A 110162-nucleotide genomic window follows, 5' to 3' on the forward strand; every position below is an offset into this window, starting at 1 on the left:
ACGAATATCACCCCATGTAATAATTTACCGGTATTTACAGCAGATCCAATTCCGTATTATTGTGCAGGTTCACCGGTTAATTTTAACCCGGGAGTAGTTGAACCGGATGGTGATTCATTAGATTTCTATTTTGGAATGCCTTTAACAAATGCAAATCAACCTATTGTCTATACGGGTGGATATAGTAACACAAACCCATTCCCTGTTCCTGTGACTATAAATAATCAAACAGGGCAAATATCTTTCAATCCTACAGCAGCAATGACATCTTTTCCAAATCCTTTTTGGGTATTGAAGTTCTGTGTGGATGAATACCGCAATGGGGTGTTGATTGGGACTACTTGTAGGGATATTCAATTTAGTATTTTACCGGCAGCTAACTGTGGTAATACACCGCCTTATATGTTAGACCCGGGAATTCAAAACTTTAGTGGGTCAGGGACACAGGTTGATTCCAACTCGATTCAGGCGTGTTACGGTCAATCTTTCTCGTTTGATATCCAATTTGCTGATTCATTATTACCGACTCAGTTGTTTGGTGATTCAGTAGAATTAACGACAAATGCTTTATCCGTTTTTCCAAACCTAACTATTACCACAAGTACAAATGCACCCGTAGGTGATACTGCTACAATGCACTTTTCTGGAACAGTTCCTGTAGGAGCACCTCCTTTCAATGTATTTACAATATTTGCTTCAGATAATGCCTGTCCGTTATCGGGTATTGCGAGTGTGCAATTTGATATAACGGCTATACCATCAACGAATGTCGGGCCAGATGATACTTTATGTGGTTTCCTTGACACACTATTCCTCAATCCAATTGGAGGAGACACTTTCACGTGGGAGGTTTTATCAGGAGATTCTATGATCATGGGACAAAACTTTAGTGATACTACGGGTACTGATGGTAGTAACGTGTGGGTTAAGCCAACTAATCAAACAACCTATAAGGTTACTTCAAATTTGCCGGGCTCGTGTCAAAATATGGATACGATCACGGTAAGTGTTAGGCAAATTGATCTTGGTCCTGATACAATGTTGTGTCGCGGAGACACTCTAACACTTGGCGCAACAGGTACCGTTCCATGTGGTTCCGGAACACCCGTTTACAGTTGGTCTCCTACAACTGGGCTTGATAACCCGTCATCGCCCAATCCGGTTCTGACCGTGGGAAGTTCACAACAAACCACCACTTACCAGTTGGTTTACGATGATGGTTGTGGCTGTCAAACTGTCGATAGTATGACTGTTGAAGTAAGTGATGTTGAAGTGCAAAATTTATCGTGGAATAATCCTAACTGTGTTGATTCAACAGCCTCAATCACTTTAACAGAGCAAGGTGGCTTTCCACCCTATCAATATAGCCTTGACTCATTGACGGGTTACCAGGCAAGTAATCAATTTAATAATTTGCCTATCGGCTATTACGCGGGTTATGTCCAGGATTCACTCGGTTGTATTTCTCCCGCAGCTTACGATACAATTATTGATCCCGGAGTTGTATTAGACAGTGCCATTTTAAGTGATGTGACCTGTTTTGGTGCCCAAAATGGTGAAATAGATATTTATGCTTCTAATGGTGCTACTCCATATACTTACAGTATTGATAGTGGAATGACTTTTCAGGGGAGTCAATTATTCTCAGGTCTTGATCCTGATACTTTTGATATTGTGATTGAGGATGCAAATAGTTGTCGCACACTATCACAAGAAGCAATAATCGAGACAAACGGTGAATTATTTGTAGATTCTATTATTACCGAAAACTTAAATTGTTTTGAAGATTACACAGGCTCAATTGATGTGTATGCTCATGGAGGCACTCCTCCACTTGAGTACAGTATAGATAATGGAAATACCTGGGCTCCGTTTGGAACTTTTGATTCCTTGCTAGCAGATAATTATGTTGTAATTGTTCGTGATTCATTCCAGTGTGAAACGGCACCACAGGTTATCAACCTTACTCAACCGAGTAAAATTGATATCAACCTTACAGTTGAGAACGATACATGCTTTCAAGCTTGTGGCGGTCAGGCTTCAGCTACCGTAAGTGGTGGTGTTATGCCATATGCTTTTGATTGGAATGGCTATGGTTCTAATAGTTCTACTTCATGGAACTTGTGTTCTGGCCCGGCCTATGTACTTGAGGTAACTGATAACAATAATTGTGTTGCTGATACTACATTTACGATCTCTGAGCCTGATGAACTGGTTATCGATTCAATAGCCGAAAGAGATCTCGAATGTAATGGAAACAATAACGGTCAGATCCAAATCTACGCAAGAGGTGGGCGAGTGCCTTATTACTATAGCATTGACGGAGGACAAAGCTTCCAGTCGAGCAATAACTTTACAGGCTTAACAGCGGGAACCTATGATGTTGTGGTTCGAGACTCTGCTTACAGATGTCAGGTACTCGGTGAAGCGAGCCTGATAGAACCTTCTCCGGTTGAAGTAAGCGTTCCATTCAATGAAAAAACTATATGTGCCAGCAACTGTATCAATTTATCAGCATTTGCTAGTGGAGGTACAGGAAGTCAGTACAGCTACGTATGGACAGGAGCTAGCAGTAATGGTCAGGTAGTGACTGTTTGCCCCGGCCAGGATACAAGCTATGCTGTTTACGCTGAAGATGAAAACGGTTGCGCATCAAATGTTGAAGTCTTTGAAATTTCAATCAGGGATTCACTCGAAGTGGAACTTGAAGATGAAGTCAATATTTGCCCTGGTGAAGAAACCTTCATTAGCGCAATAGGGAGTGGCGGATCAGGTAGCGGATATCGTTACACATGGTCTCCGATAACTGGACTCAGTGGGGGTGTTGGACAAAGTGTTACCGCCTCACCACAAACTTCAACAACCTATACGGTTGAGCTCACTGATGATTGTGGCTCACCTTCAGTAACTGATACCATTAGGGTTAATGTTAATCCTCTTCCTCAAGTTGATTGGTCTGCTCGTGATACGCTAGAAGGTTGCGCACCCTATACCAACTTTTTGACAAATCAAACACAAAATGCACAGTCAATAAGCTGGGAAATAGGGGATGAAATTACAGCTTCTGGCTTTACAGCTGAGATCATTGACTTGCCAGCAGGTCAGTACGATGTAACGATGCAAGTAACAACAACCGATGGTTGTGTTGATTCTAAAACAATCAACAATTACTTCAATGTTATTCAGAACCCAATTGCCGAGTTTAGCATGACTCCAAACCCAACAACAATCTTTAATACGATGATCCAATTCCAGGATCAATCGACTGATGATGCTGTTGAATGGGACTGGGATTTTGCAAGCCTTGGTAGTTCACAGGAACAAAGCCCTGTATTCCAGATGCCGGTTGAAGGCGACTCTGGTACATACCCGATTACTTTAACAGTGATGAATGCTGAAGGATGTACTGATGAAGTTACTAATACCTTGAGAGTTGGTGCAGAGTTCAACCTCTACGTTCCCAACTCATTTACGCCAAATGGAGATGGTCTCAATGATATCTTCAAAGCCGAAGCCATAGGAGTAAATCCTGATCGCTTTAGCATGATCATCTTCAATCGTTGGGGAGAAGTAGTCTTCCAGAGCAATACGCTGGATATTGGCTGGAGAGGAACAGTGAATGGCGGAAATCCGGCACCAGCGGGAAGCTATGTTTGGAAAATAACAGCAAACGATGCTACCGATGAACGCGATTTCAAAGAACAAACAGGATATATTAACCTGATACGATAGATCGGCATAGATATTGATAATTGAAAACCCTCTTCTTAATTGGAGAGGGTTTTTTTAATGTACTAAAACAACAATTATGAAAAAGCTAAATTTACTTTTACTCGCAGGTGGTCTGTTATTCAGCAGCTTAAATTTTGGTCAGAACTCACTCAACATCAAAAAAACAGATTCAGACACAGCTGATGATGGAGTTGTAAGCTTCTTCTCAAAAGGGAGGAACAGAGTTTTTGAAGGAATTGAATTTGGTTTTACCTGGGCGAGTTACACTGAAAATGAACTCGACACTGATGTGCCAGATGCCATTAAAGGGTTTGAGATTGACCCTGCTTCTTCAATCAACTGGTCAATCAATCCATTTGAAATGGATGTTAGAATCTTTAAAGAGTATGTGAAATTTTCAACCGGACTGGGATACACTGTAAAGAACTTCACCCTCAAAAACAACTACTTTGTTACAAAGCAAAATGATTCGGTAATGGCTTTTGAACAACAGAGTCAGGATTACGCTAAAAACAGGTTCAGAACCGGTTATTTGACAGTTCCACTCATGCTGCATTTCAACACAAATGAAGACCCGGCAAAAGCCTTTAGATTAGGTGTTGGGGTGTTAGGCGGTATGCGTCTCTTCCAAACATATCGTGTCAAGTACTTTGATGATGGACAAAAAGTGAAGACTAATTACAACCGAAACTGGAATACAAATCAGTTCACTGCTGATTTGAGAGGGTTAATAGGGTATGGCCCAATTAATCTGTTTGCAACTTATTCAGCAGTTCCGCTTTTTGAAAGTGGTAAAGGACCTGAAATGTATCCTATAACCTTTGGAATTAGCTTCGTCAATTCTTTCAAAGATTAATGGTTGCCCCGTTTTTCCTTTAACTGACGGTTTTCTTATTTTTGACCTTCCAAAATTAAAATGGCATGGCAGGACACAGTAAGTGGGCAAACATAAAACACCGAAAAGGAGCACAGGATAAAAAACGCGCAAAAATCTTTACACGGCTTATCAAAGAGATTACGGTAGCGGTTAAAGAAAGCGGACCTGACGAAGAAAGCAACCCGCGTTTGAGATTGGCAGTTCAAAATGCCAAGGGCCAAAACATGCCCAAGGATACTATTGAGCGAGCTATCAAAAAAGCGAGTGGAGCTGATGGTGAAAATTACACTGAGGTTCACTTTGAAGGCTATGCTCCAAACGGCATTGCAGTTGTTGTAGAAACCACTACTGATAATAACAACAGGACCGTTTCTAATGTGCGATCTATCTTCAATAAGCATGGAGGTTCTCTGGGAACTAAAGGCTCCCTTGAGTTCATCTTTGACCGAAAAGGTGTGTTTGAAATCAAACGCGAAAAAATTGAAGGCAAAGACTTAGAAGAATTGGAAATGGAACTCATTGATGCCGGACTCGAGGAAATGGATAAATCTGATGATGAAATAATCACACTCTACACCTCTTTCGATGACTTCGGGAATATGAACAGTAAGCTGGAAGAGTTGAACATTGAAGTAAAGAGTGCTGAAGTTCAGCGTATACCTAACAATACTGAAACTCTGGATGTGGAGAAAGCCAAAAAGGTTCTGAACGTTATCGAGAAATTTGAAGATGATGATGATGTGAATACGGTGTATCACAACCTCGAATTAACTGATGAACTCCAGCAAGCTCTGGAAGAAGAGTAAGAGAAAAGTTATAAAATAACATGAAAGGAGAAGCTGCTCGGTTTCTCCTTTTTTAGTTTTTGACGTTACAAATCTGGATAAATCCAATTCTAATCGGGTTAACTGATCTTACTTTTCTATTTTTACACCGCATTATAGACTAGATGTATGGATAAAAAGATAGAGGAACTCAAGAATAAAATCGAAGAAGCCCAAAAAGGCGGAGGCGAAAAACGAATAGAAAAGCAACACGAAAAAGGTAAACTAACTGCCCGTGAAAGGATTCACTTCCTTTTGGATGAAGATTCTTTTGAAGAAATGGGCATGTTGGTGACTCACCGCTCAACTAACTTTGGTCTCGATAAACAAAAGTTTTTGGGTGATGGCGTTGTTACCGGTTACGGGACAATTAACGGTAGGCTCGTTTACGTCTTTTCACAGGATTTTACCGTTCTGGGAGGTTCACTTGCTGAAGCACATGCCGAAAAAATTGTGAAGATCATGGATCTCGCGATGAAAAACGGAGCACCGTTGATCGGGCTAAATGACTCAGGAGGCGCCAGAATCCAGGAAGGTGTAGTGTCGCTTGGTGGTTACGCTGATATCTTCTATCGCAATACAAGAGCATCTGGCGTTATTCCACAATTGTCAGCAATTATGGGGCCTTGTGCCGGTGGTGCCGTTTATTCTCCGGCTCTCACCGATTTCATCTTCATGGTGGAAAACACCTCTTACATGTTCGTAACCGGGCCAAATGTTGTAAAAACAGTTACGCACGAAGAAGTGACATCAGAAGAACTTGGTGGAGCCAGTGCACACGGAACCAAGAGTGGTGTAACACAATTCACGGCCGCTAATGAAATTGAATCGATCAATCAAATAAAGGAATTATTCTCATTTATCCCGCAAAACTGCGAGGAAGAGCCTCCATCATTACCTTATGAACCGGGCGATGAAGTTCGTAAAGAATTAAATGATATAGTTCCTGACAGTGCAAATCAGCCGTATGATATTCGCGAAGTGATCAATGGCACTGTTGACTCAGATTCATTCATGGAGGTTCATAAAGATTTCGCTGAAAACATTGTAGTTGGTTTTGCCCGTTTAGCAGGAAAAACGATCGGGATTGTAGCGAATCAGCCGGCTGTACTGGCAGGCGTGCTAGATATCAATTCATCACGTAAAGGAGCACGTTTTGTGCGTTTCTGTGACTCGTTTAACATTCCGCTTTTAACATTTGAAGATGTACCGGGCTTTCTTCCGGGAACTGACCAGGAATGGAATGCGATTATAACCAACGGAGCTAAACTGCTCTATGCGTTCAGTGAAGCAACTGTACCACGTGTGACAGTTATTACGCGTAAAGCCTACGGTGGAGCTTATGACGTGATGAACTCCAAGCATATTGGTGCTGATATGAACTACGCATGGCCATCGGCTGAAATTGCAGTGATGGGATCTAAAGGAGCAGCAGAAATCATTTTCAGGAATGAGATCAAAAATGCTGACGATCCTGAAGCAAAACTCAAAGAGAAAGATGAAGAATATGCTGAGATGTTCGCTAATCCATACAATGCAGCAGCTCGTGGTTATATTGATGAAGTGATCGTCCCTGAAAAAACACGTGAAAAACTCATCAAAGCATTTAAAATGTTGGAAAACAAGGTGGATAATCTACCAAAGAAAAAGCACGGAAACATTCCACTATAAAACAAGTGGTTCAATAACTCACACAAATGTTTATCTTTCGCCTGAACTATGCTGTTTAAGTATCAAAATATAGCAGTACTGTTTTGGGCGCTTGTGCCAGTTTTAATTTTCGGTCAGAACCGAAGCCAGCTTACGGAGCAACTCCGGCAGGCTAACTCCGGTTCTGACCGAATTGCTATTCTCACAAAAATTGGTCAACTCCATTACGAAAAGGGAAATACTGATAGCGTCTATCATTACGCTGAGTTGATCAGTAAAGCTGATCAGGGGCTTGAAGCTTTTGCCAATTCACAATACCTCAGGGCTTACGGCAAGGTTTTGGAAAATAAAAAGGAAGAGGCTTTCTTCCTATTGGATAAGGTGGAGAAGCGAACAAAGGGCCAAAACGACAGTCTCTGGGCCCAAACTTTTTACAAGAAAGCCTATTTCTACTACCATTTCAACGATTTTATTTCTGTCTCTAAACAATTGAGATTGAGCATGAGAATGGCCGATTCACTCGATCTCGTTGGCCAACAAATTGCTTCACAAATCCTAAAGTCAAATACTCAGTTGAAAGTTGGTGAACTCAAAGATGCACTTGAAACAGCTAAAGAAGCCAGGAAGCTCAACAGTATTACAAATGATAAATCTACAGAAGCAACAATTGATAAACTGCTGGGCAACTGCTTTTTTCATTTAGGTAAATATGAAGAGTCACTCCAGGCCTATTTTAGATCTGCACGGTATTACGAAAACCAAAACTACATGCTCCAAGCTGCTGATATTTACGGAAATATCGGCTCTATTTACCAGAGCTTGAAAAAACTCGATCAGGCAGAGTCCTACACGCTAAAAGCCAAAAAGATTTACGGTGAAAATGGATACAATACCAAAGTAGCCAATAGCTATGTCAACCTGGGTACCATGTTTACCAAAACGGAGCCGGAAAGAGCTTTGGATTATTTCGAAAATGCTAAAAAGGTATTTGAGAAAAACGCAGATTCAGCAGGGCTGGCAAAGGCACTTAACAATATAGCAAACGTTTATTATTACGAGACAAAGTACAAAAAAGCGCTCGAGTTTTTCAATAAGTCGCTCGCAATAAATAAGTCTCTCAACGATCAAAAAGAAGTATCCAGGTTACAAACAAATCTCGGTTATACTTACATGATGTTGAACAACAAAGCTCAGTCTAATGAGTACTTTGTAGCTGGTCTTTCAACAGCTCGTAAAATTGATGGGCTGGCCGAGATAACAGCATCTATGGAAGGCCTGTCAGACATGCATGCTCACTTCAATGAATTTGAGAAAGCACTTGAATACAAAGATCGTTATATCGCTTTCAAAGATTCAATGCTCAATGCGCGCATGACCGAGAAAATTGCCGAGTTGAGAACACGTTATGAAACGGAGCAAAAAGAGCGGGAAATCAAATCACTGAACAGGGAAAAAGAAATTGATCAACTCAAGTTGTCAAGACAGGAAATGGAACTCGAGCAAAGTAGAAATCAAATCATCTACCTGATCATTTTCATTTTGTTGAGCTTCTTTGTGTTGTACGGAGCCTACAAAAGGGTGTCAATGAAGCGTGAACGAGAGTTCCAAAAGGCAATCATCAGTGAACAGGAAGAAGGTCTTAAAGCTCTTATAAGTGCTCTCGAATCTGAGCGTAAACGTATTTCCCGAGACCTGCACGATGGAGTTGCCCAAACACTTACGGGGCTCAAAATGTCATTTGAGCGATTCTACGATTCACTCCACTTTCAAAATCAAACCCAGCGAAAGCGCTTCTTGCAATCCATTGAATACCTCAATGAAGCCTGTGATGAAGTGAGAACCATTTCGCATGAAATGATGCCCAAAGGACTTCAGCAATTCGGGTTGATATCAGGCTTACAGGATATCCTCAGCAACATGTTCAATAACTCAAACATGAGTTACACGTTTGACTTTTACGGCATGAAAAGCCAGGATAGACTCCCTGAAATGGTTGAACTAAGCGCTTATCGAATTGTTCAGGAATTGCTCAACAACATAGTAAAGCATTCGGGAGCCAATAAAATTGACATCAACCTTTACCGAAATGAAAAGGACCTGGTCATAACAATTGAAGATGATGGTAAAGGTTTCTTGCCCGATATCGAAAAAGATTCCCAAAAAGGCAAAGGATTGTTGAACATCCGTAGCAGGGCGAACACACTCAATGGAGACATCGGTTTTGAGCCGGGCGCAACTAAAGGAACAATTGCTACTTTAACATTACCTTTGAAAGGTGATGCAAACGATCAGAACCATACTGGCTGACGACCACGAACTCGTGGCTGAGGGAATTAAGAGTCTTCTCGATGGAGTTCCGCATATCGAAGTTCTCGCTGAAGCGAGAAATGGAAAAGAACTCCTCCGGTATGCTGATGTACTCTTGCCAGATGTAGCGCTGGTGGATCTGAACATGCCCGTAATGGACGGTTTTGAAACAATCAAAATTCTCAAAAAGGAATACCCCTCAATCAAAACAATAGCCATCACCATGTTTGCTGAAAAAGCAGTGTCAGAACGCGTTATGCAGTTGGGGGCAAGCGGTTATGTGCTCAAGAATAGCCCGGTTGAAGATTTAGTTGAGGCCATTGAAAAAGTGAATTGCGGAGGTACTTACTGTTCTGAAATTAAAACCGGTAAGCGGTCATCTTTGGTGAAAGAACAATTGACAAAAAGAGAAATCCAAATCATTGCCCTCATTGCGGAGGGAAATACGAATAGGGAAATTGCTGAAGCGCTCAATATCAGTCACCGGACTGTGGACACGCACAGAACGAATATTATGCGAAAACTCAACATTCACAATTCAGCGGCTTTGGTCAGAACCGCATTGAAAGAGGGCATTATAACACGCGATTAACATTTTTAAAGACTGAAAACGATCTAAATAACTTAAATTTGGATGAGTGATTAAGCATCTCCGAATAAACCAGTACGTTTATAAATCAAATTGATAAAGACACAAACAACATTATTATGAAAAAGAAACTATTCATATTTCCGCTTTTAATTGCTGCTTTCTTTGCCTTCGCCCCAAAAAAGGGAGTTGAAATAGGTGAAACAGCAGAAGGTCTCCATCATAAAGTAACAGAGCTCGATGGTGATGAAAAAATGCTTCGTGAATACTTAAAGCCACAGGGCTTACTCGTTGTTTTTTCGTGTAATACGTGTCCGTTTGTTGAAGCCTGGGAAGATCGTTACAACGAAATTCATGAAATGGCTAAAAACGAAGAAATAGGTATGGTACTCATTAATTCAAATGAAGCATTTAGAGGCGATGAAGATTCACCGGAGAACATGAAAGCTCACGCTCTGGAAGAAGGCTACACAATGCCTTACGTAATCGATAAAGATCACAAAATTGCCGATGCATTTGGAGCCAAAACAACTCCGCATGTATTCTTGCTTAACCGAAACCTCAAGCTCGTTTACAAAGGAGCGATTGATGATAATTATGAAAATAAAGATGAAGTGAAAAAGCAATACCTGAAAGATGCAATCACAGCGATGGCTTCAGGAAAAGAAATTTCACCTCAAACATCAAAAGCACTCGGTTGTAGCATTAAACGAGTGAAGAAATAGAAGGATTGAATTATTCAGGGGGTGTATCAATACCGAAAAATCTATCATTTTTCGGTATTAAAAGGCTATTCGTTAAAAGTTAAATAGCTGATTTAGGAAGTTATATTACAATAAACTGAATTTTGAATTTTAAAACGCCTTTTGATACACCCCCTTTTAATCCCAAAAACACCGTTTCTTTGCCCTCTCATCAATTTAGAATATGAACGTACTCGTAATAGGATCTGGCGGAAGAGAACACACGCTTGGCTGGGCAGTAAAGAAAAGCCCAAAAGTTGAAAACGTTTTTTTTGCACCCGGTAATGCCGGTACAATGGAAATCGGGAAAAACCTCGATGTTGCACCAACAGACTTTGAAGGTCTCAAAAAGGCTGTTTTAGATAACAATGTTGAAATGATTGTTGTAGGGCCTGAGGCGCCTCTTGTTGAAGGGGTTGTCGACTTTTTTAAGGCAGATGAAAAGCTGAAAGATGTCGCTATAATCGGACCTGGAAAAGAAGGAGCACAGCTCGAAGGATCAAAAGATTTTTCAAAGGAATTCATGCAGCGAAATCAAATTCCTACAGCTCGCTACAAAACGGTTACAAAGAACTCGATTGATGAAGGCAAAAACTTTTTGAGTTCGCTCAATCCTCCGTTCGTTTTGAAAGCTGACGGACTAGCAGCCGGCAAAGGGGTTCTGATCGTGAAAGAACTGGAAGAAGCGTGCGAGCAGTTAGAAAACATGCTCAACGGGAAATTTGGCGAAGCATCTGAAAAAGTCGTGATCGAAGAGTTTTTAGACGGAATTGAACTTTCGGTATTTGTCCTCAGCGATGGAAAAGACTTTGTCCTGTTACCTGAAGCAAAAGACTACAAACGAATAGGTGAGGGCGATACAGGCCTCAACACTGGCGGAATGGGAGCTGTTTCACCCGTTCCTTTTGCCGATGAGCAATTTCTCGAAAAAGTGAAAAACCGCATCATCATTCCAACTATTGATGGTTTGCGGATTGAAGGGATCGACTACAAAGGTTTTATCTTCATCGGGTTGATGAATGTTGGCGGAGATCCTTATGTCGTGGAGTACAATGCCAGGATGGGTGATCCTGAAACGGAAGTTGTGTTACCGCGAATAAAATCAGATATAGTTGAACTTTTTGAAGCAGTTAACGGTCAGAACCTACGTGAAATGACCTGCGAGATTGATGACAAAGCCGCAGTTTCTGTGGTGCTTGTTTCAGGTGGATATCCTGAGAAATACGAGAAGGGTAAAGTTATCAGTGGGTTAGATGAAAGTGGCGATGAGCTGATTTTCCATGCCGGAACAAAACGCGATGGCGAGAACGTTGTTACGGCCGGAGGTCGAGTACTCGCTGTTACAGCTCTTGAAAAAACAAGAGAAAAAGCCCTTGAAAAGGCAATGATGATAGCTGCTAAAATCAACTTCGATAAAAAGTACTACCGAACTGATATCGGAAAAGATATTCTCTAAAACAAAAAAGGCTGATTCACCGAATCAGCCTTTTAATATTATCTTGATGGAACGATTTTACATCAACGTTCCGTTTTCTTTAGCTTCTTTGTTGTACTTCTGTTGCATAACAACCCAGCCGGTAAGCACAATTGCGATTAATACAATGAAAAACCAGTTTACGTAGTTGTTCCCGGCTTTGAGGAGTTCAAAAGTAAGTGTTACAAAATCACCTATCGCATATATTAATTCGTTCCAGGTCATAGCTTAAAAATTTCGTCCTTTTGTGGCAAAAATAGCCAAAAAAATAGCAATTCCATTTTTGTGGTAAATGTTTTTTGCGGTTCTGACCAATGAACAGCGCTATTTCTAAAAGTCTGCTTTTCTTTGTAGTCATGACAGCCAATTTTTTCAAGACAAGTCAGCCCGCGACATTTTTTCTGGCGCCACTCATTGTAGTGATTACCAGGCTTGCCTTTTTTGGCGATGTTCATTTTGATCACAACCACTGGTATTCAACTCCGCTTTTTCAAAAGGTATTTACCTGGGTGTTATTTGCTCCATGGTTTGAGTGGTTGTTGGCTACTGTAATTGTGATTATTCAGGGGTTTTTATTCAATGCGATTATCAATTCTCGCGGATTACTAGAACGAGTGAGTAGTTCGCCTTTGATCGCTTACATGATCATGGCTTCGTTTTTTGCTGAGCAGTTATTTCTTTCTCCGGCTTTGATCGCTAACTTCTTTTTGCTTTTTGCTATGAAGAAAGTTTTGGAGATTCCTCAGCAAACAAATACCAGAGGCAAAGCCTTTGATGCGGCATTTTACGTGGGAATTGGCTCACTCTTTTATGCTCCTGCAGTTTGTGCCATTGTTATGGTGATTGCCGGACTCGCATATTTTAAATCGTTCGTTTGGCGTGATCATTTTGTGACATTGATAGGAGCCGCAACACCCTGGTTGTTTTATTATGCGATCATTTACATTACTGGTGCAGATTGGGAGTCACCTTTTAAAATAAGCGATTCAGTTATTCATGATATCAGCCTTTTTCAGGGGGCTACAGTTATTTTGGCTGTTGAGTTGTTTTTGGTTTTAATGATCGTTCTCCCTTCTTTTTTCAAAAGCATTCGATTGAATATTGTGAGAGTTCGTAAAAGTTACCTTTTATTGCTTTGGTGGATGATTCTTGTGTTGTTGAGCTGGTACATTTTTAATGTGCAAACGCACCAACAACTCCACTTAATGGTAGCGCCATTGGCTATTATGATTGCGAATTACTTTTATTACGCGAGGATAGCCTGGATGCGCGAATCGCTTTTCTATATACTCATAGCTCTTGCTTTATTCAATACCTGGTTTGTGAATTGATTTGATATATTTGAAAATTACCATTTCAAATATTCACCATGTACTTATTCAGATTAATTTCTTTCTTAGGCTTTTTGTCCGTTGTTAACTCATCTAATTCTCAGTCAATTCAACAAGCTCGAGACCTCACAGTGGGGTCAAAATCAATTGAATTTGATGTGCATTGTGTTGAGGCAAGTGACGGATCAATGTATTGTTTGACTACCTCCGGTACAAATACAGCACAGGATAATGGGCTAAAGACTGATACGGCTTATGGCGGATCAGATTATTGGCTCTACAAGTTAGATGAAAACGGTAGCTTTTTGTGGGATCGCACCTTTGGAGGTGATGAAATTGATCGAGCAAAAGATATTGTAATTCACGGCAATCATCTTTTCCTTTTAGGAGATAGCGAATCAAGCGTTTCAGGTAATAAAACATCAATAAATAAAGGCGATGATGATTATTGGGTAGTAAAAACTGACTTACAGGGAAACAAGTTATGGGACGTGTCTATTGGTGCTGATACTCTTGAGTATTTGTCTAAAGGATTAATAACAAATGATAACCAATTGCTACTTTGTGGGCACTCACTTTCTTCTATATCTGGTGATAAAACAGAGCCACTCAGAGGAGCTGTTGATGCTTGGCTGGTGAAATTGAATATTAATAATGGAACAATTCAATGGAATAAAACTTTAGGTGGAACGGGTTATGACCGGGCAAAATCTATATCCCAGGGTTCATCTGGGAATTATTATACAGCATGTATTTCCGATTCTCCACAAGGCTTAGGTAAAACAGCCCAAAGTTATGGGGCTTCAGACTTTTGGTTATTAAAACTCGATTCGAATGGAAATAGAATTGGGGATTACTCTTATGGGGGCAGTGATTTTGAGACAGAAATTAGAATGACTCGAAATGGAAAGAAAACTTACCTGGTTGGTTATTCAAGATCGACATTTTCAGGAAACAAAACTGTTTCAATAGTGGGTAGTGGCGATTACTGGCTGCTACAGTTAGATGAAGATTTTGAAATTGACTGGCAAATTTCTCTTGGCGGTGATCAAAATGGAGAAGACTTTAACAGCGAGATTATAGCTTCAGGAGATAATGATATTTATGTTGTTGGCTCTTCCAATGCTTTACCTGGTACAGGCAATATTGGTAGTAACCCGGAATACGGGGATATGGATTATGTAGTTTTCAACCTCGATACTCTTGGCAATATTGACTGGACCTTTAGGACAGGAGGAAGCGTGAATGATTTTGCTTCAGAGGCTGTACTACTGGATAACAATCAACTCTTTATTGCTGGTCGATCAACTTCAGGAGCTTCAGGTATGAAGTCTGAACCGGCCTATGGTCAATCAGTTGATAACTGGCTTGTTTGGCTTGATATTCCGTTGTTCATCAATGAAAGGGCTGGTTTATCTGAAAATAAAGTTTCTGTTTTTCCAAATCCTTCAAGTGATTTCGTGAAGTTTAAGTTGAATAATGAAACCAATTTTAGAAGTTGGGAAATTCTATCGCTATCTGGAAGAATCATCAAAACAGGAAAAGTCAAAAGCGGGTACAATTCAATTAACCTTACCAATATTTCGCGGGGAACATATTTTCTCAATCTAAAAACGGAAAATGGTGTTCTGACCAAAAAGCTTGTTAAACTTTAAGATAATTAATCATTGTTGTCCAATCAACTTAAGATTAGGAAAGGTTAGAATGAAGCAACATCAGTTTGTTTTAGTTGCCTTAATCATTGTGATTTAAAAAAACTTGACACGTAAAAATCACTTTGCTATATTGGCTCAAGAATAGGAACTTTCTCGGGTGAAGCAATATCAAACCAAAATGTTGAACAATAAAATGAATTAGTTATGAGATATATATTAGCAATAATAGCACTTCTCGCTTTTAGCATGAAGTCAAATGGACAGGCAAAACTATATGACAATATTAACTCCCAGGCAGATGTAGATAGTGTAGCAAATGGAATAGCATTAGATTATTATGATATTTACAGAATATATTTGGAAAATGACACAACCCTTCCATTAAACGAACAGATCCATGATATTTCTGCTTTAGGGCAAAATGGAGATACCTTGTACTTATATATGTTTGACACAAGGGTTAACAGTATTACAAGCGTTGCTCAATCATGTGAAATAAGAGGTTTTGCATCAGTTAATAACCCATTACTGACTGATGTTAGCCCAATTATTAATTCTTCTGTATATCGATTTATCCTCGAAAAAACACCTGTTTCTGGAGATCTTGTGTTTAATACTGATTATAAACACATTGACTTTGAAGTAACCAATTGTGATGAAATCAACTCCATTGAAGTGAATGCACCAAATCTTGTTGATCCTTCAAGTCCTGGCTTAAATAATCAAATTATTATTCAGGATAACGATAGCTTGAATAATATTAATCTTAGCTCAACTGATAATGAATGGATAGTGCTCTTAAACATTAAAAATAATAGAAAGTTAGACTCAGTTTATTTGGATTTAAACTTTGCTTTTGGTGGCATTGAAAATAATAATGAACTAGGAGGCTTTATTTTTAATGAGAACTTAAGTGTTATTAATATTGAATCGCCAGAAGATATTGGAGTTTCGGCTATTGCAATTAAATACAATTATGCTTTAGAAGACTTTTGTGATATCAAGCCTCCTATTATGAGAATGCTACAGTCTTTTTCAGGAACAACGACTGACTCTACAGAGTTCTATCAAATCACACAAAATGCACAAGGAATTAACACACTTGAAGAACTTATAAATTACGATTGTATTTCAACAGGCTTTGAAGAATTGAGAAAAAATGAGGTGGTTGTCTATCCAAACCCCGCAAATGATCGAGTGTTCATTAAAGGAATTAATAACGCAACTCCTTATGAGTTTTACTCGCTAACTGGAGAGGTTGTTAAAACAGGAACTCTTCAGGCAAATGGAGTAATTGATGTGAATCAATTTTCATCAGGCGTTTACTTGCTCAAAATAGGTGAACAAACTGAGAAAGTGATCGTGCAATAAACAGGTTCAATAATTGAATAAAGCCCTCGATAGCGTTTTGTTGTCGGGGGTTTTTTTAGTTTAAGACAGAAGCGCAAATATGACTGCAATCGTATTTTATGATATAACGAAGCAACCCTCTTCCTAACAATTTGTTAATCCATTAACCTGTAGTAATCGAGCACAGTTTTCTGTAGTTTTAAACAAAAATTAAGTTTATGCCCAGGAAAAAGAAACAGCGCAAGATTTACGTTTTTGACACTTCCGTAATTCTGTACGATCACAACGCCATTAAAAACTTTGAAGATAACGATGTAGCCCTTCCCATTACGGTTTTAGAGGAGCTCGACAACTTTAAAAAGGGAAGTGATACCCGTAATTATGAAGCTCGTGAGTTTATCAGGATTATCGATAAATTGTCTGAGAAGAACTCATTACAAAAGTGGAACCCGATCAACGGGAAGTCGAAAGGGAAATTTAAAGTTGTGATGAATGGGCAATCGCCAACGAACAAAACCGACTCGATTTTTGGCACGAACAAGAACGATCACAAGATCCTGAATGCGGCTCTGACCATGGCACAGGAAGAGCCTGACGCAAGGGTAACGCTCGTCACAAAAGACATCAACCTCAGGCTAAAAGCAAAGTCTCTCGACCTCAATGCTGAGGATTACGAAACGGGTAAGGTAAAGGATTTGCAAAATCTTTACACCGGAAAAACGCAGGTTGATGATGTTGAACAGGAATTGATTGATGCCCTGTTTCAGGAAGGAAAGGTGCCGGCTGAGGATTTTGAGAAAATCACTTTTCACCCCAATCACTACTACATTTTAAAAGGCAAAAGAAGTTCGGTTTTGGCTTATTACAATCCGGTTCTCAAGCAAATGGAGCGAGTTGAAAAACGCTCTTGCTATGGGGTGAGTCCGCGAAATGCTGAGCAAACCTTTTCTATTCACGCCATGCTGAATGAAAATGTGAAACTCGTTACGTTACAAGGTGTAGCCGGAACTGGAAAAACGTTGTTGTCGCTCGCTTCATCGATTGAGCAGCGAAAAGAATTCAAGCAAATTTACCTCGCCAGACCAATTGTACCGCTGAGCAATAAAGACATCGGTTATTTACCGGGCGATGTAAAATCGAAGATCAATCCCTACATGGAGCCGCTTTGGGACAACCTCAAGTTCATCAAAAACCAATGGCCTGAGACAGATCGTCATTACAAGCGTATTGAAGACATGGTCAACAAAGAAAAGATTTTGGTGACTCCGCTCGCTTACATCAGGGGACGTAGTTTGTCAAATGTGATTTTCATCGTTGATGAAGCTCAGAACCTCACTCCGCACGAGGTGAAATCGATTATCACACGAGCCGGAGAAAACACGAAAATGATTTTTTCGGGCGATATTTACCAGATCGATACGCCTTACCTGGATGAGCAATCAAATGGATTATCATACCTTATCGACAAGCTCAAAGGGCACGAGTTGTTTTCACACATTACACTGGAAAAAGGAGAACGGTCAGATCTCGCCAACCTGGCAAACGAGATGCTTTAATCTTTGTAGCCGAGAGTGGTTCTGACTAAACTCACGATTGGACTAAAAATGGCCCACGACAAAATGAATGTAGCGATGAGCTGAAAGGAGATTTGAACGATACTCCAGTAAGAGTTGTAAGCGAAATCCATGATTTGAATAGCGATGGGAATGAAAATAAATGTAATGACGCTCCCAGCATCGTCAAGTGCTTTTGGAAACATATCAAAGCGAACGATGATGCCCATCATTATTCCGAGTATATTGTAGGGAATAGCAACTCGCAAACCCCAATAAAAACCCGGAAATTTTTCGCGTTCTAACCAGGGCATTACTCTTCTTCTTTAGGTTGTTCGTTTCCAAATGCGTTCCAGCCTTGAGCAGTGAGTTCAACAACGGCATCACCTTTTGCAACCATACGGTAGCCGGCACCTTTATCAGCAATATGGCCGATTGGGTGCAACTCGACATGACCTTTGATTTTTTCGTAATCCTCAGGCTTTATTGTAAATAACAATTCGTAATCCTCGCCACCGTTTAGTGCGGCTGTTGTTGGGTTGAGGTTGAACTTTTCGGCTGCATCAATCGTGTTGTGATCGAGCGGAATACGTTCTTCATAGATCTGGCAGCCCACATCACTTTGCTTGCAAATATGAATCAGGTCAGATGCGAGTCCGTCACTCACATCGATCATTGCCGATGGCTTAATTTTTAGCTCAGCCAACATATCAATCACATCTTTTCGCGCTTCAGGCTTGAGTTGACGCTCGAGTATGTAATCGTTTCCTGATAAATCGGGCTGAGCCTGAGGGTTTTCCTTGAAAACAGCTTTTTCGCGCTCCAGAACCTGAAGCCCCATGTAAGCAGCCCCCAGATCTCCGCTCACGCAAACAATATCGTTTTCCTCAGCGCCATTTCGGTAAGCGATATCTTTTTCATTGGCAACCCCTATGGCTGTAACACTTATCATGAGTCCGGCCATTGAAGAAGTTGTATCGCCACCAACCAAATCAACATTGTATTGATCGCAAGCCAGCAACATACCCTGGTAAATTTCTTCCACGGCCTCAACGGTAAACCGGCTCGAAATAGCCATTGAAACCGTCACCTGAGAAGGTATAGCGTTCATCGCGTAAATATCTGAAAGGTTCACCACAATACTCTTGTAGCCGAGGTGCTTGAGCGGAGTAAAGGTCATGTCAAAATGCACGCCTTCACACAGCAAATCCGTTGACACAACTGTTTTTCCTTTGGTCAGATCCAGAACAGCCGCATCATCGCCAACACCTTTTAGCGTTGAAGACCTTCTGATTTTGATGTTTTTAGTCAAATGTTCGATGAGACCAAACTCACCAAAAGCACTCAAATTTGTGGTTTCCTTATTTTCAAACATGCAAGTGAAATTTGATACAAAATTAGCGGAATTTGATGAGGTAGGAAGAAAACGGAATATCGCTAATTTTGCAGGCCAATGAAACGAGTTGTCACGTTACTGTTAATCGGGTTTTTAAGTTTTTCGGTCAGAGCTCAAATTATCGAGTTTGATGCCCTTGCCATAGCCAGCGATTCTGTAATCGATACAGCACGACTATCGGGATCGGTTTCATTGAGCTTTGATGTCAATAAACAGGACGAGCTGGTTTATTATATCAAAACTGGCGGGAACCTGGCTTACGAAAAGAAGAAACACTTTTGGGTTCTGACCGCTAACAACCAGGCAACACTGGAAGGAGATGACCAGGTTCTGAATACGGGTTCTTCAAACTTTCGCTACCTGTGGAACTTTCGTTCAAAACTGTTCCCTGAAGCACTCGTCCAGTATCAATGGGATGTAACGCGTGGATTGAGAGAGCGCTACCTTGCGGGAGGTAATTTACAATCGACATTCATCAACAAAAAGAGCCATCAGTTTTCGGTTTCGCTGGGAGCTTTTTATGAAAACGAGTTTTGGGGTTGGACAGCCGTTCCTGATGATCGCAAACCAACAGAAAATCCGGCACCCGTAAGTGTGAATTTCGTCAAAGCTAACCTATTGGTAAAATACTCCTACATCTTAAAAAACAAGAGCACGTTCTCTCTTCGTTTGTTTGTTCAGGCGAGGCCAGATAGCTACATCAAATACCCCCGAATTGCGCCAAACGCCACAATCAACTTCAGACTTGTCAAAAATCTTTTTATCAGCACATCATTTAGCGGGATTTACGATTTCAGGCCAATTGTGCCCATCGACAAGTTTTACTACCAGTGGGAAAACGCGCTGATTTATTCTTTTTAGAGATTCGTTGTCACATTAGACAAAGGGAGGCTTTTTTCAGGAACACATTCTTAATAAGCTTGCAATACAATTCTTTTTTGGTTAACTCTGTATTATGAGTTTTTATTGGTTAATAACCTTAATCAAAAACTAATCGTCAAATAACACACTATGAAAAGCTATTTACTCACAATATTCTCTTTCATCATCACGGCAGGTCTGTTTTCACAACAAACTCACTTCCCGGACTCTAATGCTATTTGGAGTGTTTGGCAAACAAAATACAAAGTGGAGGGAGACTCAACCTACAATGGCAAAACGTATCAAAAATATTTCTCTGCCCAGGACAGCTCTATCGATGCCAACACTGAATGGAGTTATGTAGGCATGGTTCGAGAAGACACAAATGCTCAAAAAGTATATGCTATTCATCCTGATAGCACCCAGGAACACCTTCTTTACGATTTTGATGTAAGTGTGGGTGATACAGTAGCTGTTTATCAATTAATTTTTTTGACACAAAAGGTTGAAGTAGTTATTGAATCAGTTGATACCTTGATGATTAACAATATTGTTCATAAAAGAGTAAAAACTGAAAGTGACTTCCCTTATGATGAGTATTGGTTAGAAGGTATTGGCAGCACTTATGGAGTTTTGTCTCCGGGGTCATCAAACTTTCCGGTCTGGGACGTTTCATATCCACAGCTTTTGTGTTTTGAGAGAGAAGGAATAAGGTTATTTGAAAAGCAATCCTTTGAAAACTGCTATGCGAAAGATCCTAATGTAAGTGTTGATGAAATTCGGAATGATGTATCAGTAAAAGTCTTTCCAAACCCAACCTCAAATCAACTGAGAATTCAGAGCGACTTAAAAATATCATCTTTCAAAGTTCTAAGTGTTACAGGACAAGTGTTAAAAGCGGGAATGCTTTCTGACCAGGTAATTTCTGTAAATGCACTCAATGCAGGTGTTTATTTTTTAGAGATCACTACACAAGAAGGTGAAAAAGGTGTAGAGCGATTTGTTGTAGAATAAAAATAGCTAGTGATAAACTATGTTGTTTCAACAATCAAAATGATAATCGTTATCAGATTGATGAGTAGCGAATAAAAACTGATGCTTTTCAGGTTCATCTTTCTCCATATCCATAGAGTGGCGGACAAGACAGGAGCTAAGAAGATAAGTAGCATCATTACTACCCAAAGCATTTCAAAAATCACATCAGCAATTGTGAATTCAAATAGCGAGGGCCATAAAAAGGCAAGCCCCCAATAAATCAGCAACAAGACGCTCATAATAAGACCAAACGTCTCTACTTTCCTCATCATATTGTGGCTTGTGCTATCCATATTGCCAGAGATTTAAAGTGGAATAAAGGTATAAAAACACCCTGTGTTGTTATTCGAAGTCTGAACGTCACCAGCAGAGCGAGATTCAACAAAAAACCTCGAAATTCCACCAAGATTAATGACACCCCATTCCATTTAAAACATTTTCTTTTTGGTGCAATACCAATAATTAGGTAATTTTGCGATCAGAAACCTCTTAATTTAGAATTAATCTAAATTAAATTAAACAACAAGATTGATAAAACGTTAATTCGGAGCGATGATAAAAGTATCAAATACAGCAAAAGATGAAGTGCTCCGGCTAATGGATGCTCAGGAAGTTAAAGGTCAGGCATTTATTAGGGTTGGAGTTAAAGGTGGCGGCTGTTCAGGCCTCACCTATGTCATGGACTTTGACACTGAAATGAAAGACGGTGACAAAGTTTTTGAAGATCAGGGGATCAAGATAGTAGTTGACAAAAAAAGCTACCTCTACCTGATCGGAACCACTTTGGAATATTCAGGTGGCTTAAACGGACAGGGGTTCACATTTGTGAATCCGAACGCTAACAGAACATGTGGTTGTGGCGAGAGTTTTTCAATTTAAAAGAGAAGAGTGAATTATGGCGTATACAGAAACAGAATTAGCTGAAGAACTAGAGAATTCGAAATACAAATACGGGTTTACCTCCAAGTTCGACACAGATAGAGTTGAGAAAGGACTGAATGAAGATATCATTCGTCAAATTTCATTCAAAAAGAACGAACCGGAGTGGTTACTCGAGTTTCGTTTAGAAGCATACCGAAACTGGAAAAAAATGAAAGAGCCTAAATGGGCTCATGTGAAATACGAGAAGCCGAAGTTTGACGACATCACATACTTTGCAGCTCCACAGCCAAAGAAACAACTCGATAGTCTCGATGATGTTGATCCGGAGTTGAAAGAGATGTACGATAAACTGGGCATCTCAATCGAGGAGCAAAAGAAGTTAGCAGGTGTTGCGATGGATGTCGTTGTAGATTCGGTTTCAGTTCAAACAACATTCAAAGATAAGCTCGAAGAAAAAGGAATTATCTTCTGCTCATTTAGTGAGGCTGTTCAAAATTATCCTGACCTCGTGAAAAAGTACATGGGTAAGGTTGTTCCACCAAACGACAACTTCTACGCAGCGCTAAACTCAGCTGTGTTTACCGATGGTTCTTTCTGCTACATTCCAAAAGGCGTTAAATGCCCGATGGAACTCTCAACCTATTTCCGCATTAACGAAGCGGGAACAGGTCAATTTGAGAGAACACTCATTGTAGCAGAAGACAACTCTTATGTGAGTTACCTCGAAGGTTGTACAGCACCGATGCGCGATGAAAACCAACTTCACGCAGCAGTTGTGGAAATCATCGCGATGGATGATGCAGAAGTGAAATACTCAACGGTACAAAACTGGTACCCGGGTGATAAAGAAGGAAAAGGTGGTGTTTACAATTTCGTTACCAAGCGCGGACTCTGCGATGGACGCAATTCTAAAATCTCCTGGACACAGGTTGAAACCGGCTCTGCCGTAACATGGAAATACCCATCCTGTATTCTCAAAGGCGACAACTCTGAAGGTGAGTTTTACTCTGTTGCAGTGACGAATAACTATCAGAACGCAGACACGGGAACCAAGATGGTTCACCTCGGGAAAAACACGAAGTCGCTCATTATTTCGAAGGGAATCTCAGCTGGGTTTTCTGAAAACAGTTACCGCGGACTCGTACAAATCAACAAAAACGCGAAAAACGCGAGAAACTTCTCGCAATGTGATTCGCTGTTGATCGGAGATAAGTGTGGTGCTCACACATTCCCATACATCGAAACGAAAAACAACTCTTCAAAAGTTGAACACGAGGCTACAACTTCAAAAATTGGAGAAGATCAAATTTTCTACTGCCAACAACGCGGAATGGATGAAGAGCAAGCTGTTAGCCTGATTGTAAACGGTTACGCAAAAGAGGTTCTGAACAAGCTCCCGATGGAATTTGCAGTAGAAGCCAAAAAACTACTCGAAATCACCTTAGAAGGATCAGTAGGTTAATTTTTAAAGCACAAAAGAGAAAATCACGATATGTTATCAATAAAGAATTTAAAAGCCAGCATTGAGGACACAGAAATTTTGAAAGGTCTTGACCTCGAAGTTAAGCCGGGAGAGATTCACGCAGTCATGGGACCAAACGGTTCCGGAAAATCAACGCTCGCATCAGTGTTAGCAGGAAGAGAAGAATACGAAGTCACTGAAGGCGATGTGAAATTCAACGGCAAAGACCTTCTCGATCTCGAGCCCAACGAAAGAGCAGGTGAAGGACTTTTCCTCGCATTTCAGTATCCGGTTGAAATCCCCGGTGTAAGCAACATGAACTTCCTCAAGCAGGCGATCAACAGCATTCGCGAATACAAAGGCGAAGATGCTATAGCGGCTAAGGAGTTTTTAAAGAAAGTGAAGGAAAAGCAGGATCTCGTTGGTTTGAGCGGCCGATTGGCAAATCGTTCAGTGAATGAAGGATTCTCAGGAGGTGAGAAGAAGCGCAATGAGATTTTCCAAATGGCGATGCTCGACCCTAAACTCGCTATTTTGGACGAGACTGATTCAGGACTCGATATCGATGCGCTCAAAACAGTTGCCGATGGCGTGAATCAGCTCCGCACAAAGGACAATGCATTCATCGTTATTACGCACTATCAGCGCTTGCTCGACTACATCGTGCCTGATGTTGTTCACGTACTCAGCGATGGAAAAATTGTGAAGTCAGGACCTAAAGAACTGGCTCTTGAGCTGGAAGAAAAAGGGTACGACTGGTTGAAAGAAGACAAAGGTGTAAACGCGTAATTGAGCATTATGAGTACAACATCAAAGAAAGATAAATTTATTGCCAACTTCATGAAAAACCCTGTTGCCGATGCAATCGGGCAGCAGCAAACAGTTCGTGAAGAGGCTTTTCAGGCACTCCGCGAGTTGGAGTTTCCAACACTCAAAGATGAGGCCTGGAAATACACACGAGTAGCCGGAATTCTCAACAAAGAGTTTGAGGTGAAGGAAGTGGAAAATCCGGCTCTGAGCGAAAACTACCTCATTCCAGATTTAAAAGTAAACAGGTTGGTTTTCATCAACGGAAAGTTTCAGTCAGAGCTCAGCGAAGTTATCGACTCTGACCTCGACATTAAAACCACAGCGCAGGCCAGGTTTGAAAATCACGATGCCGTTGGCGGTTACCTCGGTTCGTTGACCAATCACAAAAACGAAATTTTTACGGCTCTGAACACAGCATTCAACCAAACAGGTGCTTTCGTTCAAATCCAAAAGAATAAAAAGCCACAGTTTCCGGTTCACATCATCGATGTTACCGAAGGTGAAGGCGTTACTTACCAACCGCGAAATCTATTCGTTCTAGAAGAAGGAGCCGAGCTCGATATCATTCACACAATTGAAGGAGATAACGGGCAGAGCTTTACGAATCTCGTGAATGAGTTTGTGGTTAAAGAAAACGCCAAAGCATCTTATTATCAGGTGCAGCGAAACGGTGAAAAAAACAATCACATTCAAACAACGCAGGTTTACCAGGCTAAAAATAGCCGATTCAAAACCGGGACTTACACATTTGGAGGGAAGCTCGTTCGCAACAATGTCAACATCGCAGTTGATGGTGAGAATTGCGAAACAATTCTCAATGGAGCATTCTTGCTAAACGGCAAGCAACACGTTGACAATCATACATTCGTTGACCATCTCCAGCCACATTGCGAGAGTCACGAGAATTACAAAGGAATTATTGGCGGTAAAGCCACAGGCGTTTTTAACGGGAAGGTTTTGGTTAGACCCGACTCGCAAAAGATCAATGCTTTTCAGTCGAACCAAAATATTTTGTTGACTGAGCAGGCTGAGATCAACTCAAAACCCGAACTCGAGATTTATGCCGATGACGTGAAATGTTCACACGGCTCCACAACCGGCCAAATGGACGAGGAAGCCTTATTTTATTTGATGTCTCGCGGCATGACAAAAGGCGATGCAATGGGACTCATGATTCAGGCCTTTGCAGCCGAGTCGATTGATATTGTAGAAATTGAGCCGCTTAAACAATGGATTGAGTCATTGGTTGAAGAACGTTGTAAAGAAATACAGGATTAGATGATGAAGGAAGCAGCAGTGAAGTTTGATATAGAGAAGATCAGAGCCGATTTTCCGGTTCTGACAAGGAAAGTGCATGGAAAAGATCTCGTTTTTTTAGATAGTGCTGCTTCAAGCCAAAAACCCAAACAGGTTGTTGAGGCAATCGCTAATTATTACCTCCACGAACACGCTAATATTCACCGCGGTGTGCATTTGCTGAGTCAGGAGGCTACCACAAAATATGAAGAGGCACGCAAAAAAATTGCGCGCTTTATCAATGCCCAAAATGATCACGAATGCATTATTACTAAAGGAACAACAGACGGAATTAACCTCGTTGCTTCTTCGTTGGGCGAGCATTGTGTGAAAGAAGGCGATGAGGTTATCATCTCACACATGGAGCACCACTCAAACCTGGTTCCGTGGCAAATGCTTTGTGAGCGCAAAAAAGCAAAACTTAAAGTCATCCCGATTACTGACGATGGTGAGTTAGACCTTGAGGAGTACGAAAAGCTCCTTTCTGAAAAGACCAAAATCGTTTCAGTAGTTCATGTTTCCAACACCTTAGGAACGATTAACCCGGTTGAGGAAATGATCGAAAAAGCGCATGATGTTGGAGCTTACTTTGTTGTGGATGGAGCCCAGGCTGTCCCGCATATTCCGGTTGATGTACAGCAATTGAATTGTGATTTTTACGCATTCAGTTTGCACAAAATGTATGGGCCAACGGGAATCGGTATTCTTTACGGGAAAGAGGAAATCATGAATGGCATGCCTCCCTATCAGGGAGGAGGAGACATGATCAACAAAGTCACGCTCGAGAAAACAACTTACAACGATCTTCCGCACAAGTTTGAAGCGGGAACGCCTAACATTGCAGGCGGAATTGGTATGGGTGCAACGATCGACTACATCGATGAATTAGACTGGAAAGCAGCCCATGAATTTGAGGCAGATGTGATGGATTATGCTCACGAAAGACTTTCTGAGATTGAAGGTTTGCGTTTCATTGGAACAGCAGAGAAAAAAACCGGAGCAATCAGTTTTCTTGTCGGTCAGATCCACCCTTACGACATGGGCGTATTGCTCGATCAATTGGGTATAGCCGTGAGAACGGGGCACCACTGTACACAACCAATTTTAGAACGCTACAACATTCCCGGAACGGTGAGAGCCAGTTTTGGTATATATTCGACTAAACAAGAAGTTGACCAACTCGTAAAAGGAGTTGAGCGCGCAAAAAGAATGCTAGGATGAGTAAAACCATCAATGAACAACAGGACGAGGTCATAGAGGATTTTAGCCTTTTTGACGACTGGATGGATAAATACGAACAAATCATAGAGTTCGGCAAAGAGCTCGAGCCTTTAGAAGAAGACAAAAAAGTTGAGGATAACCTCGTAAAAGGTTGCCAATCGAAAGTGTGGTTAATCGCTGAAGATGAAGATGGAACCCTGAGGTTTAAAGCAGATTCTGATGCACTTATTTCTAAAGGAATCATTGGGTTGTTGCTCAAAATTTTGAGTGGACACAAAGCTGAAGAAATCAGCAATGCTGAACTGTATGCGCTCGATGAAATTGGATTAAAAGAACACCTTTCTCCTAACCGTGCTAACGGATTGGCGAATATGGTGAAGAAAATAAAAATGTACGCTTTAGCACACCAGGCAAAAGACTAGTTATGGATAAGAAAAAATTAGAAGAAGATATCATCGAAATGCTCAAAACGGTCTTCGACCCTGAAATTCCGGTTGATATTTATGAACTGGGTCTCATTTATGAGATCAATGTTCGTGATGATGCCAACGTTGAGGTTTTGATGACATTGACGACTCCCAATTGCCCGGTAGCTGAATCGCTTCCTCAAGAAGTGGAAGATAAGGTAGCCAAGGTTGAGGGTGTCAACAATGCAGCAGTTACCATTACTTTTGAGCCGCCATGGGAACAAGAGATGATGAGTGAAGAAGCAAAACTTGAATTAGGGATGCTGTAATGGCTGAAGAAATTGTAAATAGAGTAAAAAAAAGCAGGACAAAACTCCTCGATCTGGAAGATTATTATACGGAGTTACAACTCGCAAAATTGGATATTGTGCCTTTTTTGTATGAAGGCCTCATATTGCGTGAACAAGAGTTTAGAAAGAGTGCTGATGAGTTTGACTGGAGGAAGTTTGAAGGAAAGTTTGTGCGAGTGTTTTGCTCGGCTGATGCAATTGTTCCCACCTGGGCATACATGCTTGTCGCCTCTAAGCTGTCACCTATAGCTAGCGGAGTTGGTTTTGGCTCTGACCGTGAATTTAAGTTGACAATATTTGAGGAAATTATCTCTTCTATTGATTTCTCACAATACGATAATGAACGCGTTATCATTAAAGGCTGTAGCAAAGTTGAGGTTCCGGAAAATGTCTATTTAAGACTTACAGCTAAGTTACAACCATTCGCGAAGTCGATTATGTTTGGTGAACCCTGTTCAACTGTTCCTGTTTACAAAAAGCCCAGAAAATAAAAAAGCGGCTCTCGTTTTGAGAAACCGCTGAGGAGAAATTAAAAAGGAAAACTTACTTAAAGTTTAGCTATCTTTGTATCAGACATCTCTTCGAGCAATTTAGCAAGTGGTGTGGATACTCTTTTTTCATTGTAATAAGACGCTACAAAGATGGATTGAACTCCAGCCTCTTCGATTGAGCACATTGCACTGATAGCTTCTTTTTTAGTTTTGTAGTTACCAATTTGATAGTAATGCAGTTTATCGCCAGATAAGTTATGTTTAACCACTGTATTTGGGGATAATGTTGGCAGGTTAAGCTTTTCGCTATGCGGGCCAATAACGACTCTATAAGTCAAATTAACTTCACCACTTTTGTAAAAAAAGGAGCTTTTCAACATCCTCTTTGTTCATTATGGTTTCCCCTATCAAAAAACCGTTATCAAAATTCATTTGATTGCCGGCAAGGATCAAGCTTTCACTCATTGATATGGGTTGATTTCCGCGGAAAGCCTGAACTTTTGCCTCGATACTTAAATCTGAAACAACTTTTTGTGCCTGGTAGGGATGTTCAAAAATACCGAGCAATGTTGCATTGCCCGGTATCGTTCGTGCCGTCTCAAAAGTTGACTTCAAATCGGGGTTGAATTGGTTAGCGTCAACTTTGATTTTGTAATGAGGCTCATTCTTTGTTGCAGTGTTAGCTACAGTGTAAGATTGAGCTTGTACATTGAGTGCAAAGAGGATACGGCTATTATCGTAAAAATTCTATTATTCATTTGGCGCAAATTCTTTTTTTGTAATTAAAGAATTACCAAAACAATAAAATATAAAGCGTTAGTTTTTTAAAACTTGTACCAAATGTAGATTTGCTTTAAACGGACTTAAAATATTTCACTAAAGATTTTGTAAAAACGCAAACAGCCGAATTATATTTTAGTAAGCTCTTTCGTCTCTACCTTCAACAAAGTTGATAAAAGCCTTATTGACTACTTTATTTCCGCCCTGTGTAGGGTAGTCCCCAGAGAAATACCAGTCTCCTGAGTTATGCGGGCAAGCATCTTTTAAACCTTCGAGTGATTGATATATCAATTTGACTTGAGCTTGAATGCCGTTTGGTGTCAATAGCTCACCAATTTTGTCAGATATTTCATCAGGAGTAAAAGGCTCATATATACGTTTCACATGATTAATCACCTGCTCTTTAGGTGCGTTTTCCTGCTCTTTACAAGAATGGTAAACATCAGTAATTAGCTTATCTTGTTTGCGTTCTTTAAGGAGCTCAATGGCCGCTCTAAATGCTGCAAAGTCACCGAGTTTAGCCATGTCGATACCGTAGCAATCGGGGTAGCGTATTTGTGGCGCTGAAGAAACGATAATGATCTTTTTTGGTCTGAGCCGATCTAGAATCCTTATAATACTCTGCCTTAGCGTTGTTCCTCTAACAATGCTGTCATCGATCATTACGAGGTTATCGGTTCCCTCTTTTACAACTCCGTAAGTAACATCGTAAACGTGTGCAACCAAACCATCACGTGCTTCATCTTGTGTGATGAAGGTTCTCAGTTTGGCATCTTTAATGGCTATTTTCTCGCTACGAGTTGTTCTGGAGAGAATCGATTGAATTTTTTCGGGAGTTGGATTTGAAAGAGATTGAATTTGTTCGGTTTTCCAGTCGTTGAGTTGATCATCTGCTGCCTTCATCATACCGTAATACGAGATTTCAGCAGTGTTGGGAATGAAGCTGAAAACGGTATTTTCAAAATCGTGATCAACTTCATCAAACACTTTTGGTGCTATATTGCGTCCCAGTTTTAATCTTTCCTGGTAAATATCCTGGTCAGATCCACGCGAAAAGTAGATCCGTTCAAATGAACAGGCTCGTTTTTCTTTGGGCGCAATGATTTCTTCTTCGCTAACTGTTCCGCCTTTTTTTGTGATGAGTGCGTGCCCGGGAGTTAACTCCTGAACATCATCAGCTTTGAGGTTAAAAGCAGTTTGAATCGCAGGTCGTTCACTGGCAACTACTACAACCTCATCATCCTTATAGTAATAAGCAGGGCGAATACCATTTGGATCGCGGAGAACAAATGAATCACCGTGACCAAAGAGTCCGCTCATGACGTAACCGCCATCCCAGTCCTCTGATGCTCTTTTTAGAATTTGACCAACATTGAGGCCTTTAGCTATTAATTCAGAGATTTCTTTGTTGGAATAACCCAAACTCTTGTAATGGTCAAAAAGCTCCTGGTTTTCCATGTCGAGGAAATGCCCTATTTTTTCCATTACTGTAACAGTATCGGCTTTTTCTTTAGGGTGTTGACCAATCTCAACCATGAAGTTGAATAGTTCATCAACATTGGTGAGGTTGAAATTTCCCGCAACAACTAAATTTCTGGTTTTCCAGTTGTTTTGACGCAAGAACGGATGGCAGGCTTCTACGCTGTTCTTTCCGTAAGTCCCGTAACGCAAATGACCGAGTAACAATTCACCTGTAAATGCTACATTTTCCTTGAGCCAGGCACAATCGTTGAGCTTCATCGGGTCTTCCTTATCCAGCTTTGAAAACCGACTGTTGATATAGTCAAAAGTATCCTGAATGGGTTTGTTACTGATTGAACGGTATCGCGAAATGTAGCGTTTACCCGGCTCAACATCGAGTTTGATATTTGCTACGCCAACACCATCCTGTCCGCGATTGTGTTGTTTTTCCATCAACAAATAGAGCTTGTTGATTCCGTAAAAAGGTGTTCCGTATTTAGCCTGGTAATATTCAAGTGGTTTTAACAACCTGATGAATGCAATACCACATTCGTGTTTAATAGCATCACTCATATAGAAGTACTCCCTGAATTAAGGTGCAAAATTACATTAATGCGATTAAACATTACGCAACCATTAAGCAAAGGTTTTCGGCTGAGTGTCAATACTTAAATCCTACGCTGATGTAAGTTCCGATTGTGGGGTTGTTGCTGTTTTGATAAACACCACAGGAAACAGGCCCGATTGGACTCATGTAGCTCAATCTGATGCCGGCTCCCAACGCATCTTCAAAAGCTTTGCGCTGAGACAATAATGGCTGTTCCTCTACAGATTTTAAAACACGGTGAAAGGGTTCATTAGGATGGATATAGTTTGCCTGTAGCTCCACATAAAATTTATTGAATGGCTGGTATTGAACTCCGGCTTTTACCATTGAGAAATTTGTAGCGGCAAACTCGTAAACATCAGCACCCCAAAAAGAAATTGAATTGGAAAGTATTGGTGTAAACCCTCCTATAAAATAACGGTCTGATGCAACGACTGTATCTGTCGTGTGAATGGCCCCGGCAACGCCTAAATATGTTGAAAAATGGGGGTGGAGCTTAAATCGCTTTTCAATATTGAATTCTAAGGTGTGATAATTGTTGAGAGAAAAGTTTTCAGTAAACGCATCTTCGAGCAAGAATAAATTGCTGGAAATACCTGCGTTTAGGTCAGAGCTCAAATTGTACCGGTACCGGATATCAGCTTTTACTCCCTTTGTTGGAAAAAAGACGCGATCCATTGAGTTGACAAGGAAAAAGCCTTCAGCAGCGAGTGAGCGGTCACTGTAAATGTTGACGAGTGAATCGCGGTTGAATGTTGGCTTTAGCCGTGAAAGGTTTAGCAACATTCTTCCACCAATTGAAATGTTGGGAGAGCTGGTGGACATTATTCCGGAACTAACCTCGGTGAATGATGCGTTGTAAAGAACACCAGATTTTGCCCCGAATGATGAAATGTCTTTTTGGTTTGAGAACTTGCCGCCTATGGTGTAGGCGATGTTTTGGTTCTGACCGAGATATTTGAAATAGTTGAGATCAACGCGGGGATTATCTGCAATATCAACCTCAAAAATTGTTCGCGAACCTTCAAATATCGCGTTTCTGGTTGTTAGGTTCAGCGTTAAACCAATTCCGGTTTCATTGTCGTAGTGTAGAGCTGTTTTAACTGATGCTTTTGGAACTTCTTCAATATCGAGAATAAGCACCGATGTACTGTCACTGCTAAACTCAAGGTTGTAAGAAATGCGTTTGAAATACTGGGTTCCGTAAGCAACGTTGATTCGTTTTTCGAGTAGTTCAATACTGTAAGGATCATTTGGTTCTATACCTAATTTCCCAAGAATGAGTTCATCAGAAATGGCTTTGTTGCCGCGAATTGCAATACTGTCGATTTTAATCTCACTGGGTAGCTTGACATCTGTAGTATCGACATTTACTGCTTCAAACGAGCTGCTGTAGAGGCTATCTGCTAATTTTTTAAGTTGAGGGAGCATGTACTTTGTTGATTCGTATCCCATTTTGATGATCGAGTCGGCTTTGTTGAAGTCTGCTGCCTGGAATTTTTCAGAGATTGGTTTTACGAGGTAATCAGCTTTGGTCATTTCTTCTCTTGAATCGAGAATGCTGGTAACAAATGCAGATTGTTTCAATATATCCTGAACGCCATTTAACTCTTCCTTTGATTTGAATCGAGCGCCTGTATAGGATGCGATAATAATATCAGCTCCCATGTCAATTGCTTCCTTAACAGGTAAGTTGTGTACAAGTCCGCCATCAACAAGCAGTTTTCCGTCAATTTCAATAGGTGAGAAAATAGATGGAATTGCCATGCTGGCTCGCATAGCTTTTGCCAGATTGCCATTGTTGAGAGTGATAGGTTCTCCATTTGTTATGTTGGTAGCAACACAGGCAAAAGGAGTGGGGAATTTTGAAAAATCGTTTAAGCCGTGAACCGGAGAGGTGAGCCTTGAAAGCATCAAGTGCAATTGTTGTCCTTCAACAACCGCATTGGGCAGGGTGATTCGCTTTTCTTCAATTCCAAACTCGGTTATGTAGCGGCCATAGTAGTCTTTTTCCTCTATAGCGACCTGGTTGAGCGGAATTTTATTGCTGATTACGTCATCCCAATTGGTAGAAATACTGATTTCTTCGAGCTGTTCAGGCGTGTAGCCAATGGCTGAGAGTCCGCCCACTACTGCTCCCATACTTACACCTGTGATATAATCAGGTTTTATACCGGCTTCTTTTAAAACTTTTAAAAAACCGATGTGAGCAAACCCCTTAGCACCACCACCGCTTAGCACTACACCAATTTTAGGGCGCGGAGTGTCATCGCGGTGTCGTGTAGTATCAGATCCCATTAACTGATAACTGAAAAGCAGAAGGAAAAGAAGCGACAAAAAGCGCATTATCAGTTGATTTTTACAGCCGTTAAAGATACGTTGAAAATCTGCCTGATAATGCACTTCAATTTCAAGAAATAATTAAGAAAGAAAATCACTCTTGTTGAGGTTCAGCCATTCTAGCGCTGCATTGCTAAAGATGTTTTCCTTGTCTTTATCCGGTAGGTCCATTTCTTCTATGAACTTTCCTATTTCGAGGTCTCCCAGTGGAAATGGATAGTCAGAACCGAGGCTGACACGGTTGCTACCCTGCAAGTCGATGATGTATTCGAGTAATTTTGGGTCGTGCGTGATGCTATCTACCCAAAACTTCCCGATGTAATCTCGCGGGTTGATGTCGTTATCCACTGCGACTAAATCTGGCCTGCAATTGAAACCGTGTTCAATTCGCCCGATTGTTGGAAGAAAAGATCCTCCTGCATGAGAAAAGTTCACGCGTAGGTTGGGGAATTTTTCAAACACACCACCAAAGATCATCGAAGTAATAGCTCTCGAAGTTTCGGCTGGCATTCCAACAAGCCACGGTAACCAGTATTTGCGCATTTTATGAAAGCCCATCATGTTCCACGGGTGCACCATAATAGCGAGGTCGAGCTCCTGAGCGGCTTCGAAAATTGGGAAAAACTCCGGCTCATTTAGGTTCTGATCGTTGATGTTTGAACCTATTTGGATTCCCTCCAACCCGATTTCTTTAATACGTTCGAGCTCCTGAACTGCGTACTTTGCATCTTGCATTGGTACAGTCCCCAGGCCGATGTAGTTTTTTGGGTAATCGAGTACTTTTTGAGCGATGTCGTCATTGAGGAACTTTGATAGCTCGAGCGTGTCCTGGGGTTTTGCCCAGTAAGAAAACATTACGGGTATTGTGCAAACAACCTGTACCTGGGTGTTGTGCTCCCGGTACTCTTTCATTCTCAATTCGGCATCCCACGTACTGGCATTGATGGTTCTGAAATACTCATCGCCTTTGTACATATCGGCAGAGCCGCCTTCGTTGTGTTTGAGATGAATGAAATCACCGTAGCCAAACTTATCGGCAAACTTGGGCAGGTGCTTGGGCAGGATATGCGTGTGCATATCGATTTTAAGGAACTTTTTCATTTTTTGTGCTGTTTCAATTAAACATGCACAACCCTGGATGGGAAACGATTTTTTTCGCGGGTGCACAATCTGCACTTCCGACTTTCGCTTCAACCTCGCTTTTCATTATAGCTGGGGCTGTGTATTTCTACTTCGAACAAAAGTACAATTTAGTCGACAAATCGTTCGTCAACTTCCATTACGGTACCGCAGTTATCACATGTTCGAAGGTCTTTGCTGCTGTAGAATTCTTTAAATCTCGGTAAGAAGTCTTTCTCGATGTCATTGAGATGGAAATATGTTTCATGCAATTTATGGTTGCAACTGTCACAGTACCACAATAATCCATCATCGTGATCGGCTTTTCTAATACGTTCCACTACGAGCCCAACCGATCCTTTGGTTCTGATTGGTGAGTGTGGAACTTCAGGAGGGAGTAAAAACATTTCGCCTTCTTTGATTGGAACATCTACAGGTTTTCCGTCTTCCTGAATTTTTACAGTGATTTCACCTTCCAGCTGAAAGAAAAGCTCTTCAGTTTGGTTGTAGTGATAATCTTTTCGGGCGTTAGGTCCGCCAACAATCATCACGATATAATCTGTCCCCTCAGGGTATAAGTTTTTATTTCCAACAGGTGGTTTTAGTAAGTCCCGGTTTTCTTCGATCCACTTGAATAGATTAAAAGGTCTTTTTATGGCCATAATTTTATTTAGTTTTTGCTGCTTATAAAAGTACTATTTCTCTACTTTTTGAGGAAAAAGCGAATATCACCTTTTCAGTGGTTGGCGATGCAGCTGTTTACATCAACGACATGGTTTTCCGAATGAAGCAACAGGAAAACGGTGTTGTGAAAATTAATCGAGCTCGATTAACTTGAAACCGCGACCGTGAACGTTGATCAATTCGGTTTTCTCGTCTTCTTTCAGGTACTTTCTCAGCTTTGTGATGTAAACATCCATGCTGCGTGAGTTGAAATAGCTGTCATCTCCCCAAATCGCTTTGAGAGCACTTTCTCTTTCCAGAACGTTGTTTTTGTTGAGGCAGAGAAGCTTGAGAAGTTGATTTTCTTTTGAAGTGAGTTTTTTCTCAGTGTTTGCTACGGTCAGAACCTGTTTGTGGGAATCAAAAGAGGAGTCGCCAATTTCAAAAACGCGTTTTTCCTCACTTTCGTTTTGTCCCTGTTGTGTTCTGCGCAATATTGCATTTACGCGCATCATCAGCTCTTCCATGCTAAAAGGCTTGGTGACATAATCATCGGCACCAATTTTAAAACCTTCAATAGCATCTTCTTTCATCGATTTTGCTGTGAGGAAAATGATAGGAACCTCCTTGTCGATTTTTCTCACCTCTTCAGCCATCGTGAAACCATCCTGAACCGGCATCATGACATCTAAAATGAGCAGATCGTAATTATCTTTTGCAAACTGTTCAAAACCTTCTTTCCCGTTGGCCTTGAGTGTTACTTCAAAATCTTTTGCTCGCAAGTATTCTGTTAAGATAGTCCCCAGATTGGGGTCGTCTTCAACTACCAGTAAATTCAGTTTATTTTTCATGTGTTTAAAATTTATTTTTCAGGGTCATTTGGAGTTGCCAGTTAATTACGGCTGGCTTCAAAGTTTGGTAAATATATAGTGAATGTACTTCCTTTTCCTAATTGACTTTTGAGGTTGATAGAACCACCTAGCTTTTCCAGCACTATTTTCACGTAACTGAGGCCCAGTCCAAACCCCTTTACATCATGGATGTTTCCGGTCGGAACCCGATAGAGTTTTTCAAAAATGCGGTTCTGGTTTTCTTTTGAAATCCCGATTCCTTTATCCGTGACGCTGATTTTAGCTCTGTCTCCTGCTTTTTCTAATGAAACGGTAATTTCCGGTTTTTCTTTTGAATACTTGTTTGCATTATCGATGAGGTTGTAGAGAACATTTGCCAGATGAACGCGGTCACCCTGCACGAAAATGGGTTCATCCGCAATTTTTGTTGCCAGTTGGCCGTTCTTTTCTTTCACCTGAATTTGAATTTTATCGATCACATTTTTGAGTAGCTTATTCAACTCTATTGTTTCTATTTTAAGTTTGAATTCACCCCGATCAAAAACAGCACTTTGCAGAACTTCTTCAACGAGGAGTCCCAACCGTTTATTTTCATCGCCTATCATACTCACGTATCGCTTTACGGCTTGCTGGTTCTGACCGATATCAGGATCACTCATCGCTTCACAGGCGAGTGATATTGTGCTTATAGGTGTTTTGAGCTCGTGGGTCATGTTGTTGATGAAATCGTTTTTGATTTCGCTGTTGCGTTTTTGGTTGATGATGGTGTGTACGGTGTAGTAAAAGATGCTCATGATAACGATAATCACGAGCAAACTGGTAGAGAGCATCAGCCAGTTTGTTTGCAACAGAAACCCGGTTTTACGCGGAAAGGAAACATTCAAATAATAGGGGTCGCGAACCACGTCATTTGGGAAAAGTTGAGTACTCACCTGATCTTTAACTTCATCAGGAGATATTGTATCTTCATTTGTCAGGTGGATTTGACTTTGATCGTCAGTAATTGTAAAGTTTGGATGTGTGGTAATCCCTAAAGATTTGAGTTCATCGCGTAAAATAGAGTCGATTTCGCTTTTTGACACCCGTTCCTCAATTGGCTGGTACAGATCCACCTCGATCATGCGTTTTACAATATCGCCCACAAATGCTTTTTTACGAGCTAATCGAGATTTGATAACATTATCGATCTTGGGGCTTTCAGTCGATTCCAGAATGTTAGGTTGCGGGTTGTTGAGAAAAGAGAGGTCGATGTCCATGAGGTTTACTGAGTCCTCAGCATTCATGACATCTTTCACTTTTTTGCGAACGATTCGGGTTGATTTTTTTCCCTCCTGTTCCTCAGTGATTTTGATCTCGAGGTTTTCGCCTTCTCGCGAAACTTCCTGTAAAACGAGAAAGTCAAAAGTAGTGTCTCGGCCGGCTTGCTCCAGTTTTTCCTGCGCCTGGTCATCAATAAATAAGTAACGTCCCTGTTGGTGAGCTTTAAGTTTTTTGAGGATTTCATTCCGTTCGAGCTTAACAGCGGTAGAGTTTACAGCATCTTTAGCATCACGCCAAAACTCATCCTCCTTTAGCTGAAGTGCATTTTCTACCCAGTATATTTGAATGGCAATCAACCCTAGCGTAGCTATAGCAATGGTTGTAATAAGAAAATAGATGTACTTCTGCTTCATATGCTCTAACAAAAGTAATTTGATTGCCCTACCACTGAAGGGGTTTAACGTAATTTAACTAATGTTTTGAGCTGCCTAACAGTCAGCGAGTTGTGCTTGTGGTTAACTTTGAGGAAAACCTAACTATGAACAATTTAATATTTCTCTCTGCTATCGGACTGGGTCTTTTGTGTTTCGTGTTCTGACCAAGAAGAAAAGAGCACGAGAAAAAAGGGTCAGTTAATTCAAGTTTTTCACGGTCAGAGCCCAACCCAAAGCAAACATCTTTCCACACCAACTGAGCTCGACTCATTGTTGTGGACGAGTTTTGAAAAGCAAGAAAGAGATATTTCTTCAAAGCTTGAGGAAGAAATGGCGGAATGGGTGTCAAAAGAAAAGCCTCTTTTGAAAGAGTAAAATCAAAAGAGGCTTCGCTTTCAACTAACAGACAATCTGTTTTAGCGGACAAAGATCTTTTTTCTAACAATAAATGACAGCCAGGTTCTTTAACTATCGCTAGTCGCTCGAACCATCTCACTTACAACCTTTTTTGAGTTTCCTGTCAGCACCTGATCCTCAAATAACATAACCGGTCTCTTTAAAAAAGTATATTCATCGAGAATGAGCTGCTTGATTTCTTTTTCGTTCATTGGCTTTTCTTTGAGGTTGAGTTCTCTGTATTTTCTCGAGCGTTTATTGAATAATTCCTCATAAGAAGAGACATAGTTTCTCAACTCAATAAGCTCCTGTTCTGTAATGGGTTCACTTTTTATTTCCTGCAGTGTAAAATCTGATAAATCGAGTTGTTTCATGATTTTTTTGCAGGTGTCACAAGTCTTCAAGTAGTAAATTTTTTTCATTTGTAAGTTTTTCCTGTTAAAGGTGAACGAAAAAGTTAGATTCTCGTAAAGTTCTAACTTCGCCACGCGAGCAAAAAAATGGCAAAGAAGAGAAGAAACAAAAAAAGTAGTCCAATTCGAAAATTAATGGACCCCAGGCGCATCATTATTCCAATAGTGCTGGGACTTGGGGTTGCGGGTTATTTACTTTATTCTGAACTAGATCCCAAAGCCTTTCGGGATATTGATTTTACAGGCAAAACTTACTTTTGGATATTTATCGCATTACTTGCAGCAGCAGCCCGTGAGTTTGGCTACATGTACAGGCTCAGAATTTTAAGCGATAAGCGAATATCATGGCGAAATGTATTTGACGACATCATGCTTTGGGAATTCAGCTCAGCTATTACTCCATCAGTTGTGGGCGGTTCTGGAGTAGCAATCTTCATCCTTTCAAAGGAAAAGCTGTCAGTTGGTAGAAGCACCGCAATAGTCATGACAACAGCTTTTTTAGATGAGCTGTTTTACGTGATCTCAGTACCGCTTTTATTCGTAGTGGTCGGAACCACAGCTCTCTTCCCCGATACTATTCCCAACATGGAAGTTTTTGGAATGAGGCTGGGAGTTCAGCAGGTCTTTTGGATAGGTTATGTATTTATCCTCCTTCTGATTACTGTTATCCTGCTGGGAATTTTTGTGAGTCCTCAGGGATTCAAAAAACTACTAATTAGAGTTTTTTCATTACCATTTCTCAAGCGCTGGTTGAGAGCAGCATACAGAACCGGAGATGAAGTTGTGACAACATCTGACGAACTCCGTGAAAAACCGTTTATCTTTTGGGTGAGAGCTTTTTTGGCGACTTCGCTATCGTGGACGGCTCGTTACTTAACCGCTAATTTTTTACTTTTAGCCTTTACTTCATTTGGGTTTATGGACAATTTATTAGTTCTTTCGCGTCAGCTCGTTATGTGGGTGATCATGTTGATAAGTCCAACCCCGGGAAGTGCCGGAGTAGCTGAAATAGCATTTGACCAGTTCCTGGCAGATTACACGCCAATTGGAATCATGGCAGCAGTAGCCTTTTTATGGCGACTATTTACTTACTACCCTTACTTATTTTTAGGAATTATAATTTTACCGCGTTGGATACAGCGCGTTTACCTTGGAAGAAAACTCATAACTTTTAAAAAGCCTCAAAAATAAAGGAGACTATATGGACACAAAAAATGCCAAATTTGGAACTAAAGCAATTCATGGAGGCATAGAGCCCGATGAGTCAACAGGTGCAATCATGACACCAATTTACCAGACCTCTACTTATGTGCAGTCTGAAGTTGGAAAACACAAAGGGTATGAGTACTCACGTACTCTCAACCCAACACGTGATGCACTTGAAAAAAACCTCGCGGCTATTGAAAACGGAAAGTACGGAGCAGCATTTGCAAGTGGACTTGCCGCAATTGATGCGATGCTCAAAATGCTCAACCCGGGAGATGAAGTTGTTTCAACAAACGACCTTTACGGAGGAACATTCCGCATCTTCAAGTCAATTTTTGAAAAATTCGGTATCAAGTTTCACTTTGTACCAATGGAAGATGTGAGCTCAGTTGAGCAATACATCAACAAAAACACGCGTCTTATTTGGGTTGAAACACCAACAAACCCAATGCTCAATATCATCGACATCAAAGCGATGAGTGAATTGGCTAAGAAGCATGACGTAATGCTAGGTGTAGATAACACGTTTGCTACTCCTTACCTTCAGAACCCTTTAGATCTGGGAGCAGACCTCGTAATGCACTCTGTAACAAAATATCTTGGAGGTCACTCTGATATCGTAATGGGAGCATTGGTGACAAACAGAAAAGATATTGCCGATGAAATTTACCACATTCAAAACAGTAGTGGTGGTGTTGCGGGGCCAATGGACAGCTTCCTGGTTCTGAGAGGTATCAAAACACTTCACGTTCGCATTCAGCGCCACTGTGAAAATGCAGCTAAAGTGGCTAAAATGTTGAACGACCACCCAAAAGTGGATAAAGTATATTGGCCCGGACTCGAGAGTCATCCTAACCACGACATCGCTAAAAAACAAATGAGAGACTTTGGTGGAATGATGTCATTCACACTTAAAGATGATTCGCAGGAAAATGCTCACAATATCGTGACCAAAACAAAAGTGTTTACACTTGCTGAGTCCCTGGGAGGCGTAGAATCATTACTCGGTCATCCGGCTACAATGACTCACGCAGCAATTCCAAAAGAAGAGCGCGAAAAAGCAGGTGTTAAAGATTCACTAATTCGCTTGAGTATCGGTATTGAAGACGGAGATGATCTCGTTGCCGATCTCGAAGAAGCACTAAAATAAAACCATGGCTTATCGTTTTGCAGTTATCGGCCTCGGGCAATTTGGAACAGCAATTGCCAAAAAGTTGAGTGAACGCGGGGCAGAAGTGCTCGCTATTGACAACAACGAAATGAACATCCAAAACATCAAGGATGAAGTGGCATATGCTGTCACATTAGACTCAACTGATAAAAAAGCGCTAATCACACAAGGCATCAAGGATATGGATGCCGTTGTGGTCGCAATTGGGGAGAACTTTGAGGCATTATTACTCACAACAGTTTACCTCAATGAGCTCAATGTTGAGCGCATTATTGCCAGGGCTAATGGTCCGCAACAGCGAATGATCCTTGAAAAAATGGGGGTTGATGAAATACTCTCTCCCGAGGATGAAGTTGGGACCGTTGTTGCAGAAAGGCTGATCAACCCAAATATCCTCAGTTTTTTACAACTACCTGATGATTACGAGGTAGTTGAGATTAAAGCACCAAAGGGGATCATTGGCAAAACGCTCGATGAGGTTGGTTTGCGCGACAAGTACAAGCTCACTGTAGTAACGATCAAGCGCCTCTTTGAAGAGGAAAAAAATGGTGAAAAAGTCATGCAGGAACACGTGTTAGGTGTTCCTGCTTCTAACACTTCTATTCAAAAATCAGATACACTTATGGTTTTTGGTAGAGTACGCGATATCGAGAAATTCATCGACATCAATTAATTTTCATGAAGCAATATTTCATTACCGGGACAAGTAGCGGAATTGGAGAAGCTCTAGCCAACGAGCTGTTGAAAGATACTGATAACTATGTAACGGGAATCAGCCGCAATCAAACGATCAACCACGATCGCTACGAACACATCAAATTGGATCTGACCGAGACTGAAAAACTCAATGATTTTAGTTTTCCAATTAAACCTGATGTGAGTACCGTTTGCCTGGTCAATAATGCCGGGTATTTAGGTGACATTAAGCGAGTTGGGACAGCATCAAATGATGCAATTAATAGAACTTTTGTTCTAAATACTATTGTACCAGCTATTTTGATGAACATATTTATCGGTCAGATCCCAAAAATGGTTGCTGAAAAAACGATACTAAACATCAGTTCTGGTGCCGGACAATACGAGATTGATTCATGGGCATCGTATTGCGGATCAAAAGCCGGAATAGATCACTTCAGTAAAACAGTGCAACACGAACAGGAAGTTACCGGAGGAGATGTAAAAATACTTTCGATAGGGCCTGGTGTTGTGGATACTAATATGCAAAGAGAAATCAGAGGAGCAAACCCTGATGATTTCAGCAGACATGGAGACTTTGTACAGCTCAAAGAAAAAGGAGAGCTGGCAGACCCAACTACTGTGGCAAAAAAATACGTGTACGTACTCAATCACACACAACAATTTGATGGTGTTGTAGACTCTCTCAGGAATATAGAAGTGCCTGGTTTGTAACCGTTATGACAAAAAAAGCGTTTATAAAAAAGTTATATTCGCACTTAACTTATCACAAATTCAATAAAATATATGGCTTTTTTAAGTAGTAAAAAACTTGTTTTAACCCTTTCAGCAATTGCTATTTCACTTACACAATTCGCTCAACAGCCCTGTGGAATGAACCATGCTGAGCAGCAGTTATTACAACAAAATCCATCATCTAGCCCTATTATTGAATCAGCTCAAAAAGAGTTAGAAAACTTCACTCAAAATTACATTAGCTCCAGAGCTACGAGTAATAATAAAATTGTCATACCAGTTGTTTTTCACGTAGTCCATCAAAATGGGTCAGAAAACATCAGTGAAGCACAAATTAAAGACGCAATGCGTCAGATAAATGAGGATTTTAGCAAATCCAATGCTGACCTTTCAAATGTGGTACCTGCTTTTGAAGGCAGAATAGGAGATGCGAATTTCGAGTTTCGCCTTGCCAGAAAAGACCCGAATGGAAATTCAACGAATGGTATAGACCGTATTGTATCGTCAGCTACGAATGTTGGTGATCAAACAGCTAAGATCAACCAATGGCCTCCGCAAAAGTATCTGAACATTTGGACTGTTGCTAACATCAACTTTGGAGCAGCAGCTTATGCCTTACTCCCCAGTGTTGCTGCTGGGAACCCATCTCAGGACGGAATTGTTTCAGAACACACTTACGTTGGTACAATTGGAACAGCTGCCGGAGGGGACGGTCACACTTTACCTCACGAAATAGGACACTTTTTTAACCTTGAACACCCCTGGGGGCAGTCAAATAGCCCTGGCCAAACTCAGAATTGTGGCGATGATGACTTCGTACAGGATACACCTAATACAGTAGGAACTTTTGGTTCATGCAACACTACACAGGTGTCTTGCGGATCACTGGATAATGTTCAAAATATCATGGATTACTCGAATTGTCCAGTTATGTTTACTGAAGGGCAAATCGACCGTATGAGAGCTGCAGCTAACTCAGGTGTTGCAGGAAGAAACAACTTGTGGTCACAGCAAAACTTAAATGAAACAGGCGTTGGCCAGCTTTACTCAGCAGATTTCAGTGCTGAAAATGCTACAATTTGTTTGGGTGACTCTCTCAGATTGCTGGATGGATCTGAGTATGATCCAACAAGCTGGAGCTGGAACCTTTCTGGTTCATTGCAGTCTACCTCAAACAATAAAAACCCAGTAGTCTTTTATCCAGAGGTTGGTGTTTATGATGTTTTGTTGACTTCATTCCAAAATGGAAACCAAAAATCTGAACTTAAGGACGGATTTGTAATGGTTAATAATCCTGTTGGCCGTTCTATGCCTTACACTGAAGACTTCGAGAACGTCAGCCAAACTCCAAATATCAAATGGTACACTTCAGATAATAACTCAAATTTCGGCTTTGAACTTGATGAAATTAATGGTAAGCAGGGAGGAGCATGTCTTAAAATGACAAACTACTCTAATTCTAATGACAAACCATATAAAGCTATTAGTGAAACAGTTGATTTATCGGTTTATGATCAGTTTGATTTGAGTTTTGACCTTGCTTATGCTATGCAAAGTGGTGGATCAGGGCAGGATAGGTTGAAAATATACATTTCTGGTGACTGTGGTGAAACATGGACTGAGGTGTTCAATGAAATTGGTCCGTTTATTCAAAGCGCATCAGGGGTAAATGGAGCTTTTACACCATCATCACAGAGTGATTGGCGCGCTTTTTCTATAGATAATTTAGGTGCTCCACTCAATGGCAATAATGCGAGAATCAAAATAGAATTTGAAGCAGAAGGAAACAACAATCTATATATTGATAATGTCAATATTACTGGTGACTGGAATGATACACCAAGCCTTGTTTACCCTTTCAATGGTCAAACAAAACTGCCAAGTGATTTTACTTTCCAGTGGCAACCAACAGGAGAAAGTATTTCAGAATATGAGTTTCAATATTCTGACAATATAGCCTTTAATAATCCTGTATCAACCACAAAACAAAAGATATCTGTAGATCCTGATAACCCTGACACAGAGTACGATGTTACCGGGCTTGATCCTAACGCGACATACTTTTGGAGGGTTCGCTATGTAACAAATGGCAATCCGGGCCCATGGAGTGATGTTTGGGAGTTTACGATTAGTGAAACAGGAGTTGGGTTTGAAGAAAGCTTAAAAGAAAAGTATCATTTTACAGTATTCCCCAACCCAGTTGAGTCACAGATCAACGTTAGACTGTTAAATAATGAGGATAAACCAGCAGAGTTTTCGATTTATTCAATGACAGGACAGCGAGTGTTCTTTTCTAAACAAACTATATCTACGGGTGAAAATGTTGTTCAGCTCAATGTTGATCAGCTATCAGGAGGAGTTTATTTGTTGGAAACAACAATTGGCTCTGAACGAATTACAGAACGAGTTGTTGTAAGGTAGTCAAGAAGGGAAGCAAGATGAAAAATATATTTTTACTAGGAGCGCTATTTTTCGCTTCTGTTTTCACTATTGGTCAGAACCAGAATAACTGGTGTGGCACCGATAGTTACATGGAGCAAATGCTCAACGAGAACCCTGAGTTGAGAGAGGAATATAAGCGAATCTCTAAAATGGGTTCTGAAACTCACATTCCAAACATTTCTTCCAGGAGTATTAGATCTTCAGGGCCCGCTCAATATAAAGTTCCGGTTGTTGTGCATGTTGTTCATGACAACTGTTTGGGTAATATATCTCTCGATCAAATTCAGGATGGGATAGATGTTCTTAATGAGGACTTTAGAAGGCTTAATGCTGATACTAATGCTACTCGTTCAGTTTTTCAAAACGTTGCAGCAGATGTTGAAGTAGAATTTGAACTCGCACGCCTCGATCCAAACGGCAATTGCACTGATGGTGTAGTTCGTATCAATGATCCTTCTAATACTTACGGAGCAAATAACAACGTAAAAGATGTTAGTTATTGGCCGGCAGATTCTTATTTGAATATTTGGATTGTAAACTCTGTAAGAAACTCAGGCGGAGGCGGAATCGTTTTAGGCTACGCTCAGTTTCCCGGAGGTAATTGGAACAACTACGGAATTGTAATGCGTCATGACCGACTTGGAAGAGTGGGAACATCAGTTTCTGATGGCCGCACCCTTACTCATGAAGTGGGTCATTGCTTTAATCTCTACCACACTTTTCAAAGCGGTTGTGGAGGTAATTGCAGTAATTCAGGGGATAGAGTTTGTGATACGCCACCATCAGCTAATTCTACATTTGGCTGCAATACCGGACAAAACACCTGTTCAAATGACACGCAGGGACCTAGCTCCTTTACTACTGATGTAGTTGATCAAATAGAGAACTACATGAGTTATGACGATTGTCAAAACATGTTTTCACTTGGTCAAAAAGCACGAATGATTTCGGTTCTGAATAATATTCCGGTTTTACAAAGTTTAACGAGTCAGGCGAATCTTGTTTCAACTGGTTTAGTAAACTTTAGTGAATCAGTTTGTAAGGCCGACTTTGAAATCAATATCACAGGAACACAGCCATCAGGAGCGGTATGTGAAACAGGAAAACCTTTAATCGCTTGTGTTGGCGATACTGTTTCGTTTTTTGATCGCTCATTTTTCAACCCGCAAAACTTTGATTGGTCTTTTGAAGGCGCTCAACCGATGGTAAGTAATAATGCTAACCCAAAGGTTGTTTACACAGAGCCAGGCACATACGATGTTGAGCTAACCGTTTTTGATAGTCTTGACTCGGCATCAGTCGTAAAGTCCAACGTTGTTAAGATTTTGCCCCGTGTTGGAGAAAATGTTCCGTTTGTTGAATCATTTGAATTTTCTGAACCGGCTATAGATAAAGGCTGGATTCTCGATGATTTTTCTCAACAGTTTGGCTGGGAAGTTAGCGGCTTTGATTCTTACACGGGTACTCAATCTCTTAAATTGAACAATTTCTTTAGCAGTGGAGCTGGAGAAGCTACTGCAGAAAGCCCTGTTTACAGTCTCGAAAACATGGATACGGCATTTTTAACATTTAAGTCTGCTTTTGCTCAAAGAGATGGCTCTTTTGATATTTTGAGAGTTGAGGTGAGTACTAATTGTGGAAGATCCTGGTCATTCATTGAGTCGTTGGTAGGACCAATTTTAGCCAGTACAGATCCCATAAATGCTCCACTCAACAATCTTACCGATGATGATTGGGCTGATAATTCAATTGCAATTCCTTCACAATATCTTTCTCCTAATTTTAGGTTCCGTTTTAGGTTCCAGTCGAATGGTGGAAATGATTTATACATTGATGACATCAATATTGAAGGAACGCTGAGCGATTCTGTAATCCTCATTTCTCCAAAACTAGCAGATACTGATGTTAGTACTAGTCCAGAGCTCAATTGGGCTGCTGCTCGTGGAGATGAATATGAAATAGAGATTGACCGTGTTCCATCTTTTAACTCTGGTTGGCTTCAGTCTTACAGCCAGCCCGTAGGGTTGGGTTTATCGACAAGCCCAGATACGAGAAGACAACTTAACAATCTGGATAGTGCAACAACTTATTACTGGAGAGTTCGCGTAGTTGAAAATGGAACCTCCGGGCCATGGAGTGAAACGTGGAGATTTACCACAGCTCCTGGTGGTGGCGCTACTTCTATTTCAGACAATCAACAAGACACTGAAATTAGCATGTATCCAAATCCGGCTAATAGCAGGGTAGTTATTTCCGGAATTGACAATCCAGGTTCAATTAGGGTCTATAATTCTGTTGGAGTCAACGTAATCAATAAAGTTGCTAACTCCGGATCTGACCAGTATTTAAATACTTCCCGATTGGCTGAAGGAGTTTATTACGTCAGAATCAAAACAAACAATACGACCGTCACAAAACGACTCGTAATCGCACGATAAAAAAAGATACCCCCAACGAAAATTTCGTTGGGGGTTTTTATTTAATGAGCTTCTAACCAGTTTGAGCCAGTTTGAGCCTCAACTTCAAGTTCAACATTGAGATCTAAAGCTCCTGACATTTCTTTGCTCACCATTTTAATCAACTTCTCCTGCTCGTCTTTGTGACAATCAAAAACCAATTCATCATGCACCTGTAAAAGCATTTTGGATTTGTAGTTGTCTTTGTTGAGCTTTTTGTGAACGTTGATCATGGCGATTTTGATCAAATCGGCAGCGGTTCCCTGAATGGGAGAGTTTATAGCGTTTCGTTCAGCAAAGCCGCGCACTGTTCCATTTCTGGAGTTGATGTCGCGCAAGTAGCGCCTTCTACCCAAAACGGTTTCCACGTAGCCGTGTTCACGGGCATACTCGATTTGTTTATCCATGTAGGTCTTGATCTTTGGATATTTATCGAAATAGTTATCGATAATATCCTTTGCTTCTTTTCGTGAAATATTGATTCGCTGTGAGAGTCCGTAAGCTGATATTCCGTAAATAATTCCAAAGTTGACGGTTTTAGCGTTACTGCGCATTTCACGTGTTACATCATCTAGCTCAACACCAAACACTTTTGATGCAGTTGTGGCGTGAATGTCAATGCCACTATTAAAAGCATCCAGCATGTTTTCTTCTTTAGCCAGAGCTGCGATGATTCTCAACTCTACCTGAGAGTAGTCAGCAGCCATGAGTGTAAAGTCATCGTTTCTGGGAACAAAAGCCTGCCTGATGTATCGACCACGTTCGGTTCTGATCGGTATATTTTGCAAATTGGGCTTGTCAGAACTCAACCTGCCCGTAGCTGCTCTCACCTGGTTGAAGGTGGTGTGGATCCTACCACTTCGTTCGTTAATAAGATTTGGAAGCGGTTCAACATACGTGTTTTTAAGTTTCACAACTTCTCTGTATTCCAGTATTTGCTCAACGATCTCGTGCTTGCCGGCAATAGATTGTAAAGCTTCTTCATTCGTAGCGTATTGACCGCTTTTCGTCTTTTTGGGCTTATCCGTAACTTTTAATTCATCGAATAAAACTTCACCAACCTGTTTTGGTGAACCTATGTTGAACTCATGACCGGCAATTTCATAAATCTCTTTTTCAATCGAGCTGATCTCTTTTTGAAGGTTTTTTGAGTAATCGTCAAGAATGTCACGATCCATTTTGATTCCCTCGCACTCCATGTCAGAGAGCACGTTTACAAGAGGCATTTCAATGTCATCAAAGATCTTTTGCTCTTTTCCCTTTTTCAGATCTTTTTCCAATGCACCCTTCAGTTGTAAAGTGATGTCAGCATCTTCACCGGCATATTCTGCGGCATCTTCAATAGCAACCTCGCGCATACTTTTTTGGTTCTTTCCCTTTTTGCCGATTAAATCAGAGATTGGCTTTGGCCTGTAGTGCAAATACGTCTCAGCCAACACATCCATGCTTCTTCGGTTGTTCTCAGGATCTGTTAAGTAATGAGCAATCATTGTATCAAAAAGCGGATAAGAAACCTCCATTTCATGATGCTTGAGCACATTCAGGTCATATTTCACATTGTGACCAATTTTTAAAGCTTTTGACTTAAAAACGTCATCAAACTTTTTCAGTTTTTTCAGGCATTCATCGCGATCTTGAGGAAACGGAACATAATAAGCCTCACCTTTTTTAAGAGAAAATGCCAGGCCAACTAACTCAGCGTTGTGAGCATCCACCGATGTCGTTTCAGTATCAAAACAAAACACATCAGCGTTGAGTAATTTTTTGGTCAGATCCTCAATTCCTTTATCTGAATCAACAAGCTTATAGTCGTGCTCCGTATTATCGAGATTTGAAATTTCAATCTCTTTTTGGTCAGATCCGGAATCACCATTTTGCTCCGTAGCGAACATATCCATTTGCCCTTCAGTGGGTGCTATTTTCTCGCCTAAGATGCGTTCGCTCATTCTCCTGAACTCCAGATCTGTAAAAATCTCTTTCAGAATCTCTTTGTCCCAATCTGATTTCTCGTATTCTTTTGCGTTAAACTCGACAGGAGCATCAATTAAAATAGTCGCTAGCATTTTGCTCATGAAAGCCTGCTCACGGTTGTTTTCCAGGTTTTCTTTCATCTTACCTTTAAAGTCTTCAAGATGCTCATAAACTTCTTCCATGCTACCGTATTCGCCAACCAGGTTTTTAGCGCGTTTTTCGCCAATTCCCGGCACACCGGGGATGTTGTCGACAGCATCACCCCACATTCCCAAAATATCAATAACCTGCTCGGGGCGCTCAATGCTGAACTTCTTTTTCACTTCCGGTATGCCCCAAACCTCTGCAGCATTTCCCATTCTGCTCGGCTTGTACATGAAAACGTTTTCAGAGACCAATTGGGCAAAATCTTTATCGGGAGTCATCATGTAAGTGATAAAGCCCTCCTTTTCTGCCTGGTGAGCAAGCGTACCTATTACGTCATCAGCTTCGTATCCATCAGCCATAACAAGCGGAATATTGAACCCTTCGAGTAATTTTTTGATGTACGGAACACTTTGTTTGATGTCCTCAGGAGTGTCTTCGCGATTTGCTTTGTATTCTGTATAATCTTCAGTTCTCTTGGGCGGACTGGGAGGATCGATTACAACAGCGATATGAGTTGGTTTTTCATTTGAGATAACATCGTAGAGCGTATTCACAAAACCAAATACAGCTGAGGTGTTCATCCCTTTGGAGTTGATACGCGGGTTTTTGCTAAAAGCGAAATAAGAGCGATAAATGAGCGCGTAAGCATCGAGCAGGAATAGCTTTTTATCTGTGTCCTTTGTGAGCATGAGAAAGTTGTTTTTCTAGAAAAGTGTAAAGGTAATGATGATGCGGAATTACCTCAGCTTTTTTGAAGATTTTCTAGAAACAAAAAACCCGGCAAAAAGCCGGGTGAACATAATATAAAATTAATCTGCAATTACATACACTCACACGGCTCGCTTTTAGTGCTGTTGAATTTATAGCCGTTAAAACCATTTGAATGGCAACAACTTTCGCACTGAGTGTCTGAGGACAAGTCTTTACACTGATCTACTTTTTCTCCTTTGCAAGATTGAAATGAAAATGATAGCGCTGTAAAGGCCACGCAAAAGCCTGCTACTTTTATAAAAGTCATAGTTAATTGGATTAAGTTCACCACGAAACTAAAAGATCAATTAAAAAACACAAAATATTATTTTGTTGTGCTTTCTTCTATCTGATATTCAATATTTGAATGCTTCTCCTACATTTGCTGCAAATTTTGATTATGGCAAAAGAAACGATCTTAGTGACGGGAGCTCTCGGGCAGGTAGGGAGCGATTTAGTATCGACATTGCGTGATAAATTCGGCTCTGACCGTGTAATTGCAACGGATATTCGCGAACCGCAAACTGAAAGTGATCCTTTTGAAACGCTCGATGTTCTCGATAAAGACAAGCTTGCTGAGATCGTTAAAAAGTACAATGTCAAAACTGTTTACAACCTCGCTGCTCTCCTTTCAGCAACTGCTGAGCAACAACCGGCTTTTGGCTGGAAGCTCAACATGGAAGGGCACTTTAATGTGCTAAATTTAGCTAAAGAAGGTTTGATCAAAAAAGTGTTTTGGCCGAGTTCAATTGCTGTTTTTGGGCCTACTACTCCAAAAGATAATACGCCTCAGGACTGCATCATGGACCCTAATACTGTTTATGGTATTTCAAAGCAGGCAGGAGAAAGATGGAACGAATATTATCACCGGAAGTGGGGTGTTGACGTGCGCTCTATTCGTTATCCCGGTCTAATTGGTTGGAAGACATTGCCGGGCGGTGGAACGACTGATTATGCAGTTGATATTTTCCATCAGGCGTTAAAATCCAAAAAATTTGAGTGTTTCCTCAATGAATCTACTGCTTTACCCATGATGTACATCGATGATGCGATTAAAGCAACAATCGATATTACAGAAGCTGATGCTGATGATGTGAGAATTCGCAGTAGCTACAACCTATCGGCAATGAGTTTTAATCCGGCAAATTTGGCGAATGAAATCAAAAAACACATCCCCGAGTTTGAAATTTCTTACAAACCTGATTTCAGGCAGGAAATTGCCGATTCATGGCCTTCGAGTATTGATGACTCTCATGCTCGTAAAGACTGGGGATGGCAACATCAATATGATATTCCTGAGCTCGTGGATACAATGCTTTCTAAATTGAAAAAAGTTGTCGGGTAAACCCTCAACATTTTTACTTAGGTTTTGTCTTGATTGAAAGGAGTTTCGTTTATGAAGACAATCGTTATCACGGGAACCACATCTGGAATAGGGCGGCAAACAGCTCTTAAGCTCAATGCAGAGGGGCATCATGTTATTATGTTGAACCGAAACGAGCAAAAGACTAAAGAACTCCAAAAGAAGTTGCTTCAACCTGCTCAAAGCACGTTTATATTTTGCGATTTAGCCGATCTAAAATCAGTGAAGAGTGCAGCTGAAAAAGTGAAAGTTGGCTTTGACAGCTTAGATGTTGTCCTGAACAATGCTGGTGGAATAATCCCAGATAGACAAACAACCAAAGATGGCCTGGAGCTCACTTTTCAAATGAATCATCTCGGGCATTTTTTGCTGACAAATGAGCTTGTACCCTTACTCGAAAAAGGGAAAGAACCAAGAATAATCAATGTGAGCTCTGAAGCTCATAAACAAGCCAACCCAGACTTTGATGATCTTCAACTCGAAAATGGCTACTCCTCAATGAAGGCTTACGGAAATGCCAAGCTCTTCAATATCTATTTTGCTCAGTCACTTCATGAAAAGCTAAAGGATAAAGGTATAGCTGCTAATGCCTTACATCCGGGTGTTGTTGACACGAAATTCGGGAGTGACTTCAAAGGGTTTTTAAAAGTGCTGTTGAAACTATTCAAGCCTTTCATGATCAAACCGGAAAAAGGAGCTGAAACATCTATTTTTCTTGTTACAAGTGACGAAGGCTACGAGAAAAGCGGACTCTACTGGAAAAAGAAAAAGCCGGCATCAACGGCATCAATAGCTCAAAATGAAGAGAACCGCGAGAGACTATGGAAGGAGAGCGAAAAGCTGGTAAAACAGGTTCTGACCGAAAGTGATGCCGCATAAAAAGCCACACCTTCCGGTCAAAACATGTCCTGTATGCGGCAGGCCCTTTACCTGGCGCAAAAAATGGGAGAAAAACTGGGAAAATGTTATTTATTGCAGCGAAAAATGCCGCAGAAATAAAAATTAATTTTCGTCATTCGCTGATGTTACACTGATGTTCATGATGTCACGATCAAATAAATAAAGACCACTTCCCTGTTGATCACCAACCAGCTTTAGTTTGTCGAGAACTGCCCTGGCGAGAGCTTCTTCTTCAATTTGCTCGCTTACGTACCACTGCAAAAAGTTGTGAGTAGTGTAATCTTTCTCCTCCAATGTAATGTGAACCAGTTCGTTGATTTTGTTGGTTATTTCCTGTTCGTGTTCGAGGATATCACTAAAAACCTGGTGCATGTTTTCAAACTTAACAGGAGGTTTTGCCAGTTCCGGAACTTCTGCCACGCCACCGCGTTCATTGATGAACTTGAGAAGCTTGAGCATGTGTGTGCGTTCCTCTTCTGATTGTTTGTACAAAAACCCTGAAACTCCTTCAAAACCTTCTACCTCTGCCCATGAAGCCATCGCCAGGTAGAGTTGTGATGATGCAGCCTCTGCTGCTAACTGTTCATTTAACTTTTTCTCTATGCTTTTCGAAATCATTGTTGACAACTTTTTATCTTGTGAACATTTAACTATACTAAGAATGCTGAATTTTGATTCAGCCTCAAAATACTAATTTTTCTTCGTTTATATGGCAAAGAATAAAAAGCCTAAGGGCAAACCCAAGAATTCGGGTAAATTTCCAAAGAAAAAACTTCAACGCGCTATAATTGACATTATTAGTCAGAACCCAAATAAACTACATAACTACAAACAAATAGCTGCAACGATGGGGGTCACAGATCCGCATACCAGAACACTCATTATGCAAATGATGAATGAAATGGCAGCTAAGGAGACGCTAAAAGAAGAGCAGCGCGGAAAATTCAAGATGGGGAAAAACAGCGCTTTCATAGAAGGTGTTGTGGATATGACCCAAAGCGGATCAGCTTATATCAAAACAGAACAACTCGATGAGGATGTTTACATTCCGCCAAAATTTGTGGGACACGCTCTTCACGGGGACACGGTAAAAGTGTTTCTATTAGCTCGTAAAAAGCGGAAAAAGCCTGAAGGGCAAATCACAGAAATCGTAAAACGAGCTAAAACAGAGTTTGTAGGAGTTATTGAAGTATCTAAAAATTTTGCGTTTCTCGTCCCCGATAATCGCAAAATGCTCGTTGACCTCTACATTCCGCTCGATAAACTGAAAGGTGCTGAAAACGGCCAAAAAGCAATCGCTAAAATGACAGACTGGCCCAAAGATGCCAGTAGTCCGTTTGGTGAAGTGATCGATGTTTTAGGAGATCCACTCGAAAATGAAGTGGAAATGAGTTCCATTTTATTCGAATACGGCTTCCCGCAAAAATTTCCTGAAAAAGTTGAACAGGCAGCAGCAAATATTCCGGTTGAGATTTCTGATGAAGAAATCAAAAAACGGAGAGACATGCGTGATGTGGAAACATTCACAATTGACCCGCACGATGCCAAAGACTTTGATGATGCTATTTCATTCAGAGAACTTAAAAACGGCAATTATGAAATAGGCGTCCACATTGCTGATGTCACGCATTATGTCAGAGAAAACGACATGGTTGATCAGGAGGCTGTGGAGCGCGCAACATCTGTTTATTTGGTCGATCGCGTTGTGCCGATGTTGCCTGAAATACTCTCCAATAAAGTTTGCTCGTTGCGTCCCAACGAAGAAAAGCTCACCTTTTCCTGTGTCTTTGAGCTCGATAAAAACGGCCATGTTCAGAACCACTGGGTCGGCAGAACAGTTACCGAATCTGACAACCGATTTGCATATGAGGAAGCACAGGAAGTTATCGAAAAGGGCGAGGGCAAGCACAGTGAGGCTCTGACCGTGATCAACAGCATGGCAAAGCAAATGAGAAACCGCAGGCTGCAAGCCGGGGCAATTGCTTTTGACAAAGTTGAAGTGAAGTTTAAACTCAACGAAAAAAATGAGCCGGATAGCGTTTTATTCAAAGTGCAAAAGGATGCTCACAAGCTCATCGAAGAGTTTATGTTGCTGGCAAACCGCACGGTCGCTGAAGATATTGGGAAAATAACCAGGCAAAATCCAAAGCCAAAAACATTTGTTTACAGAATTCACGATACTCCGGATCCAGAAAAACTGGCTGATTTCAGTGCTTTTATCAAGAAATTTGGATACAAATATTCGTTTGCCAAAGAAGATGAGGTTTCGAAAAACATCAATCAATTGCTGGCTGAAGTTCAAGGCAAGCGAGAAGAAACAATGGTTGAAACACTCGCTATCCGCACGATGGCAAAAGCAGAATACAGCACTGATAACATCGGGCATTACGGACTCGGGTTTCGCTATTACACGCACTTTACTTCACCCATCAGGAGGTATCCTGATATGATGGTTCATCGTTTACTGGATCGCTACGCTAAAGGCGGAAATAACGCCAGCCAGGACCATTACCAAAACATCTGCAACCACTCAAGTGAAAAAGAGCGCGAGGCAGCTAACGCAGAGCGCGATTCGATTAAATACTTCCAGGTAATGTACATGCGCGAAAGTGTTGGCGAAACGTTTAACGGTGTCATTTCAGGTGTTACTGAATGGGGGCTCTACGTGGAAATAATTGAAAATAAATGTGAAGGGATGATCCGCTTGCGTGAAATCGATGGGGATTACTTCTATTTTGACGAAAAAAATCACCGAATTGTAGGCCATAATTACGGAAGAGTGTTACAATTGGGCGATGAAATTCAAATTAAGGTTAAAAATGCTGATCTGTACAACCGCAGATTAGAATTTGAATTAGTTGATGAAGATGATGAATAGACTTTTAGTTGCCGTTTTTTCACTTTCGCTTTTAACATCCTGTCTCGATGAACTGGGGCCAACAGGAGATGAAAAGCCATTTGAGCACACGTATAAAATCGCCCGGGATACAGCAAAACTCGCGAACCAAAACACAAAGCTGTACAAGATTGCAGTCAGGGAAGGCAAAAAGGATACAGCGCTGATTGAAAAACCAGACTGGAATAAGGAGCTCTTGCCATTCATTGAAGCTGAAAACTTCAATACGCTGGGCAACAAGCCAAAATATCAAATAGACTCAGCTTATTTACCGCTCAGCAAACTCAAAATCTACCGTTATTATTCTGATAAAGAGAGCGCAAAAATCAAAGAGGCTGTTTACGAATATCAAAAAGGCAAATTAAAACGAGCGCATTTTGAGGCGAACAAGGAAAACATCGTTTACAAATTTGATCAGAACCTTACTTACACAGCCGGCAGAGGCTACTCGATTACGTCATCTCAAAACGTGAAAAAGGTTTTGGATGAAGCTTTTTCGGTCAGATCCGTATTTGTCAACAAATCAAAGCCATACAAACTCACTTTTCACTTACCGGATGAAAAGAAGTTAATGGTCAGAGCCAGTCTCAAAGCCGACTCACTGGTGATTTTCAATAATCTTGAGCGAATCGCTGTTCCACTATCGCAAAGCGGTGATTCAACAATTGCAGAGTTACCGGTTTTTCAAAGTGAATTTCACTTAAAGATAAGCGACAACCGGATTGAAGGCTACTGGCTCAATCTCGACAAAGGATCTGACTATCGAATTCCGGTTACGGGAACTCTTGAAATGCCTGAATCGTATCGAAAAGCAGAGGTTGATTTTTCTGGAAAATGGGAATTGCAGATCATCGAGGAAGATACCACTATGCCGGCCATTGCATTGTTTGAACAATCCGGCTCTCAGCTTTACGGAACAATTAGGACAGAAGTGGGAGACTACCGCTATTTATCGGGAAGTGTAACAGGGGATTCGTTCAGGCTTTCCACTTTTGACGGCAGTCACGCCTTTTATTTTGAGGGAGGTGTTTCAGGATCTGACCAATACGAAGGATCTTTTTACAGCGGGACTCATTACAAGTCTGAACTAAAAGCGAAGCGCAATGAGAATGCTGAACTTCGCGATCCGGTCGAGCTGACAAAGTCGACTGAAAAACAAATGATTTTTTCTTTTCCCAATCTTGAAGGTGAAAAAGTATCGCTGGATGATGAGCGATATAGAGGAAAAGCTGTTGTCGTAAATGTGATGGGGACGTGGTGCCCGAATTGCATGGACGAAACACGATATTTGAAAAAACTCTATGAAAACTACAATGAGCGCGGATTGGAAATTATCAGCCTGGCATTTGAGCGCGAGAGTTCTTTTGAAAAAGCAAAGCTGATTGTTCAAAAGGCCGTTCAGGACCTGGGAATTCCGTATGAGGTTTTATTAACCGGTTACACACCTCAAAACGCAGAGAAAGCTATTCCCGAATTGGACAAAGTCATGAGTTTTCCCACAATGATTATTCTCAACCGCGAACATGAAATTGTTCACATACACACTGGTTTTAATGGACCGGCTACAGGTAAAGCTTATGATGAGTTTGTGAAAGAGACTGAGGGTGTTGTTGAGGAAGTCTTATAGCAAGTTACTGCTTGTACTCCACAAGATTTCGTAACATTCCCCTGAAAATAAAAGCATGAAAAGGAAGCATGGTGTACCAGTAAAGTCTGCCGGCTATACCGCGTGGACGAAATGTCGCTGTTTGCACGAGTTTTCCACCTTCCATATTGAATTCGAGCCAGGCTTCACCTGGTAGTTTCATTTCAGCGTAGAGTAGCAAACGTCCTTTGTCTCTATTGGCAACAATCACACGCCAAAAATCAATTACATCACCTTCGTCAATTCGGGTTTGGTTGGTGCGTCCTCGTCTTAGTCCCACTCCTCCCACGAGCTTGTCCAAAAGGCCGCGAAGCTTCCAGAGCGAGTTTCCGTAATACCAGCCTCGGTTTCCGCCAATAGCAAATACATTATTGATCGTTTTCTCCCTGTCTGGAGCTGTTTTTTTCTTGATGTCCTTAAAACAGCCGTATTGAGGAACTTCAACAAAATCCTGTAGATCATAGGTGGCATTTCCGGCTACGAAGGAATCCTTCCAGCTGCTCGCTACCAGGTTCTGACCAATACGGGAAAAAGCTAAGTCGATACTTTCTTTATAGGTGAGCAGGTCTGTTTGGATGACTTCGCGAATGCGGTTTTCTTCACACACGACCTCCACTTTCATACTGTCGACAAGGTTCACTGCCAGGTTATAAGTTGTTGAAGTAACGAAATAAAGCCATCTACTCGAGAGTCGCGGAGTCATGATCGGAACAGAAATGATTTTTCTATTGAGGCGCCTCGATTTTGCATAGCCGAGCAACATTTCACGATAGGTGAGTACTTCCGGCCCACCAATGTCGTAGCTGTTTCCCTTACACTCATCGTGCTCGATGACTCCTGTCAAATACTGAATCACATTTCGTATTGCGATTGGTTGGCAGCGAGTGTTGATCCACTTTGGCGCTACCATTACAGGGAGTTTTTCTACCAGGTCGCGGATGATCTCGAAAGAAGCGCTTCCGCTTCCCACGATGATTCCTGCTTTTAATGTTGTGAGAGGAGCTTTTGCTTTTTGGAGGATGTATTCTACCATTTTACGTGACTCCAAATGCTTTGATAGTTCCTCTTGATTTGTGAGTCCGCTCAGGTAAATGATTTGTTCGCAATTTGCACGATCAGCTAATTCAGTGAAGTTCTCTGCACAAGTTTTTTCTTTGTCTTCAAACCCTCTTGTGTTTCCACTCATTGAGTGGAGTAGGTAGTAAGCTTTATCAAAGTTGAGCGATTTGTTATCAGGAAAAGGGTTTAAGAAGTCGTGTTCTACAACATCAATCTTTGATTCATGTCCTGATGGAATGATGAATCTACTTTTATCCCGAACTACACATATTACCTCGTGATCTTTTTTGAGTAGTTCGGGGAGTAGCCTTTTACCGATGTAACCTGTTGCGCCTGTTAGGAGAATTCTCATATTAATAGAAGGAGTTTAGAGAGGGAAAAGTTTAAACAGGCATAAAAAAAGCGGGCCCTTTCACCAGCCCGCTTCAATCTGTCACAGAATATAAGTTATTCTGCTGCCGCCACCTGGCGCTTTTCGATAGCCCAGGTGTGACTTCCTTTGAGTTCGTTGTTATCGTATTTGATTTCTAACAGCGTACTGCCGTTATCTTTCCAAACGAACCAAATGCCATCTTTTTTACCGTTATTATAATGTGCCATTTGGGTCACATCACCATTTTCGTTGTAGCTAATCCACTTTCCGTGGAGTTCGCCATTTTTGAGTGTTCCTTTTTCAGTAACGTTACCATTATCATCATGGTAAGTAACCAGCATTAAATCGCCATCCTGGCTCAGTTCAAAATCTTCAACATCGTTGCAAACGTAAAATTGGTCAGAGCCATTTTGAAGGTTGTTTTCGCCAACAAATTTAGCGCTCACAACATCACAATCTTTTTGATTGTTTGGCCCCTGAGCCATTGCCTGTAATCCAACTACAACTAATAAACCTACTAATATTCCACCTATCTTTTTCATAATCATCCTTTATTTCTATTCAAATATACGAATAAAATTTACATTGAGTTAACATTGGGGTAACATCACGAGTGGTTGCGGGTTTGTAAAACAACATAAAGTTTTGATATTCAATTGTATGTAGTGTGTTAAGATTTGCGTAACATTTACTTTTATTTACAAGGCCCGTATATTAGTAGCAATTGTTATATTTATTAGCTAATACCAATAAGCAAATTTATGCTGACCAAGAGGACTTTAATGCAATCAATCGATAACCTGCCAGACTCATTCACAATTGATGAGCTAATTGACCAATTAATATTTGTTGAGAAAGTCGAGATGGGGATTAAAGAATCAGAGGAAGGTAAAACGATATCAAATGACGATGTGAGGAAAATGATTGAAAAATGGTCAGCTTTAAACTAAGCTATCAAAGAGGATATTCCTCTAAAGTAAGCTTGGAGCCATCAAAAATGGCATAAGTGAAATCTGAGATCCAATCACCGAGGTTGATATAACGACTATTTTCACCAACGGTCAGATCCAGGGGCAGGTGACGATGCCCAAATACGAAGTAATCGTAGTGTTTTTCCTGCAGTTTTTCTTTAGCGTAAATAGCGAGCCATTCGTTTTCCTCACCCAGATAGGTTTTGTCGTTATCTCCCGTTGCAGCTCTACTGCTCCTGGAAAAGTAATTTGCTAACCCGATGCCGAAGTTTGGGTGTAACCGTGCAAATAACCACTGACAGAGCTTATTCCTGAAAACTTTCTTGATGAATTTATAGCCGTGATCTCCCGGTCCCAGCCCATCACCATGGGCAATGTAGAACTGTTTGCCGTTGTACTCTTTTTCGATGGGCTCGTGATGTAGCTCCATCCCAATTTCTTCAGGGAGGTAATCGAAAACCCACATGTCGTGATTGCCGGTAAAAAAGTGAATTTTAATTCCGCTGTCTGATAGTTCTGCTAGCTTACCTAATAGCCTTACATGACCACGTGGAGCAACTGTTTTGTATTCAAACCAAAAGTCGAAGAGATCGCCTACGAGATACAGGATCTGACAGTCGTTTTTGATTTCATCGAGCCACTGAATAAAGTGTGTTTCCCGCTTTTTGCTTTCGGCAGGATTTGGTGCCCCAAAGTGCTGGTCTGAGGCGAAATATATCTTCTTTCCGGGCTCTAAATTCATCAGTTGTCATTGGCAAACCACTCGGCAAAACTGGTTTTGGTTTCTCTTAACCGTGCGCTGTGGAGTGAAACGTTTTGTACGCCTTTTAATTGGCTCTGAATGATTTCAACGTATTCGAGTAACATCATTTCACAGGTTGGTTGATAATCTGTGAGAATGAGACGCTCGTTATCATCTTCAGTTATTTTATTCAAAAAGCGAGAGTTGTTACGGAGCACAAGTGCGTGATCAAATCGCTTTACGATGTTGTCTTTGACAATGGATTTGAGATCAGAAAAATCGATGACCATTCCGTCTTTAGGATTTCCGGGATCATCGTTTGGAGTGCCCAGGAAAGTTACTGATAGCTCATATGTGTGCCCGTGAATGTTGTGGCATTTTCCATCGTGCCCATCAAGAGCGTGCGCCATTTCCCAGTCGAACTGTTTGGTAACTCTCAGCTTAGCCATGAACTTTCGCTTTTTTCTCTAATGCTTCGTTAACGTAATCGAAAGTAGAAAGGATATCTGGTTTTCCATCAACGATAGCTACATCGTGCTCAAAGTGTGCTGAGGGCTTTTTATCACGCGTGATAATCGTCCAGCCGTCATCGAGTTGTTTGATCGCTTTTGTTCCCATGTTGATCATCGGTTCTATTGCGACTACGAGTCCTTCTTTGAGCTTTTTACCCCGACCGCGTTTTCCGTAATTCGGAACCTGAGGTTCTTCGTGCATTTCTTTCCCTATCCCGTGACCTACGAGTTCACGAACAACTCCGTATCCGTGTTTTTCGGCATGGTTCTGAACAGCAAAGCCAATATCACCAAGACGACTACCGGCTCTGCACTCTTCGATTCCGAGGTAGAGGCATTCTTTTGTTACATCAAGCAATTTTTGCGTTTCATCATCCACTTCACCTACAGCAAACGTAAATGCGTGATCGCCATAGTATCCATCGAGTATAGCGCCACAGTCTATAGAAACGATGTCTCCTTCTTTGAGAGGCGTATTGTCTGGTATACCGTGAACAACCTGCTCGTTTTTTGAAATGCAAAGTGAGTTTGGAAAATCATAGAGCCCCAAAAACCCAGGAACAGCATTTTGCGAACGGATGTAATCTTCAGCTAAACGATCGAGCTCGAGTGGAGTAACTCCCGGCTCAATTTTTTCAGCTACTTTTCCAAGTGTGCGCGATACAACCTGTGCTGCTTTGCGGAGCAGTTCAATTTCCTCTCGTGTTTTGTATATAATCATTTCTTCTTTCGCTTCTTGAAGAGAGACATAATCCCTCTTTTTTGATTTTGTTTTTGAAGCATTTCCAATTGCTGCGGATTACCTTCAATTTCCTGGTATATCTTTCCCCATCCCGGGAAACCACCAAAGTTGCGGTCATCGATGAAAACATCAGCGTGAATCTTACGGCTCGATTGGTTCTGATCGAAAACCTCTTCAGGGAAACTCTTGTTTACCGCGTGAAATTCAATGCCGTGCTCTCTACAAAATTCGACTGCTTCATCGAGTCGTTTTCCGTGCCTGTAAGTCCATAAAATGAGCTTGTGATGCTTGTTTTGAAGCATCTTGAGTGTGTCAAAAGCAAACATTTTGGGCTTACCTATGCGCGGATAATCATCGTCAACGATGGTTCCGTCAAAATCAACAGCTATTGTGAGTTGATTCTCAAACATGGCGGCAAAGGTAATGAAGTAAGGGAAAAGAAAGGTTTTGGTAGAGGGGGTGTGTCAAAAGGCGTTGTAAAATTTAAAAAAATTCAGGTTATTGTAATATGCTAAGCTCCCTAAATCAGCTATTTAACATTTAATGAATAGCCTTTTAATACCGGAAAATGGTAGATTTTTCGGTATTGATACACCCCCTATTCCTATAATAAGCGATACAGTTCCTCAACTGCATCCTGAACATTATCGTGCACCTCAGTGATGGAAGCTTCCATCATGTAACAGGGAGCAGTAACAATTTTATTTTCTTTATCGGTCAGAACCTCACGGATGGTTTTCATTTCAACAGCAGCACCGGTTTTTTCCATTCCCTGTGAAATGCCGGCAATGTCGTAAGGGGACTTTTCCTTGTCGGTTCCGACTGTGAGTTTTGCATGAATATCGCTTCCCTGAAGTGCCTTAGCAATTGTTGTGGGACCCATACACAAGCCGAGTATAGGTTTTTTGTTTTCAATAAAGTGGAGAATTGCTTTTTTTACTTCGGGTACTATTTCGCCATCGGGGCCGCTGAATGCCCATTTAGTGTGGTTTTTAGCTGTTCCAAAGCCACCCGGAATCGCAAGCGCATCGAGCTGTGAGAGGTCGGCTTTGGCCACATCTTCAATTTCGCCACGTGCAATGCGAGCCGATTCGATGAGTACATTGCGTTTCTCATCCATTTCTTCACCGTTCGTGTGGTTGATCACGTGGTGTTGGTCAACATCAGGAGCCAGACAAACAGTTTCTGCTCCCTTTTGTTCCAATGCCAGTAAAGTAAAACTGGATTCGTGAATTTCGCTTCCGTCAAAAACGCCATTTCCAGATAGTAGTACACCTATTTTCTTTGCCATAATTTTATTTTTTTGCGTATCCGTATGCTATGTATTTCCAGCTTTTTGGGGTGATGGAATTTAATAATAATCCATCGATTTTACCAAATGTATTTTTCATGCTTTCATTGAGCCCAAATGCTCCCGGAAAACCGCTTGTCTTGATTTTCACTTCAGAGTATGGTTCAAAGTATTCATCGAGATCGTGATGATCGAGATAGCGCCAGGTATCTCCCCATTTGCGTAATTTTTCACGAGCTGTCAGGTGGAGTTTAGATCCTTTTAAGTTCTCAGCAAAAAGTAAATAGCCACCGGGTTTTAAAGCTTTGTGAATCTGCTTTAAAATCTTCTTATGAGATTCTTTGTAATACTTGTTATCGCGATCGATTCCGCCCAAAATGGACTTGAAAATCACGACATCAAATTCTTTTTCATAATGAATATTGAGGGCATCAAAGCTTTCGTATTTTACCCGATCTGATACACCTTCTTTTTGATGAAAGGCTCTGGCTTGATCGAGAAAGTCTTTGTTGATATCTGTGCAGAGAACATCAAATCCTTTTGAAGCTAAATATAACGATGGACCACCGCGTCTGCCTCCCAGCTCAAGCGCTTTTCCGGGAGTGATGTTTTTAAGTGCTTCATCCCATAGCTCAAAAGCCTTAGACCAGGATTCAGTATCCCATTCAAAGACTTTCTTTTTTAGCTCCTTTTCTTTCATTGCACCAAAAAGTTGAGGTTTTCAGTGGATTCAATTTCATAAGGTTGTTTGCCTTTTTCAAAAATCCTTACAGGATGATCTCCAAAGATTTTGATATCGTTCCCTTTCACGATCAAAGCCGAACCTTCTCGCAAGCCAACTACCGGTTGATCGTTGTAAGCGTGGAATTCTTTAATTCTCGTTTCTCGCGTTTCACCCATGTGCTTGCTCCCGGGATCGGGATCGAGGTAATGTGGGTTGATATTGAACGGAACGAGCTGCAAGGCGTCAAAGGTTGGCGGATACATAATGGGCATGTCATTCGTTGTGCTGATTGTTGTTCCTGTTATGTTTGATCCGGCACTTGAGCCCATATACGGCTTTCCTGATTCAACTGCGTTCTGAATGTGTTCTATAAATCCTAGCTTATACAGCTGTGTGAGGAGAACGAATGTGTTTCCGCCTCCTGTAAAAAGGCCATCTGCCCAGTTTACAGCTTCTCGAGTAGATTCAAATGTGTGAGCACCGCGCACTTCAACGCCAATTTTATCAAATGCATCTGAAGCTATTTTGGTGTATTCATCATGTGAAATGCCGCCCGGCCTTGCGAAAGGGATGAATGTCACTTTTTTGCAGTTTTTGAAGTGTTCAGCTACCTGGTCCTGAATGTATTCCATGTAGCCGCTTCCGTGGACTTTTGAAGTTGAAACGATAAGTAGATTTCTATTTGTCATCTTTATATTTTTTGCCATTCCCAAAGTCCGTACTTTAGGTCGTTTGATAATTTTATCCCTGATAATTTGAGCGTCAAAAGAATATTGCCGCGATGGTGAGCCTCGTGATGAATAAAGTATCCAAGAAGTGGGATTAGTCCGCGTTTCCAGCCTTTTTTCAATTGACCATCATTGCGTGCGGCATCGCTGAATATGCTACACAAAAAATCGGTTGATTGTTCATGTAGATCAATCAGCAGTTCTTTTGTTTTTTCATCACCGGCCTTAACTGTGGTCAGATCCGCAATTAGCGACTTATCGAGGTTTTCGAGCTTCCAGTAACGCACATTGTACATGTGTGCCAGTTGATGACCAATTTTGCCACCTCCGCGCTTTGATGTGGTAAAATCGAGCCAGTCTTCCTCGAGCTCATGGATGAGTTTGAGGTTGGTTTTGTGATTGATCATCCAGGTGTCGAGGACCTGTTTTTCGAGAATCTTTTCGCCTGTCATGCGGTCTGTTTGGTTCTGACCGAAATTACAACAAGCTTACGAAACCTCCCAACTAGTTCCTTCTTTACTGTCCTTGAGCTGCACGCTCATCTCGTTTAATCGATCGCGAATGGCATCGGCTGTGTCGTAATCCTTTGCTTGCTTGGCGCGGGTTCTGAGATCGATGATGAGCTCCATGAGTCCTTCAACGAGGTCGTTTGAGTCGGTGTTGTCGGTATTAATACGTTTTAGTCCGAGCACTGTGAAAAGCATGTCTCCAACGAAGGTTTTGAACTGATTGAGATCCTCTTCATTGAGTGTTGCATTTCCCTGGTCGAGTGCATTGATATGCTTTACAGCTTCAAACAAATGGGCGATTAAAACGGGCGTATTAAAATCATCATTGAGTGCGCTAAGGCAGTTTTCTTTGAACTTTTCTAAATTCAAAACAGATTTTGATTCCTTTCCCGGCTCAGTCTTTTCCAGAATTGAATAGGCTTTCATCAATCGGCTAAAACCTTTCTCTGCCGCCTTGAGTGCTTCATTAGAAAAGTCGAGGGTACTGCGATAGTGCGCCTGAAGCATAAAAAAGCGGACAGTCATTGGGTGATATGGCTGCTCGAGCAACTTGTGATCTCCGTCAAAAAGTTCTTTTAGTGTTATGAAGTTGCCGAGGGATTTACCCATTTTCTTGCCCTCGATTGTGAGCATGTTATTGTGCAACCAGTAATTGCAGGGCTCTTCTCCGTAAGATCCGTTGTTTTGTGCGATTTCAGCTTCGTGGTGAGGAAATTGTAGATCCATTCCGCCACAGTGAATATCAAAGTGATTACCTAAATATTTAGTGCTCATTGCCGTACACTCGAGGTGCCAGCCGGGAAAACCTTTTCCCCACGGGGAATCCCACTGCATGATGTGTTCTGGTTTGGCTTGCTTCCATATTGCGAAATCCACGCTACTGTGTTTCTCTGCCTGACCTTCGAGTTCACGGGTTCCTTCGAGCATGTCTTCCAGTTTTTTGCCTGAAAGCTCTCCGTACTTGAAGTCTTTGGCGTATTTCTGTACATCGAAATACACAGATCCGTTTGATTCGTAAGCGTAACCGTTTTCAAGTATTTTCTTTACGATGTTGATCTGCTCAATGATGTGCCCACTCGCTGATGGCTCTATAGATGGAGGAAGCGAATTGAGTTCGCGCATGCGATCGTGATACTCGATCGTGTAGCGTTGAACGATTTCCATCGGCTCCAGTTTTTCAACGCGAGCTTTTTTTGCCACTTTGTCTTCGCCTTCATCGGCATCGCTTTCGAGGTGTCCAACATCTGTAATGTTACGGACATAGCGAACTTTGTAACCGAGGTATTGTAAATAGCGAAAAACGATATCAAATGAAACGTTACTGCGAGCATGACCAAGATGAGGATCTCCATAAACCGTGGGACCACAAACATACATTCCAATGTGTTCAGGGTTTATCGGTTTAAAGGTTTCCTTTTCCCGGCTGCGCGAGTTGAACATTTGAAGCTTTGACATAAATCGAAAAATTTTGGTTCAAAGATAAACCGCATTTTACACTTTAATGTTTGTGTCGATGATGAATCCTTCAGGTTTTTGCGTCATATTACGCGGCAACTTTTCCAGAATCGTGTTTTTAAGCGAGTCGATCAGCCGTTTTTTGAGAAATTGACGACTCACAACCAGGCTGATTTCCCTGTATGGATTGACATCGGGAATTTTCTTGAGCATGTCCATTTTTCGTTTTGGAATGTTGTCTGCTGCCAATTCGGGAATGAGTGTCATGCCGTTTTTGATTTCGACAATTCGTTTTAGAGACTCTATCGAATGACTCTCATAGCGAAAATGATTTTTGAACTCCTGTTCTTCGCGATCGCTGCAAATATTAATAACCTGATTCCTGAAGCAGTTTCCCTCTTTTAGTAGCCAAAGCTCATCAACACGTAAGTCATTTCTCGATAATTCGTCTTTGTAATAAGCCGGGTGACTTGGCGATACATAAGCGTAAAATTTCTCATAATAGAGCGGAATGAAAATAACGCCTTTCGTATCTACCGGAGTCGCAATAATTCCGGCATCGAGATCACCGTTTTTGATTTTTGAAATGGTCTCTTCAGTAATTTCTTCGCGAACATTGATGTTTACTTTCGGGTGCTTGCTGTTGAAGTCGTTGATGAAATGCGGAATTAGATAAGGTGAAATTGTGGGGATTATTCCGAGGGTTAAATTTCCTTTTATATCAGTATTGAATTCTGATACGATATCAGGAATTTTTCTCGATTGCTGAACCACTTCTTTAGCCTGTTCAATAATTTGAGCGCCAACCTCAGTTGGAATGATCGGTTTTCGGGTTCGGTCAAATAAAACGACATCCAGTTCTCTTTCAAGGTTTTTAACTTGCGTGGTAAGAGCCGGTTGAGTCACAAAGCTCCTGTTTGCAGCTTCAACAAAACTGCCCGATTCAGCTATGGCAATTATATATTCGAGTTGTACTAATGTCATAAAGCATAAGATAAAATAATGATGCGATAAAACTATTCAATTTCTTTTATACATCAAGTATCGTTATCTTTGAAGTGAACTAAAAAAAAGAATTATGAAACAGTATATTAACTTAAATGGCGATCATTCTAAAACTATTGAAAAACTGAATGAGTTGCTTTCAACTTATCAGGTTTTTTATCAAAACATTAGAGGGTTTCATTGGAACATTAAAGGACAAAACTTCTTTGAGTTACACGTGAAATTTGAAGAGTATTACACTACAGCAGCCACCAATATTGATGAAGTTGCTGAGCGAATTTTAACAGTTGGTGGCGTTCCGCTTCACTCGTTTAGTGATTACATTAACACTTCTAGTATTGAACCGATTAAAGATTTAAACGATGGTCAAAAAATGATGGAAATCGTTTGGAACATGCACAACGATTTGCTCGGTTTGATGCGTGAAACTGTCGAAGTTGCTGATGAGCAGGATGACGAAGGAACTCAGGATTTACTCGCCCCAATGATTTCAGATCTCGAGAAAACGAACTGGATGGTTGGCGCCTGGTTGAAAAAATAATTTTCTTTTACGGTCAGAGCCGGAAGTGAAAGCTTTTCGGTTCTGACCGATACTTATTGGATGACCAGCCGGGTTTTATCAATACCAAAATTCGATGCGGTTTTCACAATGTAAACACCTGCCTGCCAGGTTGTTGTGTTGATAGAGAAATTTCGGAAATTACTCAATTTGCCGCTTTCATAAATTAATTTCCCAGTCAAATCATAGACTTCAACTCCCTGGAGTCCGCCCCGTGGATCGCCAACTTTTATATTCAAACTCTCATCAGCCGGATTGGGAAAAACAAATGTTTTAGAAACATCCTGTTTTTTAACAATTTCGTGATCAGCTAAAAGCACGATTTCAGGATCGAATTCAATTTTTTGAATGGCAAATGGAATGGCTAACTCAAATGATGACAACCGTGATTCAGGTGTTATTTTAATGACAGAATCAGCTTTTGAACCAATGAGCTTCAATTCAACCGGAGCTTCAAAAAAACTGACAGATTCGTGAGATGGGAATTGTTCTAAATCTAAACTCAACTTATTGCTGTTTTGCTCCCATTCAATAACGTAAAACGGATACCCTTCACCATACACCCAATCATTGAAAAACTCAGTTAAATCGCATGAGCAAGCGTTTTCAAAATGTTGCTTTAGATCTTGCGTATTTGCGTAAGAAAAGGCAAGAGTAGAGTCATTAAGGTAGTTGTTGAGTGCGTTGAAATAAGTTTTGTGACCAATTTTATTACGGAGCATGTGCAGGACAAACGAACCCTTGTGATAACTAAGGCGAGTATCAAAAATCCGCGATGGATTGAGTGAGTCCTGAACAATGAGACTGCCATCAGGCTTTTCTAAAATGCTTTTTCGGGTTACGTCTTTCCATTGCATCCAAAGGCTGCCATCGCAAAAGCGCTCATACAGTAATCCCTGGAAAAATGTAGCCATACCTTCATTGAGCCAAATGTGCTTCCAGGATGAACACGTAATGTAGTTTCCGAACCACTGATGAGCTAATTCATGCACATATAACGGAAAATCAAAATTGCCCATAAATGAATTGGTTGAGTGCTCCATTCCGCCACCGCGCAACATTTGCGTGTGACCGTATTTTTCTTCGTGATAGGGATACGGAACACTGAGCAGCGTATCAAACCAGTTGAACGATTTTAATCCGAAAGTTGCATCCTCACGAAACTTAGAAAATTCATTTTCCAGGATATAGTTTTCAATTTTCAAATTTCCGTACGGCATATTGATTTGTTGCTCCTGAATTTGATAGGAACCTACAGCAAAAGCGATTAAATAAGCCGGAATAGGATAGTTGTGTTTAAAGGAGAAGACAGTTGTGGAATCGAAACTTTTTTTATCAACAAGTAATCCATTTGAAGAAGCGGTAAGGCCTTTTGGTACTTCAATTTTAAATGAAACACTATCGGCTTTATCATTGAGAGGTTCGTGGGTGGGCCACCAGTTCTTGGCGCCAAGAGGTTGGCTGAGTGTCCAGTAAAGTGGTTTGTTGTTGTATTCGGCTATCACGAAAGGGTCCTGAAAGTTGGACGTGGGTTTTGCGTTGTAATAGATTGTAATGGAATCGGCTCTGGTCAGATCCGGAGCCTGATCAAGTTGTATGACTAATGTGTCGTTGAGATGGCTGAAGGATTGGCTCTGACCGTGAAAATGAACAGAGTCAATATTCAACGAGGTGCTTGACGCCTGAAGAGTGAAAGAGCTGATGGTTGTGCCAACTTTAAAATGATGAGTGACCTTACCGCTGAGGAGGCTGTCATGCAAGGTTAGGTCAAAATCCCAATGGGTATAATCAACCTTGGTTGAGTTTTGCCCTAATGATGTGGAGCAAGTAGCAACGATAAATACGAGATAAGCAAAAGCTATTTTAATACCTTCCATCGATAATAATTGATTGGCGACTAAACGATTGAGCCTGTTTTTGCGTTATATCTATAAAAACGCGATGATGAATAAGGAAGGTAAAATTAATGAAATTATCGCGCAGTATTTGAAGCGGCCAAAGTTTAAGCCCAATGAAATAAAAGCTGCCATTGAAAAGCAGCTTAATATTAAGATTGACAAAGCGGCATTGAAAAACCGTATTAAGTCATTAAAGCTTCATTAATTGCGCGGTACAATCACATTAGGAGGAAAGCCGAAGTAGTTTTTAAACGAAAAGGAGAAGTATGAGATGCTGTTGAACCCAACAGAATAGGCTACTTCAGAGATATTTCCGCCTTTTTGCTCCAGGATTTGCTTTGCCTGTTCCAGTCTAAATTCACGCAATAGCTGGTTAAAGGTTTTGCCGGTAATATTTTTTACTCTACGCTGGATAGTACTTTTACTCAAGCCCATTTCAGTTACCACGTCTTCAATTGCAAAATGAGAGTTTTCAATGTTATTGAGGAAAAAGTCGAAAAGGTTGCGCATGAAAATGTCATCAGTAGATTCAACTGTTGTTTGACGAGATTCAAGAAGTGCGCGAGCTTTAATCTGTTTTCTTCTTTCAATAAGGTTACTCACTCTTGCCAGGAGCTCTTTACTTTCAAAGGGCTTAGTGATATAGTCATCAGCACCTATCTCAAGACCTCTAATCTTTGAGTCTGTCATGGTTTTGGCTGTGAGCAGTATAACAGGTATATCCTGCATGGCATAATCTTCCCGCATTGCCTTCACTAAATCGTACCCATCCATTTCAGGCATCATAATATCTGAAATAATGAGGTCAGGATTTCTTTTCTTTGCCATGGCCAAGCCTTGTTGACCATTTTCGCTTGAAATGACATTGTAGCCTTTGAAGGAAAGAATCTCATCAAGATTCTCTCTTACTACGGAATCATCTTCAATGACTAAAATTGTTGACATAATGTAAAATTTTGTATTTTACAGAGGTTCAGGTTGTGACAAAGATAGTATTATGGCGGAAAAGACAGTCTCACAAGTTTATGAAGAGGCATTAGGTGATGGGGGGTTCCTGCAATCAAATGTATTGCAAAAACTTTTGCGTTTCTCATCTAATGGTGTCAATTGGAAAACATTTGTTCAAAATGCTCTTCAGGCATCAGCTGATGTGCTCGAAGCAGACGTTTCAGGAGTGTATACTTACACATTTTACCGCCTTGGTGAAGTAAGGATTACCCCATTACTCAAATATTTGAGACTTGAAGATCCTCCTGTATTAAAATGGGATGAAAACTTATCTCAGGATGCGAGCGTAGCAAATGAAGTTATTCAGCAATTTCAACGAAACAACCCCATTCACGGGCCGGTCAGGAACCTGAGAAACGAAGAGTTGAAAAAATTGCTCGCTTCACTGGGGTTTAAATCAATTCTGTATGTGCCAATTTGGTCTAACGATCGCCTTTGGGGCTGTATGTGTTTTCACGATAAAACGATTGAAAGAATTTGGCCCGTTAGAGATGTTGACTTTTTACAATCTGTAGCTCGGCTAATTGGACAAAGCGTGACGCTGAATGTCCTTAAAGATGAGGTTAAACGGAAGGATGAGGTTCTCAACATGGCTATGGAAAAAAGCCTTGATGGAACATGGGAACTCGATTTATCGAATAATGTGCTCACTTTTTCTGACAGTTTTAAGAGGATGCTAAATTACGATCCGGCAGAACTCCAGGAAAGTATAGGAGCTTTTGAACGCCTCATTCATCCCGATGAACGAGAAAAGGTTTTGGGGATTTTAGATCCGTACGAGGTTGCTGATACCGGCTCAGTTGAGTTACAATACCGTTTACGAAATAAGTTTGGGAAATATATTTGGGTTCTGACCAAAGCCAGTGTGCTTTTTGATAAAGCGGGAAAACCACAAACTTTTAGAGCTTCAAATATCGATATTACCTCTAAAATCCTCTACCTCGATAACCTCAAGAAAAAGGAACAGGAATACCGGAATTTGGTGAACACTGTTCACGAGGTTATTTTTAGAGTTGACGAGGAAGGGGCGTTTACATTTGTGAATCCGGCCTGGGAGTTGTTGACGGGTTTTAGTGCAGAAAAAAGTCAGGGGCAGCATTTTATCAACTATGTGCATTCTGAAGATAGGTACACAATTAGGGAGCTGCTATTTTCGCAAAGCGATAGAGAAAAATCAGCTTATGAAAACATGGAGATTCGTTTTCTAACGACTGATGGCAACTACCGCTGGATGGAGGTTTTTACCACCATTACGTATTATCCTGATGGCAAATACAAAGGTGCTTTTGGCACGATGACCGATATTCATAAGCGTAAGGAAGCAGAATTGGCTCAAAAGGAAACGGAGGAACGCTTCCGGTTTATGTCTGAGTCGATGAGTGATCTTGTTAGTTTACATTCTATTACGGGAACTATCTACTACGTTTCGCCATCAATCAATGATATCCTGAACCTGGAAACGTATGACTTAATTGGTCGAAATTCATCAGAGTTTTTGAATATTCGGGATGTGACCAAAATCAAAAAAGAGATTATTGAACCGCTCAAAAAGGGGCAAATAGAGAAAGGGGTAACACAAATTGAACTCAAACGAAGCGATGGATCTACCGTTTGGTGTGAAACGGTTATTCAGACGTTGAGAAATGAGGATGGAATAGACTCGTTAATGGCGGTTACGCGAGATATCTCAGAACGTAAAAAGGCTGAAGAAGAGATGCAAAATGCACTCATAAAAGAGAAAGAGCTCAATGAGTTTAAGTCGCGTTTTATTTCAATGGCTTCTCATGAATTTAGAACACCGCTAACGTCTATAAAATCAAGTGTTGACATGATGGAAATGTATGCTGATGAATTAGATGCCAACCGCAACAAGCCATTTGTCAAGCATTGCGATAAAATAGGGGTGCAAATTAGCCGACTAACCAACCTTATGAATGATGTGTTGATTTTGGGACGCACCGAGGCAAATAAAATGCCGTTTGCGCCAGAGCCATTAGACCTCGTGGCTTTCATCATGCACTTTATCGAGCAGAATTACCTCAACCTCGAAGATGGTAGAACGGTAACGTTATCTGTGGAAGGATCCAGGCGAGATGTGGTTCTCGATGAGAGCCTGTTTAGCCATATACTGGGAAATGCTATTTCCAATGCTTTCAAGTACTCAAAAGGCAAACCAAACCCTGAGGTTAAAATTCGCTATGATGAAGATTTTTACAGTATCAAGATTAAAGATCACGGAATAGGGATTCCCAAAAAAGAGCAGGCAAACTTGTTTGAGTCCTTTTTCAGAGCCGAGAACACAACCGGAATTGAAGGAACAGGACTTGGCCTGGTTATCATGAAGCAATTCGTTGAAATGCATCAAGGCACCATTGAAATTGATAGCGCAAAAGGAAAAGGAACCACAGTAATCATGACCTTCCCGTATCAGCCTGGCTAGGCTTTAGTCAGATCCGATAATCCATCGAGTAGTTTGTCGAGATCTGACTGGACCGTATAAACATTGGGTGTTATTCTCACTCCGTCAAATTCGCGGTATTCAATTGCCACACAGTGAATTCGGTGATTGCTAAGCAAATGTCTTTCAATATCCCTTCCTGTTTTTCCTTCAATAGAAACATGTGCCAAAGCACCTGAAAGATCAGGGCTAGACGGAGTGTTAATTGTAATCCCCTTTATTTCCTGAGCTCTTGATGCCCAGTAGTTTTTGAGGAAATGAAGTCTCTTCGCTTTTCGGTCAGATCCAATCATGTTGTGGAAGTCAATAGCCGAACCGATAGCTATTTCAGACGGAATTGAGCGTGTGCCTAAGTTTTCGAATTTTCTTATGTCTTTTCGTTTGGGGTCGTGATCAGGAGTGAGAGGCCAGGTTTTTGTAATTCTATCTTCATTCATGTACAACATGCCAGTGCCAAAAGGAGCGCATAGCCATTTATGAAGTGAAGTGCCAAAATAGTCACAGTTAAAATCAGCAATAGAAAAGTTGAGATGAGCAAAAGTGTGAGCACCATCAACAATAGTAATGATTCCTCTTTTATTCGCTTCTTCACATAATTCTTTTACCGGAACAACCTGTCCGAGCCAGTTAATCAGATGCGTAATATGCAACACTTTAGTTTTTGAACCGATTTGATCGAGGTACTGCTCAACGATCTTTTCCTTGTTGCTCTCTGGAAGTTTTAAATCTACCCATTTTAGTTTTATGCCATCTCGCATTTCACGCTGTTTCCAGGCGCTCATCATATTGGGGTAATCGAAGTGTGATAAAACGACTTCATCTCCTTTTTCCAGATCTAAACCAAAAATAACAGTGTCAAGGGCTTCGGTTGTGTTGCGGTTTATGGCAATTGTCTCAGGACTTGTTCCTGCCAAATCAGCCAGTCCGGTTCTGACCGCCTCTCTGTCTTTATCCAATACGCGCCACATGTAGTAAGATGGCGTTTCATTACTGAAGGATGTGTATTTTTTAACAGCCTCCTGAACAACAGCCGGTTGCGGGCTCACGCCACCGTTATTTAGATTTATTAAGTTGGGAGAAACGGTATAAGCGAGCTGAATTTGCTTCCAAAAAACATCTTCTTTTTCGGGAAATGGCGATTGTTTAATTCCCTCAATTGCCGAGTTCAAAGTTTCGGCTCTGCCGGCAATTGCGCTTGCTGATAGGAGTAGTCCGCTTGACGCGGTTAGGTTTTGAATGAATTTTCTTCGAGATGTCATTGTCTAAAAATAAAAAAAGCCGGATAAATACCCGGCTTGCTGAAAAAATACTTAAAAAGAGTGATTACATCTTACTCTTCCACTTTTTAATATTTTCCTTATTGATTTTGATATAAGGTTCGTACTCTGCTTCATCGGCTAATTTCAATGACTTCTCTGCAGCTTTGATAGCTTCTTTGTATTTACCTGCTGCAGCATAAGCTTCAGAAAGTGTTCTCACGTTCCAGAATTTAGTATTCATCTCAACTGATTTCTTAGCGTATTCGATAGCTTGATCCAAATCCATGTTATTGGCGATGTAGAAATCGGCTGCATTGTCGTAAAGTCTGAATTTATTTTTGTATTTCTTAAATTCAGCTTCAATGTTTTTCATTGCCATTTTTTTGTAGTCAACTGTTACCGGAATAGAGATACCAGACTCAGCCCAGCGAAGAATTAAATTGGCACTGCCGTCTTTCAACTCATCAAAGTAGAACATCATGTTCTCCATGTATGGCATTTCCATCGACTCAACCTCAATGCGTGCAACATCATTTTCTTCACTGTAGTCTCCGGTTCCCCAGGATTCTGTTGCAGTATTAAATATTACTGTCCAGCTGTCCTCTGCAGGAATAGTGAAGAGAGCGTAGCTACCGGCTTCAATTTTTTCTTCTCCAAAAGTAACAGGGGTGTCAAATGTGATTTTTGTCGCTTTATTTGCGCCAGTTCTCCATACTTTATCGAATGGGACAAGTTCGCCAAAAATATCTCTTTCTTTAACTCCGGGTCTGGAATATTCAATTGAAATATTGGTCAGACCCACAGTTTGAGAAACCTCAGCGTGAGGACTCGGCTTTGGGAGGTCTTGCGCTTTTACTGAAAGAGTTGCCAGCGCAAAAAGTACAACTGCTGATAGTGAATAAAGTGTTTTCATGATTTCATTTTTTGTTTGGACTACCAAAACAACGAAAAAATAAATTGGTTTAGTTAAATTAAAAAGGAATTTAACAATACTGATGACTAACACGTTAATTGAAAGTAAAAAAGCTTTATCTTGACTTCCGTTGAAGTAAAAAGAACTCAAATTAATTTTACCTTTACCGTTTTAGGGGATTTATCAACTTTATTCTAGCAGAAATGAAGCGTGTATTAGTAGTAGAAGATGACAAGATTAATGCATTTATAATTAAGAAGTTCCTTAGCGCTGATTATGAGATTGTTAACTTACAGGATGGCGATAGTGTATTGGAGTCTGCTGAAAAAGAAGAAGAATATGCTGCAGTGTTGATGGATATCAATCTTGGAGAAGATGATATCGATGGAACAGAGCTACTCCATAAGTTAAAACGATACGATCATTTAGCTAACACACCTGTAATAGCAACTACTGCTTATGCCATGTCGGGCGATAGGAAACGGTTTATCGATGAAGGCTTCACTGATTATCTCGCCAAGCCAATTAGCAAACCTGAGTTAATAGAAATGCTCAATTCTCTTACGTAATTATTCACCCGAACATCTTTTATACCTTTGAACTCAAATTAGAAAACAAAAAATCAGAGTTCAATGGCAGATAATTTTGGAATTCAAGAAGCCTTAAAAACACTTGGTGTTGACGAGGTGAATGATGGAACATTTTCGGGAAAAGAACACTGGGCAAGTGGAGATCCTATCACTTCAGTTTCACCGGTAAACGCTGAAGAAATTGCCAGTGTAAAAACCACCACTCGTGAAGATTATGAAAAAGCAATTGGTCAGGCGCAGGAAGCCTTTCAATACTGGAGATCACTTCCGGCTCCGCAGCGTGGTGAAATAGTACGTCAATTCGGCAATAAACTTCGTGAATATAAAGCACCACTTGGTAAGCTCGTTTCCTATGAAATGGGTAAATCGTACCAGGAAGGTCTTGGTGAAGTACAGGAAATGATCGACATCTGTGATTTTGCAGTAGGTCTTTCACGCCAGCTTTACGGACTCACAATTAAGTCTGAGCGTCCTATGCACTCAATGCAGGAGCAATGGCACCCTCTGGGAATTGTTGGAATTATTTCAGCATTTAATTTCCCGGTTGCCGTATGGGCATGGAATACTGCAGTAGCGCTCGTTTGTGGAGATGTTACTGTTTGGAAGCCATCTGAAAAGACACCGCTTACAGGTATTGCCTGTCAAAATGTTTTAGCTGATGTTCTCCGTGACAACGACATGCCAGAAGGAATTTCAACCCTGGTTACCGGAGATTACACCGTTGGTGAAATGATGACTAAAGATAACCGCGTTCCGCTTGTTAGTGCTACCGGATCTATTAGAATGGGTAAAATCGTTGGACAAACAGTTGCATCACGCCTCGGTAAAACGATTCTTGAGCTAGGTGGAAACAATGCAATCATTGTGACTCCTGATGCGGATCTGAACATGACTCTCATGGGAGCTGTGTTTGGAGCCGTTGGAACAGCAGGACAGCGCTGTACTTCAACCCGCAGGCTCATCGTTCACGAAGACATTTACGATAAAGTGAAAGAGTCACTCGTAAACGCTTACAAGCAAATCAAGATCGGAAACCCGCTTGATGAAAATAATCACGTAGGTCCCGTTATCGATAAAGACGCAGTCAACAATTACCTCAAAGCTCTCGATAAAGCCAAAGAAGAAGGTGGAAATATCATTGTTGAAGGTGGTGTTCTCGAAGGAGAAGGCTTTGAAAGCGGTTGCTATGTAAAACCGGCAATTGTTGAAGCTGAAAATCACTTTGAAATTGTACAGGAAGAAACTTTTGCTCCAATCCTATACTTAATCAAGTACACAGGTGAAGTTGAAGATGCGCTTGCACTTCAAAACGGTGTTAAACAAGGTCTTTCGTCAGCAATCATGTCAAACAACATGCGCGAAACACAGCGATTCCTCTCTGAGGCTGGATCTGACTGTGGTATTGCAAATGTGAACATCGGTACATCAGGTGCTGAAATTGGCGGAGCCTTTGGCGGTGAAAAAGAAACCGGAGGAGGTCGCGAAAGTGGCTCTGATGCCTGGAAGGCATATATGCGAAGACAAACGAATACCATCAATTACGGTTCAGAATTACCGTTAGCACAGGGTATTAAATTCGATATTTAAATCTCTAAAGCGCTCCTAAACGGGGCGCTTTTTTAATGAAACAATTATGATAGAAATAAAGAACGAAGCCATAGATGGTGGTCTTATACTCATTGGCCATAGAAATGTGGAAATTCACCACGCCAATGACGAGGCCGCTTCATATTTCAAACGCAGAATGGATGCTGATGAGAAAGGAATTGCAAACGTTCCTCACGGAGATGAATTCACTTCTTTCTCCTGGTACTCGAAAGAAGGAAGCCAGTCTGCATTGCTCGAAAAGGCGAGAAAAGCAGGGGCAAAACTTCACCAGGCAGTGAATGGTGACAAGATTTCTAAAATCACGGTCAGAGCCCTTGGCGATATTACCAAAGAAGAGGTTCTCGCCTTTGTTGAAGGAATTATTTTACAGAGCTATTCTTTTGAAAAATACAAGAAGAACAAGGTTGAATCATCACTCAAAGAAATAGGCGTAGTCGTTGATAACATAGATCAGCAACTGCTCGATGAGGTTCGTAACACAGCACAGGCTGTTTTTCTAGCTCGCGACCTCGTAAACGAGCCGGTTATTACGCTCAATGCTCAGGAATTTTCGCAACGTATAATCAAAGCTGGTAAGGACTCAGGATTTGTAGCTGAGGTTCTGACTGAAGCAGTGATCAAAGAGCTCAACATGGGTGGATTGCTCGGTGTGAATAGAGGTAGCATTGATCCGCCAACTTTCAACATTATGGAGTGGAAGCCTGAAAACGCAAAAAACGAACAACCGATTGTCCTTGTTGGAAAAGGTGTTGTTTATGACACAGGCGGAAACAACCTGAAAGGCGGCAAAAACATGTCATCCATGAAAAGTGATATGGGTGGAGGTGCTGCTGTAACCGGAGCAATGTATGCCATTGCAAAGAATAAACTTCCCGTTCATGTTATTGGATTGGTTCCGGCAACGGATAACAGAATTGATAAAAACGCACTTGTTCCTGATGATGTCATCACAATAAGTGATGGAACTACAATTGAAATCCAAAACACTGATGCTGAGGGGCGCTTAATCCTTTCAGATGCATTGGTGTACGCGAAAAAATACGATCCTCAACTGGTAGTAGATTTCGCTACTTTAACTGGCGCTGCAGCAGCAATTACCGGTCCGTTTGGTGTCGCAATGGTCGGAACCGCAGATGACGACACCAAAAAGACACTCAACAAAAGTGGCGAGCAGGTGTACGAGCGTATTGCAGAATTGCCTTTTTGGGAAGAGTACGGAGATTTGTTAAAATCTGACATTGCTGACATGAAGAACGTTGGCGGTCCCATAGGTGGAGCAGTAACAGCCGGGAAATTCCTTCACCATTTTACTGACTACCCCTGGATTCACCTAGATATTGCAGGGCCTGCATTTCTCGATGCTGCTGACGACTACAAACCAGTTGGCGGTACAGGAGTAGGCGTGAGATTGATGTATGATTTTGTGAAATCATTGGCTTAATTTGAAAAAAGGTACAGCAAAACTTTGCTGTGCCTTTCAAACAACGATAAAACTTGAGTCGTTACTCGAATATGGAAAATCTCAAAGTCACTTTAGTTCAGTCAGAACTCAACTGGCATGATAAAGCATCAAACTTTATGCTGTTTGATCATTTGCTGGAAAGTAACATCAGCGAAACGGACCTGATCGTACTTCCCGAAATGTTTACTACGGGCTTTACGATGAAAGCTGAAGATTATGCTGAGACGATGGATGGTGATACGGTTTCCTGGCTAAAAGATCAGGCAAAACGTTTTGATTCATGCATTACAGGTAGTGCGATAATCGAAGAAGACGGCAGTTATTACAACCGGTTACTTTGGGTAACTCCTGATGGAAATGCCCAGCATTACGACAAGCGACATCGTTTTTCTCTGGCGGGAGAACAAAACCATTATTCGGCTGGATCTGACCGAAAGGTTTTTGAGTTAAAGGGCTGGAAAATATTCCCTCAAATTTGTTTCGACTTGCGTTTCCCTGTTTTTAGCAGAAATGATTTGGAATACGATTTAGCTTTTTACATAGCTAATTGGCCAGAGCGCAGGTCACATGCATGGCGAACTTTATTGCCGGCAAGAGCGATTGAAAATCAATCTTATGTGATTGGTGTCAACCGGGTTGGAAAAGATGGAAATGACGTTCTGTTTAGGGGAGATTCAGGTCTATTTGATCCCCTTGGGAAAATGGTTTCAAAGATTAAACCGCATGAAGAAACAGTTCAAACTTTCCAGCTCAATGCTGAGGAGCTAAAAGAGGTGCGCGAGAAATTCAAGTTTCTCAACGATCGTGATCAGTTTGAAATCAAACTTTGATCTTCAACTGTCCAGTCGAGCTCAACCTCCCAGTTTGCGCGAACATCGGCAGTTTTGGGATAGTAAAAAACGGCCTCGGGTTGTTGCTTTTTAAAGAAGTTGCCGGTATCCCACTTCCCGTTTTTGTTTTTATCCACTATGATTTTGAATTTGTATTTACCCGGTTCTAAAAGTGGGAAAACGATGTTCTCATCTGGCTTTACCACAAGCTTTTTAGCAACATTTTGATTGTCGTCAAGTAGCAGGTAGATGTATTGTCCATTGATCTCCGGAAGGTTTAAGTTGAGCGCGAGCTTACCGTAATCCTCGAATTTCTTGGTTTTTATGTCGATCTCAAGTGTGTCGTGTGAAAGTTCAAAAATATCTTTTATCGATGAATCGAGGATGGATATGGAGTAAGATGTGGCGGGTTTCCAGTCGTACAGCAATGAAAAACTGCTCAGGCTGTCATCCCGGCTCTGACCGAAACGAATAACATCGTTTTTCAAAAGCGAATCCCACGAAAGAGTATCGTTATTCACGCTAAAAACCCAGTTCTTTTTATCAATGGATTGAATCGGGTGGTCACAGTAAAACCAGAGTGTATCAAAATAACTGAACTGGCCGAGGTCGTAACTGTTTTTGAGCCTGAATTTTACTGAGGATTCCTTCGATTTTTTGTCTATGAATTTTTCTTTTGGTTTTAGGACTACCTCAGCCGTGTCTAAAACGGTATCGGTCAGAACCTGAAACAGGATGGTGTCGTGATTTGCGTAATCAGGGAACCACATCGTGAGGCTGTCTTTTGAGTCGTTCCATCGAGAGATGTAGTTAACAGGCTTTCCAAGTGGCTTGAGCGTGATATTCTCAGCAGATTTTTGAAATTTCAAAAAGGCCTGTCCGTAATGGATGCCTCCTGTTTTGAGAAGTCGTTGAGCGGTGTCTTGCTCAGTGAATGATTTCATTTCAAGGTTGACAGAATCGCCAGGGGTGACAACAGCTTCAAGATAGGCGAATTGTTCAGCAAAGGGATCGTATTCATAGTCCTGGTCTTTATCGCCTACAGCATAAATCTTAAAGGGCTTTTTGGGTAAATACGGAATGGTGAAGTTACCGCTTTGGTCTGTTTTCCCGATGTAATCGGGACGTGATTTGAGTACAGCCGTGTCGTGGTGATTGAGGTAGAGGTATAGAGGAACATCTTTTTGAGGCTCCAGTGTCCAGGCATCTTTGAGCTGGCCGCTTATCGAGAGTGAGTCGAGGACAGGACCTGTAGAAAAAACAAAAAGGTTACTGTCTAAAGGATTATTTTCATTTAAATCGACAATGGCTTTGCCAAAGTTGAAGTTGTAGGTTGTGTTGGGTTTGAGTGTGTCTTTAATGGAAATAATGACGGATTTTCCCTTGATTATGTGTTCCAGTGGATATTTAAGTGGTGGTGAAACGATGACGTTTTGTGTAAGGCTTTTCACCTGAATAAACTCGTCAAATGTGAGGGCGATCTTATCTCCCTTGAAGTTAGTGGAAAAATTACGCGGACTACTCTCCTCAATTTTTGGTGGAGTTGTGTCTTTTTCTCCGCCAGTTAGTGGCATTTGCTGGGCACAGCTCCACACGAGTAAAACTGATAGCACGAGTAGAACTGCATATGTTTTAACCGAGTGCTTCACGTAATTCGTTGAGTAGTTTTTCTAAATATTGAGAATCAGTTTCGTCAAATGAGTTGAGCTGGTCACTGTCAATGTCGAGCACTCCGGCTATTTGGTTCTGACCGTTATAAAAAGGTAAAACAATTTCACTTTTTGATTGAGCGCTACATGCAATGTGACCGGGAAACTGTTCAACATCCGGAATCAACATTGTTTTATTTTTACTCCAGGCTGTTCCGCAAACACCTTTGCCTTTAGAAATTCTGGTGCAGGCAACAGGGCCCTGAAATGGCCCCAAAACGAGTTGGTCATTTTCTACCAGGTAAAAACCAATCCAAAAGAAATTAAAAACCTCTTTCAGAGCCGCACAAACATTCGCCATATTCGCGATGCGGTTTGTTTCACCGTCAACTAAAGCTTTTACTTGCGGAATTAGCTGCTCGTACTTTTCCTCTTTTTTGAGGTTGTTGACTACCGAAATCGATTCTGCCATGCGTGCAAATATAGCAAGATTGAATGCGCTACTTGCGTGCGTGAGCAATTGTGAAAATATTTAACTCCACATTTTTTGCCTGAAGGAGTGTTTTGCCTGCTGCTTCAAGTGTTGCGCCTGTTGTCACAACATCATCAATAAGTAATACACGTTTGCCTTCAATATCTTGCGGGCGTTCTAAATTGAATACTGATTTTACATTCAGCCAGCGGTTGAACTTCGATTTTTTTGTTTGAGAGGCGGTATCATCAGTTTTGGTCAGAGCCACTTCATTTACCTTTGCATTGAGCGGCTCAGCGATTCCCTGGGCTATATAAGTGCATTGGTTGTAACCTCTCTTTTTGCGTTTTTTTGGATGCATGGGAATGGGTATAACCACATCTACTCCTGAAAATCTCTTTGAATTTGCGAGTTGATAACCGGCAATTTTACCAAGGTCAACACCAACCTGAGTCCGGTCCTTGTATTTGAGCTGGTGCATCATATTTTGAATGAGCCCGCGTTTATAAAAGTATGCAAGGCAGCTCGCAGCCTCAACCGGAACCCTACCCCAAAAGATCTTTTCAATCATATTGTAAGGGTCATCGTGAAAATGAGTAAAAGGGAGTTTGGTTTTACAGTGTAAACAAATTGTATTTTCGTGTTTTAGAAGCGGGCGTGAACAGCCTGAACACACATTAGGGTAAATAAGTGAAACAAAGTCGTCAAGCATAATGGCGATTTAAAGCATAAAGTTAATAAAAGTCATGGAAAACAAAGAAGGTAACAAAGACAGTAAAAAAAACAATTCGAGTATTTCCATATTGATTACACTGTTAGTCTTTGCTCTTTTGGGAGCCGGATATTTGTTTTATTCCAACATGCAGCTCAAGGATCAACTGGCAAATTGTTCTTCGATGAAACAAGATGTACAGCAAGAGAGAGATCGTGTTGTGGGGAATCTCGAAAATATGTTGGTGAAGTACGATTCGCTGGATACGGATAATGATTCAATCAAGACTCAACTCGAGGAAGAAAAAGCAAGAGTGAAAGAACTCATTACACAGGCTAAAAACAATGAATGGACGATTTACAAGTTGCGCAAGGAAGCTTCTACACTCCGCGATATAATGAAGGGTTATGTGAAAACAATCGACTCTTTGAATACTGAAAACATTGAGTTGAGAGCCAAAAACGCTGAAGTTTCACAGAAACTCACAGAGACTGAGAAACGAAATGAGAATCTCGAAACAGAGAAAACCGAACTCCAGGAAAAAGTGAAAATTGGTGCAAAGCTCAACGCTTTAAACATGGTTTCTTTTGCTCAGCGTAGCAACATCATGGGTACGATGAAAGAGACGAGCAGAGCGGGGCGTGCTGAAAAAATCAAAACGTGCTTCACGCTTGAGAAAAACGATATTGCCAAAGAAGGCGAACGAAATGTTTATGTTAGAATTATCAGTCCAAACGGACAGGTGTTAGCTGAACGCACTGATGAATCAAATATGTTTGAATTCGATGATACAAAAGGGCTTTACACTGTCAAAAAGATCGTTTACTACGAAAACCGTGAGCTCGATGTTTGCATGTTTTGGGATGTCAAAGACGAACTCGATGAAGGTATTTACACGATCGAAGCTTATGCTGATAAAATGAAAATCGGCTCTACGACATTTGAGTTGAAATAGAGTTTAGCTGGTATATCTCAAAAACTCATTTCTGAGAGTGTCATTCTTTTTGAAGTCACCACTAAAGTGAGATGTAACCGTTGAGCAGTTTTTATCTTCAATCCCTCTCATGCTCACGCACATGTGGTGTGCGTCAATTACGACAGCCACATCATCAGTTTTGAGAATGTTTTTGAGCGCCTCTGCAATTTGCTCGGTCAGCCTCTCTTGAACTTGAGGTCGTTTTGAATAATAACGAACTATGCGATTGATTTTTGACAAACCAATCACATGACCACTTGAAATGTAAGCCACATGTGCTTTTCCGGTAATCGGGACAAAGTGGTGTTCACAATGAGAGTTTACGGTGATGTTCTTTTCAACTAACATTTCACCGTATTTGTATTTATTTTCAAAAAGCTTGATGAGAGGCTTGTTTTCCGGGTTCAGACCTTCAAAAATCTCTTTGATATACATCTTAGCTACGCGATGAGGAGTGCCTTTGAGACTGTCGTCATTCAGGTCCATTCCCATCGTTTTCATGATCTCGGTGAAGTGGTGTTCTATTTTTTGAATTTTCTCCTCATCTGTAAGATCAAAAGCATCACTTCTCAACGGAGTTTCTTTTGACGTACTCACATGCTCGTCACCAATACTCTCAATTTCCTCTTTCTCGTGTCCGTTCTTAGTCTCCGCAGTATTCAACAAAGTTTCTTGGAGTTTCATAAAGTGTAACTTTTAACGCGAGCTCACTTTTGAGTTTATCGCGAAGTTTATTCCAAATCACAACAGCAATATTCTCAGCTGTTGGATTTAGATCTTTGAATTCTTTTGTATCGAGGTTGAGGTTTTTGTGGTCAAATGGCTCCTCTACCTCTTCTTTAATCAGGTTTTTCAGCTCTTTGATATCGATTACGTAACCCGTTTCTTTATCAATTTCACCTGTTACCGAAACAACCAACTCATAATTATGACCGTGATAATTGGGATTGTTGCACTTCCCAAAAACCTCTTCATTTCGGTCAGATCCCCACTCAGGGTTATGCAACCTGTGAGCTGCGTTGAAGTGAGCTTTTCTGTTTACGGTAACTTTCACTGAATTAAACTTTTATTTTTTCAAGATGCCTGTAAACCTTATCAATAGCCATTTTAAACCATTCAGTATAAGATTCAGGCTCTTTATTAACGTTCATCAACAAAGATTGTTGATCAACCCATTTATAATTCTCAACCTCATCGGGGTTAATCTTTGGCGTGCCGTTGAATCTACCTAAAAATACATGATCGTATTCGTGTTCACTCAAACCTTTATCGAGTTCAGCTTTGTAAGCAAATTCAAACGCTTTTTCAATTTCACAGTCAAATCCCATTTCTTCCATTAGCCTGCGGTGAGCAGCTTCATCATTTGTTTCTCCCTTCCTCGGGTGACTACAGCATGCATTTGTCCACAAACCTCCAGAGTGATATTTGTGCTTTGCTCTTTGATGGATGAGCATCTCTCCTTTATCGTTGAATACAAATACGGAAAATGCCCTGTGGAGAAGACCTTTTTCGTGGGCCTCCATTTTTTCCATCAATCCAATTTCTTCGTCCTTTTCATTGACGAGAATTACTCTTTCTTCACTCAAAGCTCGATATGCATTAGCGTTATGCGGGAAAAATCCCATTGCAAAAGAAACAAATTCGCATGAATTTAAAGAAGGTTGAAACTGTGCAGAACGTAAGACCTCAATAGCAGTACTATTTTTTTACTGTTTTGGATTCTAACGCGCTTGTACAGGATAGTGTTAGTTGGGGTATTTTGTATTTTCTTGAGCAACGAATAAAAATACACGTAAGCTACATATACACCAAAACTCGATGATTTAGGAAGCTTTTTAATTCCCTCAAAACCAATTTGAAAATCTTTTTTAATGTCTTCCTCTATCTCTCTCTTACACTCCTCATTGAATTCTTTCATTTCAACACCAGGGAAGTAAACTCTCCCCATTTCACAATAGTCTTCGTGTAAATCGCGCAGGAAATTGATTTTTTGAAATGCAGAGCCCAATTTCATTGCATAAGGTTTTAGCTCATCGTAAAGAGCCTTGTCATTATTGACAAAAACCTTCAAACACATCAATCCAACCACCTCAGCTGATCCAAGGATATACTCTTCGTACTTATCTTTTGAATATTGCTTTTTGTGCAAATCCATCTCCATACTCTTGAGGAAAGTGTCGATAAGCTCCAGGTCGATATCATAGGATCTGACCGTGTGCTGGAATGAATTGAGAATGGGGTTGAGTGAAATGCCCTCATCAATAGCCTGATGGGTGTCAGCCTTAAATTTGACTAGCAAGTCGTTTTTGTTGTACTCATGAAAAGTATCAACGATTTCATCAGCAAAGCGAACAAATCCGTAAATTGAATAAATAGGGTCGCGAAAGTCTTTGTTCAAAAACAAGATGCCGAGTGAAAAAGAAGTACTGTACTTTTTAGTCACCATTCGCGAACTCCTAATACTGATTTCGTCAAATAAGGCTTTCATAATTTATTGTTTTAGGCTCTTAGCAACTTCTTTAGCTACAACTTGTCCCGAAATTAGCGATGGAGGAACACCGGGCCCGGGAACTGTTAGCTGACCTGTGAAGAGCAGGTTTTTCAATTTCTTACTATGCATAGAAGGCTTCAAAATTGCAGTTTGCTTAAGGGTGTTAGCTAAACCATAAGCATTACCCTTAAAGGCGTGGTAATCGTTTTTGAAATCCTTGTGTGCATAGCTTTTTTTGTAAACAACAGACTCATCAATTTTTTGTTTTGTGAGCTTTTCTAATCTATCCATTACAATTTTGTAATAACGCTCTCTCATTTCCTCGGTATCTTCAAGGTCTGGCGCTGTTGGGATTAATATAAACAAATTTTCTTTCCCTTTGGGAGCTACAGTTTCATCAGTTATGCTGGGAGCACACACATAAAAAAGTGGTTTTGATGGCCATTTAGGATCATCATAGATTTCCTGAGCGTGAACGGTAAAATCTTCATCAAAGAACAAGTTGTGGTGATTGAGGTTTTTTAGTTTTTTGTCAACGCCTATGTAGAAAAGCAATGAAGAAGGAGCCATTGTTCTTTTGTCCCAATAATCTTCAGAGTAATTTCGGTATTTTTTATCGACTAATTTTTGTTCTATGTGATGGTAATCACCGGCACCAACAAACGCATCAGCATCATAACGGTCAGAGCCTGATATAGCAGAAGTAATAGTTCCATTGTTGTATTCAAACCGATCGATCTCAACACCTGTTTCAATTTTGACACCTTGTTCCCGGGCAATTTTTTCCATCGCCTCAACTATTTTGTGCATTCCGCCTTTTGGATACCAGGTTCCAAGTTTTAAATCTGCATAATTCATTAGGCTGTAAAGAGCCGGTGTGTTTTGTGGCTTTGCTCCCAGGAAAAGCACAGGAAATTCGAGAAGCTCAATGAGTTTTGGGTTTTTGAAAAGCTTTCTGATTTCACTACTTATGCTCTTAAATAGATCCATTTTGAATACTCCTGAGACTATTCGCCAATCAAAGAACTCAGTAAGTGATTTGCTGGGTTTGTAAACGAGGTCGTTGATGCCTACCTGGTATTTGTATTCGGCCTGATCGAGGAATTTTTTAAGGTTCTGACCACTACCTTGTTCTATCGATTCAAATAGATCTACAAGTTCATCAAAGTTGGCGGGAATATCCACGTGATCGTTTTCGCCAAAATGAACTTTATATGCCGGGTCTAGCCTTTGGAGATCATACAAATCACTGGTTGTGTACCCGAATTTATTATAGAAATTTTCAAAGACATCAGGCATCCAGTACCAACTTGGACCCATGTCAAATGTGAAGCCTGCTGCTTTAAACTGTCGTGCACGACCACCAACAGATTCGTTTTTTTCAAGGATGGTTACATCGTAGCCATCTTTCGCTAAGCAGGCTGCTGAGGAGAGTCCGGCAAAACCGGCTCCTATAACAATTACTTTTTTATTCAATGCTTATCGGTAATCTTTTAGTACTTCCATTAATTTTTTTCTGGCTAAAAAGATACGACTTTTTACAGTTCCTATTGGTAAACCGAGCTCATCAGCTATTTCTTTGTACTTGTAACCGAGGTAATGCATTTCAAAAGGAACGCGGTACTCATCTTCAAGAGCACTTACCTTCTTTCTGATTTCCTTGTATGCGTAAGTTGTTTCAGGAGCATTTTTATCACTTTTAGGTGCTGCGTTTAAGTAATAAAGATCTTCTGTTTTGTCAATAATCGTGTTGGCTTTGACAGCTCTTCTGTAGTTGTTGATAAAAGTGTTTTTCATTATGGTATATGCCCAGGCCTTGAGATTCGTTCTCTCTTTGAACTTGTCTTTGTAGGCAATAGCTTTTACCATTGTTTCCTGAAGTAGGTCGTTGGCATCTTCTTGATTTGAAGTTAGTTGAAGAGCAAAATAGTTCAGTGGCCTCCTTAGTGATAGGAGTTCTTTATTGAAATTGTACTTAGCCATAATCTATGTGTTTAATAATTTTTTCAAAAGTTTAAACAAATCTAGGGAAAATTATTTGTTATTACATGCTTTTGTTTAATTAAAAACAAAAAAGGTTGAACAAAAATAATAATAACACTCATAACCTTTAATTATGGTGAGCTGCCAAAGCAATAATTTACTTGATTAATTCGAGGAGCTTATCAATTGAATTGAGTATTGTGAGGTTGGCCGGGATCTCAGTTTTTTCAAGCATTTCGGGGCGAGTACCAAGCCATATTTTTTTAGTTGAAAAGTCTTTGTGAAGACGCTCAATATATGAGCCGGCATCTTTTGGTTGAATACTAGTCACAAAAAAAGTGAGTAAAATATCAGGATTTGTAATTTTTCCAACTTGAAGTAAATCCTGATAAGGAACGTTTTGGCCTAAATAGTATGTTTTGTAGCCTTCTTTGCGAATGAAATACTGGGCAACAAGAAGTCCGAGCTCATGAAGTTCATCTTCAGGGAGGAAAAGCATGACTTTCTCTACTTTGTCAGGTTTTGTGGGGAGTCTGTCTATTTCAACGATAACCTTTTGCCTGATGAGGCTAGAGATAAAATGCTCTTGAGCGGGGTTTATTTCATTGATTCCCCACATAATACCAACCTTTTCTAAAAATGGATAAATGATTTTAGAAAGTGTTTGGTGAAAACCGATCTCGGTCAGAGCCGAGATATAGATATTGTTAAATCTCGACTCATCGAGCTCGATCATTGAAACAGTTAAGCCATTCACTCTGTGCTCGTTTGCCAAATTTTGAGCCTGTGACTCTTCAACTAAATGCTTTTCGATTTCGCGGTTCAGCTCGTCTTTAGTCATGTGGCTGATACGGGATATTTTAAATCCCAAACCCACTAAAATCGACACATTTAAGATGAACTTTAGTTGATCATCATCGTAAAATCTGATATTTGTATCGGTGCGTTGAGGTTCCAGTAAACCGTATCGCTTCTCCCATATTCGAATGGTGTGAGCCTTTACGCCTGATAATTTTTCCAGATCTTTGATTGAGTAACGTGACAAAACGTATAGTTTAGGTTGTTTAAAATTTGAGGGCACAAACTTAAACAACGGTATTGATTGGAAATGGTTCTGACCAAAATAAAACATGAACAGGACAGAAAAAATAAAGCGAACACTTGAAAACCTGCCTCAAAAGCCGGGAGTTTACCAGTTTTTTGATGCTAATGGAAAGATTATTTATGTGGGAAAAGCCAAGAAACTAAAAAACAGAGTTTCATCTTATTTCAATAAAAATCGATACGATAGCGGGAAAACGCTTCTCCTGGTTAAGAAAATTGATGCTGTTGATTACATCGTTGTGGATACGGAATACGATGCTCTTTTACTGGAAAACTCCCTTATTAAAAAGCATCAACCACGCTACAATATTCAATTGCGTGACGATAAAACATATCCGTTCATTTGTATTAAGAATGAACCATTTCCACGAGTTTTTGCTACCCGAAACGTCATCAAAGACGGATCTGAATATTATGGCCCTTATGCATCGGTGAGGATGATGCGTACTATTTTAGATCTCATCCACCGCATGTATAAAACACGAACATGTTCTCTAAATCTCACAGAAGACAATATCAAGGCTGGCAAGTTTCGTATTTGCTTAGAATACCATATAGGAAATTGTCTTGGCCCCTGTGAAAACAAACAGAGTGAAGAGCATTACAACGAAAGCATTTCTCACATCAGGCAAATCATCAAGGGAGATATTAAAAATGTGATAGGCCATCTGGAAGATCAGATGGAGGAGCACGCTCAAAACCTGGAATTTGAACTGGCTCAGGAAACGAAAAAGCGAATTGAAATCTTAGAAAAATACCAGTCTCGCTCCACCGTTGTGAATCCCAGAATCCACAATGTTGATGTTTTCTCCATTATCTCTGACGGAGATTTTGGTTATGTTAATTTCATGAAGATCAATAGCGGTGCTATTATTCAGAGTCATACTGTAGAGGTGAAACGCAAACTTGATGAGTCGCCAGCCGAAATGTTGGAGTTAACTATCGGTTCAATGCGGGAGCGGTTTAAAAGTACATCGCGAGATATTTATGTTTCAGAGCCGCTTGAGCTCGAAATTCCCAATGTTCAGATCCATGTTCCGCAACGTGGGGATAAAAAGAAGCTCGTTGATTTGAGCAAAAAGAATGCCCGGTATTACATGAAAGACAGGCACAAGCAAATTGAACGAGTTGATCCTGACAGGCATGTAAAACGACTGATGGCGCAAATGAAAAAAGATTTGCGCATGACTGAAGAGCCACGACACATCGAGTGTTTTGATAACTCCAATTTTCAGGGTTCTTTCCCCGTATCGGCATGTGTGGTTTTCAAAGACGGCAAACCCAGTAAAAGAGACTACAGGCATTTCAATATCAAAACAGTTGAGGGCCCAAATGATTTTGCCTCTATGGAAGAAGCTGTTTACAGGCGTTACAGGCGGTTGTTAGATGAAGGTCAAAAGTTGCCGCAACTGATCGTGATTGACGGAGGAAAGGGACAGCTGAGCGCATCAGTTAAAGCGTTGAGGCGGCTTGGGATTGAAAAGAAGTTGACCATTGTGGGCATTGCCAAAAAACTCGAAGAAATTTTCTTCCCCGGAGATTCTATTCCTATTTATCTCGATAAGCGATCAGAGACATTAAAGGTGATTCAGCATCTCAGAAATGAGGCTCACCGTTTTGGCATAACGTTTCACAGGAATAAACGCAGCAAAGCTGCCATCGGATCTGAACTTGAAAAAATAAAAGGGGTTGGTAATAAAACAGCTCAGGACTTACTCCGTGAATTTAAGTCGGTTAAGCAGGTTAGGAAGGCTTCTTTGGCTCAACTCCAATTCGTAATTGGTGAGAGTAAAGGGAAGGTTGTTTACGACTACTTCAACGCTAAAAACTGATTTTGGGTGAACTCCATGTAAATGAAATGATGAGTTTACCACCTGAATTAAGAGGCTCTTCAAAGCTGCCTCCCTGCTTAGTAGCTAATCTATGGGCAATTGAAAGCTGAGGGATTTTTTTCCCGTTGTCAAGTGTGCGCACTCTTGTGAGGTTGTTTGGTGTATTGACTTTTTTTGAGGGAACTTCAATGATAAAACGCAATAACTCTGTTTCAATCAGGCTACATCTTATTTTAATTGGACCAGGTTCACGGTGCTCGTATTCAATCAAAATGAAATGAATGATATTCGTAAAACAGGTATAAAACTGAACAGTTGAGATTTGCGCTGTAGGCAATTCATCTAACACTTCAAATGAATCAGTTTCGAGTTTATTCTCTTCAAGTATTTCACCGATAATGGTAGCGAGGTAAATATTTTCGAGTTCAGTCTCAAAAGGCTCCAGATCGAGGTTTTTGAGTTTTTTTAAAGTGTTTTTCAGTTGTTCAACCCTCGATGAAAAAGTCAAAATTGCTTTTCCTTTTTCGCCCCCCATTTTGGCCTCTTTAACTTTTTCTGAGAGCGCACTTACAACTGGGTTCAACACCTGAATGACACCATTAACATAAATGGAAGTTTCCAATCTAGATCTCGATAGCTCTTCATTTTGCTCACTCATGCTATTGTAAATATTCGTCAGTTTTTGATCCAGAAAACGAACCCGTTTTTCAGTATGATCATGAGCTTGTTTTTCATCTTTCAGCTCAGTTTTGAGGTGAGTTAGTTCATCCTGCACTGTTCTCAACCTATCTGTACGTGTGCTCAACATTCTAGAGATCCAAACAAGTACAACAATGAGCATCCCCAACATTAAAATAAAAGAGACAGTTAGCAGGTTCCACAGAGAGTTGTGCATTCTCTCACTTTCCTTTTCAAGGATAGATTCCAATTCATTTTGTTTGGCTAAAATCAATGATTTTTCACTCTTAATTTGATCGAGTGCAATCTTTTGGTCAGATCCTGATAGCTTTCCGTTGGTCAGAACCTGAATTGCACTTTCCACAAGTTGTAGGTTAGTCGTGAGCGTATCGAGGTTGGTGATATAACGCTTTTTATTTTGCTTCTCTGAAATGAATGAGATATTCGTTGTGTCAACCGACAACCGGTCTGGCACAGAAGTTAAATTCTGATTATTGATAAACTGCCTGGCCAGGTGCTTAATTTTAGCAGAATCGGAATAGTTGAGATTAGTAAATGGATCAAGTGAGTTTTGATAGTGCTCAAGAGAGTGGATGTTTTCAATTTGCCTGTCAAGCGACTCATGGTTCTCCTGGAATGCTTTGAGCTCAGTCATGACATGCCAAAAGATAAAGCCTAACGCTATAAAAGTAGCGGCTATTAAAAGTGTCTCGGTTTTAACGATTGTTCTTTTCATAAATTAACGATAGGCAATTTAGCGATTTGCGTCAAATCTCCACCAGGCGAATTAAATAAACATTTGCCAAAGTATTATCACAAATCAATTCGCTACTTTCGTTTTCATGGGAAAAATTGCTGTTGTCGATAGCGGTTCAACTAAGTCAAACTGGGTTGTTTTTGACGATAAAACTGAAGAGCGGTTTAATTCTCAGGGAATGAACCCACGTGTGAGATCGTTGAGTGAGCTCCAAAATATTGGAGAGGATGCAATTCCGGGAGATATCGCTAATAAGATCACTGAAATTTACTTTTACGGAACCGCCTGTAGCGCAAAAGAGAACATTGAAAAAGTTAAAAAGGCGCTTCAATCTGTTTTTCAAAATGCCGGTAAAGTAGTCGTTGATCACGATTTGATGGGAGCTGCTCGCGCTACGTGCGGCTCTGAACGTGGAATAACAGTGATTTTAGGAACAGGCTCAAACTCCTGTTCATTTGACGGGAATCAAATTGCCGACAATGTTAAATCGCTCGGGTATTACATGGGAGATGAAGGGAGCGCTACACACATTGCAAAGCTTCTCATTCAGGGTTACTTTTACCGTGAAATGCCTGCAGATGAAAAAAGAGCTTTTGAAACATTTACTGATGTTCAGAACCTAATCGAACGAGTTTATGCCAGCAGTAAGCCCAATTTTGAATTAGCTAAGTTGGCACAGTTTGTCGCGCAGCAAAATGGATCTGAATATGTTCAGTCAATCGTGAGAAAGAGTTTTGAAGAGTTTGTATCAAGACAATTGGTCCACTACAGCAACTTTAGTTCATCTGTAAGAAGCATAGGGTCTGTAGCGTATTACAATAGAACAATATTGAGTGAGGTTCTGAATAAATACGGCTTTCAGCTTGACAAAGCTGTTCAAAAGCCGATTGACGAACTGGTTAAATATCATAGGAATGAAGCAAATCAATAAGATTGGTGTTTTTACATCGGGCGGAGACTCTCCGGGAATGAATGCCTGTGTGAGGGCTGTTGTACGAACTGCTCAAAAACACGATGTTGAGGTTGTTGGAATAAAAGAAGGATACAAGGGAATGGTAGCCGGTTATTTTGAAAAACTTACAAGTTTTGATGTAGCCGGAATAATTCAACGTGGAGGAACAATCCTGAGATCTTCCAGATGCCCGGAATTCAAAACGAAAGAAGGTCGTCAACAAGCTTACGATAATTGCAAGAACCAAGGCATTGATGCCTTAGTAGCAATTGGCGGAAACGGCACTTTTACCGGAGCTCTGTATTTTGAGGAAGAATTTGGAATCCCCACTATCGGATGCCCGGGAACAATCGATAACGATTTATTTGGTACCGATTATACAATTGGGTTTGACACTGCCTGTAATACGGTGGTAAAAGCAATTGATCAAATCCGTGAAACGGCAGCTTCACATAACAGGCTGTTTTTGGTAGAAGTAATGGGGCGCGATAGTGGTTTCATCGCTTTAAACGGATGTGTGGCCGGAGGTGGAGAAGCAGTCATGCTTCCTGAGCAACACGATGATCTTCCAAGGCTCATGCAGTTTTTAGATGAAAAATCGCAGCACAAAATATATTCGAATATCGTAGTGGTAGCCGAGGGAGACGAAGCCGGTGGCGCTATTCAGCTCGAGAAAGTCATTAAGAAAGAATACCCACAGTACGATGTTCGCTCAACAATTCTGGGGCATTTGCAGCGCGGAGGTTCTCCAACATGCCGGGACCGCATTTTAGCGAGCACATTAGGGTATCACGCTGTAGAAGCATTATTGAAAGGTAAGCGGAACATGATGGCAGGCGAAATCAACAACAAAGTTGTGCTCACCTCCTTCCGCGATTCCATCGAAAAAACAAAAGCTCTCAATACCGATTTGTTACAATTGAGCGAAATTCTCGTAGCTTAAATATGGATTTATCATTTCAGAAGTTTGTTTCGTCAATTTCAGCCAGGCTGAGTAATCCATTACCGGGAGAACAGAGTCAGCTCATCATGGCTCCCTATAACCGCAGCCGAAAAGAAGAAGCACTTGCAAAAGATCCCAGTCCGCGTAAAAGTGCTGTATTAGTGCTCTTTTTTCACAAACGGTCAGAGCCACACGTGCTCCTCATGAAGCGTTCTTCCTACAATGGCACACACAGTGCTCAGGTTAGCTTTCCCGGAGGAAAAGTAGAACAAACCGACACTGATCACTTTTACACAGCACTTCGCGAAGCCAACGAAGAAGTTGGAGTAGATCGCGATTCTGTTGAAATAATAGGCGAATTGAGCGAGTTGTACATTCCGCCCAGTCGTTTTTTGGTAAATCCAGTTGTGGGGATATATCAAAACAAGCCCACCTGGCAACTCGATCCAAGAGAAGTGCAGGAAATTATAGAACTTCCCCTTTCTTTGCTCCTCGATGACTCGTGTTGTAAAAACGGAGAAGTACTCGCCTCTTCGATCAATCAAAGAATTAAAGCCCCGTATTTTGATGTTTACGGTCATCGAGTTTGGGGAGCCACAGCAATGATGCTCAGTGAACTAAAACATATTATCAATGCGTATTAAAATCATTTTTGCTTTTCTGTTTGTTGCCAATTTTGTCGCGGCTCAACCTTACAAAAACATTAAAATCCATGAAGGTCCATCAGCTGGCGGACCAGAAGAGCCATCTATCTTTATTTCTCCAAAAGACACGAATATCGTGGTGGCCGGAGCGAATATCAACAATGTTTATTACTCAAAAGACGGTGGCAGAACATGGGTAAATGACAAACTCGAATCACGCTACGGAGTTTGGGGAGACCCGGTGATAATTGCCAACGAAAAAGGACATTTTTACTTCTTTCACCTGTCAGATCCAACCGGAGAAAATTGGGCGAGTGAAGAAATACTCGATCGGATTGTGGTGCAGCGATCAAAGGATGGCGGAGAATCCTGGAATCGAGGTTGGGATATTGGTGAAAATCATCCAAAAGATCAGGATAAGGAATGGGCCGATGTTCATCCAAACTCAAACAACCTTATTTGCACGTGGACAGAGTTTGACGATTACGGAAGCAAAGACACAGCCGATCATTCACGCATTTTGTTTTCAAAATCGTGGAGCAATGGTCGCTGGTGGTCAAAGCCAGTAACCATTAGCGATAACCTGGGTGATTGCCTCGATGACGACAACACGACTGAAGGAGCAGTGCCGGCCTGGGGTCTGAACGAAGAAATTTACGTAGCCTGGTCTTACGACAACAAAATTTGGTTTGATCGCTCCCTCGATGGCGGAAAAAACTGGCTCGAAAATGATAAAGTCATCGCCAAACAACCTGGCGGATGGGCTCAACAAATTCCCGGCATTATGCGCTGCAATGGTTTTCCTGTGACTGTTGTAGATAGAAGCGAAGGGCCATATCGCGGAAGAGTTTATGTAACCTGGACAGATCAACGAAATGGTGAAGATGATACCGATGTTTGGATCGTCTCATCAGCCGACAGCGGCAAAACATGGTCAGATCCTGTTCGAATAAATGACGACAACGTTGCGGCCCATCAGTTTCTGACCTGGCTCGATGTAGACAACTCAACGGGCTATTTGTACAGTATTTTTTACGACAGGCGAAACCATCAGGACAACAAAACAGATGTTTACATGGCTGTTTCAAAAGATGGCGGCAAAACGTGGAATAATCAAAAGATAAGCGAGTCACCGTTTACTCCGCAAAAAGATGTATTCTTTGGTGACTACAATAATATCTCAGCTCAAAATGGCATGATCAGGCCCATTTGGACACGCTTAGAAAATAACAAAATAAGCGTTTGGACAGCCATTATTTACGGGGAGGAATAGTTTAATTTTTATTGAGCCACCACTCTACATATTGATCGAGCTTGCCGGCTAAATAGTAAGGAAGACTTAAAAGAGTAAATGTTTTTCCACTCGGTGTTTTAACTTCTTGCTCTGTCATTTCACCGGCATATAATCTTACAGCAACAGGAGCGCTACTTATTTCCATATATTGATGTAGGGACTTTAGCTTTCCCGCTTTTCCCGATTTCACTTCAACAGGAATAATGTGTTCCCGGATCTGAATGAGAAAATCGATTTCGGCAGATGAGCCTTTTTTGTCTCTTACCCAAAACTGAAGCCCATGATGAGACTGTGTTTTTGTGCTCAGTATTTCCTGACCCACAATATGCTCAATTACCTTACCCTGATAGGCGTCAGATAAATCATCACTTCCCATTAATTTTCGCTGTAATTGAGCGTAATAATTCATGATGCCGGTGTCAAATAGTTGTAACCTTGGTTTTCTTTTGTGGTCAGGGAGTAGAGGAGGTTTAATTTCAGTATTTGGGTAAACGAGATGAATGAGCATAGCTTTTTCCAGTGAACGCAAAGCTTCGCCTACTTCACGTGATTTACAGTTGGATTTTCCAAATCCCTGAAAAGTAATTCGGTTGTTTGCTTCATAAAAAACAGATCTGATGCAATGCCTAATTACTTGTTGCTCTGTTTTTGAGCCTGCGTATTTTTCAACATCGTCAAGGTATGAAGTAAGTAAATTGTCAAATATCTTATTACACCTTACAATGTCTTTATGTTGAATATAATTACTTAAAACCTCAGGCATTCCTCCCAAAAGAGTGTAGTCGTGGAAGTAGTTCAATAACTTGTTATAGGCCTCTTTTTTTACAGGAATTGATTGGTAAGCTTCATTGATCATCTCTGAAGCTTCAGATTCCAAATATTCAGCAAATGATACTGGTCGCAATACCATGTACTCGACTCTTCCAACCGGAAAGTGAATTTCGGGATTTGTTAGAGTTTCCAATAAAGATCCGGCTGCAATGACGTGATATTGAGGGAATTCTTCGTAAAAATATCTCAACTGTTCAATTGCTTCAGGTTCTTCCTGTATTTCATCTAAAAAGATTAATACCTCACTCTTTTTTGGAACTTCAAAATCAAAGAGAATGTAGGACAAAACATCCTTTAATGATCTGTTTTGAGTGAAATATCGCTTGTGCTCAGCAAGATCCAGGTTGAGTGAAATAAAGTGATCGAATTTTTTAGAAAACTCCTTTACAAGGGTCGATTTACCAACTTGCCTGGGGCCTCTTATTACAAGAGGCTTTCGGTTTTCCTGGCTCTTCCAGTCGGTTAGCTTTTCAAGTGCTTCTCTTTGAATCAATTACTTGTTTATTTTGTACAAAGTAAGGGTAAATTATTTAAAACTTTGTAACAAAGTAGGGGTAAATTTTAGCAAATATTGTAACAGAGTGGGGGTTGTTTTTGTGAAAACGTGTAACAAAGTAGGGGGTGTTAGCTTTTTTTATTTCAAATAGCTAATTCCATCAGCTTTTTGTGCTAACCAGGCGAGAGAGTGTTCGTTAAATTCTGCAGCACGTTCAATGTTTACGACATGGCCGCATTTTTCTATAATGTGCAAAAACTCCATTTTCCCGCGTTTAACCAACTCTGCAACCGGACCTAAAAACATGTGATCTTCGCTCCCCATGATATAGAGAGTAGGAATGTGCATGTGCTTTTCTTCCAAATATCGTAAAATCGGGTTGACTTGTGCCGTTAATTTGAACCAGCGTAAAAACTCTTTTTGGCAGAGTTTTTTGGCTTCATTCACAAATGTAATGCGTGATTCTGTATGTGTTTTGTAAGGCATAATCACCCAGGCAAAAAGTTTGTAAAGCCACATGTAAGGGACAACGCGTTTGAAAGCATTACCCATATTCACGAAAAACTGCGATTTAAAATTGAGTCTGCTGATAGCCCCAGTAAGGATCATCGATTTCACGAGACTTTCACGCATATCGGCAATTTGCCTGATGATGATGGTTCCGAGTGAAACACCTACAAAATGAGCTTTTTGAATTTGAAGATGATCCAGAACATTGATGACATCCTCAGCAATGGCTTTGAAAGAATACGTTTTTTTTGCCCAGTCTTCAGTCTCGGCAGATTTCCCGTGACCCCGCAAATCGATCAGTAACAAATTGTAAGCGCTTTTGAAAGGCTTGATTTGCTTGTGCCAAACAGCAGAGCTTCCTCCGGCACCGTGAATAAATACTACCCAATCTGCATTGGGATCTATTTCAAATTTCTTGTAAAAAAGCATAACTAAAGGGCGGTTATCAAACGCCAATAATATTCTTTTTGTTTGTCACTATACCACCTTTTGATTGAAAAAGTTCGATAAATTTTTCAAAATCACCGTCATCAATCGCTTTCGTGCAGTCTTCGATCAAGATAGTTTTGAACCCTAAATCCAAACTGTCAGATGCAGTAAATTGAACGCAAACATCTGCCGCTAACCCGCAAACGTGAACCTCTTTTATTCCAAGTCCAAAAAGGTAGTGGCGTAAACCTGTATCCTGTTTTCTCTTGTTGTCAAAAAAGCCACTGTAACTATCGACCAGTTCATCCATGCCTTTCCTGAAAATTGCTTTTACAGGTGCAGTATTTAAATCTGGGTGAAAGTTTGCTCCTTCAGAGTTTTGAATGCAGTGATCAGGCCAAAAAATTTGAGTTTCCCCATCGAGTTTGCCTTTTGTAAAAGGCTCAGCATTGTGTTGCGAGGCAAAGCTCCCGTGATTAGCAGGATGCCAATCTTGTGTTGCAACTACAATATCGTAACGGTCAGAGCCGGCAAGCTCATTTACGGCCGGAATGATTTTGTCTCCGTCTCTTACTTCGAGTGAGCCTCCCGGGCAAAAGTCATTTTGAATATCTACAATCAGCAATGCGGTTTTCATGTCTCAAAATACGTATTGATGAATAACGTGTTTGAATTAATACTGACTTTCATAACGAGACTTGAGATCATCGCGTTCACGCTTGAGTTTTTCACTCAAACCTACTTTGTAAACATGCGGATTTTCAAATCGTTTGTGTTCATCAGGAAGTTGTTCGAGCCTGTTCTGTACTGTTTGCCTGATTTCTCTAACACTCTTTTTTTCGGTAGTTCTGCTTCCGTTTTTCACCACAAGCTGAAAAAGGTGTTCTTGCCTGAAGTTTCCGGCATCGAATTGTTTTGATGGATCTGACGGATGTACAACTTTAAATGCTGCGGGCTCTTCTGTTTTGAGCACGACATCACCGTAAAATAAATCATCTTCATCGTAGAGTCGCATGACGTGTTTTGCTCCTGGAAGTGTGAGTTTTTCGGTGTTGTCGGAGAGTTTCATTCGGTTCTGACCATCGACTGAACTCAATTTGTAAACACCATCGAGCGCTGCATTTGGTTTTCCCGTGATCAAATTGGTGCCAACGCCAAACATGTCGATTGGTGCGCCTTGATCGAGCAGGCTTTTAATGAGGTGCTCATCGAGCTGGTTGGAAACTACGATTTTAACATCTTTGAGGTCAGCATCATCGAGCATTTTGCGCACTTTTTTGCTGAGGTAGGCAAGGTCTCCGCTATCGAGCCTGATACCGACAAGGTGACGTCCTTGCAATTGCATTTCGCGCGCAACTTTTATCGCGTTATGAATTCCAGATTTTAACGTGTCATAGGTGTCTATAAGCATGATTGAGTTTTCTGGAAAAACATCACTGTAAGCTTTGAATGCTTCGTGTTCATCTTCGTAACTCTGAATAAATGAGTGGGCCATTGTACCGGCAACAGGGAGGTTGAAGAGCTTTCCGCTGTAAACATTACTGGTTGAGGATGCTCCGCCAATTATTATGGCTCTGCTCCCGTGAATGCTTCCCAGCCCCTGAGCTCTTCGCATTCCAAAATCACTAACAGCTCTGCCTTTTGCCGCTAAAACAACTCTGGCTGTTTTTGTAGCGATAAGTGATTCGTAGTTGAGGATGTTGAGAAGTAGCGTTTCGATGAGTTGGGCTTCTATCAGGTTTGCTTCAACCCGCAAAACGGGCTCATTTTGGAAGACGATTTCTCCTTCCTGCATACTGTAAATGGAGCCTGTAAATTCGAATTTTCGCAAAAAGCTCAGAAAGTCCTCTTCAAAGCCATGGTGTTGTAAAAACTCAATTGCTGATTCATCGAACTGAAAATTTTCAAGCTCATCGATCAGGTCTTCAAGTCCGCAAAAAACTGTAAACCCCGATTCAAATGGGTTTTTCCTGAAGAAATAGTCGAAGGTTGCTGTGGCGAGATGTTTCTGTTTTTTGAAATACACCTGCGCCATGGTGAGTTGATAAAAATCGGTGTAGAGTCCGCTAAAAGACTTGAGTTGTGAGGAATTCATGCAGGCAAAGGTATATAGATAGAAACATCTTATCAGTAAAATGAATAGGCTAGTCGTTGTTCAATAAATCCTCAACCTGCTTTTTTAATTTTGGAACGTCTCTGGATAGGATTCCCCAAATAATTACATTAGCAACATTATGCTGCATAGAGCAACTTTCTTGTTTCAGTAATACTTTTGATGAAGTATGGGTTTGATAGAGAGTTTTCAGTAATCAAGTCAACCTTTCTACCAAAAAGACTTTCAAGTTCATTGTGAAGGTCAAAGTAGTTATCAGTATATTTTTCGACTGAGATATCTGGCTTAAAAGATATGAGAATATCGATGTCGCTTGTCTCTTTAAAATCATCAATTGATGTAGCCGATCCAAACAGATACATCAATTCCACGTCATATTTTTGACATAGCCTTGATAACTCCTGTTTTTGGTCTTCTACTATTGCTTGCACAAGTGATATGATTTATTCAAAAATAATAGTATTTTTAAAAGGATATTGTAAAGTGAAAAAACAGAAAAACTATTTCACACCCAAAACAACACCTTTAGCTTCCATCTTTTCGATGAATTCAATTGCTTTTTGTTCTATTTCACTATTGATTTCCATTCCCAGAGATTGAGCCATTTCATTGAGGGCTTGTCGAAGAGTCTTTTGGCTCTGACCGAGAGAATCCAATAAAACTGCTGTAAAACCTGTCAGATTCATGAATTTCACCAAATGGCTATCTGTTTCACGATAGATGAGCAGGTAGTAATGTCCTTTATTGGCTTCCATTTCACTCGCACTCTTCAGGTGTACCGGATATTGAAATTGAGCGATTTCCAAATAGGGGTTGAGCATCAGGGTTTCGTCAAGGTCAGATCCGAAATTTTGCGTCCTGGGTAATGCAAAATCTTTCATGCCGTGGATCTGAATTTCAAGCCATTCAAAAAGGAGCAATTCCGGTAAATAGGGTAACCCAATTGAGTTTTGATAATTTGTTGAATCGACAAACTCAACGAGCTCTGATGGCATTTTCCAAACCTCGTTTTCCTGGCACTTGTGACGTTTGAAAAAATCAAAAACCAGGTCACTCCATCGTTCTTCGCCCAGGATTTCTTTCGCGATTGGGAATCCCTGATCTAAAACGCCCTTTACCACATTGTAAACCAACCTGCGGTAGTGGTGTAACCTGTCGTCACGGGCGCCTTCAATTTCTTTTTTGGAACCTGTTCGGGCGTACTCAGCGAGCTTGCTCTGTATGTCTTTCGTTTCATTCGTTAACGACATAAGCCTTATTCCATTTTTTGTTCATGATCTTTTTAAGGTGACTCAGTTCTCCCTGGAGCTCTTCCATATCGGGAAAGTTAAAGTCGCGTTCTAACAAAACAGGAACCGGTTCGGTCAGATCCAGCGTGAAGTCGAACAAATCGTAAACCGGATCGATAATCGGTTGGCCGTGGGTGTCGATGATCAAATCCTTTTCAACTTTTTCGTGTCCGGCCATGTGCATGTAAGCCACATGGTCGAGTGGTAGGTTTTTGATAAATTCTTTTGCGTTGTAGTCGTGGTTGAATGCGTTGACATAAACGTTGTTGACATCGAGCAGTAATTTGCAGCCGCTTTCTTTTACAATAGAAGAAATAAATTCCTCTTCTCGCATTTTAGCTGCTACTGGTGTGTAATAACTCACGTTTTCCAAAATGAGCGGACGCTCTAATATATCCTGAACTGTTTTGATGCGTTCAGTAATGTGTTTCACGGCATCTTCACGGAAAGGGATTGGCAGCAAGTCGTAGATGTGTGCATTGTCGCATTTGCTGTAGCTCAGATGTTCTGAATAAATATCGATGTTGAATTCATCTAGGAATTTTTTGAGTTCCTTCACAAATTCAATGTCGAGTTCGTCAGGACTGCCAATTGAAAGCGATAATCCGTGGGCCGTAATTGGAAATTGCTCAGCTGCTTCGTGGAGCTTGCTGCGCCAGTAACCGCCCATTCCCATCCAGTTTTCAGGAGCTATTTCCACGAAATTAGGGGAGATGCCGGCCATCTGAATAGTTTCATCAGCAATTGACCGCCTGAATCCCAGTCCTACTAATATGTCATCATCGTTTGTCATAAACAGAATAAAAAGGGCCACCTTTGTTAATGTGGCAGCCCTAATTCAACTATGAAAAGGTTATCTTAATGACCACCGCACTTTCCTTCGCCACATTTGTGTTCTGATGATTTACTCTCATCTGATTTTTTGGCGTCTTTTTTATCGCCACCACATTTGCCTTCTCCGCATTTGTGCTCTGACGATTTTCCTTCTTTTGCGCTGGCTTTTTTGCTTTTTTCGCCACACTTGTGTTCTGACGATTTGCTGTCTTTAGCATCAGCTTTTTTGCTTTCACCACCGCATTTACCTTCGCCACACTTGAGCTCAACTTCACTGTTGTTGAGGAGCGTGTTCACTGAAGAGTGATTTTTGGCTAAAAGCTCATTTCTCAATTCTGCACCAGAGCCCAGGTCTGATGTTTCAAATAAATTTGCTGCGTTGGCATTGAATGATCCCACAGCTACAGTTCCTACTGCTAATGCTGCAGACTTAAGCACTTGTTGTTTTTTCATAACGATTTGATTTAAAAGTTTCTAAAAAATAGTTCAGCATACTTACGCTGAGTAATCCATTTTGGATTTTGCGTGAAACGAAATTACCTCTCGTGCTTTAGAAATAATGTCGTGAGCATTGCAATTTACCAAAAAGATTGCACCATTTTGTAAATGTGTTTTAAATTTAACAATTCAATTAAGAACGAAATTTCGCAATTCATGAGAACGTTATTAGTAGTTGTAGCTGTTTTATTTTCAACGTCAATAATTGCCCAAAGTGCCGATGCCGTTCTTGGCAAGTGGGAAACAAAAAATGGCAAATCACATGTTGAAATCTACAAAAAAGACGGGGAGTATTATGGTGAAATTGTGTGGTTGAAGGAACCGCTCAATGAAGAAGGTAAGCCAAAAGTTGACAAGAATAACCCTGAAGAAGATATGCGCAGCAGGCCGCTAAAAGGATTGGAACTGCTCCGTAAATTCGAGTATGATGCCGATGACGAAATGTGGGAAGACGGAGAAATCTACGATCCTGAGTCTGGCGATACATACTCTTGCGAAATGAGTTTAGAAGGTGATGATAAGCTCAAGGTTCGCGGTTACTTAGGGATTTCACTGCTCGGCAGAACTACCGTTTGGACCAGAGTCGAATAAAACGCCAATCCGCCTGTAAACGGTGTTGAAATTTTCGCGCAAGTGTTTTTTATCGGTCAGATCCTCGCGATAAGCTGAAATAGATTTTACCAGCTGATTTTCGAGTTTCTCCACGTTGACGCAAACAACAGTTTTGGTTTTGGCTGTGATAGTTGGGCTCTGACCATTATCAATCAAAAAGCGGAACTCGCGTTTAGTACGCTTATCAAAAGCGTGCTGACCAAACGAATGAATTACTGCATTCCTGAACTGATACAACAATTCGAGTTGGGCGTTATTCAGGGAGGTGTATTTTCCCCAGTACTTTTTGAGTCGTTTTGCAGATTGCCCTTTTTTGAGCTCACCGCGATAAAATTGAGCCAATAAATCAAAAGCACTGAACACGCAAAAAGCTTTGCTCATGTGAGCTTCTGAAGGAAGAGCACTAAGTTCGTTTAAGGAGGCGCTCAAAGGAGAGTCGCCTTCAAAATCGAAAAACGCCTCAATTTGTTGATCGGTTTTTTCCATCAGAACATTGCTGCTACGAGATCGTCTTCGCTCACACCTTTAAAATATTCCTCAAAATTGAATTGGCTCAAAACATCCCTAATTGCTTTTTCATCGTGACGAATACCTTCAAGAGCTCTCTCAATTGGGTCGATGTCGCGGAGGTGAAAGAAATCGCCCTGTATTTTTACGTCTTTGATCGTTCCTTTTGAAACGTTCATGTTCATTTCGATGAGTCCGCCATCACTTTTTACTCCCTGCTTAAAGTTGTAATCTGGCGAGTAGCCAAAGTTCCATTCCCATTGGCTGTACTTTTCCTCTTTGATCTTTTCAATAGCAGCTAAATCTTCATCAGTGAATTCATACATGCGGGCATTGTCGTAACTCTCGAGAATGTGCTCCATGATTTTGTCTGTGAACTCATCCAGACTGATTTTTTCATCGAGGTGATCATTGATATTGGTCACGCGTTTTGGGACTGACTTCACTGCTCTGTCTTTGTATTTGAGCGGGTTCACTTTCAGAGCCCCACTCACATCGCGCATCTCAGATGAAAATAAAAGAGTCCCGTGATGAAGTACTTTGTTTTTGAAGACGTGTTCTGCATTTCCCGAAAACTTTCTTCCATCGATCGTGAGGTCATTGCGTCCCTCAAACTTCGCGTTTTTTACACCCAGGTTCTGAAGGACTTCTAGAATTGGTTTTGTGTAACGTCTAAAATCAACCATATCGTGGCCGTCCTCACTCGTTCGGGTGAAAGAGAAGTTGAGGTTTCCCAGGTCGTGGTAAACAGCTCCACCACCTGAAAGCCTGCGCACTACTTTTATGCCTTTTTCTTTGACGTAATCTGCATTGATTTCAGCGTTTGCATTTTGGTGCTTGCCAATGATGATGGCGTTATCATTTCGCCACAACATGAAGCAGTCTTCCTTGATGTGTTTGAAAATGTACTCGTCTGTAGCGATATTGAAGTATGGATCAGTGCTATAATGTTTTATGCAGAGCATAATCGTTGTTTTTAATTTCAATTAGATAACAAAGGAAAGAAAATTGAGTTTACTTTCTCTGTTATTGACAATAGCTGACCTCCATCATTTTTTTACCTTTAGAAGCAATCTACTTTTGCCAAAACTCAAAAGAAATGTACGAAGCGGTATCACCCCAAAAAGCTGTTCAGGTTCTTAAAAGTCACGATCGTGTATTCGTTCACAGCGTAGCAGCAGCTCCTGATGTTTTGCTGGGTGCGCTTGTTGATCGGGCTCCTGAATTACGAGATGTTGAAATGGTCCATCTTCATATTGAAGGAAAGGCACCACACACAGCACCAGAGCTTAGAGATAGCTTTAAAACCAATAACCTTTTCGTGGGGAGTAATTCACGAAATACATTGACTGAGGGAAACGGATCGTATGTACCTGTATTTTTGAGTGAGGTGCCACTCATGTTCAAGCGTGGTATTTTACCGCTGGATGTTGCATTGATACAGGTGTCCCCTCCCGACAAGCACGGTTACTGCTCAATGGGCGTTTCAGTTGATGCTTCAAAAGCAGCTGTTGACTCGGCAAAGCATGTGATTGCGCAGATAAATCAGCAAATGCCGCGTACGCATGGTGACGGACTCGTACACATCAGCGAACTCGATAGTTTTGTGGAGGTGGATTATCCTATTCACGAAATGCCGGCTCATGAACCCAACGATGTTGAAATGCGAATTGGTCAACACGTTGCCAGTTTGGTTGAGGATGAGTCCTGCCTGCAAATGGGAATAGGAGCTATTCCAAATGCGGCTCTGAAAGCGATGGAAAATCACCGCGATTTGGGAATTCACAGTGAAATGTTTTCTGACGGAATCCTGGATCTCGTTGAAAGAGGAGTGATAACAGGAAGAGCCAAACACCGCGACACCGGAAAAATTGTGGGCGGCTTTGCAATGGGTACTCGCAGGCTCTATGACTTCATGGATGATAACCCAGAGGTGAATATGCTCAACATCCAGTACGTCAATAACGTGGGGAAAATTAAACGCAATAAAAACACAGTTGCGATCAACAGTGCTATTGAAGTGGATTTTACAGGACAAGTCTGTGCCGACTCTATAGGGAATAGGGTTTATAGTGGAGTTGGTGGGCAAATGGACTTTATGCGTGGAGCGAGTTTATCTGAAGGGGGCAAGCCTATTATTGCTTTGCCCAGTCAAACGAACAAAGGAGTGAGCCGGATTTCACCATTCCCTAAGAAAGCGGCCGGAGTTGTGACGACAAGGGCTCACGCGCATTACATCGTAACGGAATACGGAGTCGCAAATCTCTACGGGAAAAACATTCACCAGCGCATCAACGCGATGATCGATATCGCTCACCCAAATCACCGTGAGGAGTTGTTAAAAGAGGCTTTTGAGCTCTACAATTACAAGCAAAACATTTTTGGCGGATCTTGCTAAGCGTATTCTGAAAGTTCGAGCCAGCGCATTTCTTTTTCTTCGAGGTCACTCATTATTTCCTCGAGGCGCTCACCTTTTTTGTGCAACTCATCGTGTTCCAGTGAGCCGCTGTTCATCGCCTCGGTGAGCTTTGATTTTTCGGTTTCTAACTTTTCAATTTCCTCAGTCAGCTGTTCAAATTCGCGCTTTTCCTTGTAGCTAAGCTTTTTCTTTTCCTGAGGTGGCTTGTCGCGTTTTTCTTTTCGGTCAGAGCCGGAAGAACTGGCCTGCTTGCTTTCTTCTTTCTTTTTCTGTGCCTCCTCGCGAGCACTCTGTTTCCGGTATTGCGAGTAGTTGCCGGGGTAGTCACGGATCTGACCATTACCTTCAAAAATGAACAGGTGATCCACTAATTTATCCATGAAATAGCGGTCGTGCGTTACGATGAGCAAGCAACCCTGGAAATCGACAAGGTAATCTTCCAGCACGTTGAGTGTGAGGATGTCGAGGTCGTTTGTTGGTTCATCGAGGATGAGGAAATTCGGATTTTTCATGAGCACCTGAAGGAGGTAGAGTCTGCGTTTTTCACCGCCACTCAGCTTCTCAATGTGGTTGTAGTGCATGCTGCGCGGAAAGAGGAATCGCTCGAGCAATTGCGCTGCGCTGATATCGCTTCCTTTTGGGGTTGGTATGAATTCGGCAATTTCAGTGACAGCCTCAATCACGCGCTGACCGGGCTTGAATTTTATTCCGCTTTGATGGTAGTAACCAAATTTCACTGTTTCGCCAACCACTAACTTCCCTCCACTGGGTTCTTCAAGACCCATAATCATATTGAGCAGTGTAGATTTTCCGGCACCGTTTGGTCCAACAACCCCAACGCGTTCGCGCCTTGCAAATTTGTGATTGAGTCCCTCGATCAACACATTGTCATCGTACTGCTTTTTGATGTTGTGAAGCTCCAGGATCTTACTTCCCAGTCGCTCCATATTCGTGGTGAGCTTGATCTTATCCTCTGATGCTTTTTGAGATGCTTTATCCTTGAGATCGTAAAACGAATCGATGCGGGATTTCGATTTTGTGCCGCGAGCTTTTGGCTGCCTGCGCATCCAGTCGAGCTCCTTGCGCAACAGGTTCTGACTTTTTTCCACTTCACTGGTCTGAACCTGGTAACGTTCATTTCTCTTTTGCAAAAAGTAAGAATAGTTACCCTTGTATTTGAAGAGCGTTCCCTGGTCAATTTCGATGATCTCGTTGCAAATTCGGTCCAGGAAATAACGGTCGTGCGTAACCATGAAAAGTGTCATGTGCGACTGGCCTAAAAATTCCTCGAGCCATTCGATCATGGTCATGTCCAGGTGGTTGGTAGGCTCATCGAGGATCAGTAAATCAGGCTCGTCAATGAGTACGTGAGCCAGAGCCAAACGCTTCAACTGACCGCCTGAGAGCGTATCTACTTTTTGATTGAGTTTGCCGGTTTTGAGTTTTGTGAAAATTTGCCGCGCGCGGATTTCAAAATCCCAGCCGTTGAGTCGGTCGAGTTTTTCAAAAGCACTTTGCATGGCTTCCGTGTCTTCCTCTTCCATGCTCCGCTGATATTCTTTGATTACCTGAACGAGTTCGTGATCGCTCGAAAACAAGGTGTCGAGAACGGTTTGGCCACTTTCAAATTGAGGGTCCTGTGGGAGAAACGATATGCGCAAGTCATTTCGGTAAACCACCGATCCTGTTTCGGGCGCTTCATTGCCGGCCAACACATTGAGCAAACTCGATTTTCCGGTTCCGTTACGGGCTACAAGAGCCACTTTTTGTCCCTTATCAATACCAAAGGAAATATTTTCAAAAAGCAGCTTTTCTCCATAGCGCTTGCTCAGGTTCTCAACCGATAAATAGTTCATGGGGCAAAGGTGCGATTTTGCATTCTTTCTTTAGACGAATTTTTTGAGAATAGACTCTACCTGCATCAAATAGCCGCTCCCAAACAGGTTAACATGTACTAAAAGCGGATATAAGTTGTAGAGCGGAAGTCTGCCGCGCCATTCTTTTTCAAGCGGGTTTTCTTTCATGTAAGCCTGATAAAACGAACGATCAAATCCACCGAATAATGTTGTCATTGCGATGTCAACCTCAGGATGGCCGTAGTACACAGCCGGGTCGTAAATGGACGGGCCTTCACTTGTGTTCATGGCGTTTCCTCCCCAAAGATCACCGTGAACGAGCGAAGGCTTTGCAGGAGGAAAAAGTTCTTCCAGCTTGTAGTACAGTTTTTCAAATTGCCTGCTGTGCTCGCTCTGCATATCGCCATTGTCGCGGGCCATTTTGAGTTGAGGCTCTAACCGTTGTTCAATGAAAAACGGAGCCCATTCAGAATATTGTGTGTTGGACTGTTCTAGAGAGCCCATGTAATTGTCAAAATCCAGTCCGAATTGATCGGTTGAGGATTGATGCATTTTGGCAAGTAATCGTCCGGTTTCTTCCTGGTCAGATCCGGGGGCTTCATCGAGCCATTCGAGTACGAGATAGGCCCTGTCGTTTTCCTCGAAGTTGAGGATGGGTTTTGGTACAGCAAACTCAGAGTGATCTGACAGAAATGAAAGTCCTTTTGCTTCAGCTTCAAACATGCCGGGATAGCTGCTGGCAGAATTAACTTTTAGAAAGAAGATTTGATCATCTGATTCGAGCTTGTATGCATCGTTGATACTCCCGCCACTCACGCTGTGAGTTGAGCTGATGGGGTTTTGGATCTGACCGTGGTTTTGGAGTTTTTCATGGAGTAGTTTGATTTCTTGTTCGCTTACCATAAACCTTAAGCCTATTTTTGTGTTTAACTCCAAATGTAAAGAACGAAATTATGAAGACAGCAATAGCTTTTGTATTAGTGTTTGTGGCTGGTTTGTTTGCGCCAGCTCTAGAAACTGTTTACCAGTTTGATGTAAAAACGATTGATGGCGAAAAAATTTCACTGTCAAAATATGAGGGTAAAGTGATGCTCATTGTGAATACGGCAAGTAAGTGTGGATACACTCCTCAATACGAAGGTTTGCAAGGCCTTTATGAGAAATACGAAGAAAAGGGTTTTGTGATTCTCGGATTTCCGGCAAATAACTTCATGGGACAGGAACCCGGAACTGATAGCCAAATTCAAACTTTTTGTGAGAAGAACTACGGAGTCACTTTTCCTATGATGTCTAAGATTTCAGTAAAAGGAAGCGATAAAGCCGCACTTTACGAGTATTTGACGAATAAAGAGGCTAACGGAAAAGTTGGAGGTGAGATAAAGTGGAATTTTCAAAAGTATCTTATCAATAGAAAAGGTGAAGTTGTAGAAAAGTTCAACCCCGGCACAAAACCGATGGATGAAGAATTGATCAGCGCTATTGAAGCAGAGTTATAACCTGAGTTCGATTCATAGTTTAGGATTCAAACCACATATAAATAGTGAGTTTCGACTAAAAGCAAGGAAAGTATAGCGGGCTATATTGACG

General features: G+C 41.1%; 104 protein-coding genes. 50 read left to right on the top strand and 54 right to left on the bottom strand.

Annotation, left to right across the window (positions count from 1 at the left end; genetic code table 11):
* From RI557_RS01730 to purD, 8 genes are all read left to right on the top strand, one after another.
* A partial coding sequence (locus RI557_RS01730; RefSeq protein WP_310681670.1) for a gliding motility-associated C-terminal domain-containing protein occupies window positions 1-3732 on the top strand: 3732 nt, incomplete at its 5' end.
* A 76-nt stretch (window positions 3733-3808) separates the two neighbouring features.
* Window positions 3809-4588 carry an outer membrane beta-barrel protein gene (locus RI557_RS01735; RefSeq protein ID WP_310668825.1) on the top strand — a complete coding sequence of 260 codons (780 nt, stop codon included), beginning with the start codon at window positions 3809-3811 and terminating at the stop codon, window positions 4586-4588.
* 65 nt (window positions 4589-4653) lie between these two features.
* On the top strand, window positions 4654-5415 hold the full coding sequence (locus RI557_RS01740) for a YebC/PmpR family DNA-binding transcriptional regulator (RefSeq protein WP_310668824.1): 762 nt from the start codon (window positions 4654-4656) through the stop codon (window positions 5413-5415).
* 147 nt (window positions 5416-5562) lie between these two features.
* A complete protein-coding gene (locus RI557_RS01745; RefSeq protein WP_310668823.1) occupies window positions 5563-7104 on the top strand; it encodes an acyl-CoA carboxylase subunit beta in 1542 nt (513 codons plus the stop codon).
* Window positions 7105-7152: 48 nt separating this feature from the next.
* Window positions 7153-9390, top strand: coding sequence for a sensor histidine kinase (locus RI557_RS01750; RefSeq protein WP_310681672.1), 2238 nt, complete (start codon window positions 7153-7155; stop codon window positions 9388-9390).
* Complete coding sequence (locus RI557_RS01755; RefSeq protein WP_310681674.1) at window positions 9362-9982, top strand: response regulator transcription factor; 621 nt, start codon at window positions 9362-9364, stop codon at window positions 9980-9982. The genes RI557_RS01750 and RI557_RS01755 overlap by 29 nt, the downstream gene beginning before the upstream one ends.
* Window positions 9983-10098: 116 nt before the next feature.
* Complete coding sequence (locus RI557_RS01760; protein WP_310668820.1) at window positions 10099-10704, top strand: thioredoxin family protein; 606 nt, start codon at window positions 10099-10101, stop codon at window positions 10702-10704.
* A 202-nt stretch (window positions 10705-10906) separates the two neighbouring features.
* Window positions 10907-12178 carry a phosphoribosylamine--glycine ligase gene (gene purD / locus RI557_RS01765; protein ID WP_310681676.1) on the top strand — a complete coding sequence of 424 codons (1272 nt, stop codon included), beginning with the start codon at window positions 10907-10909 and terminating at the stop codon, window positions 12176-12178.
* A gap of 57 nt (window positions 12179-12235) precedes the next feature.
* Here purD and RI557_RS01770 read toward each other — a convergent pair whose 3' ends face one another.
* Complete coding sequence (locus RI557_RS01770) at window positions 12236-12421, bottom strand: hypothetical protein (protein WP_310668818.1); 186 nt, start codon at window positions 12419-12421, stop codon at window positions 12236-12238.
* Between the two features lie 89 nt (window positions 12422-12510).
* Between RI557_RS01770 and RI557_RS01775 the strand changes: the two genes are divergently transcribed.
* The 4 genes from RI557_RS01775 to RI557_RS01790 all read left to right on the top strand — a co-directional run bounded on the left by RI557_RS01775 (window position 12511) and on the right by RI557_RS01790 (window position 18088).
* Window positions 12511-13527, top strand: a complete 1017-nt coding sequence (locus RI557_RS01775) for a DUF6427 family protein (RefSeq protein ID WP_310681678.1) — start codon at window positions 12511-12513, stop codon at window positions 13525-13527.
* A 38-nt stretch (window positions 13528-13565) separates the two neighbouring features.
* A complete protein-coding gene (locus tag RI557_RS01780) occupies window positions 13566-15182 on the top strand; it encodes a T9SS type A sorting domain-containing protein (protein ID WP_310668816.1) in 1617 nt (538 codons plus the stop codon).
* Window positions 15183-15386: 204 nt separating this feature from the next.
* Window positions 15387-16553, top strand: a complete 1167-nt coding sequence (locus tag RI557_RS01785; RefSeq protein ID WP_310681685.1) for a T9SS type A sorting domain-containing protein — start codon at window positions 15387-15389, stop codon at window positions 16551-16553.
* Between the two features lie 197 nt (window positions 16554-16750).
* Window positions 16751-18088, top strand: a complete 1338-nt coding sequence (locus RI557_RS01790) for a PhoH family protein (RefSeq protein ID WP_310666910.1) — start codon at window positions 16751-16753, stop codon at window positions 18086-18088.
* On the opposite strand, the gene RI557_RS01795 is transcribed toward RI557_RS01790, so the two are convergent.
* A complete protein-coding gene (locus RI557_RS01795; protein ID WP_310666911.1) occupies window positions 18085-18399 on the bottom strand; it encodes a hypothetical protein in 315 nt (104 codons plus the stop codon). The genes RI557_RS01790 and RI557_RS01795 overlap by 4 nt on opposite strands.
* Window positions 18399-19460: a thiamine-phosphate kinase gene (gene thiL, locus RI557_RS01800; RefSeq protein WP_310681687.1), complete on the bottom strand. Its 1062-nt coding sequence runs from the start codon at window positions 19458-19460 to the stop codon at window positions 18399-18401. The genes RI557_RS01795 and thiL overlap by 1 nt, the downstream gene beginning before the upstream one ends.
* Window positions 19461-19538: 78 nt before the next feature.
* On the opposite strand from thiL, the gene RI557_RS01805 reads away from it, so the two are divergent.
* On the top strand, window positions 19539-20342 hold the full coding sequence (locus tag RI557_RS01805) for a DUF481 domain-containing protein (RefSeq protein WP_310666913.1): 804 nt from the start codon (window positions 19539-19541) through the stop codon (window positions 20340-20342).
* Window positions 20343-20492: 150 nt separating this feature from the next.
* A complete protein-coding gene (locus tag RI557_RS01810) occupies window positions 20493-21356 on the top strand; it encodes a T9SS type A sorting domain-containing protein (RefSeq protein WP_310681689.1) in 864 nt (287 codons plus the stop codon).
* A 17-nt stretch (window positions 21357-21373) separates the two neighbouring features.
* On the opposite strand, the gene RI557_RS01815 is transcribed toward RI557_RS01810, so the two are convergent.
* Window positions 21374-21670 carry a hypothetical protein gene (locus RI557_RS01815; RefSeq protein ID WP_310681691.1) on the bottom strand — a complete coding sequence of 99 codons (297 nt, stop codon included), beginning with the start codon at window positions 21668-21670 and terminating at the stop codon, window positions 21374-21376.
* A gap of 259 nt (window positions 21671-21929) precedes the next feature.
* Between RI557_RS01815 and RI557_RS01820 the strand changes: the two genes are divergently transcribed.
* Genes RI557_RS01820 through RI557_RS01855 form a run of 8 tightly spaced genes read left to right on the top strand, consistent with a single transcriptional unit; the run spans window position 21930 to window position 28296 of the window.
* Window positions 21930-22256 carry an iron-sulfur cluster assembly accessory protein gene (locus RI557_RS01820; RefSeq protein WP_310666916.1) on the top strand — a complete coding sequence of 109 codons (327 nt, stop codon included), beginning with the start codon at window positions 21930-21932 and terminating at the stop codon, window positions 22254-22256.
* Between the two features lie 16 nt (window positions 22257-22272).
* Window positions 22273-23721, top strand: coding sequence for a Fe-S cluster assembly protein SufB (sufB, locus tag RI557_RS01825; protein WP_310681693.1), 1449 nt, complete (start codon window positions 22273-22275; stop codon window positions 23719-23721).
* 30 nt (window positions 23722-23751) lie between these two features.
* On the top strand, window positions 23752-24510 hold the full coding sequence (gene sufC / locus RI557_RS01830; RefSeq protein ID WP_310681695.1) for a Fe-S cluster assembly ATPase SufC: 759 nt from the start codon (window positions 23752-23754) through the stop codon (window positions 24508-24510).
* A 9-nt stretch (window positions 24511-24519) separates the two neighbouring features.
* Entirely contained in the window at window positions 24520-25809 is a 1290-nt protein-coding gene (sufD, locus tag RI557_RS01835) for a Fe-S cluster assembly protein SufD (protein WP_310666919.1), read from the top strand.
* 3 nt (window positions 25810-25812) lie between these two features.
* Complete coding sequence (locus tag RI557_RS01840) at window positions 25813-27048, top strand: aminotransferase class V-fold PLP-dependent enzyme (protein ID WP_409079663.1); 1236 nt, start codon at window positions 25813-25815, stop codon at window positions 27046-27048.
* Entirely contained in the window at window positions 27045-27470 is a 426-nt protein-coding gene (locus RI557_RS01845) for a SufE family protein (protein ID WP_310666921.1), read from the top strand. Before RI557_RS01840 ends, RI557_RS01845 begins: the two co-directional genes overlap by 4 nt.
* Before the next feature lie 2 nt (window positions 27471-27472).
* The gene (locus tag RI557_RS01850) at window positions 27473-27784 is read left to right on the top strand and encodes an SUF system Fe-S cluster assembly protein (RefSeq protein WP_310666922.1); all 312 of its coding nucleotides are present in this window, start codon (window positions 27473-27475) and stop codon (window positions 27782-27784) included.
* A complete protein-coding gene (locus RI557_RS01855) occupies window positions 27784-28296 on the top strand; it encodes a DUF2480 family protein (protein ID WP_310666923.1) in 513 nt (170 codons plus the stop codon). The genes RI557_RS01850 and RI557_RS01855 overlap by 1 nt, the downstream gene beginning before the upstream one ends.
* Before the next feature lie 56 nt (window positions 28297-28352).
* Here the strand turns inward: RI557_RS01855 and RI557_RS01860 are convergent, their stop codons facing one another.
* The 9 genes from RI557_RS01860 to RI557_RS01900 all read right to left on the bottom strand — a co-directional run bounded on the left by RI557_RS01860 (window position 28353) and on the right by RI557_RS01900 (window position 38629).
* On the bottom strand, window positions 28353-28565 hold the full coding sequence (locus RI557_RS01860; protein WP_310681697.1) for a hypothetical protein: 213 nt from the start codon (window positions 28563-28565) through the stop codon (window positions 28353-28355).
* 76 nt (window positions 28566-28641) lie between these two features.
* The gene (locus tag RI557_RS01865; protein ID WP_310666925.1) at window positions 28642-28911 is read right to left on the bottom strand and encodes a hypothetical protein; all 270 of its coding nucleotides are present in this window, start codon (window positions 28909-28911) and stop codon (window positions 28642-28644) included.
* A 300-nt stretch (window positions 28912-29211) separates the two neighbouring features.
* Window positions 29212-31110, bottom strand: a complete 1899-nt coding sequence (locus RI557_RS01870; protein WP_310681700.1) for an amidophosphoribosyltransferase — start codon at window positions 31108-31110, stop codon at window positions 29212-29214.
* Between the two features lie 88 nt (window positions 31111-31198).
* Window positions 31199-33490 (bottom strand): patatin-like phospholipase family protein, encoded by a 2292-nt coding sequence (locus RI557_RS01875; protein WP_310681702.1) that lies wholly within the window; start codon window positions 33488-33490, stop codon window positions 31199-31201.
* Window positions 33491-33565: 75 nt separating this feature from the next.
* Window positions 33566-34585, bottom strand: a complete 1020-nt coding sequence (locus RI557_RS01880) for an amidohydrolase family protein (protein ID WP_310681704.1) — start codon at window positions 34583-34585, stop codon at window positions 33566-33568.
* A gap of 149 nt (window positions 34586-34734) precedes the next feature.
* Window positions 34735-35265: a 3-hydroxyanthranilate 3,4-dioxygenase gene (locus RI557_RS01885; protein WP_310666929.1), complete on the bottom strand. Its 531-nt coding sequence runs from the start codon at window positions 35263-35265 to the stop codon at window positions 34735-34737.
* Between the two features lie 153 nt (window positions 35266-35418).
* Entirely contained in the window at window positions 35419-36117 is a 699-nt protein-coding gene (locus RI557_RS01890) for a response regulator transcription factor (RefSeq protein WP_310681706.1), read from the bottom strand.
* A gap of 41 nt (window positions 36118-36158) precedes the next feature.
* Window positions 36159-37790, bottom strand: coding sequence for a HAMP domain-containing sensor histidine kinase (locus tag RI557_RS01895; protein WP_310681708.1), 1632 nt, complete (start codon window positions 37788-37790; stop codon window positions 36159-36161).
* Window positions 37791-38275: 485 nt separating this feature from the next.
* A complete protein-coding gene (locus RI557_RS01900; protein WP_310681711.1) occupies window positions 38276-38629 on the bottom strand; it encodes an ArsC/Spx/MgsR family protein in 354 nt (117 codons plus the stop codon).
* A 78-nt stretch (window positions 38630-38707) separates the two neighbouring features.
* On the opposite strand from RI557_RS01900, the gene RI557_RS01905 reads away from it, so the two are divergent.
* The 6 genes from RI557_RS01905 (at window position 38708) to RI557_RS01930 (ending at window position 47308) form a co-directional block, all read left to right on the top strand.
* Window positions 38708-39811 carry a lysylphosphatidylglycerol synthase transmembrane domain-containing protein gene (locus RI557_RS01905; RefSeq protein WP_310666934.1) on the top strand — a complete coding sequence of 368 codons (1104 nt, stop codon included), beginning with the start codon at window positions 38708-38710 and terminating at the stop codon, window positions 39809-39811.
* 10 nt (window positions 39812-39821) lie between these two features.
* On the top strand, window positions 39822-40976 hold the full coding sequence (locus RI557_RS01910; protein WP_310681713.1) for a cystathionine gamma-synthase: 1155 nt from the start codon (window positions 39822-39824) through the stop codon (window positions 40974-40976).
* A gap of 4 nt (window positions 40977-40980) precedes the next feature.
* Window positions 40981-41670 carry a TrkA family potassium uptake protein gene (locus RI557_RS01915; protein WP_310666936.1) on the top strand — a complete coding sequence of 230 codons (690 nt, stop codon included), beginning with the start codon at window positions 40981-40983 and terminating at the stop codon, window positions 41668-41670.
* Window positions 41671-41675: 5 nt separating this feature from the next.
* Window positions 41676-42407: an SDR family NAD(P)-dependent oxidoreductase gene (locus RI557_RS01920; RefSeq protein WP_310666937.1), complete on the top strand. Its 732-nt coding sequence runs from the start codon at window positions 41676-41678 to the stop codon at window positions 42405-42407.
* Between the two features lie 72 nt (window positions 42408-42479).
* Window positions 42480-44849, top strand: a complete 2370-nt coding sequence (locus RI557_RS01925; RefSeq protein ID WP_310681715.1) for a M43 family zinc metalloprotease — start codon at window positions 42480-42482, stop codon at window positions 44847-44849.
* Between the two features lie 17 nt (window positions 44850-44866).
* A complete protein-coding gene (locus tag RI557_RS01930) occupies window positions 44867-47308 on the top strand; it encodes a M43 family zinc metalloprotease (protein WP_310666939.1) in 2442 nt (813 codons plus the stop codon).
* Window positions 47309-47349: 41 nt separating this feature from the next.
* Here the strand turns inward: RI557_RS01930 and polA are convergent, their stop codons facing one another.
* Entirely contained in the window at window positions 47350-50133 is a 2784-nt protein-coding gene (gene polA, locus RI557_RS01935) for a DNA polymerase I (RefSeq protein ID WP_310681723.1), read from the bottom strand.
* Window positions 50134-50594: 461 nt separating this feature from the next.
* Between polA and RI557_RS01940 the strand changes: the two genes are divergently transcribed.
* Genes RI557_RS01940 through RI557_RS01950 form a run of 3 tightly spaced genes read left to right on the top strand, consistent with a single transcriptional unit; the run spans window position 50595 to window position 52563 of the window.
* The gene (locus RI557_RS01940) at window positions 50595-51539 is read left to right on the top strand and encodes an NAD-dependent epimerase/dehydratase family protein (protein ID WP_310681725.1); all 945 of its coding nucleotides are present in this window, start codon (window positions 50595-50597) and stop codon (window positions 51537-51539) included.
* Window positions 51540-51590: 51 nt separating this feature from the next.
* On the top strand, window positions 51591-52436 hold the full coding sequence (locus RI557_RS01945) for an SDR family oxidoreductase (protein WP_310681727.1): 846 nt from the start codon (window positions 51591-51593) through the stop codon (window positions 52434-52436).
* The gene (locus RI557_RS01950; RefSeq protein WP_310681728.1) at window positions 52426-52563 is read left to right on the top strand and encodes a DUF2256 domain-containing protein; all 138 of its coding nucleotides are present in this window, start codon (window positions 52426-52428) and stop codon (window positions 52561-52563) included. The genes RI557_RS01945 and RI557_RS01950 overlap by 11 nt, the downstream gene beginning before the upstream one ends.
* On the opposite strand, the gene RI557_RS01955 is transcribed toward RI557_RS01950, so the two are convergent.
* Window positions 52560-53075, bottom strand: a complete 516-nt coding sequence (locus RI557_RS01955; RefSeq protein ID WP_310666944.1) for a ferritin — start codon at window positions 53073-53075, stop codon at window positions 52560-52562. The genes RI557_RS01950 and RI557_RS01955 overlap by 4 nt on opposite strands.
* Window positions 53076-53166: 91 nt before the next feature.
* On the opposite strand from RI557_RS01955, the gene rnr reads away from it, so the two are divergent.
* The gene (gene rnr, locus RI557_RS01960) at window positions 53167-55335 is read left to right on the top strand and encodes a ribonuclease R (RefSeq protein WP_310681730.1); all 2169 of its coding nucleotides are present in this window, start codon (window positions 53167-53169) and stop codon (window positions 55333-55335) included.
* Window positions 55325-56980, top strand: coding sequence for a TlpA disulfide reductase family protein (locus RI557_RS01965; RefSeq protein ID WP_310681732.1), 1656 nt, complete (start codon window positions 55325-55327; stop codon window positions 56978-56980). The genes rnr and RI557_RS01965 overlap by 11 nt, the downstream gene beginning before the upstream one ends.
* Before the next feature lie 4 nt (window positions 56981-56984).
* Here the strand turns inward: RI557_RS01965 and RI557_RS01970 are convergent, their stop codons facing one another.
* Both RI557_RS01970 and RI557_RS01975 read right to left on the bottom strand, forming a co-directional pair.
* Complete coding sequence (locus RI557_RS01970; protein ID WP_310681735.1) at window positions 56985-58409, bottom strand: SDR family oxidoreductase; 1425 nt, start codon at window positions 58407-58409, stop codon at window positions 56985-56987.
* Between the two features lie 95 nt (window positions 58410-58504).
* Complete coding sequence (locus RI557_RS01975) at window positions 58505-58972, bottom strand: hypothetical protein (protein WP_310666948.1); 468 nt, start codon at window positions 58970-58972, stop codon at window positions 58505-58507.
* Between the two features lie 219 nt (window positions 58973-59191).
* On the opposite strand from RI557_RS01975, the gene RI557_RS01980 reads away from it, so the two are divergent.
* Window positions 59192-59380: a hypothetical protein gene (locus RI557_RS01980; RefSeq protein ID WP_310666949.1), complete on the top strand. Its 189-nt coding sequence runs from the start codon at window positions 59192-59194 to the stop codon at window positions 59378-59380.
* 4 nt (window positions 59381-59384) lie between these two features.
* Here RI557_RS01980 and RI557_RS01985 read toward each other — a convergent pair whose 3' ends face one another.
* From RI557_RS01985 to RI557_RS02030, 10 genes are all read right to left on the bottom strand, one after another.
* Window positions 59385-60143, bottom strand: a complete 759-nt coding sequence (locus tag RI557_RS01985; RefSeq protein ID WP_310666950.1) for a UDP-2,3-diacylglucosamine diphosphatase — start codon at window positions 60141-60143, stop codon at window positions 59385-59387.
* Window positions 60143-60592 (bottom strand): 6-pyruvoyl tetrahydropterin synthase family protein, encoded by a 450-nt coding sequence (locus RI557_RS01990; RefSeq protein ID WP_310681744.1) that lies wholly within the window; start codon window positions 60590-60592, stop codon window positions 60143-60145. Before RI557_RS01990 ends, RI557_RS01985 begins: the two co-directional genes overlap by 1 nt.
* Window positions 60585-61376 (bottom strand): type I methionyl aminopeptidase, encoded by a 792-nt coding sequence (gene map, locus RI557_RS01995; RefSeq protein ID WP_310666952.1) that lies wholly within the window; start codon window positions 61374-61376, stop codon window positions 60585-60587. Before map ends, RI557_RS01990 begins: the two co-directional genes overlap by 8 nt.
* Window positions 61373-61807, bottom strand: a complete 435-nt coding sequence (locus RI557_RS02000; protein ID WP_310666953.1) for a BT0820 family HAD-type phosphatase — start codon at window positions 61805-61807, stop codon at window positions 61373-61375. The genes map and RI557_RS02000 overlap by 4 nt, the downstream gene beginning before the upstream one ends.
* A gap of 194 nt (window positions 61808-62001) precedes the next feature.
* Window positions 62002-62688 carry an isoprenoid biosynthesis glyoxalase ElbB gene (elbB, locus tag RI557_RS02005; protein ID WP_310666954.1) on the bottom strand — a complete coding sequence of 229 codons (687 nt, stop codon included), beginning with the start codon at window positions 62686-62688 and terminating at the stop codon, window positions 62002-62004.
* Window positions 62689-62692: 4 nt separating this feature from the next.
* On the bottom strand, window positions 62693-63388 hold the full coding sequence (locus RI557_RS02010) for a class I SAM-dependent methyltransferase (protein WP_310681747.1): 696 nt from the start codon (window positions 63386-63388) through the stop codon (window positions 62693-62695).
* Window positions 63385-64101 carry a dipeptidase PepE gene (pepE, locus tag RI557_RS02015; protein WP_310666956.1) on the bottom strand — a complete coding sequence of 239 codons (717 nt, stop codon included), beginning with the start codon at window positions 64099-64101 and terminating at the stop codon, window positions 63385-63387. Before pepE ends, RI557_RS02010 begins: the two co-directional genes overlap by 4 nt.
* 2 nt (window positions 64102-64103) lie before the next feature.
* The gene (locus RI557_RS02020) at window positions 64104-64592 is read right to left on the bottom strand and encodes a DinB family protein (protein ID WP_310681749.1); all 489 of its coding nucleotides are present in this window, start codon (window positions 64590-64592) and stop codon (window positions 64104-64106) included.
* A gap of 36 nt (window positions 64593-64628) precedes the next feature.
* The gene (cysS, locus tag RI557_RS02025; RefSeq protein ID WP_310666958.1) at window positions 64629-66104 is read right to left on the bottom strand and encodes a cysteine--tRNA ligase; all 1476 of its coding nucleotides are present in this window, start codon (window positions 66102-66104) and stop codon (window positions 64629-64631) included.
* A 36-nt stretch (window positions 66105-66140) separates the two neighbouring features.
* Window positions 66141-67088 (bottom strand): hydrogen peroxide-inducible genes activator, encoded by a 948-nt coding sequence (locus tag RI557_RS02030; protein ID WP_310666959.1) that lies wholly within the window; start codon window positions 67086-67088, stop codon window positions 66141-66143.
* A 94-nt stretch (window positions 67089-67182) separates the two neighbouring features.
* Between RI557_RS02030 and RI557_RS02035 the strand changes: the two genes are divergently transcribed.
* Window positions 67183-67650 carry a DNA starvation/stationary phase protection protein gene (locus RI557_RS02035; RefSeq protein ID WP_310666960.1) on the top strand — a complete coding sequence of 156 codons (468 nt, stop codon included), beginning with the start codon at window positions 67183-67185 and terminating at the stop codon, window positions 67648-67650.
* 53 nt (window positions 67651-67703) lie between these two features.
* On the opposite strand, the gene RI557_RS02040 is transcribed toward RI557_RS02035, so the two are convergent.
* Window positions 67704-69545 (bottom strand): M1 family aminopeptidase, encoded by a 1842-nt coding sequence (locus tag RI557_RS02040; RefSeq protein WP_310666961.1) that lies wholly within the window; start codon window positions 69543-69545, stop codon window positions 67704-67706.
* 64 nt (window positions 69546-69609) lie between these two features.
* On the opposite strand from RI557_RS02040, the gene RI557_RS02045 reads away from it, so the two are divergent.
* Window positions 69610-69771 (top strand): hypothetical protein, encoded by a 162-nt coding sequence (locus RI557_RS02045; RefSeq protein ID WP_310666962.1) that lies wholly within the window; start codon window positions 69610-69612, stop codon window positions 69769-69771.
* On the opposite strand, the gene RI557_RS02050 is transcribed toward RI557_RS02045, so the two are convergent.
* Complete coding sequence (locus tag RI557_RS02050) at window positions 69768-70511, bottom strand: response regulator (RefSeq protein ID WP_310666963.1); 744 nt, start codon at window positions 70509-70511, stop codon at window positions 69768-69770. The two genes, RI557_RS02045 and RI557_RS02050, sit on opposite strands and share 4 nt — an antisense overlap.
* 52 nt (window positions 70512-70563) lie before the next feature.
* On the opposite strand from RI557_RS02050, the gene RI557_RS02055 reads away from it, so the two are divergent.
* Complete coding sequence (locus RI557_RS02055; RefSeq protein WP_310666964.1) at window positions 70564-73014, top strand: PAS domain S-box protein; 2451 nt, start codon at window positions 70564-70566, stop codon at window positions 73012-73014.
* On the opposite strand, the gene RI557_RS02060 is transcribed toward RI557_RS02055, so the two are convergent.
* Both RI557_RS02060 and RI557_RS02065 read right to left on the bottom strand, forming a co-directional pair.
* Window positions 73011-74291 (bottom strand): aminotransferase class V-fold PLP-dependent enzyme, encoded by a 1281-nt coding sequence (locus tag RI557_RS02060; RefSeq protein ID WP_310666965.1) that lies wholly within the window; start codon window positions 74289-74291, stop codon window positions 73011-73013. The two genes, RI557_RS02055 and RI557_RS02060, sit on opposite strands and share 4 nt — an antisense overlap.
* Window positions 74292-74355: 64 nt before the next feature.
* A complete protein-coding gene (locus tag RI557_RS02065) occupies window positions 74356-75204 on the bottom strand; it encodes a DUF2911 domain-containing protein (protein WP_310666966.1) in 849 nt (282 codons plus the stop codon).
* Window positions 75205-75407: 203 nt separating this feature from the next.
* On the opposite strand from RI557_RS02065, the gene RI557_RS02070 reads away from it, so the two are divergent.
* The 4 genes from RI557_RS02070 to RI557_RS02085 all read left to right on the top strand — a co-directional run bounded on the left by RI557_RS02070 (window position 75408) and on the right by RI557_RS02085 (window position 79694).
* Complete coding sequence (locus RI557_RS02070; RefSeq protein ID WP_310666967.1) at window positions 75408-75773, top strand: response regulator; 366 nt, start codon at window positions 75408-75410, stop codon at window positions 75771-75773.
* 63 nt (window positions 75774-75836) lie between these two features.
* Window positions 75837-77381: an aldehyde dehydrogenase family protein gene (locus RI557_RS02075; RefSeq protein ID WP_310666968.1), complete on the top strand. Its 1545-nt coding sequence runs from the start codon at window positions 75837-75839 to the stop codon at window positions 77379-77381.
* A gap of 46 nt (window positions 77382-77427) precedes the next feature.
* A complete protein-coding gene (locus RI557_RS02080) occupies window positions 77428-78843 on the top strand; it encodes a leucyl aminopeptidase (RefSeq protein WP_310681752.1) in 1416 nt (471 codons plus the stop codon).
* A 53-nt stretch (window positions 78844-78896) separates the two neighbouring features.
* On the top strand, window positions 78897-79694 hold the full coding sequence (locus tag RI557_RS02085) for an amidohydrolase (protein ID WP_310681754.1): 798 nt from the start codon (window positions 78897-78899) through the stop codon (window positions 79692-79694).
* Here RI557_RS02085 and RI557_RS02090 read toward each other — a convergent pair.
* Genes RI557_RS02090 through RI557_RS02100 form a run of 3 tightly spaced genes read right to left on the bottom strand, consistent with a single transcriptional unit; the run spans window position 79673 to window position 82527 of the window.
* Window positions 79673-81343 carry an Ig-like domain-containing protein gene (locus RI557_RS02090; protein WP_310681757.1) on the bottom strand — a complete coding sequence of 557 codons (1671 nt, stop codon included), beginning with the start codon at window positions 81341-81343 and terminating at the stop codon, window positions 79673-79675. The genes RI557_RS02085 and RI557_RS02090 overlap by 22 nt on opposite strands.
* Window positions 81327-81815, bottom strand: a complete 489-nt coding sequence (locus tag RI557_RS02095) for a GAF domain-containing protein (RefSeq protein WP_310681759.1) — start codon at window positions 81813-81815, stop codon at window positions 81327-81329. The genes RI557_RS02090 and RI557_RS02095 overlap by 17 nt, the downstream gene beginning before the upstream one ends.
* 28 nt (window positions 81816-81843) lie before the next feature.
* Entirely contained in the window at window positions 81844-82527 is a 684-nt protein-coding gene (locus RI557_RS02100; protein WP_310681761.1) for a ComF family protein, read from the bottom strand.
* 34 nt (window positions 82528-82561) lie between these two features.
* On the opposite strand from RI557_RS02100, the gene RI557_RS02105 reads away from it, so the two are divergent.
* The gene (locus RI557_RS02105; protein ID WP_310666974.1) at window positions 82562-83482 is read left to right on the top strand and encodes a hypothetical protein; all 921 of its coding nucleotides are present in this window, start codon (window positions 82562-82564) and stop codon (window positions 83480-83482) included.
* Window positions 83483-83485: 3 nt separating this feature from the next.
* Here the strand turns inward: RI557_RS02105 and folE are convergent, their stop codons facing one another.
* The 7 genes from folE to RI557_RS02140 form a co-directional block, all read right to left on the bottom strand.
* A complete protein-coding gene (gene folE / locus RI557_RS02110; RefSeq protein ID WP_310666975.1) occupies window positions 83486-84187 on the bottom strand; it encodes a GTP cyclohydrolase I FolE in 702 nt (233 codons plus the stop codon).
* A complete protein-coding gene (locus RI557_RS02115) occupies window positions 84147-84557 on the bottom strand; it encodes a 6-carboxytetrahydropterin synthase (protein WP_310666976.1) in 411 nt (136 codons plus the stop codon). Before RI557_RS02115 ends, folE begins: the two co-directional genes overlap by 41 nt.
* A 4-nt stretch (window positions 84558-84561) precedes the next feature.
* Complete coding sequence (gene idi / locus RI557_RS02120; RefSeq protein WP_310666977.1) at window positions 84562-85089, bottom strand: isopentenyl-diphosphate Delta-isomerase; 528 nt, start codon at window positions 85087-85089, stop codon at window positions 84562-84564.
* A 65-nt stretch (window positions 85090-85154) separates the two neighbouring features.
* On the bottom strand, window positions 85155-85991 hold the full coding sequence (locus tag RI557_RS02125; RefSeq protein WP_310666978.1) for a phytoene/squalene synthase family protein: 837 nt from the start codon (window positions 85989-85991) through the stop codon (window positions 85155-85157).
* Window positions 85992-85994: 3 nt separating this feature from the next.
* The gene (locus RI557_RS02130; protein WP_310666979.1) at window positions 85995-87470 is read right to left on the bottom strand and encodes a phytoene desaturase family protein; all 1476 of its coding nucleotides are present in this window, start codon (window positions 87468-87470) and stop codon (window positions 85995-85997) included.
* Window positions 87471-87473: 3 nt separating this feature from the next.
* Window positions 87474-87977 (bottom strand): sigma-70 family RNA polymerase sigma factor, encoded by a 504-nt coding sequence (locus tag RI557_RS02135; protein ID WP_310666980.1) that lies wholly within the window; start codon window positions 87975-87977, stop codon window positions 87474-87476.
* 157 nt (window positions 87978-88134) lie between these two features.
* Window positions 88135-89022: a MerR family transcriptional regulator gene (locus RI557_RS02140; protein WP_310666981.1), complete on the bottom strand. Its 888-nt coding sequence runs from the start codon at window positions 89020-89022 to the stop codon at window positions 88135-88137.
* An 85-nt stretch (window positions 89023-89107) separates the two neighbouring features.
* Between RI557_RS02140 and uvrC the strand changes: the two genes are divergently transcribed.
* A complete protein-coding gene (uvrC, locus tag RI557_RS02145) occupies window positions 89108-90913 on the top strand; it encodes an excinuclease ABC subunit UvrC (protein WP_310666982.1) in 1806 nt (601 codons plus the stop codon).
* On the opposite strand, the gene RI557_RS02150 is transcribed toward uvrC, so the two are convergent.
* Window positions 90903-92327 (bottom strand): hypothetical protein, encoded by a 1425-nt coding sequence (locus RI557_RS02150; protein ID WP_310681763.1) that lies wholly within the window; start codon window positions 92325-92327, stop codon window positions 90903-90905. The genes uvrC and RI557_RS02150 overlap by 11 nt on opposite strands.
* Before the next feature lie 106 nt (window positions 92328-92433).
* On the opposite strand from RI557_RS02150, the gene RI557_RS02155 reads away from it, so the two are divergent.
* From RI557_RS02155 to RI557_RS02170, 4 genes are read left to right on the top strand one after another with little or no spacing between them, the layout of a single operon-like run.
* Window positions 92434-93279 (top strand): BadF/BadG/BcrA/BcrD ATPase family protein, encoded by an 846-nt coding sequence (locus RI557_RS02155; protein WP_310681765.1) that lies wholly within the window; start codon window positions 92434-92436, stop codon window positions 93277-93279.
* Window positions 93263-94243, top strand: coding sequence for a 6-phosphofructokinase (gene pfkA / locus RI557_RS02160; RefSeq protein ID WP_310666986.1), 981 nt, complete (start codon window positions 93263-93265; stop codon window positions 94241-94243). Before RI557_RS02155 ends, pfkA begins: the two co-directional genes overlap by 17 nt.
* Window positions 94244-94245: 2 nt before the next feature.
* Window positions 94246-94887 carry a CoA pyrophosphatase gene (locus RI557_RS02165; protein WP_310666987.1) on the top strand — a complete coding sequence of 214 codons (642 nt, stop codon included), beginning with the start codon at window positions 94246-94248 and terminating at the stop codon, window positions 94885-94887.
* Window positions 94877-96160, top strand: coding sequence for a sialidase family protein (locus RI557_RS02170; protein ID WP_310681768.1), 1284 nt, complete (start codon window positions 94877-94879; stop codon window positions 96158-96160). The genes RI557_RS02165 and RI557_RS02170 overlap by 11 nt, the downstream gene beginning before the upstream one ends.
* Window position 96161: 1 nt before the next feature.
* Here RI557_RS02170 and RI557_RS02175 read toward each other — a convergent pair whose 3' ends face one another.
* The 8 genes from RI557_RS02175 to RI557_RS02210 all read right to left on the bottom strand — a co-directional run bounded on the left by RI557_RS02175 (window position 96162) and on the right by RI557_RS02210 (window position 103136).
* A complete protein-coding gene (locus tag RI557_RS02175; protein WP_310666989.1) occupies window positions 96162-97505 on the bottom strand; it encodes an AAA family ATPase in 1344 nt (447 codons plus the stop codon).
* Between the two features lie 141 nt (window positions 97506-97646).
* Window positions 97647-98474 (bottom strand): alpha/beta hydrolase, encoded by an 828-nt coding sequence (locus RI557_RS02180; protein WP_310681770.1) that lies wholly within the window; start codon window positions 98472-98474, stop codon window positions 97647-97649.
* Window positions 98464-99084, bottom strand: coding sequence for a bifunctional nicotinamidase/pyrazinamidase (gene pncA / locus RI557_RS02185; protein WP_310666991.1), 621 nt, complete (start codon window positions 99082-99084; stop codon window positions 98464-98466). The genes RI557_RS02180 and pncA overlap by 11 nt, the downstream gene beginning before the upstream one ends.
* 36 nt (window positions 99085-99120) lie before the next feature.
* Window positions 99121-100542 (bottom strand): nicotinate phosphoribosyltransferase, encoded by a 1422-nt coding sequence (locus tag RI557_RS02190; RefSeq protein WP_310666992.1) that lies wholly within the window; start codon window positions 100540-100542, stop codon window positions 99121-99123.
* Between the two features lie 137 nt (window positions 100543-100679).
* Entirely contained in the window at window positions 100680-100991 is a 312-nt protein-coding gene (locus RI557_RS02195; protein ID WP_310681772.1) for a nucleotidyltransferase domain-containing protein, read from the bottom strand.
* Between the two features lie 69 nt (window positions 100992-101060).
* Window positions 101061-101810, bottom strand: coding sequence for a putative DNA-binding domain-containing protein (locus RI557_RS02200; protein WP_310681775.1), 750 nt, complete (start codon window positions 101808-101810; stop codon window positions 101061-101063).
* Window positions 101794-102642, bottom strand: a complete 849-nt coding sequence (locus RI557_RS02205; RefSeq protein ID WP_310681778.1) for a DUF692 domain-containing protein — start codon at window positions 102640-102642, stop codon at window positions 101794-101796. Before RI557_RS02205 ends, RI557_RS02200 begins: the two co-directional genes overlap by 17 nt.
* Before the next feature lie 65 nt (window positions 102643-102707).
* Window positions 102708-103136, bottom strand: coding sequence for a hypothetical protein (locus RI557_RS02210; protein ID WP_310681780.1), 429 nt, complete (start codon window positions 103134-103136; stop codon window positions 102708-102710).
* Window positions 103137-103337: 201 nt separating this feature from the next.
* Between RI557_RS02210 and RI557_RS02215 the strand changes: the two genes are divergently transcribed.
* On the top strand, window positions 103338-103772 hold the full coding sequence (locus RI557_RS02215) for a DUF2147 domain-containing protein (protein WP_310681783.1): 435 nt from the start codon (window positions 103338-103340) through the stop codon (window positions 103770-103772).
* Here RI557_RS02215 and RI557_RS02220 read toward each other — a convergent pair.
* Together RI557_RS02220 and RI557_RS02225 are read right to left on the bottom strand one after the other, a co-directional pair.
* Window positions 103731-104279, bottom strand: a complete 549-nt coding sequence (locus RI557_RS02220; RefSeq protein WP_310668996.1) for a hypothetical protein — start codon at window positions 104277-104279, stop codon at window positions 103731-103733. The two genes, RI557_RS02215 and RI557_RS02220, sit on opposite strands and share 42 nt — an antisense overlap.
* Window positions 104279-105265 carry a lipoate--protein ligase gene (locus tag RI557_RS02225; RefSeq protein ID WP_310681785.1) on the bottom strand — a complete coding sequence of 329 codons (987 nt, stop codon included), beginning with the start codon at window positions 105263-105265 and terminating at the stop codon, window positions 104279-104281. Before RI557_RS02225 ends, RI557_RS02220 begins: the two co-directional genes overlap by 1 nt.
* Window positions 105266-105399: 134 nt before the next feature.
* Between RI557_RS02225 and RI557_RS02230 the strand changes: the two genes are divergently transcribed.
* Entirely contained in the window at window positions 105400-106698 is a 1299-nt protein-coding gene (locus tag RI557_RS02230; protein ID WP_310681788.1) for an acetyl-CoA hydrolase/transferase C-terminal domain-containing protein, read from the top strand.
* On the opposite strand, the gene RI557_RS02235 is transcribed toward RI557_RS02230, so the two are convergent.
* Window positions 106695-108575, bottom strand: coding sequence for an ABC-F family ATP-binding cassette domain-containing protein (locus tag RI557_RS02235; protein WP_310681790.1), 1881 nt, complete (start codon window positions 108573-108575; stop codon window positions 106695-106697). The two genes, RI557_RS02230 and RI557_RS02235, sit on opposite strands and share 4 nt — an antisense overlap.
* Window positions 108576-108605: 30 nt before the next feature.
* Entirely contained in the window at window positions 108606-109478 is an 873-nt protein-coding gene (locus tag RI557_RS02240; RefSeq protein ID WP_310681793.1) for a fructosamine kinase family protein, read from the bottom strand.
* Between the two features lie 50 nt (window positions 109479-109528).
* Here RI557_RS02240 and RI557_RS02245 point away from each other — a divergent pair, with 50 nt between their 5' ends.
* Window positions 109529-110071 (top strand): glutathione peroxidase, encoded by a 543-nt coding sequence (locus RI557_RS02245; RefSeq protein WP_310668991.1) that lies wholly within the window; start codon window positions 109529-109531, stop codon window positions 110069-110071.
* The last annotated feature ends 91 nt before the right edge of the window (window positions 110072-110162 follow it).

The sequence above is a fragment of the Salibacter sp. genome (assembly GCF_031581065.1).
GTDB lineage: Bacteria > Bacteroidota > Bacteroidia > Flavobacteriales_G > Salibacteraceae > Salibacter.

What these genes read in the sequence shown, in the direction of transcription:
- RI557_RS01735 (WP_310668825.1), top strand. Translation starts at nt 3,809, where the DNA reads ATGAAAAAGCTAAATTTACTTTTACTCGCAGGTGGTCTGTTATTCAGC.
- RI557_RS01740 (WP_310668824.1), top strand. Translation starts at nt 4,654, where the DNA reads ATGGCAGGACACAGTAAGTGGGCAAACATAAAACACCGAAAAGGAGCA.
- RI557_RS01745 (WP_310668823.1), top strand. Translation starts at nt 5,563, where the DNA reads ATGGATAAAAAGATAGAGGAACTCAAGAATAAAATCGAAGAAGCCCAA.
- RI557_RS01750 (WP_310681672.1), top strand. Translation starts at nt 7,153, where the DNA reads ATGCTGTTTAAGTATCAAAATATAGCAGTACTGTTTTGGGCGCTTGTG.
- RI557_RS01755 (WP_310681674.1), top strand. Translation starts at nt 9,362, where the DNA reads ATGCAAACGATCAGAACCATACTGGCTGACGACCACGAACTCGTGGCT.
- RI557_RS01760 (WP_310668820.1), top strand. Translation starts at nt 10,099, where the DNA reads ATGAAAAAGAAACTATTCATATTTCCGCTTTTAATTGCTGCTTTCTTT.
- purD (WP_310681676.1), top strand. Translation starts at nt 10,907, where the DNA reads ATGAACGTACTCGTAATAGGATCTGGCGGAAGAGAACACACGCTTGGC.
- RI557_RS01770 (WP_310668818.1), bottom strand. Translation starts at nt 12,421, where the DNA reads ATGACCTGGAACGAATTAATATATGCGATAGGTGATTTTGTAACACTT.
- RI557_RS01775 (WP_310681678.1), top strand. Translation starts at nt 12,511, where the DNA reads ATGAACAGCGCTATTTCTAAAAGTCTGCTTTTCTTTGTAGTCATGACA.
- RI557_RS01780 (WP_310668816.1), top strand. Translation starts at nt 13,566, where the DNA reads ATGTACTTATTCAGATTAATTTCTTTCTTAGGCTTTTTGTCCGTTGTT.
- RI557_RS01785 (WP_310681685.1), top strand. Translation starts at nt 15,387, where the DNA reads ATGAGATATATATTAGCAATAATAGCACTTCTCGCTTTTAGCATGAAG.
- RI557_RS01790 (WP_310666910.1), top strand. Translation starts at nt 16,751, where the DNA reads ATGCCCAGGAAAAAGAAACAGCGCAAGATTTACGTTTTTGACACTTCC.
- RI557_RS01795 (WP_310666911.1), bottom strand. Translation starts at nt 18,399, where the DNA reads ATGCCCTGGTTAGAACGCGAAAAATTTCCGGGTTTTTATTGGGGTTTG.
- thiL (WP_310681687.1), bottom strand. Translation starts at nt 19,460, where the DNA reads ATGTTTGAAAATAAGGAAACCACAAATTTGAGTGCTTTTGGTGAGTTT.
- RI557_RS01805 (WP_310666913.1), top strand. Translation starts at nt 19,539, where the DNA reads ATGAAACGAGTTGTCACGTTACTGTTAATCGGGTTTTTAAGTTTTTCG.
- RI557_RS01810 (WP_310681689.1), top strand. Translation starts at nt 20,493, where the DNA reads ATGAAAAGCTATTTACTCACAATATTCTCTTTCATCATCACGGCAGGT.
- RI557_RS01815 (WP_310681691.1), bottom strand. Translation starts at nt 21,670, where the DNA reads ATGGATAGCACAAGCCACAATATGATGAGGAAAGTAGAGACGTTTGGT.
- RI557_RS01820 (WP_310666916.1), top strand. Translation starts at nt 21,930, where the DNA reads ATGATAAAAGTATCAAATACAGCAAAAGATGAAGTGCTCCGGCTAATG.
- sufB (WP_310681693.1), top strand. Translation starts at nt 22,273, where the DNA reads ATGGCGTATACAGAAACAGAATTAGCTGAAGAACTAGAGAATTCGAAA.
- sufC (WP_310681695.1), top strand. Translation starts at nt 23,752, where the DNA reads ATGTTATCAATAAAGAATTTAAAAGCCAGCATTGAGGACACAGAAATT.
- sufD (WP_310666919.1), top strand. Translation starts at nt 24,520, where the DNA reads ATGAGTACAACATCAAAGAAAGATAAATTTATTGCCAACTTCATGAAA.
- RI557_RS01840 (WP_409079663.1), top strand. Translation starts at nt 25,813, where the DNA reads ATGAAGGAAGCAGCAGTGAAGTTTGATATAGAGAAGATCAGAGCCGAT.
- RI557_RS01845 (WP_310666921.1), top strand. Translation starts at nt 27,045, where the DNA reads ATGAGTAAAACCATCAATGAACAACAGGACGAGGTCATAGAGGATTTT.
- RI557_RS01850 (WP_310666922.1), top strand. Translation starts at nt 27,473, where the DNA reads ATGGATAAGAAAAAATTAGAAGAAGATATCATCGAAATGCTCAAAACG.
- RI557_RS01855 (WP_310666923.1), top strand. Translation starts at nt 27,784, where the DNA reads ATGGCTGAAGAAATTGTAAATAGAGTAAAAAAAAGCAGGACAAAACTC.
- RI557_RS01870 (WP_310681700.1), bottom strand. Translation starts at nt 31,110, where the DNA reads ATGAGTGATGCTATTAAACACGAATGTGGTATTGCATTCATCAGGTTG.
- RI557_RS01875 (WP_310681702.1), bottom strand. Translation starts at nt 33,490, where the DNA reads ATGCGCTTTTTGTCGCTTCTTTTCCTTCTGCTTTTCAGTTATCAGTTA.
- RI557_RS01880 (WP_310681704.1), bottom strand. Translation starts at nt 34,585, where the DNA reads ATGAAAAAGTTCCTTAAAATCGATATGCACACGCATATCCTGCCCAAG.
- RI557_RS01885 (WP_310666929.1), bottom strand. Translation starts at nt 35,265, where the DNA reads ATGGCCATAAAAAGACCTTTTAATCTATTCAAGTGGATCGAAGAAAAC.
- RI557_RS01890 (WP_310681706.1), bottom strand. Translation starts at nt 36,117, where the DNA reads ATGAAAAATAAACTGAATTTACTGGTAGTTGAAGACGACCCCAATCTG.
- RI557_RS01895 (WP_310681708.1), bottom strand. Translation starts at nt 37,790, where the DNA reads ATGAAGCAGAAGTACATCTATTTTCTTATTACAACCATTGCTATAGCT.
- RI557_RS01900 (WP_310681711.1), bottom strand. Translation starts at nt 38,629, where the DNA reads ATGAAAAAAATTTACTACTTGAAGACTTGTGACACCTGCAAAAAAATC.
- RI557_RS01905 (WP_310666934.1), top strand. Translation starts at nt 38,708, where the DNA reads ATGGCAAAGAAGAGAAGAAACAAAAAAAGTAGTCCAATTCGAAAATTA.
- RI557_RS01910 (WP_310681713.1), top strand. Translation starts at nt 39,822, where the DNA reads ATGGACACAAAAAATGCCAAATTTGGAACTAAAGCAATTCATGGAGGC.
- RI557_RS01915 (WP_310666936.1), top strand. Translation starts at nt 40,981, where the DNA reads ATGGCTTATCGTTTTGCAGTTATCGGCCTCGGGCAATTTGGAACAGCA.
- RI557_RS01920 (WP_310666937.1), top strand. Translation starts at nt 41,676, where the DNA reads ATGAAGCAATATTTCATTACCGGGACAAGTAGCGGAATTGGAGAAGCT.
- RI557_RS01925 (WP_310681715.1), top strand. Translation starts at nt 42,480, where the DNA reads ATGGCTTTTTTAAGTAGTAAAAAACTTGTTTTAACCCTTTCAGCAATT.
- RI557_RS01930 (WP_310666939.1), top strand. Translation starts at nt 44,867, where the DNA reads ATGAAAAATATATTTTTACTAGGAGCGCTATTTTTCGCTTCTGTTTTC.
- polA (WP_310681723.1), bottom strand. Translation starts at nt 50,133, where the DNA reads ATGCTCACAAAGGACACAGATAAAAAGCTATTCCTGCTCGATGCTTAC.
- RI557_RS01940 (WP_310681725.1), top strand. Translation starts at nt 50,595, where the DNA reads ATGGCAAAAGAAACGATCTTAGTGACGGGAGCTCTCGGGCAGGTAGGG.
- RI557_RS01945 (WP_310681727.1), top strand. Translation starts at nt 51,591, where the DNA reads ATGAAGACAATCGTTATCACGGGAACCACATCTGGAATAGGGCGGCAA.
- RI557_RS01950 (WP_310681728.1), top strand. Translation starts at nt 52,426, where the DNA reads ATGCCGCATAAAAAGCCACACCTTCCGGTCAAAACATGTCCTGTATGC.
- RI557_RS01955 (WP_310666944.1), bottom strand. Translation starts at nt 53,075, where the DNA reads ATGATTTCGAAAAGCATAGAGAAAAAGTTAAATGAACAGTTAGCAGCA.
- rnr (WP_310681730.1), top strand. Translation starts at nt 53,167, where the DNA reads ATGGCAAAGAATAAAAAGCCTAAGGGCAAACCCAAGAATTCGGGTAAA.
- RI557_RS01965 (WP_310681732.1), top strand. Translation starts at nt 55,325, where the DNA reads ATGATGAATAGACTTTTAGTTGCCGTTTTTTCACTTTCGCTTTTAACA.
- RI557_RS01970 (WP_310681735.1), bottom strand. Translation starts at nt 58,409, where the DNA reads ATGAGAATTCTCCTAACAGGCGCAACAGGTTACATCGGTAAAAGGCTA.
- RI557_RS01975 (WP_310666948.1), bottom strand. Translation starts at nt 58,972, where the DNA reads ATGAAAAAGATAGGTGGAATATTAGTAGGTTTATTAGTTGTAGTTGGA.
- RI557_RS01980 (WP_310666949.1), top strand. Translation starts at nt 59,192, where the DNA reads ATGCTGACCAAGAGGACTTTAATGCAATCAATCGATAACCTGCCAGAC.
- RI557_RS01985 (WP_310666950.1), bottom strand. Translation starts at nt 60,143, where the DNA reads ATGAATTTAGAGCCCGGAAAGAAGATATATTTCGCCTCAGACCAGCAC.
- RI557_RS01990 (WP_310681744.1), bottom strand. Translation starts at nt 60,592, where the DNA reads ATGGCTAAGCTGAGAGTTACCAAACAGTTCGACTGGGAAATGGCGCAC.
- map (WP_310666952.1), bottom strand. Translation starts at nt 61,376, where the DNA reads ATGATTATATACAAAACACGAGAGGAAATTGAACTGCTCCGCAAAGCA.
- RI557_RS02000 (WP_310666953.1), bottom strand. Translation starts at nt 61,807, where the DNA reads ATGTTTGAGAATCAACTCACAATAGCTGTTGATTTTGACGGAACCATC.
- elbB (WP_310666954.1), bottom strand. Translation starts at nt 62,688, where the DNA reads ATGGCAAAGAAAATAGGTGTACTACTATCTGGAAATGGCGTTTTTGAC.
- RI557_RS02010 (WP_310681747.1), bottom strand. Translation starts at nt 63,388, where the DNA reads ATGAAAGAAAAGGAGCTAAAAAAGAAAGTCTTTGAATGGGATACTGAA.
- pepE (WP_310666956.1), bottom strand. Translation starts at nt 64,101, where the DNA reads ATGACAAATAGAAATCTACTTATCGTTTCAACTTCAAAAGTCCACGGA.
- RI557_RS02020 (WP_310681749.1), bottom strand. Translation starts at nt 64,592, where the DNA reads ATGACAGGCGAAAAGATTCTCGAAAAACAGGTCCTCGACACCTGGATG.
- cysS (WP_310666958.1), bottom strand. Translation starts at nt 66,104, where the DNA reads ATGTCAAAGCTTCAAATGTTCAACTCGCGCAGCCGGGAAAAGGAAACC.
- RI557_RS02030 (WP_310666959.1), bottom strand. Translation starts at nt 67,088, where the DNA reads ATGACATTAGTACAACTCGAATATATAATTGCCATAGCTGAATCGGGC.
- RI557_RS02035 (WP_310666960.1), top strand. Translation starts at nt 67,183, where the DNA reads ATGAAACAGTATATTAACTTAAATGGCGATCATTCTAAAACTATTGAA.
- RI557_RS02040 (WP_310666961.1), bottom strand. Translation starts at nt 69,545, where the DNA reads ATGGAAGGTATTAAAATAGCTTTTGCTTATCTCGTATTTATCGTTGCT.
- RI557_RS02045 (WP_310666962.1), top strand. Translation starts at nt 69,610, where the DNA reads ATGATGAATAAGGAAGGTAAAATTAATGAAATTATCGCGCAGTATTTG.
- RI557_RS02050 (WP_310666963.1), bottom strand. Translation starts at nt 70,511, where the DNA reads ATGTCAACAATTTTAGTCATTGAAGATGATTCCGTAGTAAGAGAGAAT.
- RI557_RS02055 (WP_310666964.1), top strand. Translation starts at nt 70,564, where the DNA reads ATGGCGGAAAAGACAGTCTCACAAGTTTATGAAGAGGCATTAGGTGAT.
- RI557_RS02060 (WP_310666965.1), bottom strand. Translation starts at nt 74,291, where the DNA reads ATGACATCTCGAAGAAAATTCATTCAAAACCTAACCGCGTCAAGCGGA.
- RI557_RS02065 (WP_310666966.1), bottom strand. Translation starts at nt 75,204, where the DNA reads ATGAAAACACTTTATTCACTATCAGCAGTTGTACTTTTTGCGCTGGCA.
- RI557_RS02070 (WP_310666967.1), top strand. Translation starts at nt 75,408, where the DNA reads ATGAAGCGTGTATTAGTAGTAGAAGATGACAAGATTAATGCATTTATA.
- RI557_RS02075 (WP_310666968.1), top strand. Translation starts at nt 75,837, where the DNA reads ATGGCAGATAATTTTGGAATTCAAGAAGCCTTAAAAACACTTGGTGTT.
- RI557_RS02080 (WP_310681752.1), top strand. Translation starts at nt 77,428, where the DNA reads ATGATAGAAATAAAGAACGAAGCCATAGATGGTGGTCTTATACTCATT.
- RI557_RS02095 (WP_310681759.1), bottom strand. Translation starts at nt 81,815, where the DNA reads ATGGCAGAATCGATTTCGGTAGTCAACAACCTCAAAAAAGAGGAAAAG.
- RI557_RS02100 (WP_310681761.1), bottom strand. Translation starts at nt 82,527, where the DNA reads ATGCTTGACGACTTTGTTTCACTTATTTACCCTAATGTGTGTTCAGGC.
- RI557_RS02105 (WP_310666974.1), top strand. Translation starts at nt 82,562, where the DNA reads ATGGAAAACAAAGAAGGTAACAAAGACAGTAAAAAAAACAATTCGAGT.
- folE (WP_310666975.1), bottom strand. Translation starts at nt 84,187, where the DNA reads ATGAAACTCCAAGAAACTTTGTTGAATACTGCGGAGACTAAGAACGGA.
- RI557_RS02125 (WP_310666978.1), bottom strand. Translation starts at nt 85,991, where the DNA reads ATGAAAGCCTTATTTGACGAAATCAGTATTAGGAGTTCGCGAATGGTG.
- RI557_RS02135 (WP_310666980.1), bottom strand. Translation starts at nt 87,977, where the DNA reads ATGGCTAAGTACAATTTCAATAAAGAACTCCTATCACTAAGGAGGCCA.
- uvrC (WP_310666982.1), top strand. Translation starts at nt 89,108, where the DNA reads ATGAACAGGACAGAAAAAATAAAGCGAACACTTGAAAACCTGCCTCAA.
- RI557_RS02150 (WP_310681763.1), bottom strand. Translation starts at nt 92,327, where the DNA reads ATGAAAAGAACAATCGTTAAAACCGAGACACTTTTAATAGCCGCTACT.
- RI557_RS02155 (WP_310681765.1), top strand. Translation starts at nt 92,434, where the DNA reads ATGGGAAAAATTGCTGTTGTCGATAGCGGTTCAACTAAGTCAAACTGG.
- pfkA (WP_310666986.1), top strand. Translation starts at nt 93,263, where the DNA reads ATGAAGCAAATCAATAAGATTGGTGTTTTTACATCGGGCGGAGACTCT.
- RI557_RS02165 (WP_310666987.1), top strand. Translation starts at nt 94,246, where the DNA reads ATGGATTTATCATTTCAGAAGTTTGTTTCGTCAATTTCAGCCAGGCTG.
- RI557_RS02170 (WP_310681768.1), top strand. Translation starts at nt 94,877, where the DNA reads ATGCGTATTAAAATCATTTTTGCTTTTCTGTTTGTTGCCAATTTTGTC.
- pncA (WP_310666991.1), bottom strand. Translation starts at nt 99,084, where the DNA reads ATGAAAACCGCATTGCTGATTGTAGATATTCAAAATGACTTTTGCCCG.
- RI557_RS02190 (WP_310666992.1), bottom strand. Translation starts at nt 100,542, where the DNA reads ATGAATTCCTCACAACTCAAGTCTTTTAGCGGACTCTACACCGATTTT.
- RI557_RS02200 (WP_310681775.1), bottom strand. Translation starts at nt 101,810, where the DNA reads ATGTCGTTAACGAATGAAACGAAAGACATACAGAGCAAGCTCGCTGAG.
- RI557_RS02205 (WP_310681778.1), bottom strand. Translation starts at nt 102,642, where the DNA reads ATGACAAACGATGATGACATATTAGTAGGACTGGGATTCAGGCGGTCA.
- RI557_RS02210 (WP_310681780.1), bottom strand. Translation starts at nt 103,136, where the DNA reads ATGAAAAAACAACAAGTGCTTAAGTCTGCAGCATTAGCAGTAGGAACT.
- RI557_RS02215 (WP_310681783.1), top strand. Translation starts at nt 103,338, where the DNA reads ATGAGAACGTTATTAGTAGTTGTAGCTGTTTTATTTTCAACGTCAATA.
- RI557_RS02220 (WP_310668996.1), bottom strand. Translation starts at nt 104,279, where the DNA reads ATGGAAAAAACCGATCAACAAATTGAGGCGTTTTTCGATTTTGAAGGC.
- RI557_RS02225 (WP_310681785.1), bottom strand. Translation starts at nt 105,265, where the DNA reads ATGCTCTGCATAAAACATTATAGCACTGATCCATACTTCAATATCGCT.
- RI557_RS02230 (WP_310681788.1), top strand. Translation starts at nt 105,400, where the DNA reads ATGTACGAAGCGGTATCACCCCAAAAAGCTGTTCAGGTTCTTAAAAGT.
- RI557_RS02235 (WP_310681790.1), bottom strand. Translation starts at nt 108,575, where the DNA reads ATGAACTATTTATCGGTTGAGAACCTGAGCAAGCGCTATGGAGAAAAG.
- RI557_RS02240 (WP_310681793.1), bottom strand. Translation starts at nt 109,478, where the DNA reads ATGGTAAGCGAACAAGAAATCAAACTACTCCATGAAAAACTCCAAAAC.
- RI557_RS02245 (WP_310668991.1), top strand. Translation starts at nt 109,529, where the DNA reads ATGAAGACAGCAATAGCTTTTGTATTAGTGTTTGTGGCTGGTTTGTTT.